The sequence below is a fragment of the Edaphobacter lichenicola genome, assembly GCF_014201315.1.
Classification (GTDB): Bacteria; Acidobacteriota; Terriglobia; order Terriglobales; family Acidobacteriaceae; genus Edaphobacter; species Edaphobacter lichenicola_B.
The window spans coordinates 57,672-171,723 of sequence record NZ_JACHDY010000003.1; the positions used below are offsets into that span (position 1 = coordinate 57,672).

Genomic DNA, 114,052 nt, shown 5'->3' on the forward strand with positions numbered 1-114,052 from the left:
TGATGAGGTAGCTGGAGGATTGGCCGGTGGCGCCGTCGTAGGTGAGGGGGGCGACGGTCTGGGTGAGGATGGTGCCGTGGAGGGTGGCGTCGGCGGAGTCTGAGTCGGAGGTGAGGATGTGGTAGCGGGTGCGGGTGTTGAGCTCGCGGATGGTGGCCTGGGTGAAGGCCATCTCGGTGTGGAAGGCCTGGGCGTTGGTGGCGAAGACGGGGACGGCGAGGGTGCGGACGCTGGCGGGGATGTGGGTCGCGGAGCCGGTCTGGTGGTAGCCGCAGCCGGTGAGCGTGAGGAGGAGGATCGGGGTGAGGAGGCGCATGCGTCTGTCTTCTATTGTCGCATTGGTGCGGTAGCGGGGTTTTTGTGGGGATTTTTTTTGAGGGTGGTGGTGGGGGTGGAGAAAGGGCGTTTTTGCTGGGGGTTTTTGAAAATAGTGGTGTTTGGACGTGGTGTTTTGGTGGTGAGAACGTGGTGGATTGCGTGGTGAATGTGGTGTTTTGGATGGCGAGTTTTGAGGGGCGAAAGATGTGACACGATTTTGAACTTTATTTTTAGGGGATGTGCTGGAGGTGGGTGTCCTTGAAGAAGGTGGGGTATTTGAGGCCGAAGCCGAGGAGGCGGTCGAGGGCGATGTGGGCGATCCAGATGAGGACTATGGCAGGGGCCGCGTGCCAGTGCAGGAGATAACCTGCGAGGAGAAGGGTGATGGGGAGCCAGAGGGTGTGGACAAGGTTGTAAGTCGCTGCGCCTGCGCGGGGGTTGAGGAGGTAGCCGAACATGAAGAGGTCGGGAGCGAGAAAGAGGAGGGCGAAGAGGAGCCAGCTGTAGTGGAGGTGGTGGTAGGCGAAGAGGACGGCGGCGAGGAGGAAGGCTTCTTCGATGCGGATGAGGAGGGATGGGCGGGTGAGCATGTGATGTTTATATCGTGGTCTTTGAGGGAGGGTTCGGGGATTTGACGTCGGGCGGAATGAAAGAAGTAAACGCAGATCCCCTTCGGGGATGACAGCAAGAAAAGCAACGGCTGAAGCATTGGTTGAAAGATCCGCAAGGTTGTTGTTGGCGGGCTTCTTCGGGATCCTTCACTGCGTTCAGGATGACAGCAAGAACAACAGCAACAGCAAGAGCAACGGCAACGGCGTGCTGCGCGCACGGCGCGATCTGCCATCGAGGCTGACGCGCCTTCGGCGCCATTTTTTTTCTGGGGTTGGGGGAAAGGAAATGGCAGCCTTTGCGGCTGCCATTCTTTGCTTCGCTTGTTGTTTCGCTGACTTGCTGACTCGCTGGCTTGCTTGTTTTCCAGCTTGCTATGCGGGGCTTGGTTGGCCTTCGCCGAAGCCGGGTTTGCGTCCGCCCTCGGGCTTGAGGATCTTCTGGGTTTCTCCGCCGGGGCCTGGGTCTACGCCGGAGAGCGCGGACTTGGCGGCGGGGAGTTCCTTGCCTTCGATGATCAGCTTGATCTCGGCGGCGTCCAGGGTCTCGCGCTCCAACAGGGCGGCTGCCATGCGGTGCATGATGTCCTGGTTGGACTCGAGGATGGTGTAGGCAGACTTATAGCCGGCATCCACGAAGAAGCGGACTTCGGCGTCGATCTGCTTGGCGGTGTCGTCGGAGAAGTCGCGGTGCTGGGCGATCTCGCGGCCGAGGAAGATCTGCTCTTCCTTCTTGCCGAAGGTCATGGGACCCATCTTCGACATACCGAACTCGCAGACCATCTTGCGGGCCAGCTCTGTGGCGCGCTCGATGTCGTTGCCTGCACCGGTGGTCATCTGCTTGAGGAAGATCTCTTCGGCGCAGCGTCCGCCCATGAGGGTGGCCATGCGGGTTTCGAGATAGTCCTTGGTGACGGTGTGCTGGTCTTCCTCGGGGAGGTAGACGGTGACGCCGAGCGCCATGCCGCGGGGGATGATGGTGACCTTGTGGAGCGGGTCAGAGTGCTCGCGGAGGGCAGAGACGAGGGTGTGACCGGCCTCGTGATAGGCGGTGACGCGCTTCTCTTCATCGGTGAGGAGCATGGATTTGCGCTCGGCACCCATCATCACCTTGTCCTTGGCTACTTCGAAGTCATACATGTGGACTGACTTTCTGTTGTAGCGGGCGGCGGTGAGGGCGGCCTCGTTGACCATGTTGGCGAGGTCGGCTCCCGAGAAGCCCGGGGTTCCACGAGCGAGGATGTTGAGGTTCACATCTTCGGCCATGGGGACCTTCTTCGAGTGAACCTTGAGGACCTCTTCGCGGCCACGGATGTCGGGACGATCGACGATCACGCGACGATCAAAGCGGCCGGGGCGGAGGAGAGCGGGGTCGAGAACGTCGGGGCGGTTGGTCGCGGCGACGAGGATGACTCCGTCGTTGGACTCGAAGCCGTCCATCTCGACGAGAAGCTGGTTGAGGGTCTGCTCACGCTCATCGTGTCCGCCGCCGAGGCCTGCGCCGCGGTGACGGCCGACTGCGTCGATCTCGTCGATGAAGATGATGCAGGGAGCGTTCTTTTTGCCCTGCTCGAAGAGGTCGCGGACGCGGGATGCGCCGACGCCGACGAACATTTCAACGAAGTCAGAGCCGGAGATGGAGAAGAAGGGAACGTTCGCTTCGCCAGCTACTGCACGGGCGAGGAGGGTTTTGCCGGTGCCCGGAGGTCCGACGAGGAGAACGCCCTTGGGAATGCGGCCACCGAGGCGCTGGAACTTCTGCGCTTCGCGGAGGAACTCGATGATCTCCTTGAGCTCTTCCTTGGCTTCATCGACGCCAGCGACATCCTTGAAGGTGATCTTCTTCTGTTGCATGGAGAGCAGGCGGGCGCGCGACTTGCCGAAGCTCATGGCCTTGTTTCCGCCGGACTGCATCTGGCGGAGGAGGAAGAACCAGAGGCCGAGGAGCAGGGCGAAGGGCGCGATCGAGATCAACAGGCTGAGCCACTGGTTGGGGCTCTGGTCTTTGATGGTGATGTTGACGCCGTGATCGCGGAGCGTCTTGTACATGTCGGGGTAGTTGCCCGGGATGGTGGTGTGGAACTGGTTCTTGTCGTCACGGTAGTGGCCGGTGACTTCAGCGCCGTTGACCACGACGTCCTGGATCTTGCCCTGGTCGGCGTCGTTGAGTAACTGGGTCAGGCTGATGTTCTTCTCCTGGGTGCCGCCAGTTGTTTTGACGACAACCTGCCAGAGGAAGACCAAGCAGGTGATCATGAAGACCCAGATCAGAATTTGTTTGACGGTCGAGTTCAATCGAATTTCCTCATTTTTCTAGTCTGCAGCGGCCTCAAAATCGACTGGCGCTTGTCAGACCCAGTCTTCGCAAGCGAAGACATACTACGGTTAGACGACGACGGTGAGGGAAGGTTCTGTGCTGTTGGGATGACCCTGATTGTCAGCAAAAAGCCCTGCCTCGGTCAAGTAGTTAGATTCTACTCTTGGTCTCGGGGATTCGTGGGTTTAGAGCTGGAAATAATGATGTGACTTTAGGGTGATGGGGGATGGGGTGGTTTGGGGGTGTTCGTGCCTTGGTGAGCCTGCGGGCTGGTGCTCGAGGGTGAGAGTTCGAGAGCTGAGGAGGGTGAGGAAGAGATTCCCTCCGAAACGAAAGGCAGACCTCAGCGGCTAAAGCCGCAGTGCAATCAAAGCACTTGCGGCACGGCTTAAGCCGTGCCCTTAAGCAAAGCAGACTTTTTCAGCAGCCTCTAGACCCTCTGTTTTGCCGTCGCGTTGTGGTTATTGCTGGAGGGTTATTGTTGGCGGTAGAGGCGGAGTTCGCGGGGGGAGCGGTCGGCACGGAGGCCGCTGGGCAGGTGGAGGGAGGAGCCGGTGCGGGCGGCTACGGTGGGGTCGGCGCGAAAGCCGCAGAGGGCGAGGAGGCGTGCGGTCTCGTCGAAGGTGAGGCGGGCTCCCAGTTGGCGGGCGGCGGCGCGGAGGACTCGGCGGCGGAGGGCTGGGTCGAGGGGGCGGAGGCGGTCTAGTTCGATGGAGACTTCGGAATGGGATCGGCCGGGGGTGGTGCTGACGGCGCGGCCTCCTCCGCGAACGGGTTTGCCGGGGAGGAGGAGTTGGGGGAGGAGGCGGTTTAGTTCTGTTTGCCAGCGGGACTCTTCTTCGCGGGCCAGCTCGGCCATGTTGGCCAGGGTCTGGTCGAGGTTTGGGTTGTAGGCGCGGAGTTGGGGGAGGAGCTCGTGGCGGATTTTGTTGCGAGTGTAGGCGGTGTCGGTGTTGGTGGAGTCTTCGCGCCAGGGCTGGTTGATGGATTTCAGGAAGGACTCGATTTCGGCGCGGCGGGTTTGCAGGAAGGGGCGGAGGATCTTTCCTTTTGGCTGGGTGATGGTCGGATGGATGGCGCTTAGGCCTTCGGTCCAGGCTCCGCGGAGGATCTTCAAGAGGACTGTTTCGGATTGGTCGTCGAGGGTGTGGGCGGTGAGGATGGTGTCGGCGTGGCCTGAGGTTAGGAGAGTGGTGAAGATTTCGTAGCGGAGGTTGCGGGCGGCCTCTTCGATGGTCTCGTGTGTTTGAGCGACACGGTTGGGGACGCTGGCTTGGTGGAGATGCAGGGGGATGTCGTGGGCGATGCAGAGGTCTTCGACGAAGCGTTGGTCGGCGTCGGCCTCTTCGCCGCGGAGGCCGTGATGGACGTGGACGGCGGAGAGGCCGATGCCGAGGGACTCGCGTGCGGCGTGGAGGGTCAGGAGGAGGGCTACGGAGTCTGCTCCGCCGGAGAGGGCTGCGCAGAGACGGTCACCGGGTTGGATTTGGGAGCGGTCGAAGGGGAGGGTGGGGGGCATTGTGTCTATGTTAGTTGCCTGGAAGGATCATGTCCTGCCGGATGGGCCCACTACGCGTGGGGCGGCCACTTCGTGGCGTGTATACCTTGTCTTGGTGAAGGATAGATAGCGGTCCTTCCGTTGGTCGGAGGAATGATCTTTTTATACTGGATGCATGTTCGAGACGAGGTTGGCTACGGTTGAGGATGCGGAGTTGATTGCTCGGCAGCGGCGACAGATGTTTGTGGATGCGGGGCAGGCGGAGGACGCAGGGCTGCAGGCGATGATGGAGAACTTTGTGGCCTGGGTTCGGCCTCGGTTGAGGGATGGCAGCTACGTTGGGTGGATGGTGGAGGATGCGGGCCGCGTGGTGGCGGGGGCGGGGATGTGGATGATGGAGTTTCCTCCGCACTGGATGGATGCGCAGCCGATGCGGGCGTATCTGCTGAACTTTTATGTGGAGCCGGAGGCGCGCGGGAAGGGGTTGGCTTATCGGCTGCTGAAGACTTCGGTGGAGGCGGCGCGGGGGCGGGGAGTGAAGGTGGTCTCGCTGCATGCTTCGAAGTTCGGCAGGCCGATCTATGAGCGGAATGGGTTTGAAGAGTCGACTGAGATGATGCTGCGGCTGGAGTAGTGCGCGCATCTTGTATACTTCGCAGGTTATGCGAGTCTTTGTGATTCTTCCAGCAGCAGGTATCGGGACGCGGATGGCCGCGGGGGGTGCGTCGACGCCGGCGCCGAAACAGTTTCTTGCCATTGGCGGAGTGCCGGTGCTGGTGCGGTCGGTGCGGGCATTTCTTGCGGTGCCGCGCGTGGATGCGGTTTGTCTCGCCGTACGGGCGCATGAGCGGGAGCGAGTGGAGGCGCAGATGGTGGAGTACAAGCTGGGGCCGCGCGTGCATATGGTGGAGGGCGGGGATGATCGGCAGCATTCGGTGGGGAATGCGCTGGCTGCGCTGGAGTGCGACGTCGACGATGTGGTGCTGGTGCATGATGCGGTGAGGCCGCTGATCGATCCGGCGACGATTGAGCGGACGATCGATGCGGTGGTGAGGCATGGGGCGGCGATTGTGGGGCTGCCGGCGGTGGATACGATCAAACAGGTGGAGCGGACGGCGGATGGGGCGATTGTGACGGCGACGATTCCGAGAGAGCGGATTGTGCAGGCGCAGACGCCGCAGGGCGCTCGATTTGGGCTGCTGAGGGCGGCGTTTGTGGAGGCTGAGGCCGATGGGTTTTCGGGGACGGACGAGGCTAGTCTGCTGGAGCGGGCCGGGGTGGAGGTGGCTGTGGTGCAGGGATCGGCGAGGAACTTCAAAATTACGCAGCCGGGGGATATTGAACTGGCGGAGTTTTATTTGGGGCAGGGGAAGGCTTGACGGATCTGCGTTGCGTTTGTCGTCACTCCGCGATTTTGGGAAGCATGGGAAGATAGCTTATGGGTATGAGGATTGGTTACGGGTTTGACTCGCATGCGTTCACGGCGGGTGTGCCGCTGGTGATTGGCGGACTTGCGATTGAGCATCCTGAGGGGCTGGCTGGGCACTCGGATGGCGATGTGCTGCTGCATGCGATTACGGATGCGCTGCTGGGCGCGGTGAGCGCGGGGGATATCGGCACGTTCTTTCCGCCGAGCGATCCGCGGTGGAAGGGTGCGGCTTCGAGTGTATTTCTGCAGACCGCGCTCGAAGAGGTGGCGACGGCTGGGTACAAGATCGTGAACATCGATACGGTGCTGGTGATGGCTAAGCCGAAGATTGTGCCGATTGCGGGGGAGTTGCGGGAGAGCGTTGCGGCGCTGCTGGGCGTGAAGCCGGGTGAGGTGGGGATCAAGGCGAAGACGCCGGAGGGTTTGAACCAGGATAACGTTGCGGTGGCGCATGTGACGGTGCTGCTGGAGAGTCTGGGGATTCCGGAGCCGGTGGGGGCTATGGCTGCTTCGGCTGAGAGTGAGATCGATGTGGTGGTGAAGACGCTGGTGGGGGAGTCGCGGGGTGTTTCGGCGCTGGGCCGGAAGGTGACTCCGTTTGATACGGATGATCTGACGTAGCAAACGAGGCGTTGAAGAAAGCTCAGGTGATGCAATGAAGGGTGAGAAGAAAGATCCGAACAGTTCGATGATCGAAGGCCGAGTGGCGAAGGCGAAGGGGGAAACTCGACTGGAGGTACTGGCGTCGATTTGTACTATGGTTGCCGTCTGGATGTTCGGGATTACCTACGGGTTTCAAAACTTCGTGATTCCATCGTCGTCGATGGCGAGTACTTTGCTTGTTGGGGACCATGTTCTGGTCGATCGCATCAATGTGGCACCGTCGTCGAAGTGGGCGCCATTTGTCTCGCACGATTCGGTCCATCGCGGGGACGTGGTTGTGTTCTACAGACCGGCTGCGGCAGCAAATGGCGAACATGAGATTCTGGTGAAGCGGGTGATTGGCGTACCTGGAGACAGGGTCCATCTTCGGCGCGGGATCGTTTTTTTGAACGGAGTTGCGCAGAGTGAGCCGTGGGCGGCAAAACCGACGTTGGAGAACTACGACGGCTATCGGGATGACTTTCCGCTGGTGCCGCCCCCTGAGAATGTGCGTGTGACTGCGGAGTGGTCTGTCGAGCTCCCCGGCCATATCGAAGGCAATGACCTGGTGGTGCCTGAAGGTCGATATTTTGTGATGGGCGACAACAGGACGAACAGCCTGGATGGCCGTTACTGGGGACTTGTGCCGAGAGCCAATATCCTGGGACGGCCGCTATTCGTCTACTGGTCTTTTCCTACGCCGGAGGATCAGATGTATAAGACAAAGATGTCGGAGCAAGCCAGCTTCGCGCTTCGCGAGGCCATTCACTTCTTTGATGAGACGCGATGGAGTCGGACCTTTCACGTTGTGAAGTAACAACTTTCGAATCCTGGATTTTTGAGTCCTGGATGTTATGAGGTGACTATGGCTATGGCGAATCCGTCGTAGCCCTTGCTGCCTACGGTCTGGAGCGCGGTGGCGTCGAGACGGGGATTGTCTCCGAAGCGCTCGAGAAAGGTGCGGGTGCCTGAGACTGCGGGGTCGGTACTCTTTGGATCGAGGATGGCGCCGTCGCGGATTACGTTGTCTCCTATGATGACGGTGCCGGGGCGTGAGAGCTTGACCGCCCACTCCAGGTAGGAGGGGTTGTTGGGTTTGTCCGCGTCGAGGAAGATGAGATCGAAGGGTGCGGCTTTTTGGGAGTGCAGGGTGGCCAGAGATTCGAGCGCATTGCCGACTCTGAGGTCGACTAGTGAGGACAGCCCTGCGCGTTTGATGTTTGCCGCAGCTACGCTGGCGTGGGTGGGATTGAGCTCGAGCGTGATGAGGGTGCCGTCTGGCGGTAGAGCGCGCGCCAGCCAGATAGTGCTGTATCCGCCGAGGGTTCCTACTTCCAGAATGCGGTTGGCTTTATGGATGCGGGCGAGCAGATGAAGAAACTTGCCCTGGTTGGGAGCTACGTCGATGGCGGGAAGCCCGGCGTCTGCGTTTGCGCGCACGGCTTCGTTGAGTGGTTGATCGGGATGAACGAGAGTGTCTGTGAGGAAGTGGTCGACTGAGGTCCAGAGGTCCTGATTCATATGGTGATGAGGATAACGGTGTGTGGCTGGAGAGGCAAATTGGTGCTGAGTTTGGTTGCGTTCGAGGGAGTGTTAGCGTGTTCGTAGAGAGTTGATCGTGCGAGGAGTTTGAGATGCGAGTTGGTTCCAGCGTTGGTCTGGTTTTTGTGGCGGCTTTGGTTTGGGGTGCAGTGGCGCGGGGGCAGACCGTGGCCGATGTAAGTTTGCAGCCGCACGCTGTGGGTAGCGTGCCTTGTGCTCCAAGCGGTGATGCGACTTGGATGACGCCGGCGGAGAAGAGTTGCTATGCAACTACTCCTGACTATGCGGAGACGATGGCTTATTTGAATCGCGTGCAGAGTGCGGCGCCGGGGCAGGTGAAGATTGAGGCGTTTGGGAAGACGGGTGAGGGCAGGGAGTTGGATGTGGTGGTGGTTTCGCGGGATGGGGTATTTGATCCTTCTGAGTTACATAAAGCGAAACGCCCGATTGTGCTGGTGCAGAACTCAATTCATGCCGGGGAGATGGATGGGAAGGATGCTTGCCTTGCGCTGCTGCGGGATATGGTGATCTCGAAGACGAAGGCGAGCCTGCTGGAGCGGGCGGTGTTTGTGTTTATCCCGATCTATAACGCGGATGGGCATGAGCGGAGGAGCGCTTATAACCGAATCAACCAGGCTGGGCCGGCGGAGATGGGCTGGCGGGGCAATGGGACGAACCTGAATTTGAATCGCGATTATCTGAAGTTGGATACGCCGGAGGCTCGAGCGTTCAACTCGATGTTTCATCGCTGGCTGCCGGATTTTTTTGTGGATGACCATGTAACAGATGGTGCGGACTATCAATATGACGTGACGTTCACGATTGATGATGGGCCGAATGTGCCGAGGGGAACGGCGAAGTGGGTGGATGAGGTCGCGACGCCGACGCTTGAGAAGTATGTGGACTCGCATGGGCATCTGGCTTCGCCGACTTATATCAATTTTGTGAATGACAACGATCCGGGGGAGGGGTTGGGTTTCAACGATGATCCGCCGCGGTTCTCGACAGGCTATGTGATTCTTGAGGGCCGGCCGGGGATGCTGGTTGAGCTGCATATGCTGAAGGACTATAAGACGCGCGTGACGGGGAACTACGAGATTCTTGCGGGACTGATGGAGCTGATGAATCGCGATGCGGATAAGGTGATTGCGCTGAATGCGGCGGCGGATAAGGAGGCAGAGGCGCTGGGCGCGCATCCGCTGGGGAATGTGATGTATCCGCTGGCGTTGGGATGGAGCGGGGATACGACGCCGTTTTTGTTTCGCGGATACAAGTACACGCGGGAGTTGAGTGCGGTTTCGGGGGCGATGCGGGTGGAGTATTCGCATGAGCCGTGGAATGTCTCGCTGCCGTTTCAGACTGGGTTCAAGGTGAAGGCGGAGACGAGGGTGCCGGCTGCTTACATTATTCCGGCGCAGTGGGTGAAGGTGATTGATGTGCTGGCGGCGCATCAAGTGGAGATGGAGCGGACGACGGCGGTGTGGACGGGTGATGTGGAGACGTATCAGTGTGCTGGGATGGCGTGGCAGGAGCCTCCGTTTGAAGGACGGCATCCGACGTTCAATGGCGAGGCGATGCATGATCCGGGGAAGTATGGGAGCTGCGTGCTGGTGCGGGAGAAGAGGACGTTTCCGGCGGGGTCGGCGGTGGTGCGGCTGAATCAGCGGCTGTCGAAGGTGGCGTTGGAGTGGCTGGAGCCGGCGGGGCCTGACTCGGCGCTGCAGTGGGGGTTCTTCGATTCGATCTTCGAGCAGAGGGAGTATGGCGAAGCGTATGTGCTGGAGTCGCTGGCGCGGGAGATGATGGCGAAGGATCCGAAGCTGAAGACGGAGTTTGAGAAGAAGGTGGCGAGCGATCCGGTGTTTGCGGGGAACGCGTATGCGCGGCTGGAGTTTTTCTATGAGCGGACGCCGTGGTTTGCGGCGAATCGGGTGGGACAGTATCCGGTGGGGCGTTTGCTGAGCGTTGATGGGGTACCGGTGGCGCGATAGTTGCTGGTCGATGTTCGCAGGTCGATGGGCTATGATGGGGACCTTCCGAAGAGAGGTGAGCTATGCATGATCTTGTCGTCGATCTTGTGGCTGTTGCGGTGTGCGGAGCTGTGGGCGGCTTCGTCAATGTGTTTATTGGGGATTCTGGACTTCACCTCCCGACGATAGAAGAAGGGGTCTTTCGTCCGGGATACATCGGTGTGGTGCTGGTGGGGATCGTTGCGGCGGTTGGGGCGTGGCTTGCAACGCAGGGTTCGGCGCTGACGAGCGGCTTCGTGCCATCGCCTCCGGTTACGTTGAGGCTGTCTGAGTTGAGCACCGCGATTCTGGTAGGTTTTGGCGGGGCGCGATGGTTCAAGTCGGAGGGAGAGACGACGATCTTTCGCAGGACGGCGGCGGTTGCAGCGAGCAAGTCGGCCGATAGTGAGGCCGCGGCCACGATCGCTGCAGGGACGCCGATTCAGGCGCTGACGGCTGCGATCAGGATGCGGTGAGTGCTGGTGCTTCATGGGATTCGGGAGAAGCTGCGTATGTTTGCGGGAATGTGAGATATCGTATGTCAGTGGCCGGTTGCCGCGATAGACTTCCTCTATCCTGTTTCTCCTTCGAGGGTTTTGATGAAAAGAACGATCGCGCTTGTGGTGTGTTTTCTGACAGTGGTTAGTGGCGGAGTGCTGGCGCAGGCTCCGGGGGCGAGCCAGGAAGAGTTCATCAAGTCGCACTATGCGAAGTTTGAATATCGCATTCCGATGCGGGATGGGGTGAAGCTGTTTGTGTCGGTGTATACGCCGCAGGCAGGGGCGTTCAAGGATGCGGGGCCGTATCCGTTTTTGATGACGCGGACGCCTTATAGCTGCGGGCCGTATGGCGAGGACAAGATGCCGACGCGGCTGGGAGTGAGCCAGGAGCTGCTGGAGTCGGGCTACATCTTTGTGTGCGGGGATGCTCGTGGGCGGTATGAGAGCGAGGGTGTGTTTCAGGAGATGAGTCCACATATCGAGGACAAGAAGTCGAATAAAGATGTGGATGAGTCGACGGATATGTACGACACGGTGGAGTTTCTGCTGAAGCATGTGGAGAACAATAACGGCAAGGTGGGGATTACCGGGATTTCTTATCCTGGGTTTTATACGTCGGCGAGCATTATTGATTCGCATCCGGCGATCAAGGCGGCCAGTCCGCAGGCTCCGATGACGAATCTGTTCTTCAACGATGATGGGTACCATGGCGGGGCGTTTATGCTGTCGGCCAACCATGGGTTTTATGTTTTCTTCAAACCGCAGAAGAATCCGACGCTGCCGGATAAGCGGGAGTACTCCGAGCCAGGTACCCCGGATAGTTACAAATTTTATTTGAAGGCCGGGCCAACGGGGAATCTGGATAAGGCGTTCGATGGGTCGAACTTCTTATTCCACGACCAACTGGTTCATACGACCTATGACGATTACTGGAAGAAGCGTGATCTGTCGCTGCATATGAAGAATGTTCATGCGGCGGTGATGACGGTTGGCGGGTGGTTTGATGCGGAGGATCTGTCGGGGCCGTTCAAGACGTTTCATGCGATCGATGAGTTCAATCCCGGTGCGGTGAATACGCTGGTGGTGGGGCCGTGGACGCACGGTGGCTGGTCGAGGTCAGATGGAGACAGGCTGGGGGATGTTAGTTTCGGTTCGAAGACGGGAGTGTTCTTTCTGTCGCAGATTCAGTTTCCATTTTTCGAGCACTATTTGAAGGGACATGATGGCGGAGTGTTGCCAAAGGCCTATGTGTTCGAGACGGGCAGCAATGTTTGGAGGAAGTATGATGCGTGGCCTCCGAAGTCGGCGGCTGCGAAGACGCTTTACTTTCGCGAGGGTGGGAAGTTGAGCTTTGATGCGCCTGCGGAGAAGGCTGGGGTGGATGAGTATGTGAGCGATCCGGCGCATCCTGTGCCGTTTGTGAATTACACGACGGACACGGTGCCGCAACGGTATATGGACGACGATCAGCGGTTTGCTTCGCGGCGGCCGGATGTGCTGACGTATGAGACCGAACCGCTGACCGAGGATGTGACGATTGCGGGGCCGGTGCGGCCGAAGCTGAAGGTGGCGTCGTCGGGGACGGATGCGGACTTTGTGGTGAAGTTGATTGATGTCTATCCGAATGATTTTCCGGATCCTCCGAATGACGCTGTGGGCAAGCGGGTGCTTGGGGCGGCGCCGGTTTTGATGGGTGGATATGAGCAGCTGGTTCGGGGTGAGCCGATGCGGGCGAAGTTTCGGGATAGCTGGGAGAAGCCGACGGCGCTGACGCCAGGAAAGATGGTTGAGGTGAATGCGGAGATGCCGGATGTGAACCACACGTTCCGCGCGGGACATCGGATTATGGTGCAGGTGCAGAGCTCATGGTTCCCGCTGGTGGATCGGAATCCGCAGACGTTTGTAGATATTCCGTTTGCAAAGCCGGAGCAGTTTGTGAAGGCTACGGAGAGTGTGTATCGGAGTGCAGGCGCAGCGAGTGGGGTTGAGGTTCTGGTTGTGCCGCAGAAGTAGGCTGAGTGTCCTGCCGGACGGGCGCCCTGCGCGGGCGGCGGTCACTTCGTGACGCGTGTACCCCTTCGGTTGGCGCTCCCGTTGGTCGCGAGCCATCTTTCTTTCCGACCAGCGGGAGGACCTACGCACCTCACCTACCAAGACCGGTATACACGTCACGAAGTGACCGCGGCGAACCGGGGTCCCCGCAAACAGGTCTTCGTTTGCGGGGTGGCCACGCGCATGGCGCACTTCGCGATCGCCCGGTTTTTTAGCCGCGGAAGGCTGGTCCGCCGAAGGGTGTGCCTACTGCTCCGCCGTCGACGAAGAACTCGACTGCGTTGACGTAGGAGGAGTCGTCGGAGGCGAGGAAGAGGACTGCCTTTGCAAGCTCGTCTGCTTCGCCTAAGCGGCCTAGCGGAATCGTCGAGGCGATGCGCTTTGAGAGTGCATCGTTCTCTTCGCTGGTGCGGGTGTTGCGGGTCCAGATGGGTGTCTTGATTGGTCCGGGAGCGACGACATTGACGCGAATGCCGCGTGGAGCGAGATCGGCGGCCATGGAGCGGGAGAGGCCACGGAGGCCGGCTTTGCTTGCGGCGTATGCGGCGTAGCCTGGTTGACCCAGCGATCCGATGATGGAGCCGTTGAAGATGACGGACGAACCGTCTTTGAGAATGGGAAGAGCCTCCTCGACTGTGAAGAAGGCGCCAGTGAGGTTGATGCGGATGATGTTTTCGAAGATCGCCTCGTCCGTCTTGCCGGTGGTTGTTTGTCCGGCGATGCCGGCGTTGGCGAAGACGATGTCGAGATGGCCGAAGTCTTGTTTGATCTTGGCGAAGAGATCTTTGCGTGCGGCCGAGTCGGCTACATCGGCGCGGTAGGCGGTGGCCTTCGGGCCAAGGAGTTTGGCGGCCTCATCAAGGGTCTTCTGGTCGCGGCCGGTGATGGCCACTTGTGCGCCTTCCTGAATGAAGAGCTGGGCTGTGGCGAGGCCGATGCCGCTGTTGCCGCCGGTGATGAGTGCCTTTTTGCCTTCGAGTTTCATGGTGTTTTCCTCTTGTCCTGTCGCTGTCTTTGATTGCGGACTGCATGGGTTTGGTGCAGTCATAATTTTCAAAAGTCCTAAGCATGATGATTGTCATGCTCTACTGTGTTTTAAGCATGACGTGTATCATGTATAAAGTCAAGCGAGGAGGTTGGGATGAGATATCCGGCAGCAGAGACAGCGGAGAAACATGCGCGGATTCTGGAAGAGGCGTCTCGTTTATTTCGCGAGAGGGGATTTTCCGGTGTGAGCGTCAGCGAGATTATGAAGGCGACTGGATTGACGCATGGCCCTTTTTATAATCACTTCGACTCGAAGGAAGAGTTGATGGCCGAAAGCGTGCTGCATGGTTTCAAGAACACGCTGGATGGATTGAATGCGACGAATGAGACCGCGAAGGGTAGAGCGGAGTATGTGAAGAGGTATCTGAGTGCGGCGCATCGGGATGCTCCCGGTATGGGATGCACGATGGCGAGCCTTTCGGCGGAGACTCGGCATGAGCCGCAGGTAAGGGGTGTGTTCACGGACCGGCTGAAGGCTGTGATTGAGGCCGTGGCGACTCACTTTCCCTGGCCTTCCAGAAGGTCGGCGCGGGGAGATGCGATTCGGATGATGGCTTCGATGGTGGGGGCGATGATTCTGGCGCGGGCGGTGGAGGATGAGAGGTTCTCTGACGAGATTCTGAGTGAGGTGCGGAAGGGTTTGGTGTAGAGCCTTCCCCTCAGGGGCAACTTCAGATTTAGATGAGGCAACTTCAGATTTTTCCGAAGGGGTGTTCGAGCGAGGGGCTTTGCGGGGTGAACATCTTGCCGCCGTCTTCGGTGACGTGCCAGTCGTCTTCGAGACGGACGCCGAACTCGCCGGGGAGGTAGATGCCGGGTTCGTCGGAGAAGCACATGCTTGCGGCGAGTGGCGTGGTGTTGCCGCGGACGAGGTAGGGCCACTCGTGTCCGTCCATGCCGATGCCGTGGCCGAGGCGGTGGGTGAAGTACTTGTAGTCGGGACCGTAGCCGGCGGCGGCGATGAGGTCGCGTGCGGCGGCGTCAATGGTGTGGCAGGGTGCTCCGGGATGAGCGGCGGCGAGGGCTGCGGATTGCGCCTTCAAGACGATGTCGAAGACCTTGCGGGCTTTGTCGAGTTTGGGGATGGTGGGGTCGCCGAGGACGAAGGTGCGGGAGATGTCGGACTGATAGCCTTCGACGGTGCAGCCGTCGTCGATGAGGATGATCTCACCTTCTTGGATTACTTGAGGTTGTAACGATCCGTGGGGGAGCGCGGAGTACTCGCCGACCTGACAGCTGGCGTCGCCGGTGACGCCGCAACGGGTGTAGGCGAGGTCGACCATCTGGCTGAACTGGCGGTTGGTCATGCCGGGTTGTGCGGATTGATAGCAGGCTTTGTAGACAGCGAGGGTGATGTTGTTGGCGAGTTGCATGAGGGCCAGCTCGGCGGGGGATTTGATGCTGCGGCAGCCAGAGGTGACGGGGGTGGCGCTGGTGATGGTGAGGGCGGCGCTGGCGTGAGCGATGCCGTCGGCGAAGACGAACTGGGTGCGCTCCTCGATGCCGATCTTGCAGGTGGCGAGGCCGGATTCGTTGAGCGCTTTGGCGAGGAGTTGGTAGGGATCTTCGTCTTCGTTCCAGGTGTAGACGCGGGTGGTGGAGGCGGAGGGGAGGGTTGCGGGTTTGGACTCCATGCGCTCGCGAACGCGGCCCTCTTCGAAGACGGGGCAGACGATGAAGGGCGCGCCGGTGGCCGGGAGGGTCCAGGCGAAGAAGCGCTCGGACTGGCCCCAGCGGAGGCCGGTGAAGTACGTGAGAGAGGTGCCGGTGGTGATGACGATGGCGTCGATGTTGTTCTGGTGCATGAGGGCTCGGGCGCGTTCGAGGCGCTGCTCGCGTTCGGCGAGGGTGATGGGGACGGCTTCGGCGTGGCGGTTGGTGAGGGCGGCGATGGCGGGTGGGAGTTTTTCGGGTTGTGAGGATTGGGCCGCGAGTGCGAGGGTGGGGGCGGCAGCTGCTGCGGCGGCTGAGGATAGGAGGAAGTTGCGGCGGGTTGGCATGGGTGGGAATAGTGTACGGGGAATCGTTCCTGGTGAGGGTGATCTGGGTCGTGAACTAAGATTGGTGTGAGGAATTCGGACGATGGCGATGATTACGACGGTGCAGCAGCATATTTTGCAGCAGCAGCAGGCTGCCTTGAAGGCTACGGGGCGTGAGCCTACGGGGACGTTCAGCTGGTTGCTGAGTGGGATTACGCTGGCCGCGAAGATGATTGAGGCAAAGATTCGCTCGGCTGGGTTGAGTGATGTGTATGGTTCTTTTGGTGCTGAGAATGTGCAGGGGGAGCAGCAACAGAAGCTCGATGTGTATGCGAATCAAGCGCTGCTGCATTGCCTGGGGCTGCGGGATAGCGTGGCGGCGCTGGTGAGCGAAGAGGATGAGGAGCCGGTGACGTTTAACCGGGATGCGGAGACGGGGAAGTACATTATTGTGTTCGATCCGCTGGATGGGTCGTCGAACATTGATGTGAATGTGAATGTGGGGACGATCTTCAGCGTGCTGCGGAGAATGCCGGCAGAGCTGGGGACGCTGGAGGAGTCGATTCTGCAGCCGGGGTTTCGGCAGGTGGCGGCGGGGTATGTGGTGTATGGGCCGTCGACGGTGCTGGTGTATACGACGGGAAATGGGGTGCATGGGTTTACGCTCGATCCGACGATTGGGGCGTTTGTGCTGAGCAACGAGAGGATGATGATGCCGGAGCAGGGAAGCTACTACTCGGTGAATGAGGCGAATGCGGCGGGGTGGCCGGAGGAGTATCGCGGGTATGTGGAGATGCTGCGGACGGGTGGGTTGAAGAAGGAGTATAGCTCGCGGTATATCGGGAGTCTGGTGGCGGACTTTCATCGGACGCTGCTGAAGGGTGGGGTGTTTTTGTATCCGCCTACGTTGAAGCAGCCGAAGGGGAAGCTGCGGCTGCTGTATGAGGCGAATCCGCTGGCGTTTATTGCGGAGCAGGCGGGTGGGATGGCCACCGGGGGTGCGGGGCGGATTCTGGATATCAAGCCGGAGGGGATTCATCAGCGGACGCCGTTTTGTGTGGGGAGCAAGCGGGAGATGGAGGCGCTGGTGGCGGCGGTGAGTCCGGCGGCTTCGGTGAGTGCGCGATGAGTTCGTTTGCTGCTGAGGTGATTGATATTCGCGAGGAGTCGCGCGTGGCGGGGCGGCAGCGATGGCAGATGGCGCTGGATCGGACGGAGTTTGTTGCGGGCGATGTGGGGGTGCTGGAGGCGGTGGCTCGGAGTGGAGCTCGGCTGGTGGTTCCGGTGCTTGGGGTGGTGATGGATGCTGGGGAGGTGTGGCATGTGGTGGAGAAGCCGCTGGCTGCGGGGACGGCGGTGATGGGGCGGGTGGGTGTGTCGGTGGAGTGATGCGGATTGGAGGCTCGTGGTTGAGCCGGAGTGTGGTTGCTGATACACTCGGAGATGTTGTTTCGGCTGCGTTGGGCCTGCGAAAGCGGTGCGCGATGCGGGTTTGGTGGGGGGCTGTAGCTCAGTTGGGAGAGCGCCTCGTTCGCAACGAGGAGGTCAGCGGTTCGATCCCGCTCAGCTCCACCATAGAAACACTTTCATCATAAAATTGATGAGTTTGCATCGGGTTCTGGCAAGATGGCCAATTCCGCTGGCTCCTCCAAACTGTATGGGAGTAGACTTCGTTTCAATTCCGATGTGTTCGGAGAGTGATGAGTCCAAAGAGAAAAAGAAAACGAATCAGGGCGATGACTCTTGGTCTCATCATCGGAATGACGATTGGAATCGTCGGCGGGTTATGGCAGCGAAATCTCGCCCTTGGCGTGATGATTGGATTAGGCCTTGGCGCGGTACTCGGGAAGGTGATTTCGAAGTATCACCTGAGGTCATCGCTCAGAGCGGCGCTGCAGGGTGGTTCACGTCCGGAGTTCGACGGCCGACGAGAGTAGTGAATCAGGTCGCTTTTGGCTATGACTTGCGGGTCTTTTCTTGTTGCAGCAAGCGGAAGGTTACGAAGACTGCTGGGACGAGGAAGATGAGCGAGCCTAGAACCCACATGATGACGGCTCCTGCGCGCTGGTCGGCGATGGGGTCGATGTGGAAGGGGTTGGGGCGCTCGAGGTAGTAGGTGTAGACGGGACGGTCGCAGAAGGCCAGGAAAGCGGAGAGTGCCGTGTTGACGATGTCCGCTAAGACGAGATAGGGCAGCATGATCCAGCCGGGGTAGCGAGCGGTAGTGGGCCAGGGGCGGATGAGCGGCCACCAGAAGAGGATGGAGGAGGCGAGGAAGCAGATGTGCTCGAACTCGTGCCAGTGCTCGTGCTCGAGGGCGAAGTCGTAGGCGGCGGGGATGTGCCAGAGGAGGAAGGTGAGGTTCATCGCGAGCCACGCTACGACGGGGCGGGTGAGAAAGTGGCCGAGGGTGCGGAGCCACTTCATGCGCAGGAAGGGGGAGAGCAGATGGACAGTTACGCCGTGGGGGAGACCTCGGAGGAGTGGGACTTGCGGGTAGCCGAGGAGGAGGAGTGGGGGGACAAAGGACATGAGGAGGAGGTGTTCGACCATGTGGGCGCTGAGGAGCGCGTCGGCGAAGCCGTCCATGGGGGAGGCGATGGAGAGCCAGATGGTCGCGATGCCGAGGTTGAAGCAGACGAGGCGCCAGGTGGGGAAGAGTGCGGGCCTGGTCTTGCGGATGGCGTACCAGCCGCGTGTGTAGAGGATGACGCTGAGGAGCAGCGCTGTGGTGAGGAAGAGCGGAGGGGACCATTCGTCGAAGATGGCCCTATATTCAGGTGGCATTTGAGTAGGGTATGGAGTTGATTCTTGTTTGGCGAATTGTTGCGGTGCTGAACGGATCTTTGGCTGGGATAGGAAGGCATACCCCAGGGGCTGAAGCCCCCACGTCAATGGCTGATTGAGAGACCCAAGGCGAAAGCCTTGGGGTACCTAGATCCAAGATACTGGCTACCCGGATGCGAAGCCACGGCTTACTGGATCAAAATCCTGGCTTACTCAATGCAAAGCCTCTGTGTGTACCTGGATGCGAAGCCTCGGCGTACCTCGATGCGAGGCCTTGGCTTACTGGATCAAAACCTTGACGTACCAGGATCAAAGCCTCGGCGTAGTGGATGCAAAGCTCTTTTTTCTCGTGCGGTCTATGGGACGCTGGATGGCAGTGTGTGCTCCGTGGTGAGAGCCAGGTGCCGTGAGGCGTCGATGGCGGGTTGGAGATCGTTGCCGCGGAGGGTGGTTAGGAATTTGACGAGTGCGGTGGTCTCGGAGGGGTTGAGGGCGTTGCCGTAGGCTGGCATGTTGCCGCCGCCCTGCAGGACCTGGCGGATAATCTGGTCTTCGGTCATGTGTCCCGCTACGGCGTCGAGCGCGGGGCCGCGGAGACCGCCTTCGCCGCCGATGGAGTGGCAGTTGCGGCATTGCTTGTTCTGGAGGACGAGGGCGCCTTCGCGTTCGAGCGGGGTGCGGTTGCGGAGGTAGGAGACGGGGATGGGATCGCTGGTCCAGGCGTTCATGATGGGGCTCCACGGCGTGTAGGTGCCAAGGTGCGTGAAGACGCCGAGCGAGACGGCGATGACGGTGACGATGAGGACGGCTGCGGGGCGGCGGGAGACATGTTTTTCGCCTTCGCCGGAGAGCAGCGGGAGGAGGATCATCGCGGCGATGCCGAGGACCGGCATGATGAAGAGGACTGGGGTTTCGAGGGCTGGCGGGAGATAGGCGAGGACGGCGTAGAGCCAGAGGAAGAAGTAGTCGGGCTTGGGCGCGGTCTCGATGATGGTGGGGTCGGGCTGGCCGGAGGGGCCGAAGGGGCCGAACCAGAGGGCGCAGGCGATGACGGCGAGCATGATGGCTGCGGCGAAGGCGGCGTCCTTCCAGGCGGCGTCGGGGACGAAGGGGATGCCGGTTTTTTTCTCTAGCTCGTGGTACTCGCGCTGGTAGGTGGATTTTTTGACGAGGCGGCCGGGCATGGGCCAGTCGTTGATGCCGAGACGGAGGACCATCCAGACGTGCATGCCGACTAGGGCGAGCAGGATGCCGGGGATGACGAAGACGTGGAGGGCGAAGAAGCGGGAGAGGGTGTTGCCGGCGATGATGGGGCCGCCGAGCATGAGGCCGACGAGTGGGCCCCCGATGAGCGGGACGCGGCTGAGGATGGAGGCGCCGATGCCGAGCCCCCAGTAGGCGTCCTGGTCGAAGCGCAGGACCTGGCCGGTGAAGGCCATGCCGAGGGTGAGCAGGAGGAGGAAGACGCCGATGATCCAGGTGAGTTCGCGGGGGAACTTGTAGGCTCCGAAGAGAAAGACCTGCACCATGTGGATGAGGACGATGGCGACCATGAAGTCTGAGCCCCAGCCGTGCATGGCCCGGAGGAACCAACCGAGTTTAACGTTGTGGTCGAGGAACTGGAGGCTGTTCCACGCGTTGCTGGCGGTGGGGGCGTAGACGAGCGCGAGCAGGACGCCGGTCATGATCTGCAAGACGAGGATGACGGTGGCAGCGCTGCCGAAGACGTACCACCAGCTGGCAGTGTTGGCGGGGACTTCATGCTCGGCTACTTCGATGAGGGGTGTGCCGAGGCCGAGACGGGATTCGAACCAGTTATAGACCTCGAGGCTGCGTTGTTTTAGGTCTGGCATGAGCTGCACCTCGGCTGGGGTTGGTCGATTGCGTTGAGGCGGGCGGCGGGGCTGCCTTCGATTTGGGTTAAGGGAGTGACGGTCTTTGCTTCGTTGGCGAGAGTTGGCATTCTGCCGGCGCTGATCATGAGGGTGCCGTTGCTGACTTTGTGTTGGTACTCGAAGAGGCCGCGCTCTGGTGGGCCGGAGGCGCGGGAGCCGTCGGCGTAGTAGGCGCCGCCGTGGCAGGGGCAGAGGAAGAGCTTGGACTGGGCGAACCAGCGAACGGGGCAGCCGAGGTGGGCGCAGTTGATGGCGAAGACCTGGAAGGTGTCGCCGGAGACGCGGCGGACCCAGCAGGGAATGTCGCCGGTCTGGCCGTCCCACTCGTTGGTGATGGGGTTGCGGTAGTTGACGAGGCGGGTCTCGCCTTCGGGGAAGTCGGCGAGCGGGCCGAGGTTGATCCAGGAGTTGTCGTCGGAGGTCTTCTTGAGCGTGGGGCCGAGGAGATAGCCGACGATGGGGATGGCGAGAACGACGCCGACTAGTCCGTTGACCGCAAGGGCGAGCTTGAAGAGGAAGACGCGGCGGGAGTGGCCTGCGGCGATGCTCGGGTCTTTGGCCGAGTCGGGGTGCGGCTCGGTTAAGGGTTGATCGGTTGTTGGGAGCTGCTCACTCGGTGTCATTGCTTCCTGCTCCTGGGTTGCACTTCGTTTTTCACTGCGTCTTGTCTTCTGTGGTGAGAGCGCTGTTTAGTGGGAGTGATAGGGCTGGCCGGGTTCGGCGATGCGTTTGGAGGCCAGCCAGGCGATGATGTCGGTGATCTGCTGATCGGTGAGGGGCTGGGCGGAGTCAGAGCGCCAGTCGGGCATGCCCTCGTCGGGACGGCCTGCGATGACTATGCTGCGCAGGTCCTGATTGCTGATGAGTGCGAGATAGGACGGGTTGACGATGGAGCCGAGCTTGCCGGCGCCGGTCTTTGGATCGCCGGGGGTGCCTTCGCCGTCTGCTCCGTGGCATCGTGCGCAGGCTGCGGCGTAGGCTTGCTGGCCGCGGTTGGCATCGCCCTGCGAGGTGGCCGCGTAGGGTGGAGGAGTTACTCCTGCGAGTTGATCGGGGGCGCTCCACTGCTGCAGGATGCCCTGTGACAAGATGGTGACCTGCTTGTCGGTGAGTGATCCGCCGGAGGATCTTGCGAAGGCAGGCATCAGGCCGCCGGGTACGCCTTTGGTGATGGTCTGGTGGATGGTCTGCTCTCCGGCTACTGCGACGTAGACGGGGTTGGCGAGCGCGATGGCTGCGCCGTTTTTGCCGTTAGCTCCATGGCAGGCTGCGCAGTTCTGTTTGTAGAGGGTGGGGAAGTCGAGGACTTCATCGGGTCGTAGGACCTCGGGGCCTGGTCCGGGGCGGCCGTGGATGCTGCTGCATCCGATGGTCGCGAGGCAGGCAGTCAACAGCATGAGGGTGCCAAACACTTTAAGCCTGTGAGGGACTACGCTCATAGTTCGTCGTCTTTCGTAAGAGGTACATCGCTGTGAATACCGGCGCGAACGGCGAAGGGCAGAGATCGAAACTGCGGAGTGCGCACCTTGACCTGGAGGTTGACGATGAAGCCGCAGACAAGACCGAAGGCGATCTGCGAGATGACGAACCATAGCCAGTTGATGCGGGCGTTGAGGACGGGGCTGATGACGCCTAGCGCGGAGTAGAGAAGGCCGGTCCAGAGCAGGGGAGCGACAAAGCCTGCGGTGAGGATCGGTTTCCGGGGGAACATCGGCAGCATGGCTCCGTAGAGAAGGCCGATGAGGACGGAGGTGAAGGCGTGGATGCCGGTGGCGGCTAAGAGGCCCTCGAGGTGAAACTGGCAGAGGAAGGCCGTGCTCTCGCTCGCCCAACGGACGAAGCCACCTGCGGCCAGAAGATTTACGGCATACCAGATGCTGTGAAATTTGATGAGGCCGAAGAGAGCTGCGGGGATGATCATCGCGATGCCGCCTACAATGCCACCCTTGATCCCGGAGGTGACGCTGAAGGTTTCGACCGGCAGCAGCGTGCGATGGCTTGCGCTGACGGGAAGCTGTTCGCGTGTGGTGCGGGTGCTGGCGATCTTCATGACGCCGGTTTGTACAGGGACGGCGACGTGAAGCTCGTGCGGGAAGATGTCGAAGAACCAGCCGAAGATGGCGCGCAGAGTCAGGATGAGTCCCAGGAGGCTGATGACCCAATGGGTGACCATGCCGGTGATCATGAGCGAGAGGCCGAGCGCGAGGACCATGGGCCAGGGCGTCGGCGCGGGAAGGATGACGGTGTCGGACCGGTGCTCGTGCTGATGACCTTGTGCGGATTGCGTGATCTGTTCTTCCTGCATGGTGCTCCTCCTCTCCGGAAGTTATCTGCCTATGACGTAGACGACGAGAAATACGACGACCCAGACTGCGTCGACGAAGTGCCAGTAGAGGGAGAGGACTTCGAGCTTCTCGGAGTGCTCTTCTTTTACGTGGCCGGTTAGCGAGAGCCCGAGGGTGAGAGAGAGCATGATGAGGCCAACGACTACGTGGGTCGCGTGCAGGCCGACCAGAGAGTAGTAGGTGGTGCCGAAGAGGTTGGTCTTGATGGTGAGGCCCTCGTCGTGGATGAGGTGATACCACTCTTGCGCTGTAGTGGCGAGAAAGATAGTGCCGAGAAGGACGGTGGCGGCGAGGTTGAGGGTGCAGCCTCGGAGGTTATCTTTGCGCAGATTGTTGACGGCGAAGTGAACGAAGATGCTGCTGGAGAGCAGACAGATGGTGCCGAAGATGGGAAGCTCGAGCACCTGCGCGGGGGTTGGGCCGCTGAGGCTCTTGCCGATGTAGTAGATGTACGCGACGACGAAGATGATGAAGATCGCGGACTCGGCGATGATGAGGCATGCCATGCCGACGTTGCCGCGATAGGGCAGCTTCCATGGGGTTTCTACCGGGCCGTCGATTGGGATTCTGCTTGCAGTCGTTATGGTTGTCATTATTCGTAGTCCGCGTCTGGATCTTCAGGGTGCTTGATATCCCATAGGGGGCGGCGACTGCTCACAGTGGGCTCAATGGCGAAGTTGTAGGACGGAGGCGGCGACGGGACCGACCACTCGAGGGTCCATGCGTCCCAGGGATCGTGGCCGGCCTCTTTGCCTTTGTAGTAGGAGTGGATCATGTTGTAGACCAGAACCAGCGTGCCTGCGGCCTGGAAGATGGCTCCGACGCCGACGATGAAGTTCAGAGTGTCCCAGCCGCGGCCCGCTTCATAGGTGTAGATACGTCGCGGCATGCCGAGGATGCCGGGGACGTGCATGAAGTCGAAGGTAAGGTGGAAGCCGATGAGGAAGAGCCAGAAGTGCCACTTGCCGAGGGTCTCGCTCATCATCCTGCCGGTGACCTTGGGGTACCAGAAGTAGAAGGCGCTGAAGAGCGAGAAGACAATCGCTCCGACGAGCACGTAGTGGAAGTGAGCGACGACAAAGTAAGAGGCGCTGAGCTGCCAGTTGAATGGCGCGGCGGAGAGCATGATGCCGGTAAGGCCGGCGATGAGGAACTGGAAGAGAAAGGCGATCATGAACATCATGGGGACAGCAAAGATGATCTTGCCGCCCCAGATGGTTGCGAGCCAGTTGAAGATCTTGATGCCGGTCGGCACCGAGATGACCATGGTGGCGAAGACGAAGAAGGTGTTGCCCGCGGGGCCGAGGCCAGCGGTAAACATGTGGTGCGCCCAGACGCTGAGGCTGATGAAGCCGATGGAGACCGAGGCCGCGACCATCGCGGGGTAACCGAACATGGCCTTGCGGGAGAAGACGGGGATGATCTCGTTGGCGAAGGCGAAGGCTGGGAGGACGAGGACGTAGACCTCGGGGTGGCCGAAGATCCAGAAGAAGTGCATCCAGAGGATGGCGGAGCCGCCGGCTTGCGTGTCGAAGAAGTGAGCGCCGAGGTAGCGATCGAGGGTGAGCATGATCTGCGCTGCGGTGAGCGGGCTGACGGCGACGAAGACGAGGCCGGACATGACGAGGTAGAGCCAGGGAAGCAGCGGCATACGGCTCATCTTCATGCCCTTGCAACGCATGCAGAGGATGGTGGTGACGATGTTGAGGGCGGTTCCGATGCTGCCTACGCCGCTGAGGAAGACGGCGAGGGTCCAGTAGTCGGTGCTATGGCCGGGGGAGAAGACCTTGGAGGTGAGTGGTGCGTAGGCGAACCATCCGACGTCGGGCGCAGAGCCTGCGGCGTAGAGGCCGCTGCCGCCGATGTAGCTGAAGTAGAGCAGGAGGCCGGCGAAGGCGGAGATCCAGAAGCTGAAGGCGTTCAGCCGCGGGAAGGCCATGTCGCGCGCGCCGATCATGAGGGGGACCAGATAGTTTCCCATACCGAAGAGGATGGGCATTCCCATGAAGAAGACCATGGTGGTGCCGTGCATGGTGAAGAGCTGGTTGAAGACCTGGGGTGAGACGAAGTGGTTATTGGGAATGGCGAGCTGAATGCGCATCAGGATCGCTTCGAAGCCAGCGATGACCAGAAAGATGAGGGCGTAGACGATGTACATCAGCCCGATCTTTTTATGATCGACGGTGGTCAGCCACTCGTAGATGACGTTGAGCGGCGGGCGACCCTGCGTCTCCAGTGTCTCGTCGATTGCTTCCAATACAGGAGTTGTGGTCATGCTTCGCTTCTTTCCGGTAGAGGGTTAGTGAAGCTGAGAGAGATAAGCGGTGATGACGTCGAGATCGTGATCGTTCAAGTGCATCGCCGGCATCAGCGAGCCGGGCTTCATGGTGTTTGGATCTTCGACCCACTTCCTTAGATTCTCGGGCGTGTTTTGAATCGGGCCGGAAGCTATGGTGTCGCGGCTGGCGAGGTGGGTCAGGTCGGGGCCGAAGCGGCCGGTGGCGACGGTTCCTTTGACGGTGTGGCAGTTGATGCAGGCGTTCTTCATGAAGACGGCCTGGCCTTCGGTGGCGGCGGCGTTGCCGGGAAACTCCTGCTGTGCGGGCTTGTTCTGTTGCTCGATCCATGCGGCGAAGTCCTGCGGGGATTGCGCGTAGACGCGGAGGAGCATCTTTGCGTGCTGGGTTCCACAGTATTGGGCGCACTGACCGAGGTAGAGGCCCGTCGCTTCAGGGTCGATCCACATGGTGTTGACGCGGTTTGGAATCAGGTCCATCTTGCCGGCGAGACGAGGCACCCAGAAGCTGTGGGAGACGTCGGCGGAGGACATGGTGAGATAGGTTGGGGTCGGCGATGCAGGATCGCTGATGGGGACGTGGAGCTCGTTGGCGGTGACGACGCCGGACTTGGGATAGCGATACTCCCACCAGAACTGATGGCCGATGATGGTTACGTCCATAGCGCTTGCGGGCTTGGGGATAGCCTCGGTTCCGAGGATGACGCGCGTGGTGGTGAGGAAGAGGGTGACGACAATCAGAATGGGGATGACGGTCCAGGAGAGCTCGATCTGGTTGCTGCCGTAGATCTGGGCGGGCTCGCGATTGGAGTCTGTGGAGCGGTGGCGGAAGCGGATCAGCGCATAGAGCAAGAGGCCGGCGACGATGAGAAAGATGGCAAGCGTGATGGACAGGACCAGCATCGACAGGCCAAAGGCAGAGCGCGCCGGGGTTCCCGCGGGATCGAAGATGTTGGTGGGGGATTGCGCGAAGGCCGTGCCGGCGATCAAAGACACGCTGCACACCACTCCCCGCAAGATCCATGCAGGCACGCTTCTGATTTGCGGGGCGCCTGTCGGCGAATGTCTGGTGAAAGGAGACAAGGCGGTATGACCTCGATACGCAACAGGTTGAAAGAGCATCACTAAAGCCAAGGATCTGAAAAGATGTTAAACCAATCCAGCACGGTTGATTGAACTTGCGAAACATTTTGTTTCGTTTATGACATTCACCGCGTTAGATGGGGATCATATGCAAATGGCGGCAGCTTTATAAAAAAAAATTGGAGATGCAAGGCTGCTGGTTGCGAGGTGGTTTATAGCGGCTAACTCAAGCCAGGTTGAGAGAACGCTGCTGGACGCAGCCATGCTGCCGGGCTTGAGGTGGATCTAGTCGAACAGAGGCGATTGCAGGCCTTCGGCGTCTCGAAAGTTGCTTAGGCCGACGCCCACCAAACGAAAACGCTGAGTGGATTTGAGATGGATACGCTCTCGGAGGAGTAGAGCGATCGCGAGGAGTTCTTCGCACGATTCGGGAGGGGTGGAAGGGGTGTGGCTGCGGGTGAGGATGTTGAAGTCGCTCGTCTTTAGTTTTAGAACGACGGTGCGAGCCACGCGGCCGTCTTTGCGGGAGGCGGTCCAGACTTTTTCTGCGAGACGACGGATTAGCTCCTCGGTTTCGGAGAGGGGGATGTCGCGTTCGAAGGTGTCTTCGGCGGAGATGGATTTGGTTGGCCTGTCTGGGACGACCTTGCTGTGATCGATCCCTCGGGCTAACTCGTGGAGGCGTGCTCCGTAGCGACCGAACTGTGCTTCGAGCGCGCTTGATTCCAGGGCTAGCAGGTCCGCGATGGTGAGGACGCCGATCTGCTTCAGCCGGTTCTCGGTGACTTTTCCGACGCCGGGGATGCGAGCGACGGGCAGAGGCGGGAGGAAGGTTTGAACATCTTCGGGTTGAATGACGAAGAGACCGTTTGGTTTGCGCCAGTCGGAGGCGATCTTGGCGAGGAACTTATTCTGCGCCACGCCGGCGGATGCGGTCAGATGCAACTCGTCGTGAATCTGCTGCCGGATGGTGATGGCTACTCGCGTTGCGGTGGGCAGGCCGGTCTTGTTTTCGGTGACGTCGAGATATGCCTCGTCGAGGGAGAGGGGCTCGATCAGATCGGCGTGGCGCTGGAAGATCTCGCGCACGGCACGGGAGACGGCGCGGTAGCGAGTGAAGTCGGGCGGAACGAAGATCGCCTCTGGACACAGCCGTTCGGCATGGATTGCAGGCATTGCGGAGTGGACACCGAAGCGTCGTGCCTCGTAGGAGGCCGCACAGACCACGGATCGCTTGCCGCGCCAGGCGACGACGACGGGTCTTCCGCGCAGCGCCGGATCATCACGTTGCTCGACCGAGGCATAGAACGCGTCCATATCAACGTGAACGATCTTGCGAACCATGATTCAGCTCCATGATAGGCCTCGGGGTTGAGATTGAAGAGGAAATGTCGGCGGCGATCTTTTGATGCGGGCGCGATGTGTGCGATTACTGTGGCTTGCGCATTCTGTTTGAGTAAAGCTGCAGTGAAGCGGGGGAGGCGTTCGAGTCTCACCTGAATCTTTGCGTATAATGGACTCGATGCGGGAGTAGTTCAGTGGCAGAACGTCAGCTTCCCAAGCTGAATGTCGCCGGTTCGATCCCGGTCTCCCGCTCCAGAGTTTTGAAGCATGGGAAAAGGCGTTCAAGCTTGTGCTTGAACGCCTTTTCTATCGACGGTGAGTTGAAGTTCAGCGGCTGGCGGTGTTGGTCTTCTGGGCCAGCCTGGAGTGATCTTCGAGGGTCTGGGCTTCGGGCAGGAAGGTGACCGCCTTGGCGATCTGGGGGTCCCACTCGGCGCGGACCTTGAGACCTTCGAGTTGACCGAACTGCGAGGTGAAGAGCTCGCTCTTGATGCTCTCCTTTACCCATTCGCTAACTCCTGCGATGTCGGAGTCGGTGTAGTCGACCTGATTGTCCTTGAGGAAGGCTTTGAACTGCTGAAGGACTGCGTCGTCGACCGCGAAGTCTTTGGTGACGGTGTGGGTGGCGAGGTAGTGCTTGCTGAAGTTGAAGAAGGCGTAGTGGATGAGGAGACTGTCCTGGAAGTGATTGAGCTTCTGGTTGTCGATCTTCTCGTCGGGGGTGATGCCGCCGCCGCCGTAGACGGTGCGTCCCGAGTCGGTGAGTTTGACTTCGAGGTTGCTCTTGTCCTTCGCCTTGTCGGAGTCGTCGCGGACGTAATAGTAGTCGTAGAGGGAGACGTGGTCGTAGTTGCGCTGGATGAGGCGGCCCGACGGCGTGTAGTAGTGATAGGTGGTGAGGGCGAGGCCGGTGTTCTCGGTGATCTGGAAGACGGTCTGGACGAGGCCCTTGCCGAAGGTGGTCTCGCCGACGATGAGGGCGCGGTCGTGATCCTGCAGGGCGCCGGAGACGATCTCGGCGGCTGAGGCGGTGTTGCGGTTAACCAGGACGACGATGGGGAACTTGGGACCCTCTTCGCCGCGGGTAGCGCGGTAGACCTGGTCGGGGAAGGCGCGACCGCGCTGGGAGACTACGATCTGTCCCTTTTGCAGGAACTTGTCGGACATATTGACGGCTTCGTTGAGCAGGCCGCCGGGGTTGCCGCGCAGGTCGAGGACGAGGCCGTGGATGTCGCCGAACTTGTCGAGTGCGTCGCCGACCTCGTGGCTGGTGGTTTCGATGAAGCTGGAGACGTGGATGTAGCCGACGCCGGGGCTGAGCAGGAAGGCCAGGTCAACCGAGGGGCGTGGGATTTCGTCGCGTACGAGATCGAAGACCAGAGGACGGGCAGCGCCTTCGCGAACCATCGTGACGGAGACGTGGGTGCCACGGGCGCCTTTGAGCAAGGTGGCGACTGCGGTGGAGTCCATGCCTTCGGTGGACTTGCCGTCGACGTTGAGGATCTCGTCGCCGGGGCGTATGCCGGCTTTATAGGAGGGAGTTCCTTCGAAGGGATAGAGGACGACGATCTTGGTCTTGCCGCTGGCGGTGGGCTGGGGCTGGATGGTCATGCCGACGCCGTAATACTTGCCGTGCTGGTCTTCGCGCATTTGGGCGAAGGCTTTGGGGTCGTAGAAGTTCGAGTGGGGATCGAGGACGTGGAGCATGCCTGGGATCGCGCCGTCGTAGATGGCCTTGTCGGTCTTGTCGGTGTTGAGGGGTTCGGCGTAGTTCTGCTCGACCAGGGAGTAGACGTTGGTGAAGGAGTGGAGGGAGTCGCGCAGGGTGGACTCATCGCTGGCGGACTGGGCGGCGACCTTCTGGTTGATGAAGGAGCCGATGACGGCGCAGGTTGCCAGAAAGACGGTAGCGGAGAAGAGTGCGCGGCGGGTGCGGGGAGCCATGGGCTTGGGTTACCTCAGAGGTGGAGACGGCGCTTGAAATATGCGCTGGGACAGACGTCCTATCTTGGACGGAGTATAGCATCTTGAGGTGAGCCAGGGCTGCGCGCGAAAGAGGGATTCGCTTGTTCGGGGCGGGGCAGTTAGAATTGGGTACGGATACCGTCCAATCCTTGGTTGAGTCTAAAAATCAGGGCGGACGTGTTGGGCGATAAGGGTTCGGACCCGGGCAGTGGCTGGGATTTTGATGTTGGGATGTTGATAAAGATACGAGTGACGATGACCTTGAGAATTTCGCAGTTTGCGGTGGTGTGTGGGCTGGGTTTGCTGACACTGCCGGGAGTGGTGCAAGCACAAGCGCCGCGGTACCAGAGCCCTTTGAGCGTTCCGAACGCGCCGCAACCTGTGTTGACGCTGCCAGTGACTCAGCCGATTACGCCGAATGGGACCGTGGTGGAGGATGTGGTCGTGCATGTGAACGACCAGATCATCAGCCGGAGCGATGTGGAGCGGGCGGATCAACAGCTTGCCGAAGAGGCCCGGCAGACCGGGGTAAGCGCTGCTGACGTTGCCGACAGGCAGAAGAATCTGTTGCGCGACATGATCGATAAGCAGTTGCTGCTCTCGCGCGGCAAGGAGCTGGGGATCAACGCGGACGCTGATGTGATTCGGCGGCTGGACGAGATTCGCAAGCAGAACCATATGGACACGTTGGAGGACCTTGAGAAGGCGGCGCGGCAGCAGGGCGTCTCTTTTGAGGACTTCAAGGCAGGGATTCGCGATAACGTGATTACCCAGCAGGTGGTGCGGGATGAGGTAGGCCGGCGTCTGCAGATCACGCAGGGTCAGGAACAGGCTTACTACGACGCGCATAAGCAGGAGTTTGTTCAGCCGGAGCAGATCAAGCTGAGCGAGATCTTGATTCCTACGGCTGCCGATGCGGATGATGCCGCAGTCGCCCAGGCGAAGGCGAAAGCGGACGGTATTGAGGCGAAGCTGAAGGATGGAGGGAACTTCGAGGAGTTGGCGAAGGCGAACTCTGGTGGGCCGACTGCTGATAAGGGCGGGGATCTGGGACTTTACAAGCGTGGGGCGCTGGCGAAGGTTCTGGAGGACCAGACGTTCGATCTGAAGGCAGGGGAGTGGACGGCACCGATTCGGACGCGGCAGGGATTTGTGATTTTGAAGGTTACCGACCATGTGGCTTCCGGTGTGCCGCCGCTGAAGGACGTTGAACAGCAGATTCAGGAGGCGATGTATTCCGAGCAGATGCAACCTGCGCTGCGCGCGTACCTGACGAAGCTGCGGGAAGAGGCTTATATCGACATCCGCGCTGGATATGTGGACTCGGGCGCGAGTGCGAAGCAGACCAAGCCGGTGTTTACGGCGTATGCTCCGCCGGTCGTGAAGAAGAAGACGGTTCAGCAGAAGAAGAGATTTGATCGTGGCACGAAGTTCTCTACCGTTGCGAAGGCGACGGCTGCGCCTGTGGCTAAGCCGGTTGCTGCGGTGGCAACTCCGACTCCGACTACGACGAAGAACGGGAAGCCTGCGAAACCGAAGAAGCTGAAGCGGGAGAAGGTTCGATTTGGACAGGCTCCGCGGAACTCCTTGCCGGCAGGGCCTGAGGAGACGGCTTCGGGGAGTGATATAGGCGCTGGTGCGGCTTCGGCTTCGTCTGCTCCCGCTCAGACGGCTGCTCCGGGAACGGCGATTGCACCGCTGGAGACGGCGCAGGAGTCGAGCTCCGATACGGGCCCGAATCCCCTGGCAGCGACGGCGCCTGTGGTTGGAAAGACCCGCTTCAGTGATCGCGCGAAGGTTGATGCTGCGGCGAAGAAGACGGCAAAGGTGAAGAAGGTGAAGGAGAAGGCGGCCGCTGCTCCTGCTCCTGCGAGTGCCGAAGAGAAGGCGACTCAGCAGACTCAGGCTGCACCGCTGGGGCTGAACGGCGATACGGCCAAGAAGAAGAAAAAGAAGAAAGTGAAGGGCGCGAAGAAGGAGCGGTTGCAGAATCAGCCGCCGGCTCCTCCGAAGGCTCCGCTGGAGGAGACGCCGTCGAAGGCTCCTGACCGGGGAACTCCGTTGGAAGGAGTTCATGGAACGGGAACTCCTGCACCGAAGGCTAGCGATAAGACGACGGTCCCTCCGGCGACTGCGCCCCCTGCCAGTAATCCTCCGGCTGCGGGGCAGCCTCCCGCTACACCGGGTTCGCCGATACCGACTCCTCCTCCGCAGTAGGCGTGGGGTTTTCTTTATGGCGCGAGGGCTTCGGCTCTCGCGCTGTTGTTTGTGGTGATGGCAGGTGGTGCGGGGTATTCTGGTTGAGATGAAAGATTTCTTTGTTGAAGATGCGGCGCGATTTGATAACGCGACAGTGACGACTTATTTTGTTTTGACGTCGATGCAGGTGAGAGACAAGAAGCAGGGTGGGCAGTTTCTTGCGTTGACGGTGAGTGATAAGACGGGGTCGCTTGAAGCGCGTATGTGGGATGAAGTGGCGGAGGCGATTGCGACCTGTGACGAAGGTTGCTATGTGAAGGTGCAGGGGGATATCTCCAAGTATCAGGGGAAGTTTCAGATCACGTTGAAGAAGCTGCGGTTGGCGGCGGAGTCGGAGATCGATCCGAAGGACTTTCAGCCTTCGACGAAGTTCGATGTGGAGCAGATGTGGGGGGAGTTGCGCGGATATGTCTCTGCTTTCAGGAACGTAGAGCTGCGGCGGCTGGTGTTTGCGTTTCTTGATGATGAGCAGATTGGGCCTGCGTTCAAGGCGGCTCCTGCGGCGAAGCGGTTGCATCATGCGTGGCTTGGGGGGTTGCTGGAGCATGTGTTGACGCTGGTGCGGGTGTGTTTGGGGACGGCTCCGTTTTATCCGGAGGTGGATGCGGATCTGCTGGTTACGGGGGCGATTTTGCATGATATCGGGAAGATTCGCGAGTTGGAGTGGAGGTCGAGCTTCAGCTATACGCTGGAGGGCCAGATGATTGGCCACATCAGCATTGCGCAGGGGATGTTGCGGGAGAAGGTGCAGCAGCTGGCGCCGTTTCCGGAGAAGCTGCGGGTGCTGGTGGAGCATATGATTCTGAGCCACCACGGGAAGTATGAGTTTGGTTCGCCGAAGCTGCCGATGACGCCGGAGGCTATTCTTTTGAGTGCTTTGGACGATCTGGAGGCGAAGATGCAGGCGATGCGGAATGAGTTTGCGGCTGCGGTGGCGAGTGGGAAGAGCAGCGGCGAGGTGACCGATTGGGTGAGGAGTATGGATCGGCCGCTGCTGAATACCCAGGGGTATTTGAAGGACGAGTAGGTGGTTTTTTTCGATTTGAGTCGGGAAAAAATTGGGAACGTGGTGGAGTGGCGTTTTTGCTGGGGTTTTTGCGAAAAATGGGTGTTTTGATGGTGGTAAATCGTGGTGTGGTTGTGGTGGATTGGTGGTGAGAGCGTGGTGTTTCGCCGTCAATTTTCTGGCTGCTGAAAACGTGCCACGGTTTTGAAGTTTATTTTTGACCCGGCTGGCTGAGGGTGAGCCGGCACCAGCGACCTTGCTTGCCCGGCAAGGTTCGGCGGGGCGACAGGGGCAGTGGGCCTCGGTGCAGATCTGGCTCATGACTCCGGCCTGGTTCCTGCCGATTCTCCGGTTGGGGCCGGCCAAAAGACGAGGGCAGGGCCGGAAGAGAGTTCTGAGTTTTTGGGAGGCTGCTCTTAGGCGATCGGGCGGTCAGCGGTCCTGCAAATAAACAGTTCGGCAGATCAGGGGTCCAGCTATTAAGCGATCCGGCAAATGGGCTAAGTGATGGGGCCATAGACGATCCGCAGACTTTTTTGTTTACACCGGACTTTGACTGCGGTAGCATCACCGGCACTACCTACATCGTCATCTTTTTGGGTCCACGGACCTAAGGAGAACCCCTTTTCCCGACTACGGCTTAATTTGAGCCGGCGTTTGCTTTTCTTTATCCGGAGGAAGATGCATATCAGATATCAGCGCCTCGTCGTTTTTCTAGTCATGATGTTCGCGACCGCAGCGGTCTTTGGTCAGGCGACCAGTACCGGAAACATTATAGGAATTGTTACCGATGCGACTGGAGCCGCTGTGTCTGGCGCTTCGATCACCGCGATCAATAAGGGGACGAACTCTCAACGTACGGTCACCACTAATCGCGCAGGCGAGTATCGGTTCGACCTGTTGGCGGTTGGCACGTACTCGGTGAAGGTTGAGGCACAGGGATTCAGTTCTGGGCTGGCTGCCAATCTTGAGCTGATTGTGGGGACGACGCTGAATGCGAATTTTCCGCTGATTGCCGGCCAGGTGGCGACCTCAATCGAGGTATCGACCGTGAACCAGCTGGTGAATGCGGAGAAGACGGACAGCTCGACGGCTGTGACTCCCCAGGAGATCAACAATCTGCCTTTGAACGGGCGCGACTTTGCGAACCTTGCGATTCTGGCGCCGGGGGTGAAGCAGGTCGACAGCTACGATCCGACGAAGAATCGGTATGCGGTGTATGCCGTGAACGGGTCGAGCGGCCGGAATACGAATACGACGGTCAACGGGGTGGATAACAAGGACAACACGGTGGGCGGAGCGGTGATGCAGCTTCCGCTCGAGGCGGTCGAGGAGTTCAACATCAGCACGAGCCGGTTTTCCGCCGAGAATGGACGGAGCGAAGGTGCTGCGGTGAACGTTGTGACCAAGTCGGGGACCAACCAGTTTCACGGTGCGCTCTACGGCTTCTTCCGCAGCCAGGCGATTCAAACCAACAACGCGATCAGCGAACAGGCTGGGCAGCCGAAGCCGGACTACAGCCGTCAGCAGTATGGCGGGGCGATCGACGGTCCGATTCGCAAGGACAAGGACTTCGGTTTTTTTGCGTACGAGGGATTGCGGGAGCGTTCGAGCCTTGCGGTGACCGACCTTTCGTACAGCGAGCTGGTGCTTGCGGAGCCGCTGGGTGCAAAGCCGACGCATACGATTGCGACTCCCTTCGATGAGAAGAGGTATAACGGCCGGCTGGACCACTACTTCAGCGACCGGGAGAAGTTTTACGTCAGCTACACGGCGCAGGACAACAAGAGCAATAACGATCAGTCGACGGGACAGGTGGACACTACCGAAGGCAACTTCACGATCAACGATCTGATTATCGCCAATGCGACGCTGACCTCGATTCTGTCTTCGAGGTCGATCAATAACTTTACGCTGGGGTTCCAGTACTGGAATAACCTGATCGATTCGACGACCCGGACGCCGTACTTTCTGTTTCCCGACGGGACGAGCTTTGGGACGAATATCAACGTGCCGCAGAAGTCGAGCCAGCACAAGTTTCAGTTCCGCGATGATTTTTCGCAGACGGTTGGCAAACACACTTTGAAGATGGGCTTCGACTTTCTGTATGAGCCGCAGGTTGGCGGATTCTTTGAGAACAATCCGACTCCGGAGTTCGATTTCTTCGACTCGGCGGCGAATCTTCTGGACCCGAGCAAGTATCCGAACGGGTTCTCCTCTCCGGGGGCGATTCAGGCTTCGACCGGCACCTCGGGCGATCCGAGCTTCAATCTCTCTCCGAAGATGCTTGGCCTCTACTTCGAGGATGATTGGCGAGCGACGCCGCGGCTGTTTCTGAATCTTGGGATTCGGTACGATCGCGACATCGATACGTATGGACTGGACAAGCAGGCGAACAGCCGCACGCACCAGGAGCTGGTGGCTGCGGCTGCGACGCCGGTGCCAACGCTTCCGACGACTCCTCCTGTAACCCAGGCAGGCGTTGGCTATACGCCGAGCCTGGATTTCCTTGGAGGGATCTACACGGGCCTGCCAAAGAACGACAATCTGGATATTAGTCCTCGCATTGGGTTTTCCTACGATGTCTGGGGCAATGGGCGGTTTGTGCTTCGCGGGGGTTACGGCTTGTACTTTGGTCAGACCTTCGAGAATATTCCTCTGTTCATGATTCAGCAGGCGAACAGCACGGTGTTTGCGAATACGTACAGCATCAGCTGCGCGGGCCCAACGGATACGACCTGCGGGTCGGCCAACAATGTTCCGGGGACGAACATACCGCTGAGCCAGTACCGTTATGGTGTCGATCCGGCGCCGGTGATTCCACCTGCGAGCTTCAATCTTGCGGCGGGATCGACGGGACGCCTGATGGATCCTGGCTACCGCAATCCTTACACGCAGCAGATCAACCTGGGGATTCAGTATGCGTTGACGACGCACTCGGTGTTTGAGGTGGAGTACAACCAGTCGCGCGGCATTCACGAAGACAAGACGGTGAATATCAATCCGACGGAGTACTTCAACGGCGGGATTCGTCCGTTCTCTGCAGCGTTCAAGGCAGCCGGGGTACCGGTGCTTGGCCGGTTCGGCGCGGAGAAGTCGCTGGGGCGTTCGTACTACGATGGGCTGAATCTGAGCTATCGTCAGTCGTTGAATCGTCACTTCAGCGCGATTGTGAACTACACATACGCGAAGGCGCTGGCGTTCGAGGGCAATCCTGCGGCGTTCCGCAACACTGCGACGAATCCGTTTCTCGGGCAGTTCCGGAAGCCGGACTATGGGACGGCGCCAAACGACGAGCGGCATCACATCACGGCGGCTGGAACGATTTCGTTGCCGTGGCGGATTGATATCTCGCCGATTCTGTCGGTGGGCTCTGCGCGGCCGCTGGATGTTGTCGAGTCGAGCAGCGATCTATGGGGGGTAGGCAGCGGCCGCAGCAACCCTCATGCGCTGATCTTAAGCGGAGCGAAGGAGAGTCCGCAGGCTTATGCTGACTATCTGAATGCAGCGAAGGCGGCGGTGGCGGCAGATTCCTCAGGGAAGACGACGCGGGCGAGCTTCTACAAGAACTGCCTGGTGTCGGGTCAGTGCCGCGAGGTCTCGTATGACTCGTATCACGGTCAGACGTTTGCACAGCTGGATGCGCGGTTCAGCAAGACGATCTCGATCAAGGATCGTTACAACGTGGCGCTGTTCTTCCAGGGGTTCAACCTGACGAATCGTGCCAACTACGGCAACAACTACGATGGCATCGTATCGGACGGGTCGAGTTTCCTGACGCCGAAGGGTTTCATCAATCCGAGCAGCACGGTGATCCCGCGATCGTTTACTGGGGAGTTCGGCGGGAGGTTTTCCTTCTAACGTCGATAGAGGCCATGATCACGGTAGTTTGAGGAGTGGACGTCTTGCGTCGCTCCTCAGACCGTGAGTGGTAATCTTTGGGATTGCAAAAAAAAGAGACATCTCGCCTGATGCGGGAGATGTCTCTTTTCTTTTGCTGGGAGGGCTGATTCGATTTTAGTGGTGACCGCCGCCGTGATCTCCGCCGCCGTGATCTCCGCCGCCGTGGTTGCCTCCGCCGCCGCCGGGATGGCCGCCGCCCTGGTAGCCGGCGCTGTGTTCGTTGGTTGGCTCGTGGCCGGCGTTGCCTACGTGGCCTTGTGGGTCGCGGGCTTCGTTACCGTGGAAGTGGTTGAAGGCCTGCTCGTTTCGCTCTGGCATTGGTCCGGCGTAGCCGTGACGCGGGTCGTAGCGGTTGTCAACGTGGCCGTAGAAGTTACCTCGGCCGTGGTACCAGGGGCCGGCGCCGATGAAGATTCCACCGGTGAACCAGTCTGGTCCGTAGTAGCCATAGGGAGCGCAGGGGTACGGGGCGTAGTCAAAGTATCCGTAGGGGCAGTAGGGAGCCGCTCCAATGCTGACGGAGACCTGAGCGGGGGCCGGGGATACGGTGCTAACCAGCGCGACGGCGAGAGCAGAGAGGGCGAACGACTTGCTGAGGGACATAACTTCTCCTGAATCACTTCGGTTTGATTCTTCAGGAGCGAGGCAGGTTGTTTTGCGGTATGGATTTCGTAATGAATGAGAGATCTTTCGTGTGGGATGTGAGATTGTGCCGTGATGGGTTACTCATAGAGCGGATAGTCGGTGTAGCCGAGGGCGTCGAAGGTGTAGAAGGTGTCGCGCTGGTAGGGGTTGAGGGGGAGGGACTGCTGGATGCGCTTTGGCAGGTCGGGGTTGGCGATGAAGTGACGCCCGAAGGCTACGAGGTCGGCGTCGCCGGATTCGACGATCTGTTCGGCGGAGTCGGGTTCGAAGCCACCTGCGGCGATGATTTTGTTGTTGAAGATCTTTCTGATTTGCGCGGCTGCGATGGGTTTTTGACCTTCGTTGATGACGATGTTTCCTTTGACCCTGGGCTCGAGAACGTGGAGGTAGGCGAGGTCGAAGCGGTTGAGCTGCTGGGCGACGTAGGTGAAGAGGGCTTCGGTGTCGGAGTTGGACATGCCGTTGAAGGAGCCGCCGGGGCCGATGCGGACGCCGGTGCGGTCGCCTCCCCAGACCGAGGTGATGGCTTCGACGACTTCGAGGAGGAAGCGGGAGCGATTTTCGATGGAGCCGCCGTATTGGTCGGTGCGGTGGTTGCTGCCGTCCTGGAGGAACTGGTCGACGAGGTAACCGTTGGCGGCGTGGAGCTCGACGCCATCGAAGCCTGCGGCTTTGGCTCGTTGGGCGGCGTGGCGGTAGTCTTCGACGATGAGGGGGATCTCGTCGAGGTTGAGGGCGCGGGGAGGTGTGGTGGGGAGCCAGCCGGTGGGGGTGGAGGCGACGCCCTCGAAGGGAATGGCGGAGGGTGCGACGGGAGCGCCGCCGCCGTTGACGCTGGAGTGCGAAGCGCGGCCGGTGTGCCAGAGCTGGAGGAAGAGGAGGCCGCCTTTGGCGTGGACGGCGTCGACGATCTTCTTCCAGCCTTCGACCTGCTGGTCGGTGAAGATGCCGGGAGCGCCGTACCAGCCGCGGGCGTTGAGGGAGATGCTGGTGGCTTCGGTGATGATGAGGCCGCCGTCGGAGGCGCGCTGGGAGTAGTACTCGGCCATGAGGTCGTTGGGGATTTGGCCGGGCTCGGTGGAGCGGGAGCGGGTGAGGGGGGCCATGACGATGCGGTGTTTGAGAGAGAAGGGGCCTAGTTGCAGGGGGGAGAAGAGAGCTTGGGTGGTTGCGGTGGTCATGTGTCTCCTGTGTCGGGTGGGCGTGTGGATCCCGAGGGTGCTGCCGATGTGTGAACTGCGGAGCGCTTGAGAATTAGAGTGGGCGAAGTGCCTCGGGGATTCATTGTAGGGCGATAAGGCGATAAATCGGTGGGAGTGCGGGATGGGGCGGCGGGTTTGCGTGGAGAGGGTGCGGCTCGCGCGCGCGGAGAAGGGTCGGGCTCGGTTGTTACAATTTAGGTTTGCGGCGTTGTTTTCGAAGGGATTGATACGGGATGTTGCGATTTTCTACGGCGGGAGAGAGCCACGGGGAGAGCCTGGTAGCGATGGTGAGTGGGATGCCTGCGGGTGTGGCTGTGGATCAGGAGTTTGTTGATCGTGAGCTGTGGCGGCGGCAGAAGGGATATGGACGCGGTGGGAGGATGCGGATTGAAAAAGATACCGCGCATATTCTGAGCGGGGTGCGGCATGGGAAGACGATCGGGTCGCCGATTGCGATGGTGCTGGCGAATAACGATTGGAAGAACTGGACTGAGATTCTGCCTGTGGAGGCGGGAGATGCTACGAAGCATAAGGCTGTTGCTTCGCCGCGGCCTGGGCATGCGGATCTGGCGGGGAGTTTGAAGTATGACTTTCCGGATGCGCGGTATGTGCTGGAGCGGGCGAGTGCGCGGGAGAGTGCGGCTAGGGTGGCGGCGGGTGCGATTGCGAAGTTGTTGCTGAGGGCTTTGGGGGTTGAGGTTGCGAGCCATGTGATTCGCGTGGGGAAGGCGGAGCTTGGGCGGGCGGCGACTTGGGAGGAGATTGCGGCGCTGCAGTTGAAGGAGGAGGTTTTGTTGAACTGCGTGGATGCTGAAGCTGAAGCTGCGATGAAGGCTGAGGTGGATGCGGTGTTGCGGACGGGAGATACGGTGGGTGGGGTTTTTGAGGTGGTGGTGCATGGGCTGCCGCCGGGGGTGGGGACGCATGCGAACTGGGATGAGCGGATGGATGGGCTGCTGGCGCAGGCGGTGATGAGTCTGCAGGCGGTGAAGGCGGTGGAGCTGGGGCGGGGAGTGACGGCGGCGGAGTCGGTGGGGTCGGCGGTGCATGATGCGATTGGGTATGAGAAGGAGCAGGGTGTAGGGGGTAGGGAGCAGGGTGTAGGAAAGGCGGTGCGGTTTACTGGGTTTACTCGGGAGCAGAATAATGCTGGGGGGATTGAAGGCGGGATCTCGAATGGCGAGGATGTGGTGGTGCGGGGGTATTTGAAGCCGATTTCGACGTTGAGGCGGCCGCTGGGGTCGGTGAGTTTTGAGACGCGGGAGCCGGTGAAGGCTGCGTATGAGCGGAGCGATGTTTGTGTGGTTCCGGCGGCTGGTGTTGCGGCGGAGGCGATGGTTGCGCTGACGGTGGCGCGGCTGGTGGTGGAGAAGTTTGGTGGGGACTCGCTGCGTGAGATGCAGCGAAATTTCAATGGCTATTGTGAGCAGATTCGAGCGTATTGAGTGACGACAAAGGCGAGCGAGAAGAAGACGAAGATTCATGAGGTGGTGAAGTGGCCGGATCCGGTGTTGGCGAAGCCGGGTGAGACGGTGACGGTGTTTGACGCGAAGCTGAAGAAGCTGACTGAGGAGATGTTCGAGAGCATGTATGCGGCGCAGGGGATTGGGCTGGCGGCGCCGCAGATTGCGATCTCGCAGCGGATTACGGTGATCGATGTGAGCTTCAAGAAGAATCCGGAGGAGAAGATTGTGCTGATTAATCCGGAGATTATTGAGCGTGAGGGCAAGCAGGTGGAGGAGGAGGGGTGCCTGAGTCTGCCGGAGATTCGGGAGAAGGTTTCGCGGGCGGAGTGGGTGAAGGTGAAGGCGCAGGATGTGACGGGGAAGTGGTTTGAGATTGAGGGGACGGAGTTGCTGGCACGTGCGATGCAGCATGAGATTGATCATCTGGATGGTGTGCTGTTTATTGATCGGCTGAGTCGGCTGAAGCGGGATCTGGTGATTCGGAAGATTAAGAAGCTGATTAAAAACGGTGAGTGGTAATGGTGTCCTGCCGGACGGTCCCGCTGCGCGCGGGGCGCCCACTTCGTGGGGCGTATACCTTGTCTGGGTGGGATGAGCTGCTTGGGTCCTCGCGATGCTCGGGCCGACCAGCGGGAGGACTTACGCGGATCACGGTGCCTTGACCGGTATACGCGTCACGAAGTGACCGCCCTCCGCGCAGGAGGCTCGTCCGGCAGGACAGAGGGTTATCAAAATGAGATTAGTTTTTTGTGGCACGCCGGAGTTCGCAGTACCTACGCTCGAGGCCGTGATTGCGGCTGGGCATGAGATTGCGCTGGTGGTGACGCAGCCGGACCGTGCGGCGGGGCGCGGGCTGGAGGTGCATGTGCCTCCCGTAAAGCAGGCGGCGTTGCAGCATGGCTTATCGGTGGTGCAGCCGGAGAAGATCAAGAACAACCTTGAGTTGCGCGGGCGGCTGGAAGAGATTAAGCCTGATGCGATTCTTGTTGTCGCGTATGGAAGGATCATTCCGCAGTGGATGCTGGAGCTGCCGCGGTTTGGGAATATCAATCTGCACGGATCGTTACTTCCTAAATACCGAGGTGCTGCTCCCATTCAGTGGGCAGTGGCTTGCGGCGAGTTGGTGACGGGCGTTACGACGATGCGGTTGGATGCGGGGCTCGATACGGGCGATATGCTGCTGGCGGCGGTGTGCCCGGTGGGGTTGGAGGAGACGGCGGTGGATGTGTACGGGTGTCTCGCCCCGTTGGGCGCGGAGTTGATGGTGGAGACGCTGAAGAGGCTGGAGGCAGGAACGATCTGTCCCGAGGTGCAGAACCACTCGCTGGCTACGCTGGCTCCGATTTTGAAGCGTGAGGATGGGCTGGTGGATTTTTCTCGCTCGGCGAAGCAGATTTACGACCGTTGGCGAGGGTTTCAACCTTGGCCGGGGGCGCACACGACGCTGCGGGGGAAGAAGCTGATTGTGTCGAAGATGAGGATTGGCGGAGCGCGTTCGGTTGCTGTGGGGGAGTTGCTGGTGGATGGGGAACAGATGTTAGTTGGGTGCGCGGGTGGGACGGTGGCGGAGTTGCTGGAGGTGCAGATGGAAGGGAAGAAGCGGATGAGTGCGGCGGAGTTTTTGCGGGGGTATCAGGTGAAGAGTGGCGAACGGTTGGGGATATGAAGAAGCAGGGTGTAGGGCCCAGGGGGCAGGGAGTAGAAGGGGCGGCGAAGGCGGTGGTTGCGCGGAAGAGGCCGGTGTCGGCTGGGCCTACGGCCTCGGTGGAGGCTGCGGTTGCGAAGATAACGCCCGCTCGGCTGGCTGCGTTTGAGATCTTGAAGCTGGTGGGGGAGAACAAGGGGCATAGCGATGAGTTGTTGCATTCGGCGCGGGTGGATGGGTTGTCGCCTGAGGATCGGAATCTGACGACGGCTCTGGTGATGGGTGTGCTGCGATGGCAGATTGCTCTGGATGCGCGGGTACGCGGGTTGTTGCAGAGGCCGGAGCAGAGGCTGGCGGAGCCGGTGGCGATTGCGCTGCGGATGGGGGCGTTTCAGTTGTTGCATCTGGAGCGGATTCCGGCGCATGCGGCGCTGAGTGAGAGTGTGGAGCTGTGCAGGGCGGCGGGGGAGCCACATGCGACGGGGATGGTGAATGCCGTGCTGCGGAAGTTGGCGGCGGCGCAAAAGCCGGGAGTGAGAATACATGAGTCGGTTGCGGCGTTTGCGGAGAGGCTGGGGCATCCGCGATGGCTGGTGGAGCGATGGGTGGCGGCGTATGGGCGGGATGCGGCGTTGAAGATCTGTGAGGCGGATCAGCAGGAGCCGGTTGAGGGTGGGATGTTCGTGGAGCGGGGTGGGGATTGGCCGGTGATGGATGATGGGTCGCGGCTGGTGGGGGAGATTGCTGCGGCGGCTGTGCCGGGGGCGAAGAGAGTTTGGGATTGTTGTGCTGCTCCGGGTGGGAAGACGCTGGTTCTGGCGAAGCGGTTGGGCGGGGCGGAGGGCGGACCTGAGATCCTGGCGAGCGATGTGAGTGCGAAGCGGCTGGCACAGACGGAGGCGAGGCTGCGGCGGTATGCGTATGCGGAGCGGGTTGGGTTTGCGGTTGCCGATGCAGCGGAGGCTAAGGGTGTTGCGGGGGAGTTTGATTTGATTTTGTGCGATGTGCCTTGCTCGGGGACCGGGACGATGGCGGGGAATCCGGAGATTCGGCATCGGTTGAAGGTGGAGGAGTTTGCTCGGCAGGCGGAGAGGCAGAGAGCGATTTTGAAGGGGGCGCTGAAGCGGTTGGGGCCGGGTGGGAGGTTGGTTTATTCGACTTGCTCGCTGGAGGCGGAGGAGTGTGAGGTGGTGGTGGATGCGGTTGTTGGTGCGGGTGGAGTGGTGCGGGTGCCGGTGGATGGGGTGATGGCGGAGCTTGCTGAGCGTGGGGTTTTGAGTGGGGAGATGGGTTCGGCTGTGCGGGATGGGGCGCTGCGGACGCTGCCTGGAGTGCATGGGGGCGATGGGTTTTATGCGGTGATTCTGGAGCGGGCTTAGGACAACAGCAACGACATCAGCAACCGCAACGACAACCGCAACGACAAAGGCTTGCTGGGGAGAGGAGTACGTTCCCACCCATCGCGATGAGGCTGCGATGGATGGGGCACCCGATGGCTTTGGGCTGGTTGGGATTTCAAGAACAGGCAACAGGAGGATTAGTCGGTGAGGGTGATGTGGACTGGGTCGCCTTTGACTACGCGGTGGCCGGCGGGTGGGGTTTGCGCGATGACGGTGCCGATGGAGGAGACGGTGTGGGCGATGGGCTCGGTGAAGGCTGGGGTGGTGGCGCTGGGTGGGGATTGCGGCGTGAGTGGGGCGGCTTCTGTTGAGGCTGAGTTGAGGTTTAGGTCTTCGGCGCTGGCGATGTGGAGGCCGGCGGATGCTGCTCTTGCTGCGGCGGCGGCGAGGGTGAGGCCGGCGAGGGAGGGCATGACGAAGGCTTCGGCGGAGTTTGCGCTCACGGGGTCGCTGAGGAGGAGGCTGACGCGAGGGCGATCGACGCCGATGGCGTTGGGGGTGGGGGTTTGGGCGATGACGACGCCGGGTTCGCCGGGGGCGGCGATGTGGGAGACGGCGCCGAGTTCGAGGCCGAGGCGGCGGATGTTGATGGTTGCGGTGCGCTCGGTTTGGCCGAGGAGGTCGGGGATGGCGACTTGCTGGGCGCCGAGGCTTTCGGTGACGCGGACGGGCCACTCGCGACGGACGGTGAGGCCGGGGGCGGGGGATTGGGCGAGGACGCGGCCGGGTGGGGTGTTGGGGGAGTAAAAGCGGTTTTCGAGGCTGAGGACGAGGCCGAGGGAGCTGGTTTTTTTGCTGGCTTCGGAGAGGGTGAGACTGGTGAGGTCGGGGACTTTGACCTCGTGGCCGTGGATGGCGAGGCGCATGGTGATGAAGGCGGAGACGAGCGCGACGGTGAGCATCGCAAGGGCGCCCAGAACGATGTTGAAGAAGCGGTTGATGCTTCGGGTGACTTTTCTGGGGATGCGGGGCTTCATGCGTTTTCTGAGTATATCTGTCCTGCCGGACGGGCCTCCTGCGCGGAGGGCGCCCACTTCGTGGGGCGTATACCTTTTTTTGGTGGGATGAGCGGCTGGGGTCCTCGCGATGCTCGGGCCGACCAGCGGGAGGACCTTGGCTGATGACGGTGCCTCGACCGGTACACGCGTCACGAAGTGACCGCCTCCCGCGCAGGGAGCCCGTCCGGCAGGACATATCTTCTCTTCTCAGTATTTGAAGCGGTAGCGTAGTTCGGCGAAGATCTCGCGGGGGTCGTTGTAGTGGAAGCCGCCGAAGGTGAGGCTGTTGTCGAGCAGGACGCGGCGATTGGCTACGTTGGTTGCGGTGACGGAGGCGGATAGTTTTTCGTTGAAGGTTTTGCCGATGGAGAGGTCGAAGGTGGTGTGCTCGGGGAGGTAGGGATTGGGGTAGCGTGGGTCGGCAGGTGGGCCGTCGGGATTGAAGCCGCCGTTGACGAAGCCGGAGCCGTAGTAGAGGTTGGTGGACGCGGTGGTTCGCCAGGGGAGGGTGGCGTTGAAGCCCACGTTGAGGGTGTCGCGCTGGTCGTGGTCGACGGGGGTGTAGTTGGGGTCGACGTCGCACTCGGCTGAGGTGGGAGGAGAGCAGATGAGGCCGCCGGTGATGGCTCCGCGCTGCTCGGCGATCTGGTTGGAGTAGGCGAGGTGGGCCTGGCCGAAGTTCCAGAGGCGCGGGCTGCGGAGGCTTAGCTCCCAGGCGCGGACGAGGGCGCCGTCGACGGTGACGGGGAAGTAGATGCTGGAGTCGCCGATGTTGGAGTGATCGAGGAAGTTGTTGATGCGGGTCTTGAAGGTGTCGGCGTCGAGGAGCCAGCCGCGGAGGGGGATTTGGACGCCGAACTGATGCTCTTCGTCGCGCTCGCCGTGGAGTGGGGCGAAGCTGGTTCCTGTGCTGAGGGCGAAGTTTTGCAGGCTGCAGGTTCCGGCGGCGATGGCTGCGGTGGTGCAGCCGAAGGTGAGTAAAGGTGGCGGTTGGTAGAAGCGGCCGTAGAAGCCGCGGAAGACCCAGTTGAGTTTGGGGATGCGGAGGGCCACGCCGAAGCGTGGGGCGATTACGTTCTCGGTGAACTCGGCTTGAAAGTGAGTTTGGCGGAGGCCGGCGATGAGGGTGAGCCAGGAGGTGGGTTTGTAGTTGTCGGAGAGGTAGGCTTCGATGACTCCGCCTGAGGCTGAGTCTGGCGTGCGGAAGGCGGGTGTGTTGGTGCCGTCGTTGAAGATGGCGCCAAAGAGGTAGTTGTCGTGCTGGCCGAAGGAGTAGAAGCCGGCCTGAATGGTGTTGCGGGCTACTTCAGTGGTGATGTTGGCTTGTGCTCCGGCGTAGGTGGAGCTGCGGTCGGAGGTGGTGGCTACGGGGATGTCGCTGGGGTTGGATTCGTAGTCGGCGCGGTTGTAGTGGAAGAAGGGTGAGACTTGCAGGACCGTCGCGGGGTTGAAGGTGTGAAGCCAGGAGAAGGCGACGGTGCCGTCGAGCTCGTGCTGGCCGTCGCGGAGGCCGCTCGATTGGAACTGCTGGTTGCCGGGGCTGTTGGGGTCGGGGTCGTAGGGGATCTGGAAGTAGTCGGCGCGGAGCTGGGTGATGAGGCGGAGCTGGTCTTTGGGCGTGCGGTTGTAGAGGAGGGATGCGAAGCCGCCGTAGCCGTTGGCGGCGTCGTGAATGACGACTCCGGTGGGTGGGGAGAGGCCGTAGTCGCTGCGGTTGCCGGTGAGGCTGGCGTAGTAGGCGAACTTTTCGGTGTGGTTGCCGAAGTTGAGCTGGTCGTTGGTTTGGAGGAAGCTGCCTGCGCTGAGGATGAGCTCGGCCTGGCGGTTGCGCTCGAAGCCGGTGCGGGGGACGACGTTGAAGACGCCGTAGGTGCGGTCGCCTACGTCGGAGGTGTAGCTGCCGCGCTGGACTTCGATGTAGTCGATGTCTTTGGGGTCGATCTGCGCGCCGAGGTTGGAGGCGATGTTGGTGTTGGGGATCTGGACGCCGTCGAGGAGCCAGGAGACTTGATGGCCGCCGCGCATATGGAGCATGTCGTGGGTGATGTAGGCGCCGGGGACGTAGTCGGTGATCATGGCCATGCTGTTGGTGCGGTCGGCCCCCGGGGTTTGGGCGATGTCGTCGCGGCTGATGAGGGTGGTGGGGGTTACGGTGTTGACGTTGGCGGTGTTGAGGTCGGTGGTGACGTTGGTGGTTTGTTCGATGGTGCCGATTTGGAGCTCGATGTGGAGGACGGGTGCGGTGTCGGAGGCTAGCGTGATGGATTGCTTTGCGGTGTCGAAGCCGGGTTGCGAGATGGTGATGGTGTAGTCGCCGAGGGGGAGAGAGGGGATGGTGAAAGAGCCGTCCTGCGCGGTGGTGGAGGATCGGGTGAAGGCGGAGTTGGCGGCGTGGAGCTCGATGCGGGCGTTGGCGATGGGGCGGTGCTGCGGGTCGTGGACGACTCCGTGGAGCTGGCTGAAGATGGTGGCTCGGGCGGTGATGGCGCTGACGAGCGACAGGAGACAGAGTAGTGCAAGCTTGCGCATGGGGCTTCGGACTTCCCTCGTCAGAGACGCTGACGGAGTTGGAGCTGCGGAATGGACGGCAGTGCTCCCGTTTTGTTGCGGGAGGTGGGTTGGCTGCTGGTCGGGTCGCTTAGAGGGAGAAGGAGGGAGGGCCGCGTTTTTGGCGGGAGCGATCGAGAGCCACGCGGGCGCGGGCTTCGGTCTGGGTCTTTAGGGAGGGGTGGCTGACGATCCCGGCGAAGAGGAGGGATGCAGCGTTGCAGGAGAGATCTCCGTGCTGGATCTGAGTGACGGCCGCTGGGTAGGAGGGGCACTTCTGCGGGATCGTCGAGACGTTGATGCCGGAGGAGTCCGGCTGCTGCATGTTCTCCATGCAGTGATGCGCGCCGTTCCGTCTGCAGCAGGCCGGGAGATTCGCCTGGCTGCTGGCGGTAAGGGCCAGTAGGGGCGAGATCAGCGGCGAACTGAAGAGGAGAAGTAACGTGATGCTGATGAGGCGTCGCACGGTTTTCATTGTAGCGGAGGTTTGTTGGCGGGATGTCACTGAGTGTTGGGTGCGATGGCAAAGTGCGACGACTAAGACAAAGGCGAAATACGGGGATCCTTCGCTGCGCTCAGGATGACGACTTCCACACCTTGATGACGACTGCCGTACCGCCTTATGGATCGCGCTGTCAGCGGCGGTTGTCGGTGGCGGGCTCGGGGTGGATGAGGAGGCGGGAGACCTCGGGGCAGTCTAGTTTGAAGGCGTTCTCGAGGGCGGTGATGATCTCGTGGACCTTCGACATGGGGAGATCGTCGGGGAGGGTGCAGTGGCAGTTGACCTGGATGCGGTCGGCTCCGTTGTTGTGGGCGCGGGTGACGAAGACCTCGTGGATGTCGAGGATCTCGGGGAAGGCCTGGGCGGCACGGCGGAGACGGACTTCGAGCTGGCGGTCGCGCTCGAGGGAGGCGGGACGCTCGATGGTGGCGGGTTCGCTTTCGATGTGGGTGAGGATGGTGGAGATCTCGGGGATCTCGCGGCGGATGTCGGACTCGAGTTGGGTGACGAGGGCGTGGGCGGCGCTGAGAGACATCTTCTCGTCGACTTCGAGGTGCTGTTCGACATGGAGTTCCTGGTTGTACTCCTGCACGGCGACGTCGTGGATGGCGAGGTTGGAGCGGGCGGCTACGGCGCGGATGCGGTCGTGGAGGCTTTCGGCGGTGGAGGCGGTGGGGATGGAGTGGACGACGACGTCGGCGCCGGGGAGGTGACGGCGGACGGCGGCGGTGGCGGCCATGGTGATCTGCTCGGAGCGTTGGAAGGTGAGGTTGCGGGGTAGGCCGAGGGTGAGGTCGGCGAAGTAGTTGGGGCCGGCGCGGCGGGTGCGGATGCGGTCGACGGAGAGGACGCCGTCGATGGCGGCGATGTCGCGGGTCATGTCGCGGGCCTGGGAGCGTGTTTCGATGGGGGTGGCGTCGGTGAGGGCGTCGATGGTGCGGCGGGCGAGATTCCAGGTGACGTGGAGGATGATGCCGGAGACGATGATGGCGGCGATGGGGTCGGCTAGTTCGAGTTGAGGGATCTGGAAGCGCTGGCCGATGTAGCTGGCGGCGAGGCCGAGGAGGACGGCGATGGAGGACCAGATGTCGGTGCGGAAGTGGATGGCGTCGGCTTCGAGGGCTTCACTTTTTGTTTCGTCTGCGATTTTTTGGAGCTTGCCGGAGCGGGTGTAGTCGACGGTGATGGAGAGCAGGAGGACGAGAAAGGGCCAGATGGAGAAGTTGAGGGCGAGGTGCTGGCGGTGGGCGATGCGGCGGACGGCTTCGGTGAGGATCCAGACGCAGGAGCCGAGCATGAGGACGGACTCGATGGCGGCGGAGAGGCTTTCGATCTTGCCATGGCCGTAGGTGTGGTCGGCGTCGGCGGGGCGGTCGGAGACCTGGACGGAGAAGAGGGTGATGGCGGCGGCGATGAGATCGATGCCGGAGTGGGCGGCCTCGGAGAGCATGCCGAGGGAGCCGGTGAGGAGGCCGGTGAGGAGCTTGAGGAGGGTGACGGCGAAGGCGGCGAGGACGGAGAAGAGCGCGGCGGAGCGCTTGGCGCTGTGTGGGGTGGCGGCTTGTTCGGGCTGGGCCGTGGTGCTCATTGAGAAGATGGTACAGGGTTTTCGGGGCTGAGGGTTGGGCTTCGGAGGCGCGTTTCGGCGCGGAGATAGAACATGATGAGGGCGCCGAGGAGCATGGGGATGCTCATAAGGAGGAGGCCGCGTTGATAGTCGCCGGTGAGATCTTTTGCGAAGCCTACGAAGTAAGGGCCGAGAAAGCCGCCGATCATTCCGATCATATTGAGGGTGGCTATACCGGCGGCTGCGGATCGCCCCTGAAAGAAGCTGCCGGGGAGAGACCAGAGAGGGCCCTGCATCGCGTTGTAGGCGATGATAACTGTGCCTATGGAGATGATTACGTTGATTGGATTTGTTGAGAGACCGCAGGCGAAGAAGCCGACGGAGATGAGGAAGGCCCACGGGATGATGTGCATGTAGCGAGGATAGTTGCTGTGTGGCGTTCGACGCTGGACGCGGTCAGAGTAGATGCCGTTGAGGAGCATGGCGGCTGCTCCGAGAAGACTGAGCGCAGCGACGAGGTAGCCGACCTTTGACGTGCTGAGGTGGGTTGCTCGCTGGATGACGTCGGGAGCGACAAAGGTGTAGGCGTAAGAGGAGCCGAGCATCAACATCATAAAGAGGCCGAGCTGCCAGACGCGTGGATCGAGGAGGGCTGCGCTGAGATTGTGGCTGCGCTGGCCGCTTAGAGAGGGGTCGTTGTGGACGTGGTGGATGATCCACGCGCGCTCGTCTTCGGTGAGCCACTTGGCCTGCTGGGGACCGTCGGGGAGCAGGTAGAGGAAGGCGATGCCTAGCAGGATGGGAGGGATGCCTTCGACGAGGAAGAGCCATTGCCAGCCGCGGAGGCCGAGGTTCCCGTCGAGATTGAGGAGTGCGCCGGCGATGAGGCCCATGAAGACGAAGCTGAGCGGCAGGGAGATGTAGAAGCGGCTGATGGCGCGGGCGCGGAGTTCCTGCGGGAACCACTGCGTGAGATAGAAGATGACTCCGGGAAAGAATCCGGCTTCGGCGACACCGAGGAAGAAGCGCGCGGTGTAGAACTGCCAGGGGGTGCGGACGAAGAGCATGGCCATGGCGAGGATTCCCCAGGTGACCATGATGCGGGCGAGCCAGCGACGTGCTCCGAAGCGGTAGAGGAGGAGGTTTGAGGGGATCTCGCAGGCGGCGTAGCTGAGAAAGAAGAGGCCGGCGCCGAAGCCATAGACTGTGGAGCTGAAGTGGAGGTCGCGGTTCATCTGGAGGGAGGCGAAGCTGATGTTGACGCGGTCCATGTAGGCTGCGCCGTAGCCGAGGGCGATGAGGGGGATGAGGCGCTGGGTGGCTTTGCGCATGGCGGATGCGCCGATGGCTGCGCTGGCTGCGGTCGAGTCATTGAGGACCGGGGTGGAGGGCGCGGCCATCTGGATGCCACCTCTGGGAGCAAGGAGTTGCAGTGGATCGTTGAAGCTGAGGGAACGATATCACTGCCGGGGCGGAGAGGCGTGGGGTGCGCGGCGGTGTTCAGGGTTTGGTGGCGTGGTAGAGGCCGACGACGCCGAAGGTGTAGCTGGTCCAGGTGGCGTCGGTGAAGCCTGCGGCTTTGAGGAGTTGGAGCATGCGGGGGGGGCGGGGGAAGCGCTCGACTGAGGCGTTGAGGTAGCTGTAGGCGCGTTCGTTGCCGGTGATGAGGCCGCCAAGACGGGGCAGGATGGACTTGAAGTAGATGTTGTAGAGGGCGCCGGTGAGGCCTTCGGGCTGGTTGCACTCGAGGATGCCGAGCTGGCCGCCGGGGCGCAGGACGCGGAGGATCTCGGTGAGGCCTTCGTGGTAGTTGGCGAGGTTGCGGAAGCCGAAGGCGGAGGTGACGAGGTCGACGGAGGCGTCGGCTATGGGGAGATGGAGGGCGTCGGCTTCGATGGGGACGACGTTGTGGGAGCCGAACTTTTTTATGCCTAGTGAGAGCATCTGGTGGGAGAAGTCTACGGCGAGGATGGGCGCGGCTCCGGGGGTGGTGGGGCGGTGTTTGAGGAGGGCCATGGTCATGTCGCCGGTGCCGCAGCAGAGGTCGAGGGTGACGGCTTCGGGATGCTGGAGGATGGGGCGGAAGAGGCGGGCGGTGCGGGTCCACCAGGAGTGGTCGATGCCGGCGGAGAGGAGGTGGTTGGCGCGGTCGTAGGCGGGGGCGATGGTGTCGAACATCTGCTGGACGTTCGCTGCTGCGGCTTGCTCGGTGGTGATGCCGGCGGGGCGGGCTCCGGTGGAGCGTTCGTGTTCGGGTTTGGTTTCAGAAGTCATTATTGTTGAAATCTTTGTTCGAGCCAGGGCTCTTTGTTTGAAAGGCGGTGGAATGGCCGGGGAAAAGCATGTTCCTGGATAGGAAAAAGACGCACAGTTCCAACCAAATTCCCACAAAAAAAAGAACTGGTTTCACCTTTTCGACATGCTCGCAAACGATGGTCAGAGCGAAGCCGTGAAGCATAAGTAGTGTGAATGTAAAAATCCAGAAAGATCTACTTTTCCAAAGCGTGCGGCTGTCTGTGACGAAGTACCAGAAGACGAAGAGAATCGAAACTACGGTGTAGAGCCATTGGAATAATGTGTTCCGGCTCACGCCGGCTACGGAAATGGCAACCACTACGCCTATGAGGGCCGCGCTAATTCCGAAATACCACATCAGATCTTTAGGGCGTTTGTAGAGAGGTGTTCGCATAATGGCATCCGTCGAAATTGTTTACTGCTGCGGCAACTTGATCTTGTTATGAAGGTCTTCAATGGTATTCGGTTATGTAGGTGGTTTTAGGACGCTCAGGTTCCAGTACGCATGAGAGTGAGCATGGATTGCGTCGCGGCTAGGAGTTCGGGTTCGGTTACGTCGTGGACTATCTCTACTTTGCCGATGGCGGTGGGGAGGACGAAGGAGCGGATGCCGCTGCGGTTTTTCTTGTCGCGTGCGGTGAGGGCTACTAGTTCTTCGGCGGTGGCTTTGAAGGTGGGGAGTGGGCCGTAGCGGAGGATCAGGTTTACGATGCGGTTGGCATCTTTTTCGACGATGGTGTTGCGAGCTACAGCGAGGCTGAGGGCGGCGATGGAGCCCCAGGCCACGGCTTCGCCGTGGAGGAGCTGCTTGTAGCTGGTGGCGGCTTCGATGGCGTGGCCGATGGTGTGGCCGAAGTTGAGGATCATGCGGAGGCCGGACTCTTTTTCGTCCTGGCTGACTACTTCGGCTTTGACTCGGACGGAGGCGGCTACTACTTTGGCCAGGGCTGCGGTGTCGGCGTTTCGTTTTGCGGGGGCGCTTGCGCTCAGGATGGCTTCGGCGTTTTGTTCCATGTAGCGGAAGAGCCTGGCGTCGTAGATGACGCCGGCTTTGATGGACTCCTGGAGGCCGGCGCGGAGTTCGGCGGGGGGGAGGGTGCGGAGGAGGTCGGTGTCGGCGAAGACGGCTTGCGGATGGTGGAAGCTGCCGATGAGGTTTTTGCCTGCAGCAAGGTTGACGCCGGTCTTGCCGCCGATGGAGGAGTCAACTTGCGCTAGGAGGGTGGTGGGGATTTGGACGTAGCGAATGCCGCGCATGTAGATGGCGGCGAGGAAGCCGGTGATGTCGCCGATGACGCCGCCACCGAAGGCGAGGAGGAGAGCGTCGCGGTCGGCTCCTGCGGTGGAGAGTTGCTGGGCGAGGGATTCGACGCTGGCCATGCGCTTGTGGCGCTCGCCTGCGGGGTGGAAGAGGACGGTGGGGGGTTCTTTGAAGCTGGCGAGGAAGGGCTTGGACCAGAGGGCCCAGATGTTGGGCGAGGTGATGATGAAGGGGCGGAAGGGGCGGCCGGGGTTTAGTTTGCGGAGGCGGGGGTGGAGGGTGGGGAGGAGGTTTGGGGCTATGGTGACGTTGTAGGTTGCGGAGGGCGTGTTGATGGGGATTACGGGCACGGTTTCTTCATCGTATCGTACCTGTTCTTTTTGAAAGACAGGCGTCCTGCCGGACGGGCCCACTTCGCGTGGGGCGGTCACTTCGTGACTTGTATACCCCTTCGGTTGGCGCTCCCGTTGGTCGCGGGTTTGGATCTCGTGCCGACCAACGGGAGGACCACGCGAAGCTTTAAAAAGGCGTGCGAACGCCCGCCCTCCGCGCAGGAGGCCCGTCCGGCAGGACCTATCCTTTCAACTCCGGTAGCATTGAAGGATGGAACGGTTCGACTTTTTGGTGATTGGGGCAGGGATTGCAGGGCTGAGTGCGGCGATTCGGTTGGCGGAGACGAGCACGGTACTGGTGGTGACCAAGGAAGAGCTGGCGGAGTCGAATACAGCTTATGCGCAGGGTGGAATCGCGGTGGCGATGGGGGGCGAGGAGGATGTCGCACTGCATCTGGAGGACACGATGGCGGCTGGGGATGGGCTGGTGAATCGTGAGGCTGCGGCAGTGTTGGTGACCGAGGGGCCGAAGCGGGTGGAGGAGCTGCTGGAGTGGGGGACGGCGTTCGATCGCTATCCGAAGGGCAAGGAGGGGGTAGAGGGCGAGTTGATGCGGACGCGCGAGGGGGCGCATAGCCTGTCGCGGATATTGCATGCGAATGGAGATGCGACGGGGAAGGAGATTGCGGTGTCGCTGCTGCGGCATGTGCGGGAGGCTGGGGACCGTGGGGGGAGGATCGAGTTGATGGAGTGGGCTACGAGTGTGGATCTGCTGGTGGAGGGTGGGCGCGTGGTGGGGGCTACGCTGCTGGATGGTGAGGGTGGGCTGAGGGTGGTTCGGGCTGGGGCTGTGCTGCTGGCCAGTGGTGGGGCGGGGCAGGTTTATAGCGACACGACGAATCCTGCGGTGGCTACCGGGGATGGGATTGCGATGGCTTACCGGGCGGGTGCGGCGGTGAGCGATATGGAGTTTTATCAGTTTCATCCGACGGCGTTCAGTGAGGCGGGGGCCCCGCGGTTTTTGCTGAGTGAGGCGCTGCGGGGCGAGGGCGCTACCCTGGTGAATGCGAAGGGGGAGCGGTTTATGGAGCGGTATCATCCGCTGCTGGAGCTTGCTCCGCGGGATGTGGTGGCGCGGGCGATTACGCGGGAGGGGATGGATGGGGCGGTTTATCTGGATATGCGGCATGTGAAGGTCGACTTGCATGCGCGATTTCCGGGGATCTCGAAGTTTCTGGCGAAGTATCGGCTGGAGTTGGGGAGGGATCTGATTCCGGTGCGGCCGGCGGCGCACTATCTGATGGGTGGGGTGAAGACGGATGTGCAGGGAAGGACGACGCTGCCAAGGTTGTATGCGGCGGGCGAGGCGGCGTGCACGGGGGTGCATGGAGCGAATCGGCTGGCGAGCAACTCGCTGCTGGAGGGGCTGGTGTTTGGGGCGCTGGCTGCGGAGACGATGGTTGCGGAGAGGTCGTTGACGGAGCTTGATGCGTGTGCTTCGGTGGTGGCTTCTAGTGGGGGTGTGACGCCGGAGGCTGCGACGGAGAGATGGATCAAGGAGCTGCGCGATCTGATGTGGAAGTACGCTGGCCTGCTGCGGGATAAGGATGGTTTGGAGCAGGCTAAGCGCGGGTTGGATGCGCTGGGCGCGGCTATGCCGAAGGGGCTGACTCGGCGGGCGGTGGAGGCGAGGAATCTGCACGTGGTGGCGGAGCTGATTGTGGCGTCGGCTCTGGGGCGCGAGGAGAGCCGGGGAGCACATTTTCGGAACGATTTTCCGCTGCGGGATGAGGTTGCGAAGCACTCGGTGATGCAGGAGGGGAGGCTTGAGTTTGTTGCTTGAGATGGGGCTGGTTTGGGGACGCATTCGGAGTGGGCGGAGGTTCCGGCTTGAGTCGTGATCGGGGTCTTCAGGGATTGGTTACATCGATTGTGGGGGCGATGTTGTGCTTTTGCGTGGCGGCGATGGCGATCTACTGCAAGGTTGCGGATGTCAGGGCGAATGGATTCTTCCATAGTGGCCCGGCCGCTCTGGCAGCGGCTATGGCTGGGCTGTTTGGGGGCGGGATCGTCGCGGTGATGGTGTTGGTGTTTCTGCTGCGGTGGGGGAGTGACCGCGAACGACAGGAGTTGGAGCCGTGAGGGGGCAGCGACTTTGGAGCTCTTCGGTAGAAGCGGGATCGTGATTAAAGGATTAATTAAAGGATGGTCAGGAGAATGGGAAGGATGACGCCGGCGATCAGGATGGTCGTGATGAGAGCTCTGTTGCGGATGTACTTGTAGGACATGTAGATGCCTGAGATGGTCGAAACAAACAGACCGATGGAGACCAGGAGAAAGAAGATCTTCAGGGGTAGTGCGTTGTGTGGCTTAGGGGCGGGCGTGTCCGATGATTGGGGCGATGGGCTTTGTGCCGGCTGTGGGGTGGTTGTGGCGGCGGATTGAGATTTGTCCGGCTGCTTATCGGAGCTCTTATTTGAGGGCTTGTCTGTTGATCTGTCTGGGGACCTGTCGGGCGGCGGGAGTTTTCTTACGGGGACGGCGGTGGTTTGCTTCTTATGAATCTGTCCGAGGATGACGGCCCAGCCGGGTGGTTTGTAGCTGCTGCCGCGCGTGGTTTCGTGGAGGCTGAAGGTCTGGAGCGCTCCGGTAAAGGCGAAGAAGAGCAGGGCAGGTGCGATGAAGACACCAAGATAGAGGTGGACGAGCCGGGTGTACTTCAGGAGGGTGTGCGAAGAGGACATTAAGTCTTTTTTACACAATGAATTGATATACGACAAGTTCGGTCTTATTTGGAGGGCGGCTTTTGGGCGAGTCTGTGTTTTGTTCGGTCGATTTGCCAGGGCGGAGGAGATCTGATCGCGTGGTGAGGGGATTGTTGGTGAAAAAAAGCGGGCCGCCAGACTTCGACGGCCCGTAGTGTGCCTTGAGCGAACGTTTGTTTTGTCGTCAGAAAATCCAGGTTGCCGTCGCAAGTTTGCGGCGGAGGACCTTGACGGCTCCAAGTAGTGCAAGTGGCACGCCAAAGGGTGTCGTTCGCTGAAGATTTTGTGAAAGCGGACTTTTGCGGAATTTTGGGAGGGAGTTTTCTGAACTCTGCAGAACGAAGCTGGATTGAAGACGGATTTAAACTTTATGAATTAATAAGAGGCTTCGACCTTCTGCTCCAGGAGGAAGAAACTCTTTTCCACGAGAGATAGGTAATGTTGTTTCTTGAATTTTGTCTCTTGGCTGTTGGCTTCTTCTGCTGGCTCGCTGGCGCGGAGTCCCTCCGATGGGGGTCGGAGGCGATTGGTGAGATTGGAACTTACCGGTTCAGGACCGCTGGCTGGTTTCTTTTTGAGAGAAGCGAGAGGGCGATGGTGATTCCCAGGATGGCTACGATCACCGCGAGCGAGAGCAGAGGGCCGATCTCGATCCAGTGGGCGGCGAGCATCTTGAAGGCTGCGAAGGCGAGGACCGCGGCGAGGCCGTAGTGGAGAAAACGCAGCTTGGCGAGCAGGTGGGCGAGGAGGAAGTAGAGCGAACGGAGGCCCATGACGGCCATGATGTTCGAGGTGTAGGCGAGGAAGGGTTGGCGGGTGATGGAGAGGACGGCGGGGATGGAGTCGAGGGCGAAGACGACGTCGGTGAGCTCGATGGCGATGAGGGCGAGGAAGAGGACGGTGATCATGCGCTGGCCGCTCTCGAAGACGAAGAACTTGTCCTGACGGAGGCTGACGGGGTGGAGGCGGGAGAGCCAGGCGATCCAGCGGGGCGTTTCGATTTGTGGTTTTTCGGCGCCTGGGAGGACGAGGCGGATGGCGGCGATGAGCAGGATCGCGGCAAAGAGGTAGCTGATCCACTCGAAGCGGGCCAGGAGGCCGAGACCGGCGGCGATGAAGGCTCCGCGCATGAGGATGGCGCCGAGGACGCCCCAGAAGAGGGCCTTGGGCTGGTGGGCGGGTTCGATCTTGAAGACGCGGAAGAGGAGGAGGAAGAGGAAGAGGTTGTCGATGGAGAGCGACTCTTCGATGGCGTAGCCGGCAAGGTACTGGGTTGCGGCCAGGCCGCCCATGGAGCGAAGGAGGAAGAGGGCGAAGGCGAGGGCGGCGGCGACCCACAGGATGGTGGCGGCGACCGAGGTGGATTGAGTTTTGGAGGGGCCCTGGTGGCGGACGTAGAGGAGTTCAGCCCCGAGGAGGATGAGGATGAAGAGGTGAAAACCTATCCAGTGGGTGATGGGGGTCGCGGCGAGCATCTCACTTGGATCCTACAGGGCGCGGGTTGGAGCTTGCCTGGAGGGGAGCTGATCGGCGGGAGGTTGGATTCGTCTGGCTCGACTGGCTGGGCTCGTCTGGGGAGGATTTGACGGAGCTGTTGCTTGTTGCAACTTGCGGCACTATTGATCGGAGTGCTGGTTAGCGTGCGCCGGCGACCATGGAGTAGACCGTGTAAACGATGATTGCGAGCGCCATCCACAGGAGGGAGGACAGGAAGAGGCTGCGCGCGATATCGAGTACATGATGGGTCTCGAGGAAGCCGTCTGCATTGTTTTGACGAGCGGTTCGGGTGGTGAGTTCTGTGTAGCGGTTGTGTATGTCTGCGTACGTTGGTGTCTGCATGGTCCCTCCTATCGGCTAAGACTAGGGGGAGCATTAGCCAGGTGCTATCCCTCGAATGCAGTAGTTTGTAACTCGTTTGGGTGACAATTGGTTTGTTTTTTGAGGCAATGGAACGGGTTTTCGCGGTTTTTGGTGACAGGTCAGGCCGGATGGGATAGGATTTGGCGGTATTCGGACACCCTAAATTGAACCTACAGGAGATTTTATGAAGATTTCGATGTGTTTAATGGCGGTTGCAGTGGGGCTCGTCGGCGCACAGATGGCTGTGGCCCAGGCAGCGGCACCAGCGGGATCTACAGGAATGTGCAAGGACGGAACCTACTCGACGGCTGCGAGTAAAGCGGGGGCTTGCCGGGGACACCAGGGGGTGAAGGAGTGGTATGCCGCTTCGACGGCGAAGGCGCCTGCTGCTGCTACTGCACCTGCTGCCGCACCGGCTGCGGCTGCTAAGACAGCTCCAGTTGCTGCGCCTGCGGCTGCTGCGGCTACTGCACCAGCGGCGGCGGCGGGGGGTGGGACGTCGGGAAAGCTGTCTCCCTCACAGAAGGCTGCTGCTCGTCCGCAGGCTGCTGGTGGCGGTCCTGGACTGGTGTGGGTGAATACTTCGAGCAACGTCTACCACTGCTATGGGTCGGACTTTTACGGGAAGACGAAGGAAGGCTCTTATATGTCTGAGGCTGATGCCAAAGCCAAGGGCGCTCACGGGGACCACGGAAAGAGCTGCACCAAGTAAATAAAGTCCTGCCGGACGGGGCCCGCTACGCGCGGCGCGGTCACTTCGTGACTTGTATACCTTTCCAGGCAGGATGATCTGCATAGGGCCTCCCGTTGGTCGGCGCGGAATCCGGCTTGCGACCAACGGGAGCACCACGCGAAGCAATTACAAGTCACGAAGTGACCGCTCTCCGCGCAGGAGGCTCGTCCGGCAGGGCATCATCTTTATGGGCGCTGGTTGATTAAGCGGATCATCTCGAGGAAGATGTCGCCGGAGATCTGCAGGGAGTGGGCGCTGATCTTGTCGAGGGTGTCCTTGTCGGTGTGGTGATAGCCGTCGGGCATGGCGTCTGTGGTGGGGCCATAGTGGGCGTCGATCACGTCTAGAACCGGTACGCCGCGCTGCGCGAAGGGGAGATGGTCGTCTTCCTCGGCCTCGCGGTACTTGAAGATGTTGGCGGAGTGGCCGGTGTTCTTTGCGGCGACTTTTAGCAGGTCGAGCAGCCACGGGGTGGAGTTTTCTACATAGTCGATGTTGAGGTCTTTGTCGGCGATCATGTCGGCGACGAGGAGGGCTTTGATTTTCGCGAGGGTGCCATCCTGAGACCATTTCGCGGCGAGATGGCGGCTGCCGTAGAGAGAGTCAGCGCCGGACCATTTGCCGCTGACGGACTCTTCGCCGTCGTCGAAGACCAGCCAGACAGAGTAGCCTTCGGGTGGGTGGGCGCGGAGGATGTTGCCTATTTCGATGAGGAGCGCGGAGGTGGCGGCACCGTCGTTCGCGCCGTAGAAGTTGATGTCGCGGAGGTAGTAGTTGGTCTCGTAGTGAGAGGCGAGGACGATGATGCCGTCTTTTTTGCCGGGATATTTGACGAGGTAGTTGGTCATCGTCTGGAGGCCGGCGGGGGTGGTGGCGGTGAAGGTGTCGGCGATGAAGTTTCCTTTCGCGGCTTCGGGAGCGAAGTGCTGCTTGAAAAACTCTTCGGCTTTGGCGTGGCCGGGAGAGCCGTTGAAGCGCTTGGGGGCTACGTCGAGGAGCTGTTTGGTGAGGTTGTAGGCAGCTTGTCCGCTGAACTGAGTGGATGTGGCTCTTTGGGCGTTGATCGCAGGTGCAAGGAGGGCGAGAAGCAGCGCGAGGAGGAGGGGTTGGCGTCGGGTCATGCGGCTTTACTGGCCTCTTTGGGTTTGCGACGGGATGGATGGACGAAGTACGCGACGCCTACGCCGAGGAGATAGAGAACGAGCATGGGGCTGGCGAAGAGGATCATGCTGAAGGGGTCGGGCAAAGGACAGATGATGGCCGAGATGAGGAAGATAACGAGGATGGCGTAGCGGATGTGCTTGATGAGGAATTTGGCGTCGACTATGCCGAAGAGCGAGAGGAAAAAGATGAGGATGGGCAGTTCGAAGCAGATGCCGAGGCCGAGGATTACGGCTAGGAAGAACTGGGTGTAGTCCTCGATGGTGAGGATGGGGTGGAATCTTTTGCCGAAGTCCAGGACGAGGACTTTGATGGCGCCGGGGAGTACCCAGTGGTAGCCGAACCAGGCTCCTGCCATGAAGAGTCCGATGGTTGCGGCCATGAAAGGGACGACGTAGCGCTTCTCGTTGGCGTACATGCCGGGCGAGATGAAGAGCCAGAGCTGGTAGAGGATGAAGGGAGAGGCGAGGATCGCACCACCGAGGAGGGCGGTTTTGAGGTAGAGGTTGAGGCCGTCGGTGGGGTGGGTGAAGTTGAGTGCGATGTGGAGATCGTCGAGCGGTTTTTGGACGAGGCCGTAGAGTCGCTCGTGAAACGCGTAGGCAACGGCGAATCCGATGAGCAGATAGACGGTGGCGTGGATGAGGCGTTTGCGGAGCTCGGTGAGATGCTCCATCAGGCTCATGCCTGGGAGTTCGGCGCGGTCGGTGACGGCGGCACGAACGCTGTCGACCAGATCAGCCATGGTGGGTGGCCTCGCTGGTGACTACTTCGGATGGTGATTCGGGCTCGGTTGCGTGGGGGATGGCGTCGAGGACCGGGGAGAGGGCCGAGTTACTGACGGGGAGGCCGGTGGAGGGTGGCATGAGGTTGAGGTCACCGGAGGTTGCGATGGGTAGAGGCGTGGAGGGCGGAGGCGGCATGTGTGGATGGTCTTCCACCAGCTCCTGGGTGAGTTGGGCGATGCGTTCGGGGGTTACGTCTGAGGCGGAGGCTTCGGTAAGTGCGGGCGGTGCGATGGAGTTTTCACCAGCGTCTATGGCTGGCGTTGCTATTGCTGGTGTGACGGGCGCAGCGGCCTCCATGGCGGCGATCTTTTTGCGCTGCTCTTCCTGGTCGGCGACGCGGAGTTCGTCTTCCATCTGCATGCGGAACTCGTTGGAGGCGCGGCGGAACTCGGCCATGAGCTTGCCGAGTTGACGGGCGAGCTCGGGCAGCTTCTTCGGGCCGAAGAGAAGCAGGGCGAGGAAGAAGATGACGGCGCTGTCCTGAAAGCTAGGCATAAGTCAGTCCCATGATACGGCTTACGAGTTGACGGAACAAATGGATGGAGGGCGTTGATGCTGTTGTAAGATTTCTAGTGTAGGCAGCAGGATCGTTCGAAGAAAAGCGCACCTTTTGATTACAGCGTGTGTCTAATTGTACGAACGAGTGATCTGACGGATCACAAGTGATGAAGTGGTAGGAGTTGCAACATCCCCGTGGGTTGGGTGGCGGTTGAGGCCGGCACAGTGAATCCACTGCAACTCAAGCAGTGCATGCTTTCAACATCCCCGTCTCAGAGGCGAAAAGACGGTATCGGCTTAGCCGCTGCCATATGACCTTTTGAGACTGAAGGCGGAGTACCTTGAACGGACTATTGGAGATCGCACCGGCTGCGGCCGTGGCGGAGAACGTTGCAGATTCGTGTTCCTTAGACAACTACCTTGCGCAGCCGGACCATACTATGGATGCCCGGATTGCCGCTGCACGCGAGAAGCTCGGCACCGATGTGGTTCTGCTGGGACATCATTATCAGCGGGACGAGGTGATTCGGTTTGCCGACTTTACCGGGGACAGCTACAAGCTTTCGAAGGTGGCGGCCGAGACGGATGCGAAGTACATGCTGTTTTGCGGCGTGCACTTTATGGCGGAGACGGCAGATGTGCTGGGGCGGCCGTGGCAGCAGGTGATTCTGCCGGATCTGAATGCTGGCTGTTCGATGGCGGATATGGCGGAGATTGGGCAGGTGGAAGACTGCTGGGATTCGCTGGAGCGCGCGGGGGTTACCGATGAAGCGTCGGGTGGGATGATTCCGCTGACCTATATGAACTCGGCTGCTGCGATCAAGGCTTTCTGCGGCGAGCGGGGTGGATTGGTGTGTACGTCTTCGAACGCTCGTGGGGCGTTTGAGTGGGCGTTTGCGCGTGCGGGGAAGATCTTGTTTTTGCCGGATCAGCACCTGGGGCGGAATACTGCGTTTGCGATGGGGATTCCGCTGACCGAGATGGTGGTCTGGGATCCTTATCAGATTAATGGTGGGGTTAGTCCTGACCGGTTGAAGGCGGCTAAGGTGATCTTGTGGAAGGGACACTGCTCGGTGCATCAGCGGTTTCTGCCGGAGCATGTTGATCGGGTGCGCCGGGAGGAGCCGGGGATGCAGGTGATCGTGCACCCGGAGTGCCGTTGGGAGGTTTGCCAGAAGGCGGATGATGTGGGTTCGACCGAACACATTATTCAGGCGATTGAGCGCGCACTGGAGGGTTCGAGCTTTGCGGTTGGGACGGAGATTCACCTGGTGAACCGGCTGGCGAAGCGGTTTGCGCCGCTGGGCAAGCGGGTGATTACGCTCGATGACTCGGGGTGCCTGTGCACGACGATGTACCGGATCTCTCCGCAGCATCTGGCGTGGGCTCTGGAGAATCTGGTTGAGGGACGGGTTGTGAATCGCATCAAGGTGGACGATGATGTGAAGCAGTGGGCGCGCGTTGCGCTCAACAGGATGCTGGAGATCAGGATTTGAGTAAGACGTTTACGTTGGGCGAGGCACAGACGCTGTTGCCAGTAGTAGAAGCTCTGCTGAGAAAGGCTCGGGAGGGACAGGCCCGGGCCGCGGAGTTTGAGTACGAGATGCAACAGTTGAGTCACAGGATCTTTCTGTCTGGTGGGATGCATGTGGATGTGAGCGTTGCGGCTCGACGCCGGGCGGAGCGGGATAAAGCAGTGCAGTTGGCGAAGGATACGGTGGCTGAGATCGACTCGATCGGGGTTCAGGTGAAGGATCTCGAGGAGGGACTGCTGGACTTTCCTTATCTAATGGATGGGAGAACGGTGCTGCTTTGCTGGAAGCTGGGCGAGCCGGCGATTACGCACTGGCATACCGAGGAAGAGGGTTTTGAGGGGAGAAAGCCTCTGGATTCGAGGTTTGGCAAGACGGAGCGGCTGAACTAGATTTGGGTGGAAGCCTGATCTTCTGTGGATAACTAAACTTATCGGACGATAATCTTTATCGTTTATACTTCTCTCATGTTGGTGAACGAGGCCAGAACGTTTCGCAAACTCTGCCAGGAGAATGGCATTGCTGTGACTCACCAACGGCAGGTCTTGTACGAAGTTATGAAGACGATGCATGGCCATCCGAGTCCGGAAGAGGTCTATGCGCAGGTAAAGAAGAAGGTGCCAGCAATCTCGCTGGCTACCGTTTACAAAAACATACATCTGTTTGTGGAGAGCGGCGTCTTTCGCGAGGTGAGCATGCACCATGGCTCGCTGCGCGTAGAGATGAATGATGAATCGCATCACCATATGGTGTGCTCGAAGTGTAAGGCGATTACCGACATTGGAGAAAAAGAGCTTGGGCTGGTGTCGAAGCAGGACAAACTGCCCGGCGGCTTTCTGGTGGAGCGGTATGCAGTGGATGTGATTGGCATTTGTGCGAAGTGCCATCAGGCTTAGGGCGATTTTCCTAACGAGTGTAAGAGGTGAACTATGGCAGAAGACTTGAAGAGCAAGCAAATGACTACCGATGCCGGACGACCGGTTGGCGATAACCAGAACTCGATCACGGTGGGTAATCGTGGACCGATCGTGTTTGAGGATTATTTGCTGTTTGAGAAGATGGCGCACTTCAACCGTGAGCGTGTTCCTGAGCGTGTGGTTCATGCGAAGGGTTCGGCGGCGCATGGCACCTTTACCTGTACTAATCCGGATATGGCGAAGTACACGACCGCCAAAGTATTTGAGAAGGGCAAGAAGACGCCGACGTTTCTGCGGTTTTCGACCGTTGGCGGCGAGAAGGGTTCGGCTGATTCTGAGCGCGATCCGCGTGGGTTTGCGCTGAAGTTCTATACGGAAGAGGGGAACTGGGACCTGGTGGGCAACAATACGCCGGTGTTCTTTATCCGCGACCCTTTGAAGTTTTCGGACTTCATTCATACGCAGAAGCGTGATCCGGAGACGAACCTGAAGTCGCCGAAGATGATGTGGGATTTCTGGTCGCTTTCGCCGGAGAGCCTGCACCAGGTGACGATTCTGTTCTCGGATCGCGGCACTCCCGATGGATATCGCCACATGAATGGGTATGGCAGCCACACGTTCTCGCTGATCAATGCGAAGAACGAGCTGTTCTATGTGAAGTACCACTTCAAGACGAAGCAGGGGATTAAGAACTTCACTCGCGAAGAGGCCGACCACATGAAGTCTGTGGACATGGATCACTCGCAGAGCGATCTCTTCAGCGCGATTGAGAAGGGCGACTTTCCAAAGTGGACGGTGCAGATCCAGATCATGCCGGAGGCTGAGGCGGAGACGTACCACATCAATCCGTTTGACCTGACGAAGATCTGGCCTCATGCGGATTATCCGATGATCGAGATCGGCGAGCTGGAGTTGAATCGCAACCCGAAGAATTACTTTGCTGAGGTTGAGCAGGCGGCGTTCGATCCGAAGAACGTTGCTCCGGGCATGGGTTTTTCGCCGGACAAGATGCTTCAGGGCCGATTGATCAGCTATCCGGATGCACACCGGTATCGCATCGGGGTGAACTATAACCTGCTTCCGATCAATGAGGCGAAGTGCCCCTACAGCACGTACAACCGTGATGGCAGCATGCGTTACGGAGAGAACGGTGGCAGTGGTCCGAACTACGAGCCGAACAGCTTTGGCGGACCGACGCAGGATAAGAAGTACCTTGAGCGTCCTGTGACGTACAACACGGCGACCGTGGGACGGTATGACCATCGCGAGCATGATGGCGACTACTACACGCAGCCGGGAAACTTGTTCCGTCTGATGACACCGGATGCGCAGGAGCGGCTGTGCGGGAATATCGCGGCCGGCCTGGGGCAGGTGGAGACGCGGATTCAGGACCTGCAGATCAATCACTTCTACAAGTGCGATCCGAAGTATGGCGAAGGCGTTGCCAAGGCTATCGGACGCAAGATTGAAGAGATTGTGAAGAAGGAAGAGCTGGTTGGTGCGTAAGTAACTATTTTAGTTACATAAAGGGCGGCCCTTTGCGGGCCGCTCTTTTCTTTTTGGAGGATATGTCCTGCCGGACGGGCTCGCTGCGCGCGAGGCGGTCACTTCGTGACTTGTATACCTTGTCTTGCTGGGTCCAATTGCATGGGTCCTCGCGATGCTCGGAGGAAAGATCGTGCCGACCAACGGGAGGAGCAATGCTCATGACCCTGCCTTGACCGGTATACGCGTCACGAAGTGACCGCCCTCCGCGCAGGAGGCCCGTCCAGCAGGACGTCTTAAGGCGTTGGGCCGGTGGGATTGGCTTCGGGCCTTCGGCCCCGGTTCCATTCGGGCTTCCACGAGGTGTCGGCCAGCCAGCGGATGGGATTAATCATGGCGGCGATGGCGTTGGTCATGTGGGTGAAGTCGATGGTGCGGATCTCGTCGCTGGGCTGGTGGTAGTCCTTGTGCAGGCCGTAGCTGGAGACGGTTTGAGCGACGATGCCTTGCTGAGCCAGCGCGTAGTTGTCGGAACGGCGGAAGAAGTTTTCTTTGGGGTGAGGATCGTTGACCAGGTGGGCACCGTGTTTTGCCAGCTCGGGGCCGAGATTGGAGCGGTCGAAGCCGGTGAGCCAGAGGGTTCCGGCGGGGACGGCCGGGTCGGGGCGGCCGATCATCTCGAACTCGAGGTTGGCGACCATGCTGGCCAGTGGCACAGGTGGGCGGGCGAGGAAGGCACGGTTGCCGAAGCCGCCGAGCTCTTCGGAGCCGAAGAGCGCGAAGACGATGGTGCGTTTGGGGCGTGGGCCGTTGGCGAGGATGTGGGCCAGGGTCAACACGGCGGTGGTGCCGGATGCGTCGTCGTCGGCTCCGTTGTAGTTGGTGTCGCCGGCTGCGTTGGCGGGACCGATGCCGAGGTGATCGAGGTGTGCGGTGAGGAGGATGACCTCGTTAGGTGAGGTGGTTCCGCGCAGGATGGCGATGGCGTTCCAGGTCTCTTTGCGGGGGATGTCCTGAAACTTTGCGATGCGCTGCTGGGTTCTTGCTGGTAGAGGATCGGGGAGGGGGGACTTCTGGAGGAAGGTGCCGTTGTCTCCGCCGGGGTCGAGGCCGAGGGATTGGAGTTGGGAGGCTACGAAGAGGGCGGCGATGTGCTCGTCGCGGGTGGCTGAGCCGCGGCCGTGAAGTTCATCGTCGGCGAGGAAGTTCATATCTGCGTGAACTTCCTGTTGCAGTGCGACGGAGAGCGATGCTGTTTGCCGGGCTGCTGCGTCGAAGGAGTGAGCCGGTTGTGCTTGTGACTGAGAGGGAAGAGTTTGTATGAGCAGGAGTGCGGCCAGAGGCAGAGGATGTAAAAGCTTCGAGGGGTGCATTGCGAAAATTATAGAGGAACGTTTATTGAATTAATTCTGCGTTGGCTGCGGCTGCTGCGAAGATAGAGATGAGGCTTTGTGACGATGGAACGACGGGGAAGTTTCGTGCGTTGGGCAGTGGTGGGCGCTGCGTTGATGTTGCCGGTCTTTACGGGATGTACGGGATTCTTTCCTCCGGTCAATAACTCTGGTGGCGGGACCGGAGCGACTGGGAATCAGGTGTATGTGGTGAATCAGACGACGAAGTCTGTGAGTGGATTTGTGGTGGGGACGGCGACCTTGACGGCGGTGAGTAACTCGCCGATCGCGCTTGGGTCGCAGCCTTTTGCTGAGGTTGTGACTCCGAATGATGCGTTTCTTTATATCGCGGGGCAAGCGTCGATCAGCTTGTATCTGATCAACTCGAATGGATCATTGAGCGCACCGAGCGGCGGCGCGGTGCAGAATCTGGTGACGGCGGCTTCGCTGGCAGTTTCGCCGGATGGGCAGTGGCTGATTGCGCTGGATAGTTTTACCCAGCAACTTGATATCTACCAGATCAACTCCACGACGGGAGCGTTGAGTGACGTGGGGTCGCCTACGTATTCACTTCATGCTGGGGCGGGGCCCTGGCAACCTTCGATGGTGAAGGTGTCGCCGGATGGGACGCTGATCTTTGCGGCGCTTGGAACCGGTGGCGATGTTGTGTTCTCGTTCAACACAACAACAGGTCTTGCAACGCAGGTGCAGAGCCTGGTCAATGTGAATGCGAGCACGGGCGATTTTGGGCTGGCGGTCGATCCCAAGACTGCTTATCTCTACATTGCGCGAAGTGGGACCAGTGGGGGAATTGGTGTCTACGCGATTGGATCGGGGGGAGTGTTGAATTCGGTTACGGGGTCGCCGTTTGCGGCGGGGAGCGGAACTGTGTCTATAGTGCTGGATGGTACGGGCACCTATGTCTACGCGGCGAATCGTACCGATGGCACGATCTCTGGTTACACGATTGCCGCGGGGGCTACTCCTGCGGCTTTGTCGTTGACGCCCCTGAGCGGGTCGGCCTATCAGAGTGGGACGTCGGTGCAGTCGCTGGGGATCGATCGAACCGGCAAGTATCTGCTGGCGGCATCGGTGGGGGGTAGTCCGGATCTGACGATGTACAGCTTCGATATTACGACGCCGGGCAAGCTCGATCGGGCGACCAGTATCGCCACCGATGCCGATCCTGCTGGGGCTGTCGCGGTTGCGCTGACACACTAGTTGTTCCCGATATGGACAGAGGTGTTGGAGTTGATGCCGCGATGCTATGGATTTAGCGAGGCCGCCGTTAGTATGGAGGAAGTGGTGCGTTGTGACGCGGAGTTTCAAGGCTATCGTTTCTTCATCTGGACAATTCGGTTTCGTGCGGTGCTTTTCGCGGATTTGCGGCTTTGTGGCGGTCTCGGTTCTTTTGGTGGGCGGGAGCGGGTGCTCGCGGCTGCGGCCTAAGCCGGCGGCTCAGTATGTGTACGTGACGGCGAAGCAGACGTTTCTGCGCGACCGGGTGGCGGCGGTCTCCAATCGGACGGCTACGGTGGAGAACGGCGACCGGCTTGAGGTGCTCGATCATGGACGGCGGTTTGTGAAGGTCCAGACGGCCAAGGGGGAGCAGGGCTGGATCGACGAGAAGGTGGTTGCGACCCAGGATGTCTTCGATCAGTTTGAGAAGTTGAAGCAGGATCATAAGGCTGATCCGGTGGTTGCCTCGGCGGTGGTGCGGGATGAGGTTTATATGCACGCCAAGCCGGGCCGCGACACGGAGAGGTTTTTCCGGCTGGCGGAGGGTGAGAAGCTGAAGCTGCTGGCTCGCGCTACGCTGGCCAAGCCTCTGCCGCCGGGAACTCGGGTGGCGAAGGCTGCACCTGTTCCAGTTCCAGCGACTGCGACCACAACTGGTTCGGCGGGGAAGGGTGTGAAGGCTGTTGCTCCGGCAGTGCCGGACGAACCTGCGGCGCCGGTGATGGAGGACTGGTGGCTGGTGCGCGACTCCAAGGGCGATACGGGGTGGCTTTTTAGCAGGATGATGGATGTTGACGCTCCCGATGCGATTACGCGGTACTCCGAAGGGCAAAGGATTGTGGGTTCGTATGTTCTTACTACGGTGAACGATCCGGAGGCGGAGCAGGATGACAAGAATATTCCGATCTACGTGACGGTGTTGAGTCCGTATAAGGCAGGGCTGACCTATGACTTCGATCAGGTGCGCGTCTTTACGTGGAATGTAAAGAAGCATCGCTATGAGACGGGGTATCGCGACAGGAATATTGAGGGATATCTGCCGGTTACGGTGACGACGGCTACTGATCCTTATGGCAAGTTGCCAGCGGCTACTACTCCGGCGCCGACGTTCTCGTATCGTGTGCTGTCGGATGATGCCGGGCCGGTGGTTCCTGATCCTGTGACGGGTGCGATTGTGCCGGGCAAGACGGTGGTGAAGACGTATCGGCTGGAGAGCAATCTGGTGCGGCGAGTGATACAGCCGGGAACGACAGCGCCTGGGGAGGCTCATCCGGAGCCGGTGTCGGAGAAGAAGAAGGGCGCGGCGGGCAAGGGCGGTAAAGGGAAGAAGAAGCGGTAGGGGCTTCTGAATTGGTCTCGCGAGGTGAGTAATGCCGTGGCTTACGTTTAGTGGCAACTGGTGTGGACTTTCGCGGATGATTGCTGCGGGCTGTTACTGATAGAAGCTGGCTATTGTGTCGACTACGGTTTGCTGCTCGTCTTCGCGTAGCTCGGGATACATGGGGAGGGCGAGGACCTCTTGGGCAGCGGCTTCGCTGATTGGGAAGTCGCACTGCTTGTAGCCGAGATGAGAGAGGCTGGTCTGCAGGTGCAGCGGGACTGGGTAGTAGATCTCGCTGCCGATCTTGCACTCGGTGAGGTATTGGCGGAGTTCGTCGCGGCGGGGTGCGCGGATGACGTACTGGTGGAAGACGTGGCCGGCGCGCGGGTCGGTGATGGGTAGGACGATGTCTTTGTCTATGTTGTCTGCGGCGAGGTTCGCTTCGTGGAAGAGCTGGTCGTAGCGGCGAGCGTGGTCGCGGCGCTGCTGGTTCCATTTAGGCAGGTAACGGAGTTTGACCTCGAGGACGGCGGCCTGGATGGAGTCGAGGCGGGAGTTCCAGCCGATCTCCTCGTGATAGTAGCGGCGGCGCATGCCGTGGGAGCGGAGGATGCGCGCGTGGTCGTCGATTGCGGCTGAGGTGGTGGTGACGAGGCCGGCGTCTCCCATGGCGCTTAGATTTTTTGTGGGGTAGAAGCTGAAGGCGGCTGCGTCACCTAATGCTCCGGCCGGTACGCCGTTCCACGTGGCTCCGAAGGCCTGGGCGGCGTCTTCAATGAGCAGGAGGTTGTGCTTTTGTTTCAGCGCTGTGAATTCGTCCCAGTCTGCACATTGGCCGTAGAGGTGAACGGGAAGGACGGCTTTGACGTTGCGGCCTGCGGGGGAGTCTAGGAGTTTCTCGACGGCCGGGGCTGAGAGGTTGAAGGTGGTGGGGTCGATGTCGGCTAGCAGAGGCGTGGCACCGCAGCGGAGGATGGCACTGACGGTGGCGAAGAAGCTGAATGGGGTGGTGATGACGGCGTCGCCGGGGCCGACGTTTCCGGCTGCGAGAGCAAGCCAGATGGCGTCGGTGCCGCTGGCGCAGCCGATGGCGTGAGGGGCCGCGCAGGCAGTGGCGGCGGCGTGCTCGAAGCTGGTGACCTGGGGGCCGAGGATGAAGCGCTGCGAGGTGCAGACGGCTTCGATGGAGTCGAGGATCTCCTGCCGAAGGGTGGCGAACTGGCGGGAGAAGTCAAGCATTGGAACGGGTTGCGGCTTGCGGATGATCACATCTGCCATGGTATATCGGTCGTATGTCGCTGTGGAGACTGCGAAAGACTCTCGTTCCGTCTTGCAATGCGTCTAACGAAGTATTGCGCTCGTCTCTACTATGTGACGGGGCAGGTTGATTATTGCCGTCGATGCTCGTATTGTTGACAGTCTTGGCTTCAGACTTGGCATTTGTGCTGAGTTTTGTTCTGAAGCCGATGGGTCACGGCAGAACCTCATCGCAGTATGAACACTTGAACAAAGGAGATCGGCCCCATGGAATCAAAGCCGGCACAGAACATTCAGGACACTTTTCTCAACACAGTGCGAAAAGATAAGAGTCCGATCACGATTTACCTGGTAAGCGGCGTGAAGCTGACAGGGAAGATTCGGTCGTTCGATAAGTACTCGGTATTGCTGGAGAACAACAGCCAGGAACAGCTGATCTTCAAACATGCGATCTCGACCGTGGTGAGTGGGCGAGCAGGGACGCATGGTGATATACGGAGCGATGCGAAGCCAGAGGTGCGGGCGACGGTAGGTTCAGCCCCTGCCGGTGGGCCAGTACAAGAGGCGACAGGGACACAAGGCCGCTAGCCGTTGACAACTGAAGATGTGAAGAGGGATGGAAGGAAGCCTGCGAGGCGCAGTCTGGTGGAGGCGCAAGAGGCGGCGATGCGCCATGGGCGTGGTGGTCTGCCCCAGGCGGAGCGCGCGGTGCTGGTTGCCGTGGAGTTTACCGGAGAGCGGCGCAAGCTGACTGCTGCGGCGAGACTGGCAAAGACTGCAGCTGCTGTTTCGGCTGGTACTGCGCTGGAGGACGTCGATCTTTCCGCAGCGCCTAAGGCGGTGGCTGACCTTGATTTCGATGCTTCGCTGGCGGAGTTTGAAGAGCTGGCGAGAAGCGCGGGGGCTGAGGTGGCTGCGACGCTGATTCAACGGCGGCCGAGGCCGGATCCGGCGACGCTGGTGGGGCAGGGCAAGCTGGAGGAGATCGAGGGCGTGATTGCCTCGACCGGGGCCGACCTGGTGCTGTTCGATCATGATCTATCGCCGTCGCAGTTGAGAAATCTGGAGGCGAAGCTGCCTTGCCGGATTATCGACCGAACTCAGTTGATTCTGGATATCTTCGCAAGGCATGCGCGGACGCGGGAGGGTCAGCTGCAGGTGGAGCTGGCCCAACTGGAGTATCAGCTGCCCCGGCTGGCTGGACGCGGGAAGTCGATGTCGCAGCTGGGCGGCGGTATCGGGACGCGTGGACCGGGTGAGACGCAGCTGGAGACGGATCGACGGAAGATCAATCTGCGCATTGACCATGTGAAGGAACAGTTGGAGTCGGTGCGGCGGATTCGCCGGCAGCAGAGGCAGCGGAGAGAGGCGGTGCCGGTGCCGGTGGTTGCGCTGGTGGGCTATACGAATGCAGGAAAGAGCACGTTGTTCAATGCGCTGACCGAGGCGGGAGTGCTGGAGTCCTCGCGGATGTTTGCTACGCTCGATCCCAAGCTGCGGCAGTTGACGTTGCCTTCGCGGAGGAAAATTCTGCTGTCGGATACGGTGGGATTTATTCGCAATCTGCCCCATACGCTGGTTACCAGCTTTCGGGCGACGCTGGAGGAGGTAGAGCGCGCGGAGTTGCTGCTTCATGTACGCGACGCTTCGAGCCCCATGGTGGACGAGCAGAAGACTCAGGTGGAGAAGGTATTGGCTGAGCTGGACGTCTCGAAGAAGCCTGTGATTGAGGTGCTGAACAAGATCGATCTGGTTGGGAATGACGAAGGGATGCCCATGGGAGCGCCGGGAAGTATCGCTGTCTCCGGCCTGAAAAAGCTGGGGCTGGATCACTTACTGGCCGCGATCGATGGTGCATTGGTGGTTGATCCGCTGATTGAGATGCAGTTTCGTCTGCCGCAGTCAGAGGGGGCAGTACTGGCCGCACTGGAGGCCGGGGCGGTTGTGGCGGGAAAGCGCTTCGAGGGGAATCTTGCGTACGTTACGGCGCGAGGGCCTGCCTCTCTGCTGAACAGGTTCAGGAGATTTCGGGAGCGGGTGGTTGAATAAAAGCGCTGTTAACTAGCATAGGCCGCCTGACGGGGAGCGGAGGTGGTGTCCCCAATCACGCGACCTATGTGACCCAGAGCTTAGGGTCCAGGTGGTATCTCCAAGTCTAGTCCTTTGCCGGAGGAAGTCAAAGGAAACGTTCAAATAATAGACTCAGCGGATTGGCGGTGAGGCGTGTGCGGATATCGCCCGTAATGGCCGATATTCATTAGAAGCTCGGTTGACACCCTTGTAATCGCTTTGCTAAAACTAGGTGTACCTCGAACTATCATGCAGCGTCTGCGCCAGTGTTTTCTGGAACAGAGTAGCGGTGTGAGACCGCTCACGACAGGACTTTCAAGCGGCCCCGGCCGACCCCATTCATGGATCAGATACTGAATCAACTCGGTGGACTTGTGCTCGGCTCTGTGCCGACGATGGTCTTGTTTATCTTGCTGGTGGCGGCTTATGGACTGCTTGTTCGACGTCCGCTGGATCGCGTGCTGGCTGAGCGGCGCGCCCGTACCTCAGGTGCTATCGAGCAGGCTCGGAGGGCGATTGCCGCAGCTGAAGCGGAGACCGCAGCCTACGAAGAGAAGCTGCGCCACGCCAGGGTTGAGATCTTTCAGATGCGCGATAAGAAGCTGAAGCAGTGGAATGCGGAGCGGGAGGCGGCGCTTGCGCAGGTTCGTCAGCAGACCCACGACCGAGTTCATGGAGCCAAGCAAGAGATTGAGCAGAGCGCTCATGAGGCGCGGCTTCAGATTGCAGGAATGAGCGAAGAGTTGAGCTCGCGGATTCTCAATGCGGTGCTTCCGGCTGGGGTTCATGCGGCGGAGGTTGCGCAGTGAAGACTTCTTTTGTGAAGAGACTTTTGCCTGTTGCTGTTTTGATTGGCCTTCTATTTGTTCCGTTACGTCATGGAAAGGCGCAGGATGCGAGTGTTCCCAGCGCGGGCACTGAACGACAGAGCGCCTCCGAGACGCAGTCGTCCGAGAAGAATCAGCAGGAAGAAGATGAGAACGACAAGTATCTTCATTCGGCCACGGTGCGTGCTCTCGGGGCGAAGGTTGGGTTGAACGCTGAACAGGCGGCTACGGCGTTTACGGTTGCCAACTTTGTGGTTCTGGCAGCGCTCGTGGGATGGTTTCTGGCGAAGACGTTGCCGAAGACCTTTCGTAATCGGAACACATCGATTCAGAAGCAGCTGGTGGATGCGCGTACTGCGACCGAAGATGCCAATGCCAGGTTGAGCAGTGTAGAGGATCGCCTGTGCAAGCTGGACGGTCAGATCGCTGCCATGCGCTCTCAGGCAGAGAAAGACTCCGCGCTGGATGAGCGGCGCATTGCGGCTAGCGTGGAAGAAGAAAAGCAAAAGATTTTGGCGGCGGCGGAGCAGGAAATTACTGCCGCGACTGCTCTTGCGCAGCGACAGATACAGCAGTACGCGGCAGAGCTTGCTATCGAACAGGCAGCACGCAAGCTGGTGGTGACGGCGGAGACGGATCGTCTGTTGGTGCAGAGTTTTGCGCAGCGGTTGACAGGCGACGATTCGAAGAAAGGACAAAACTGATGTCTGTCCTTTCGTTGCGGTATGCACATGCATTTGCCGCAGTGGCTGCATCGGCGCATCTTGATGCCGTTGCGGCACAACAACAGCTCGGTGATTTCAGCGGAACGTTCGCGGGTAGTCATGACCTGCGGGAAGTTTTGATGAATCCGTCGATTGCGAACGAACAGAAGCTGAAGGTGCTCGATGCGATTGCGGGACGCATCGGGATGTTCCCGCAGGTTCGAAATTTTATTGCAGTGATTATGGATCATCAGCGTCTCGATGAATTGAACGAGATTCTCGAGGAGTACCACGTCCTTGCCGATGAGCAATCGAACATGGCTGAGGCGGAGATTACGAGCGCCCGGCCGTTGAACGATCAGGATCGTGCCGAGCTCGAGGCTCAAGTTGCGAAGCTTGCGGGGGGCCGCGTTCGAGCCACCTATCTCCAGGATGCAACCTTGTTGGGTGGAGCTGTGGTGCGGCTTGGTTCCACGGTGTATGACGGGTCGATCCGGGGACAGTTGCAGCAGTTGAAGCAGAAGCTTGTGAACGCGTAGAGCCTTGCCGGTGACGGCGCTAAGTTTTTGAAGATTTGACACGAATCGAGTAGAAGGAAGACATGGCACAGATCAAGGCGGATGAGATAACAGAACTGCTTCGCCAGCAGATTGAGAACTTTGAGCAGCGCATCCAGGTGGATGAGGTTGGAACGGTCATCTCGCTGGGCGACGGTATTGCGCGTGTCCACGGGCTGGATAAAGTGATGGCCGGTGAGTTGATCGAGTTTCCTCACGGCGTTGCGGGTCTTGCCATGAACCTGGATGAAGATCAGGTCGGTGCGGTGCTGCTGGGCGACTACACGGAGATCAGCGAAGGCGATCAGGTAAAGCGTACTGGCAAGATCATGTCCGTGCCGGTCGGTGAGGCTCTGATTGGCCGCGTTGTGAATGCGCTGGGGCAGCCTATCGACGATAAGGGACCGATTAATACCGACAAGTATCTGCCAGTGGAACGGCTTGCTCCTGGCGTTATCGATCGTCAGTCGGTGCGTGAGCCGATGGCGACTGGTATCAAGGCGATCGACACGATGATTCCAATTGGTCGCGGCCAGCGCGAACTTTTGATCGGCGACCGCCAGACCGGAAAGACTGCGATCGCCCTCGACACGATCATCAATTCGGCCAAGAATAACCTGATCTGCATCTATTGCGCGGTCGGGCAGAAGCGTTCATCGGTGGCGCAGGTAGTGCAGACGCTGGAAGAGCACGGCGCGATGGCCTACACGATTGTCGTCGCCGCGACTGCGTCTGAGCCGGCGCCGATGCAGTACCTTGCTCCCTTCGCAGCGACCGCCATGGGCGAGTACTTCCGCGATTCCGGCAAGCATGCGCTGATAATCTACGACGATCTTTCCAAGCACGCCGCCAGCTACCGCGAGATCTCGTTGCTGCTCCGCCGTCCCCCTGGCCGCGAAGCCTACCCCGGCGACGTCTTCTATCTCCACTCGCGTCTGCTCGAGCGCAGTTCCAAGCTCTCCGACAAGCTCGGCGGCGGCTCGCTCACCGCCCTTCCGATCATCGAGACGCAGGCCGGCGACGTCTCCGCCTACATTCCGACGAACGTGATCTCGATCACCGATGGGCAGATCTTCCTTGAGACCGACCTCTTCAACTCCGGCGTTCGTCCTGCCGTCAACGTTGGACTGTCTGTGTCGCGCGTGGGTTTCTCGGCGGCGATCAAGGCGACCAAGCAGGTGGGTGCGACGCTGAAGCTTGATCTGGCGCAGTATCGCGAGCTGGCTGCGTTCTCGCAGTTTGGTTCGGACCTTGATAAGGTGACCCAGCAACAACTCAACCGCGGACAGCGCCTGACAGAGCTGCTGAAGCAGCCGCAGTTCCAGCCGCTCAGCGCGGAGAAGCAAGTTGCGATCCTCTTCGCTGGTGTAAACGGCCTTCTGGATGACGTAGAGGTTAGCGATCTGCGGGCGTTTGAGGACGGCTTCTATCCTTATCTTGAGTCGGCACAGCCCGCGATTCTGACAGACATCGCCACCAAGAAGGCTCTGGACGATGATCTGAAGGCTCGTTTGACGGCGGCGATCAAAGAGTACAAGGGGAACTTTTTGGCGGATCGCAAGGACAAGAAAGAGACGGCTGCGGCTAAGTAAACCATGGCAAACGTACTCGATTTACGGCGTCGCATCCGCAGTGTGAAGAACACGCGGCAGATCACGAAGGCCATGAAGATGGTCTCGGCGGCTAAGCTGCGCCGGGCGCAGGAGCGTGCCATGCAGGCACGACCCTATGCGCAGATGCTTATCAATGTGCTGGAGTCCCTGGTGCGTCGCACCGATATCTATAACGAGCAGACTGGCGAGATTCTTCATCCATTGCTGATCGAGCGCGAAGAGAAGAACGTGCTCGTCGTTGTGATCGCCGGCGACAAGGGTTTTGCGGGCGGCTTCAACTCCAATGTTGGGAAAGCAGCGCAGAAGTTCATCGATACTCGCGTCGCGAGAGGACAGAACATCGATCTTGAGCCCATTGGCAAGAAGGCGATTGGCTTCTATAAGAGGAAGTTTCCCGCTGCGGACTACGAGAAGACCGAAGAGCACTACGATAACGATCTCGCGATACACTACGACACGATCCGTCACCGCGCAGCACAGATCGAAGTTGCGGCCGAGCATCCGGACCTTCTGGTTAAAACCGAGTTTGAGGCTGTCTCCAAGCTGGCGCACTCCATCATCGAACGTTACGAACGGTCAGAGATCGACTCGGTTTATCTCGTCTATAACGAGTTCAAGTCGGTGCTGCAGCAGAGAATTGTCGTAGAAAAGCTGCTGCCGATTGTCGAGCTTGGAGCTCACAACGTTGAGTCTTCTCAGGAACCGACCCAGGAAGAGCGCGATGCGGCTGTTCGGGCAGCGCAGTCGGAAGGCATCAGCGTTCATGTTCCGGAAGCCAGCGAGATGGAAGAGGAGGCCAAGAAGTTTGGCACCGCTGATGTCGACTACATCTTCGATCAGTCACCGGAGAGACTCTTTCGGCACCTGATGCCGCGGTATGTGACGACGGTGATCTTTCATGCTTTGCTGGAGTCCACTGCTGCAGAACACGCAGCGCGCATGACGGCTACCGATGCTGCGACCAAGAACGCAGGCGACCTGATCGACAGCCTGAGCCTCACCATGAACCGCGTACGTCAGGCGGCAATTACGAAGGAAATTATTGAGATTGTGAGTGGCGCGGCTGCTCTATAAGTACAGCGGCTGCGACAACGAAAGAGACCTATGGCAGAGAATATTGGCAAAGTAATTTCGATCAGCGGACCGGCCGTTGACATTCAATTCGAAGAGTCGCACATGCCGCCTATCTTTCAGGCGATCCGCATCGTCAGCGAAGGCTTCGTTGTACCCACCCCGCTGGATGTCGTCGTTGAGGTTCAGCAGCATCTTGGCGAAGGCCGCGTGCGCTGCATCGCGATGGTCGCTACTGAAGGTATGGTTCGCGGGATGAAGGCGATCGATACCGGTTCGGGCATCATGGTGCCGGTGGGCCGCGAGACTCTCGGCCGCGTGCTGAATGTGCTCGGTGAGCCTGTGGATGAACTGGGGCCTGTCAACGCTAAGGTCCACCTGCCGATTCACCGGCAGGCACCTGCGTTTGACGAGCAGTCAACCAGCGAAGAGATGTTCGAGACCGGGATCAAGGTCATCGACCTGATTCAGCCGTTCTTGAAGGGCGGCAAGATCGGTCTGTTCGGTGGCGCCGGCGTCGGCAAGACGGTCATCATTCAGGAGCTGATCAACAACGTCGCAAGCCAGCACGGAGGCTTCTCGGTGTTTGCGGGCGTGGGTGAGCGTACTCGTGAAGGCAACGATCTCTGGGTGGAGTTTCAGGAGTCTGGCGTTATCGACTTGAAGGATCTGCCGAAGAGCAAAGCGACGCTGGTTTATGGACAGATGACTGAGCCGCCGGGGGCGCGCCTTCGCGTGGCGCTGACTGGGCTCACGGTTGCCGAGCACTTCCGCGATGAAGAGGGCGCGGATACGCTGCTGTTCATCGATAATATCTTCCGGTTTACCCAGGCGGGTTCTGAGGTTTCGACGCTGCTTGGCCGTATGCCTTCGGCCGTAGGCTATCAGCCCAACCTTGCGACTGAGATGGGTGAGTTGCAGGAGCGGATCACCTCGACGAAGAAGGGTTCGATCACGTCGGTGCAGGCTGTTTACGTACCCGCTGATGACTTGACCGACCCGGCACCGGCGACAACCTTTGCTCACCTGGATGCGACCACGGTGCTTTCGCGTCCACTGTCTGAGCTTGGTATCTACCCGGCCGTCGATCCTTTGGCTTCGACCTCGCGCATCTTGTCTCCGCGCGTTGTTGGCCAGGAGCATTACGATGTGGCGCAGGGTGTAAAGAAGATTCTGCAGCGTTACAAAGATCTGCAGGACATCATCGCGATTCTCGGTATCGACGAGCTCTCGGAAGAGGACAAGATCACCGTGGCGCGTGCGCGTAAGGTGCAGCGGTTCCTGTCGCAGCCGTTCCATGTGGCTGAGATCTTCACGGGTATTCCGGGAGCTTACGTCAAGGTTGCGGATACGGTTCGGAGCTTCAAGGAGATTATTGAAGGCAAGCACGACGATATCCCGGAGCAGGCCTTCTATCTGAAGGGCGGAATCGAAGACGTGATTGCAGCCGCAGAGAAGATGAAGCAGACGGCATAACCAATGGCAGAGACGACGAGCAATTCGGGGTTGTTAGCGGTTCGGCTGGTTACGCCGGACCGTGTTCTGCTGGATGCGACGGCGGAGGCGGTGGAACTGCCGTCGATGTCCGGTTATCTGGAAGCGCTGTATGGTGCGGCGCCCCTGCTTGCAGAGCTTGGTGCGGGCGAGGTGCGGTTACATGGTGGTAGCTCAGGCGATCAGAAGTTTTTCGTGGCGTGGGGCTTTGTGGAGGTGCTGCCGGAGCGAGTGACAATCCTGGCAGAGACCGCGCTGCATCCCAATGAGATTGACACCGCAGAGGCCCAGAAGGAGCTTCAAGAGGGGCAGAAGCTCTGGAGTGAGGCAGGCGACGATGGCGAAAAGTATGACGAAGCCAACGCGATTACGCGGAAGGCGGAGGAGAAGATTGCTTCGGCACAGGGTAAGAGCAGCTAGCTAATTTCTAAACGATAGATTGAGAAGCCGCCTGAATGGGCGGTTTTTTTTGCGCCAAATGGGGTGCTGTTTTCACGGCTTGGATGGCTTTTGCCTGTGATAACTCAGCTTGCGTCGGCAACGATTGATCCAACTTGTCGAAAATCGCTACTTTTTCATAGAAAAACAAAAGGAAAGAGAAGCGAAATCCCGGCGTCGCGTATCAAACCTGCAATGGAAGTTTGAAGAGTAACGCCGAGGGAAGCAACGCCTCTCATTCAAGAGCAATGGGCGATCGCGAGAACGGTGCAAATCATTAGAGGGAGTTGCCTATGCGTTCTGAACTGATCTTCGAAGCGTTGGCTCGTGAGCCGAACCGCTATCTATTGTGCAGGCTCGTTGCGAAAGGAACTCGAAGCCTGCACCGACCGAATACTCGTGTGCAGGACACTACCAATGAGATGCTGGAGCTCTTCAGCGTGCGAGTCGCGAGAGCTAAGACTCTGCACATCGGCAAAACCTTGGAACTGAATCAGCGAGCCGCTTGAGGAGATGCAGTGCGTTGTCAGGTGCACTAACGGTTAGGTAGCGGGAGAGCAACTATGTCGACTTCATTCATTACGCCGCATGCGGTTCTACGAGAATCCCAATTGTCCAGCAGGGTTGGGAGGAACGCTGCCTGGTACTTACTGTTCCTCGAACATCTGGACGAGTTCGCTACGCTTGCCTGGTATCTGGTGGCAGACCACCGGTTAGTTGAAGAGGCGATTCTACGCACTATGGCAGAGCTAGACGCGATTCCTTTTGATGCAATGACGCCTATGCTGGCCTACAGCCAAGCGCGAGAGACCCTGATTACGCAGGCGATTGCCGGGCTAAGACTGGGATGCAAGGAAGACGACGAGAATGCTACTTATCTACCGAGCACTCTTGGCGAGTTGCCTGACCTACCGCGGCTGGCATTTATGCTGAAGCTCGTTCTGCGATCCTCGGAGAACGAGGTGGCCCGATTTCTTGATGTCACGCCCTTGAAGGTGCGAGAACTGGTTCAGGCTGCGATCGATCGTTTGAGTCTGAGGGTACCTTTTTCTGTGCTGACCGGATGCCATGACGCGTGAGATTTGAAGGCAAAAAACTAACCCGGATTGCTCCGGGTTAGTTTGGGTCTACTGACGGGCTCCGATTTATTCGGAGGAGACTGATCAGGATGCCTTTTTTGTTTTTGCTGGGGGTGCCGGGGTTTCGGTGGCAGACTCGGCCTGCTGGCGTAGAGAGTGGATGACGACGCGCAGCATCTCCTCTTCTGGAGCAGGCTTGCCGGTGAAGATCTCGAACTGGCGCGCTCCCTGTTGGACGAACATCTCAATGCCGGTGATGATGGGGATACTCTGCTGGCGCGCGAGGCGGAGGAGCGGGGTTTCGAGTGGGTTGTAGACTAGATCGAAGACCAGCTTGGTGTTGAGGTCTGCAGCTTCGAGGATCGGTGCGCCCTTGATGCCGGTCATGCCGATGGGAGTCGCATTTACGATTACGTCAAAGGTGGTCTTGGCGAGGGCGTCCTTCTTGATGGTCTTCGAACCGGATTGCTTGGCCAGCTTCTGCGCTGTTTCGGCGGTGCGATTGAGGATGAAGACGTCGGCCCCCTTGTCGCGCATTCCAAAGACTGCAGCGCGAGCCGCTCCGCCGGCTCCGAGGACGAGCGCCTTTGCTCCGCGAAGGGACATACGCTTCTCGATAGGCCCGGTGATGCCGGCGACGTCGGTGTTGAAGCCGTAGAGCTTGCCGTCCTGGCGGAGGACCGTGTTGCAGGCACCGATCTTGGCCGAGAGGGGATCGGTCTTCTCGAGGTGCGCCATAATCTCCTGCTTGAGCGGCATGGTGACGCTGAGGCCCTGGATGGGGATCTCGTGAACGAGCTTAAGCAGGTCGGAGAGTTTGTTGGCCTGAAGCGCGAGATAGACGGCGTTGACGGTCTCGCGGCGGAAGGCCGTATTCATCATGATGGGAGAGAGTGAGCTGCGGATGGGATTGCCGGCTACGCCATAGACCTTGGTGGCTGCATCGACCTGATCGATGCGATAGGTTTCGATCAGTGTACGGGCTGCGATTTGACCAGGGGCGGTCTCTTCCCCAGCGGTGGCTGCGGCGAAGGTGAAGGCAGAGCCGGCGCGGAGTCCGAGGACGCGCGAGATGATGCCGGCATCGCCCATACAGACGCCGACGATGTTGGAGTGATCGTCCATACGCTCGATGAAGCGCATGAGGGTGACGTTGTCGGTGAGAGTTTTGGCCGTGGGGACGATCTTGATGAAGTCGGGCTGGAAGGGCTCGATGCGTTTGAAGATGCCGTCGAGATCTTTGGTCGCGGTGAAGTCGTGGTGGCTGACGATAAGCGCGACGCCTGTTTCGCGAAGCTTCTGAAGCTCGCCTTTTTTCAGACTTTCGGCGGATTCGAGTTCAAGGTCGACGATGTGAAAGCCGGAGGTTCCTGCCTTGGAGAGAATCTCCATCTCTGCGGCGAGATTGCCGGAGAATTTGCCACCGTTGGCGGCGCGGCGGCAGGTCGCGATAGCAGTGACTGCTGTGTTTTCGCTGAGGAAGTGCTTCAGTTTAGGCAGGGCGAGGAGAGGCTTCTCCAGGTAGTCGAGGCGAAACTCGAGGAAAGGAGTCTCCTTGACGACGGCGCTGGCTTTTTCAAGCATCTCGGCAGGCGTGGCACCAATGATGGGCACGCAGACTTTACCGATACGGGAACGAAGAAACTGGGGGGCTACGGTGGGCACATTCACTCTCATGTCTACAATCGCGGTATATTACAGACCCGCGTGGAAGGATGCAAATTTTTGTTGAAATATAAGGGGTTAGTTCGCGCCCCTGCATCATCAATTGTTTCCGTCTTTTTGATGCGACAAGCCTGATTGCGGTACTAAAAATAGACTCTATGTATTGAGGAATGTTACAGGGGAGCGTTTATTGAAGGGCTGGCGATAACATAAGGGAACAGGGACGCATCTCGACAGACGTGGCGGTGGTTGGGGAGGAGTTAGGCGTTCAAAGTAAAGGGGTTAGTGTGAGTGAGCGAATTGAGATGGTGCGGGTTGAGGCGTGGAACGGGCTTGGGTGGCTGCGGCATGGGTTCAGTACGCGCGGTGGGGGCGTTTCTTCGATTTATGGAGGAAAAACGCTGAATCTGGGGTGGACAAAGGAGGATGAGGCGGCTTCGGTGGTGGAAAATCGGGTGCGTTTTGTGCGGTGTGTTGATGGTGATTTGTGGGACAAACGTGGTTCTTTGCTGGTGGGATTGAGGCAGATTCACTCGGATGTGGTGCGGGTTGTTCGGGAGGGGGATGGGGTGCTCGAGGGGAAGCTGCAGACGGCGGAGGGGCGGGCGGTGCTGGAGGGGGACGGGTTGACTACGAACGTGCCGGGAGTGTTGGTGGGGGTGGGGACTGCGGATTGCGTTCCGGTGCTGGTGGTGGATCGGGAGAAGAGGGCGGTTGGAGCGTTTCATGCGGGATGGCGGGGGACTGTGGCGCAGATTGTGGAGCGCGGGGTGGCGATGATGGTGGCTGAGTACGGGTCGCGGGTGGAGGACCTGGAGGCGGCGGTGGGGCCGAGCATCGGGGCTTGCTGCTACTCGGTGGGTGGGGAGGTGCATCGGGAGTTTGGGGAGCGATTTGCGTATGGAGAGGAGCTCTTCCGGGTTGGCGGGGCTGAGATGTATCTGGATCTTTGGGAGGCGAATCGCAGGCAGTTGCTCGAGGCTGGAGTGGGGGAGGAGCGGATCACCGTGGTGGGGGAGTGTACGGCTTGTTCGGTCGATGCTGCGGGGGAGCTGAAGTACTTTTCGCATCGTGGGGAGAAGGGTGTTGCGGGGAGGATGTTGAGCGTTGTGGGTGTGGCTGGGTCGTTCTAAGAGGCGCTCTGTCCTGCCGGACGGGCGCCCTGCGCGGGCGGCGGTCACTTCGTGACTTGTGTACCGGTCCTGGTGGAACGAACGCCGTGGGACCTCCCGTTGGTCGGAAAGGAAGATGGCTCGCGACCAGCGGGAGCGCCCACCGAAGGGGTACACGCGTCACGAAGTGACCGCTGCCCGCGCAGGGCGCACTCCCGCATGGGCTATTCAGGTCTGATCTATAGATACACCCTAGTCCATGAGCTTTCGGGTTAGGTAGGTGTACTGTTCGGCGCGGGTGTTGGCTTGTTCTTTGAGGTTGGCTCCGGCGGCGTGACCGCCTTCGACGATCTCGTCGTAGAAGAAGGGCTTGTGAAACTCTTCGAGGCGTGCGGCGAATTTGCGGGCGTGGACGGGGCCGACGCGGTCATCTTTGGTGGTGGTGAAGATGAGCGGCTCGGGGTATGTGGTGTTGGGGTTGAGCTGGTTGTAGGGGGAGATGTGGGCGAGGAACTTTCGCTCCTCTGGGATGGTGACGGTGCCGTATTCGCCGACCCAGGAGGCTCCGGCGGCGATGTGTTCGAAGCGGATCATATCGAGCAGGGGAACCTGGATGACGACGGCGTTCCACATCTCGGGGTGCTGGGTGAACTCGACGCCCATGAGGAGGCCGCCGTTGGAGCCGCCTACGATGCCGAGGCGGTGGGGCGAGGTGATCTTGCGGGTGAAGAGGTCCTTGCCTACGGAGGCGAAGTCGTCGTAGATGCGCTGGCGGTGGGTCTTGAGGCCGGCGTCGTGCCAGGCGGGACCGAACTCGCCGCCGCCGCGGATGTTGGCGAGGACGAAGGAGCCGCCTCGCTCAAGCCAGAGCTTGCCGAGGATGGGATTGTAGAGGGGCGTCATGGAGACTTGAAAGCCACCGTAGGCGTTCATGAGAGTGGGGTTCGAGCTGTCGTACTTTATGTCCTTGTGGCGGACGAGGAAGTACGGGACTTTGGTTCCGTCTTTGGAGGTGGCCTGGAGCTGTTCGACGACAAGATTGGAGGCGTCGAACTGGGCTGGGAGAGTTTTGGCGGATTTTAAATTTGTCGATGCAGCGTCGCCCAGCAGTAGGGAGGAGGGCGTCAGGAAGCCGGTGGTCTCGAGGAAGAACTTGTTGTCGGAGGTGTTGGTGGTGGCGATACTGACGCTGAGATTGTCAGGGATGTCGAGCTTTTTGCGCGTCCACGTGTTGTTGGCTTCGTGGGTGTAGATGTAGGCGCGGCCTTGAACGTGGTCGAGCGTGGTGAGGAGGAGGTGGTCTTTGGTGGTTTCCGACTCTTGGAAGAACTCTTCGGAGGTGGGAGTGAAGATGACGGTGGGCTTGAGGTGGACGGGGTCCGTCTTTACGGCTTCGAGGTTGAGTGCAACGACTGAACCTTGAGGGAAGGTTTTAGATTGGCCTTCGGGCTTCCAGTCCTGGTTGAGTTCGACGATGAGCTGGCCGTCGAGCATGCCGTGAGTCCGCGACTTGCCGGGCACGAAGATTTTCTTTGGGCCGCTGTCGGTGTAGAGGAAGGTCTCGCGCTCGAAGAAGTTGACTCCGCGGTTGAGGACTACGGCGACGTGACCCTGGCTGTCGTGAATTGCCGCTGCACTCACTCCTACGTCGGCTGGTGTGCCACGATACACCTCTTTGGCCTGGTCGTGGGTCTGGCCGCGCTTCCACAGCTTGACGACGAAGGGGTAGCCGGATTGGGTCATGGTGCCCTCACCCCAGTCGCGGGCTACGAGGAGGGTGTCTTTGTCGACCCAGGTTACGTCCTGCTTGGACTTGGGCAGGACGAAGCCGCCTTCTACGAACTTGCCGGTCTTGAGATCGAACTCTCGGAGGGTGTCTGCGTCTTCGCCGCCGGCGGAGAGAGAGACCATGCAGAGGCCGTCTCCGGGGTAGAGGCAGTTGAGGCCCTTCTCTACCCATTTTTCGTTGTCCTTTGCGGCCAGGGCGTCGTAGTCGATGACGGTCTGCCACTCGGGCTGGTCGGTGAGGTAACTGTCGAGGGAGGTCTTACGAAGAATGCCGCGGACGTGCTGGGCGTCCTGCCAGGTGTTGTAGATCTCGCCGACGCGGAAGTCCGGGGAGGGGAGTCGGGTGGGCGATTCGAGCACTTTCAGCGCTGCTTCGGCGAGCACGGGGTATCGTGGGTCGGCCTGCAGGACTTTGGCGGAACGAGCATTTTCCTCGTTGACCCAGGCCATGGCTTTGCCGCCGGAGACGTCTTCGAGCCATTGATATTTGTCTGGCTGCTCAGCGGTGGTTTGGGCGGTGGCGTGAATAGAGCCGAAGGTGGTTGCTGTTGCGAATGCGATAAGGACTGCGGTCTTGCGGCTCCTAAGCTGCATCTCGTCTTTTTCCCTTCCGGATACTTCGTGGCGCTTTGCCTTGCGGCGGCTGGTGAACTGGTGTGCGAAGAGAGCCAGTGTAGCGCAGGTATTGCCGTGATTTGTCACGAACTAGTCACGTGGATTGATCGGAGACGAAGCGCTCAATGAAGAAACGTCAGCTAGGTCTTGCAGAGTTCTTCGGCGATTGCTTCTCGATGGTTCAGCGCGATTGTATCGAGACGATTCAGGACCCGGATGTAAAAGATGAAGGCTGCCAGGGCAAGGCCGAGGAGAATCGGGATCGTGAGCCAGGGTTGGCCCAGGTGCCGGCAGAGGAGGACAATGGCAAAGCCGATGCCAAAACAGGCCAGGACAACGCCCAATGCGATCAGAGCGCTGAGTTGAGAGGTTTGCTTGCGGCTGATCTTCGACAGGTCGATTTTTTTTGGTGCGCTGAGGGAGCGGAGATTGCCGATGGCTCCGTTGGTGAAGGTGGCGAAGAGGAGCCAGCAGAGGGTCGCGAGGGCGATGAGAGGAGACGGAGTACGGGCGCTGAAGACGAGAACTCCGAAGATGAGGACGAACTCGACAAGGCTGAGAAGAAAGCCGATGAGGTTCTTTGCGAGGAAGACGTCGCGGAGGCGGGTGGGGCTGATGAAGTAGAACTGGACGCCGGGACCGTCCATGCCGAGACCGTTGTAGGAGAGGATGGAGACGCCGAGGAGGGAGTAGGCGACGGCGGCAGGGAAGACGAGACTGCCGCCGGTACCGCTGGCTCCCATGCGGGTGGCGAAGAGGAAGACCATGAAGACGGGTGCGATGAAGCCGTAGAGCTGGTTGGTGTTGCGGCGGAGGTAGAGGAGTTCTTTGCGGAGACAGGCGGAGAGGGTGGGGCTCAGGCTGAGGGGGCTGCGGGTGAGCTGAGCTGTTGCAGACTGCAAGCCGGTGATGCGCTGCGACGGTGGGACGCGGGTTGAGGCGGGTTGGTGGGAGACCTGGCTTAGATTTTCGCCGCGGAACTCGCGATGCATACGCCAGGCGTAGACGGCCAGGAAGAGACACCCGAAGGCGACGAGGCCGAGGAGAGATGCGATGGCTGTGAGGTGGCGTCCTTGCGCAGAGCTGACGATGGAAGTGGCGGCTAGACCGGGGGGCAGGAGATCGGCGACGGGGCGAACGCGATTGAAGATTTTGAGGAGGAGGGGAAGCTTGCTGGCCTGGTGACCGTGGTGGAAGGCTGGGTTGAAGGTTAGGTTGAGGTACTGAAAACCGAGGGAGCCGAAGATGATGAGGGCGGTGAAGATCTCGCTGGCGCGGCGGGTGGAGAGCCAGCGTTCGACCCAGGTGATGGCCATGCGGGTGAAGAAGATGTTTGCCAGCGCGAAGACGATGAGGACAAGAGTGGCCCATGGGACGAGCGAGGGCCTGGCTACGCCGATGCCGATGTCGGCGGCGATGATGGCCAGAGTGCCGATGACGTTGGCCGCGGAGAGGAGACCGAAGAAGAGGCGGGCGGTGAGGTAGCGGGGGAAGCTGAGGGGGAAGCGGATGATGGTGTTGATGTCGAAGCTAAGGCCGGGCGGGGAGATGTTGAGGACGACGAGCTGCCAGAGCAGGAAGACTCCCCAGGTGATGGCGTAGAGCATGGCGAGGCGGTCGGTGGAGACGAGAACGTAGGCTCCGAAGCCTGCGCCGAGGATGGGGAAGATGGCGATGATGGCGAGGAAGGGGAAGATCAGGATGCGGGCGATGAGTTCGCCGGTTCCCCCTTTGCGGCGGAAGGCGTTGCGAAAGATGCTCAAGCGAAGTTGGGCGAGTGCGGCGAATTGGGCTCGGCTCTGAGCGGAGGTCCAGGGGGGATTCGGAGGTTGGCTTGGAGCTTCGGTTAGCCCAGCCATGAGAGCTCCTGCTCGGGAGGTGCGGTGGCGGGGTCGCCGCCTACGATGCTGAGGAATATCTGCTCGAGGGTGAGGATTTGGTTGTTGCCATTGCCTTCGGGGTTGCGGGCCTGGACGCCGGCTCGGAGCTCTTCGAGGGAGCCGTTGGCGATGAGGTGGCCGCGGTCGATGATGGCGATGTGGGTGCAGAGGCGCTCGACGATCTCGAGGACGTGGGAGGTGAGGAAGATGGTCGCGCCGCGGGCGATCATACCCTGAAGCATGGCTTTTAGGGTGCCCGAGGCGATGGCGTCGACGCCTTCGAAGGGCTCGTCGAGGAAGAGGATGCGGGGGCCGTGGATGACCGCGGCGGCGAGAGCGAGCTTTTTCTGCATGCCGTGGGAGAAGTCGGTGATGAGTTTTTTGGTCTCGCCGGCGAGGCTCATGAAGTCGAGGAGTTCGGTGGTGCGGGCGGCGGTGGTGGCGGCGTCGAGTCCGTACATGCGGCCTACGAAGCGGAGGTATTCTGCGGCGGTGAGGCGGCCGAAGAGGGCGAGGCCTTCGGGGACCACGCCGATCTGGCGCTTGACTTCAATGGGGTTGGTGGCGGTGTCGAGGCCGAGGATCTGGATGGAGCCAGAGGTCGGTGCGAGGAGGCCGGTGAGCATCTTGATGGTGGTGGATTTGCCTGCGCCGTTGGGGCCGAGGAAACCGAAGAACTGGCCGGGGGCGACCGTGAGGTTGACGTCTTGAACTGCGGTGAATTCGCCGAAGCGGCGGGTGAGGCCTGTGGTGGTGACGGCGGGGACCATGTGTGGGAAGCATATCGCAGTGGATGTGCCGCCGGGAGCAAATTCAGGGTGCGTGGGGTTGTCTGTGGGCAGCAGTTTGCCGATTTGAGGGTGCGGGAGAGAGAGCGAACGAAGGAGGGGGCAACGTCTAAGCATCGAGGTTGAAAGATGCAACACGTGAAGTTGTGGGTTGGTATACTTAAGAGTCAGCTCATTTAGCCGGGTTGGGGATGTAGCTGGTTTTTGGGCAGGACGCGACGCTCGGTTAGCGAGACTGCAGACAGGTTTTTAATGAGTAAGATTCTCGAGACAATTAACTCTCCCGCTGATGTGAAGAAGCTTTCGATTGCGGAGCTGACGCAGTTGGCAGAGGAGATTCGGGCGCGACTGATTGTGGGGGTTGCAAAGACGGGCGGACATATCGGTCCGAATCTTGGTGTCGTCGAACTGACGCTGGCGATGCACTATGTGTTCGACACTCCGACGGATAGCTTTGTCTTCGATGTGAGTCATCAGGCTTATGTGCACAAGCTGCTGACGGGGCGGGAGAAGCTGTTTCATACGATTCGGCAGCCTGGTGGTTTGAATGGATTTATGCTGCGCACCGAGAGCGAGCATGACAGCTATGGAGCAGGGCATGCCGGTACGGCGCTTAGTGCGGCACTGGGGATGGCTGTTGGCCGCGACATGGCAGGTGGGAAAGAACACATCGTCGCGCTGGCGGGGGATGCGGCGTTTACGAATGGAATCTCGTTTGAAGCGTTGAATAATATTGCGGCTCAGACCAAGAGATTGATCGTGGTGTTGAACGATAACGCGTGGTCGATCGATAAGAACGTTGGGGCGATTGCGGAGTACTTCCACAAGATCGTGACGAATCCTACGATCTCGAGCCTGCACGATAGAGCGGCCGATCTGTTGGAGCGTTTTGGCGGTAAGACGGTGCGGCATGTTGCTCGCAAGGCGGAAGAGGCGGCGAAGGGTTTGATTGGGCCGGGCACGCTCTTCGAAGAGTTTGGGCTGAGCTACTTTGGGCCGCTCGATGGACATAATCTGCCGCTACTGATTGAGACATTCAACTTTTTGAAGCAGCAGAATAAGCCGGTGGTGCTGCATGCGATCACTCAAAAAGGAAAGGGTTTTCAGCCTGCGATTGAGAAGCAGAAGAAGTTTCATGGGCTGGGGCCTTACGACGCGCAGACCGGTGAGACCAAGCCTGCGGGACAGAAGACATACTCTGAGATATTTGCGGAGTCTCTGACGAAGCTGGCTACGGCGAACGATAAGGTTGTGGCGATTACCGCTGCGATGCCGAACGGCACGGCGCTCGACCTTTTTCGGCCGCATCATCCGAAGCGGTACTTCGACGTGGGGATCGCTGAGGAGCACGCGGTAATCTTTGCGGCCGGCATGGCGACGAAGGGGTATAAGCCTTTTTGCGCGATCTACTCGACGTTTTTGCAGCGGGCGTTCGACCAGGTAGTGCATGATGTCTGTCTGCAGAACCTGCCCGTGGTGTTCTGCATGGACCGCGGCGGGTTGAGCGGGGATGATGGGCCGACGCATCATGGGCTGTTCGATATCAGCTATCTGCGCAGTGTGCCGAACCTGGTACATATGGTGCCGAAGGATGAAGACGAGTTGGCCGACATGATGTATACGGCGATGCTGCATGAAGGGCCAAGCGCGATTCGATATCCGCGTGGGACTGGGCCGGGCGTTCAAGTGAAAGAGCAGCCGGTGGCGCTTGAGATCGGCAAGGCTGAGGTGATCCGCGATGGAGTGGATGTTGCTATCTTTGGCCTGGGTGCGATGTTGCCGGAGGCGGTCCGACTGGCGGAGATGTTGAAGCTGGAAGGGTTTTCTGCAGCGGTGATTAATCCGCGTTTTGCGAAGCCGGTGGATCGTGATTGTGTCGGGGAGTTCGGTGGCCGCTGCGGGTTGGTGATTACGTTAGAGGATCATGTGCTTGCGGGTGGGTTTGGCTCGGCCGTGATGGAGACGCTGAACGAACTTGAGTTGCAGGTTCCGGTGGTGAGGGTGGGCTGGCCGGATGCGTTTATCGAGCATGGCAAGGTGGAGTCGTTGCGGGAGAAGTATGGCCTTACGGCTGAGGCGGCGCTTGAGAGATCGAGACCTTATCTCAGCAAGATGATGGAGCAGGTTCTCGCAAAGCACTAGGTGGAAGGATTTTCGAATACGGGTCGCAATTCGCGGCCCGTATTTCCTTAACAACGTCGACGGTCATCCCATAGAGGCGGCTTTCAAAGATGATGGGTCAGGAGCGCAAGCAGTTCGCTTGTGCGGGCGTGGCGATAGGCAAAGGTGCTGCGAAGCTGAGAGATGACGAAGAGGCTGTTGGCGATATTCCCAAATTTCCCCAGCGGTAGTTCGTAGTCGACTTTGTCTTCGAGCAGAGTGCCGGGCGTGGGGCTCCCGGAAACTTCTGTTCGCGTCTCCGACTTTACCTGGTGGCAGTGATGCCAGTAGGCGAAGGGGCCGTGGAGTTGTTGGTCGCAGAAGTGGTCGCTCCAGACGAACTCGGAGATCTCTGCATCCCATGAAACTCGAATGGGGGAGTATGGGAAGGGGCGAAAGCTGATGGTGAGCTTCGTTCCAGCACCCGCAGCGATGTTGTTGATGCTGGAGGAAGTGACGGGTTGCGGGGGTGGGGATGCGATGGATATCTTTTCTATACGGGCCTGCTGCCAAGGGGGCATGAGGCGTGGGAGATTTTCGGGATTTGAGAAGAAGGCGAAGACTAGTTCGACAGGGTAGGGAAGCCACTGTTTGGAGTGGAAGGTGTGGCGCATCGCTGAGTTGGTTATAGCGTGTTGCAGGGGAGAGCGCGAGTGATGCGGGCTGCAAATCGGAGTGGGTTTCGTGTGATGAGAAAAAAGGCGCCTCGTTGTGAGGCGCCTCAAGGGATTGCCGGAGGAAGACGCTTAGGTGGGCATGAGGACGGTGTCGATGACATGAATGACACCGTTCGACTGGAAGACATCGGCGGTGGTGATGGTGGCCATGCCGCCTTTGGTATCAATCAACATGATGTTGCCGCCGGACATGGTGGCCGTGAGATCTTCACCCTGAACCGTCTTGAGGGTGGCCTTGCCGCCGCCCTTGCTGATCATCTTGACGAGGTCCTTCGAGGAGATTTTGCCGGCTACGACGTGGTAGGTGAGGATCTTGTCCAGCGTGTCTTTGTTCTCGGGCTTGACGAGTGTATCGACGGTCCCGGCGGGAAGCTTGGCGAACGCATCATCGGTTGGCGCGAAGACGGTGAAGGGGCCGGGGCTGTTGAGGGTGTCGACCAGACCGCCTGCTTTGACCGCAGCTACGAGGGTCTTGTGGATGGGCGAGTTGACGGCGTTCTCGACGATGGTCTTGGTGGGGTACATGGCAGCGCCGCCGACTTCAGGGTCCCTCTGCGCGTTTGCGGTGAGTGAAGTGATTGCCAGAGCGGCGACTGCCAGGGTGGTTAGGAATGTCTTCTTCATGATCGTTATCCTTTTGGTGTTGATTGGTTTCCCAGAAGCTCGTTCCCTGCAGGGGCACTCATAAGCATCTACGTGCGCTTGCTGGGGCTGGATTGGTCTAATTTCCATCATGCTCGTGATATGCCGTTGCAAGAGGCAGCGTTGCGAGGTCTGTTGGGTGTGCGTAACAGTTAGCGAGAAGATGTTGATGGGGTAAAGATGTGCGTGACACGAAGGGGGCGTTGACAATTCCATCGAGTCCTCGTCAACTGAAGGTCGGATGATGGTGAAAGAGCCAATTAGTAGTCGCGGGTTGGTACAGACACGTGAGCAGGGGGACCACCCGGCCGGTGTGCACGATCGCGGCTTGATGCTGATCGGGCTGTTCAAGCTGGCGAAGGCGATCTTCTTCTTCTGTATCGGTGCGGGTGCGATTCACCTGCTGCATAAAGATATTGGCGATGAGGTAACGCGGCTGGCGCTGAAGTTGAGGTTTGACCCTGAGAGCCGGCTGGTTGCTTTGTTGCTCCATAAGGCAGACCTGATCGATGCTCATCGGTTGAGGCAGATCAGTGTAGGGACGTTCGGTTACTCTGCGTTGGCTCTGACCGAGGGGGTCGGACTGCTGCTGGAGAAGGTGTGGGCGGAGTATCTGACGCTGATTCTGACGGTCTCTTTTCTGCCGTGGGAGTTGTATGAGCTGGTCCGAAAGCCGGATGGGTTTCGCTTGAGCCTGCTGGTTATCAATCTGGCAGTGCTTGCGTACCTGGTTTGGCTGCTTCGCCGGAAGAAGTTGTTGGGTGGGAGTTAGCGTCTTCGCTTTTATTTCGCTTACCAGATGGATTCACGCTCTGCAAGTAACGGAGTTGGTATGAATCAACGGTGCCAACACTACAGCTAGCGGTTACCTCTTTCGTACACACAAGTAGCTGAGTTTTCCACATCCCGATATGGGAAATACACAGAAGTTGCACAAATTAGTTCTTTACAGGGCCGGATACCTCGGCGATGCTGGTGGAGCGAAGTAGAAGATTTTGGAGTTTGGTGGACCAAAGTTGGTTCCTTGACAACAAATTCTACAACGCGGAGTTGGTTTTGAACCAAAGATGAGGCGGGAGAGGTATCGAGGTCGTTATGTTTCGGGGAAATCACCCAACACGCGTGGACGAAAAGGGCAGATTGAAGCTGCCTGCCGAGTTCAAGCGCCGTGTGGATGAGCTGTACGGCCCCCAGTTCTACATAACGAGCATGGATGGGAAGCGGGCGCAGGTTTATCCGCTGAAGGAGTGGGAGCAGATCGAGGCGTCGCTTTCGACGATGTCCCCGATGGATCCGGTTCGGAAGAAGTTTCAGGATGTAACGAACTTCTACGGACAGATGGCAGAGATGGATGCGCAGGGCCGGGTGCTGATTCCGCAGAAGCTGCGGGAGCTGGCCAAGGTGACGGGCGAGGTAAATGTCCTGGGGTCGCAGACACTGCTGGAGGTTGTGAATGCAGAGCTGTTCGACGCCGAGATGAAGAAGGCAAGTGGAGCGGTTGAGCTGACGGACGCGGATCTGATGGCGTTCGCAGATAAGACCAAGGCAGTTGCTTAGCAGGTGCAAGGTGGCCCCCAGGGGCAGCACAGAGGGCGGGTGAAGATGAAGAGTCCGCAACATGTGCCGGTTCTTTTAGAGGAAGTTCTGGAGTATTTGAATGTGCGGCCGGGCGGCGTGATCGTTGATGCGACGTTGGGTCTGGCGGGGCACTCTTTGGAGATTGCGAAGAGGCTGGGCGGCAAGGGCAAGCTGATTGGCTTTGACCGTGACCCGGAGGCGATGGAGAAGGCTAAAGCAAGGCTTGAGGTTTTACGGGCTGAGCTTGGCGATGCAATGCCGGAGGTGGCGTTTGAGCCGAGGGCGTTTTCGGAGGCCTCGGGGGTGATTGCACCGGGGAGCCTGGATGGATTGCTTGCTGACTTTGGCGTAAGCAGCCTGCAGCTGGACGAGGCGCACAGAGGATTTAGTTTTCGGACCGATGGACCGCTTGATATGCGGATGGATACGCGCAGCGGGGAGACGGCCGAGCAAGTGGTAAATCAGGAAGACGAAAACGAACTCGCCGACCTGATTTACGAATTCGGAGAGGAAAGGAGGTCGCGGAGAATCGCCAGAGCCATTGTTAGGGCCCGGCCGATTACGACTACAGCAGAGTTGGCTCGAATCGTATCGGCCGAGGCCCCACCAATGAAAGGCGAGAAGATACATCCGGCGACACGCACCTTTCAGGCACTTCGGATTCGAGTGAATAACGAGTTGGGAGAGATTCAATCGCTGCTGAAGAGCGCGGGGTCTCTGTTGAAGCCGGGCGGGAGGTTGGTGTTGATCAGCTTCCACTCGTTGGAGGACAGGCTGGTGAAAGACGCGTTCAAGGCGGCGAAGGACGCGAAGATATTTGAGATTTTGACGAAGAAGCCGGTTGTGGCGGCTGAGCAGGAACAGATGAGAAATCCGCGGTCGCGCAGTGCCAAGATGAGGGCGGCCGAAAAAGTTTAGGTACAAGATTCTCTATTGCACTGAAAATGGTGCAGTCTATAGAGAGAACAAGTGATCGGGCCGGGGTTGTCCCACCTTCTTTCAGGCGAAAGACAACTCTGCAACAAAAAGTCCCTTCCTCCATAGCGATCCCGGCCCGGTTCGTACGTTGAGGAGAGTGGTACAGATTTCGGGTTCAGGTTTCAGAGGCAGATTTAGAGAGGTGCACGATGGCAGCTTCGGCGATGGCAGGACAACAGTTAGAGATGCTAGGTTCGCGGGCGCACAGCCGTGCGGAGTCGCTGACGGCGCGGAATCGTGAGTTGTATGAGACGCAACGGCGTGCGCGGCGTGGGCCTACGCCTGAGGTCTTCTTTACGAAGCACATCGACAACAGCCGCATTGTGAAGGCGGACGATCCGGAGCGGCGGCGCGAGATGCGCACGTTTACCGCGGTGATGAGTGTGTTGTTTGTGCTGGTGATGGTTTATGTCTGGCAGCACTTTTCGGCGATTGAGATTGGTTATCACGTCGAGGCGCAGAAGGCGCAGGTGGAGCAGTTGCGGGAGGAGAATCGGCAACTGCGGTTGAATGAGGCGCAGTTGACGGATCCGGGTCGGATTGACCGGATTGCCAAGCAGCTTGGTCTGGGGGAGCCTCAGCCTGGGCAGGTGGTGCGGCCGGAGGGCGGCGGAGATCCGAATGCTCCGGCGTTGGCGCAGGCGAGTGCTCCGGCGATGCAGATTGCTCAGTAGTCGGTTGTCGGCAGAGGGTGTTCGACTTTGTTGAGAACGTGAGACGAAGAGGACCAGGAAGTACACTAACGATAAAGCAGGGATGAGATGAACAAGGCGCCACGGCAGACGTTGACCGCTCCGATACGGAGGATCCGTTTCGCCTATGTGGCGCTGTTTTTTTGCGCCTGGACGACGTTGATCGCGGTGCGGCTGGGTTGGCTGCAGGTGGTGCGGCACTCGGACTTTGTGCATCGGGCGGCGTTGCAGCAGCAGAGGACGTTCGAGGTGGCTCCGCGGCGGGGGATGCTGTATGACCGCAATCTGCGGGAGCTTGCGGTGACGGTGCAGGTGGATAGTGTGTATGCGGTGCCGTCGGAGCTTGGGGACAATCGTGCGAGCGCGGCGGAGATATTGGCAGAGATTGTGCACGCGGATCCGAGAGACAACTTTACGTCGCAGCAGCAGATGCTGGCGCGGTTCAACGCTTCGAAGAACTTTGCGTGGGTGGCGCGGAAGGTCGATCCAGGTATTGCCGATCGTCTGCGTGAGTTGAATTTGAAGGGCGTTTATTTTCAGAAGGAGTTCAAGCGGTTTTATCCGAACAACGATCTGGCCGCGCAGGTGCTGGGGTATGTGGGGACGGATGATATCGGGCTGGGCGGGTTGGAGCGGCAGTTCGACGATGACATGCATGGTGAGCCTGGGCATATGTTGACGGCGCTCGATGCGAGACGGCATGTGCTGGGCAGTGAGGAGAACCAGCCGATGCCGGGTGAGAATCTCGTGTTGTCGATCGACGCGAATATTCAGTACATGGCGGAGCGAGCGCTGGATGCTCAAGTGGAGAAGGTAAAGGCTCTGCATGGGACGGTGGTGGTGCAGGACCCACACACGGGGCAGGTTCTGGCGCTGGCTGTGTCTCCGCGTTTCAATCCCAACGACCAAAAGCACATGGATGCGAATGTGCTGACGAACCTGGCGGTGAGTGATGTGTATGAGCCGGGATCGACGTTCAAGTTGGTGACTTACTCGGCTGCGATCGATGCGGCGGGGGTGCAGCCTACGGACATCGTCGACTGCCAGGGTGGCGCGATGACGATGTACGGCCGCACGTTGCATGATGACAGGAGCGATCACTTTGGTCGGGTGACGGTGCAGTATGCGCTGGAGCACTCGAGCGACGTTGGTGCGGCAAAGATGGCGTTGAAGTTGGGGAATCAAAAGTTCTATGACTATATGAAGGCGTTTGGCTTCGGCGATCGCTCGGGGATTGAGCTGCCGAGTGAGACGCGTGGACTGCTACGGAATCCGAGGAAGTGGGGCGCGACGAGCATTTTGTCCATGGCAATTGGGCAGGAGGTTGGCGTTACGCCGGTGCAGCTTGTAACGATGGTGAGCACAATTGCAAATGGTGGGGTGTATATGCCTCCGCATGTGCTGCTGCAGTCGACCGATGAGATGAAGGGCGATCCGCGGCTGAAGCCTGCGGCGTTCCGGCCTGCGAATGGGCTGCCTGCGACTCTGCCGGATGGTGCGCATCGAGTGATCACAGAGATGACTTCCGCGAAGATGCGGATGATGATGCAGGGCATTGTTACGGAGGGTACGGGGCGACAGGCTGCGCTGAACGGTTATAGCTCGGGCGGTAAGACGGGCACGGCGCAGAAGGTTGATCCGGCGACGCACACTTACTCTCACACGAAGCTGGTGGCAAGCTTTGCTGGTTTTGCGCCGGTAAGCAATCCTGCTATCTCGGTTGCCGTGGTGATCGATACTCCGACGGCGGGTAGCGAGGTGCAGCACTATGGCGGTGCGGCGAGCGCGCCGGTGTTTGCGGAGGTGGCGCAACAGGTGCTGGAGTACCTGGGCGTGCCGCATGATCAGCCGCTGAAGACACAGAAAGAGTTGATTGTGGCGGCGAAGACGGAGGCGGACGGGGATGCGCCGAGCGAAAACACCGCGGATTTGAATGCGATGTTTGATGATGTGAATAGCTTGCCGGCGGATGATCCGCTGCGCGCTCCGGCGAACGCTGCGGCTGCCGAAGTTGCGGCGAACCAGACGCAGGTTGCTGCGACGCAGAAGGTTCAGGGAAAGACGGCTGAGATTTTGAATATGCTGCCGGCGAAGGTTCTGGCGGCGTTCCATTCAGAGGATGGGAGCGGTTCTGTGTCTCATGAGTCTGCGCCACTGGCGGAGCTGAAGGCTCGTCCTACCGTTGAGGAAAAGGAGCAGGGGGCGGTTGTCGTGGACGCTGGGCTGCGTGTGCCTGTGCCCTCGTTTGAGGGTTCGGGGTTGCGGGGGGTGGTGGAACGGGCGGATTCAATGGGTTTGCGGGTGCAGGCCGTGGGGAGTGGTTTGGCCAGAGAGCAGGCGCCTGCGGCGGGGACGATGGTACCGGCGGGAACTGAGATCGTGGTGCGGTTCAGTCGATGATGGTTTTGTGCTGTGACATATTCGTGTTCTCGACTAGCATCCCTTTATGAATTGGGAGAGTGTCTGTAACGGGCTCAGTTCCGTGGATCGTTTTTGCGCGCCGGTAGAGGTTTCGGGGGTTGAATATGACTCTCGGCGGGTGAGACGCGGGGATGTGTTTGTTGCGATGCGCGGTGAGGCGACGGATGGAAATCGCTATTTAGAGGCGGCGATCGCGAAGGGGGCGGCTGCGGTGGTGACGGACTCTCGCGAGGCTTATGAGAGGCTGCGCCGCGAGCATGTGAGCGTTGGCGCGGCGTTGGTGGAGCGGGGACGTCGGGGTCTGGCGGAGTTTAGCGCGACGGTGATGGGGCATCCGGAGCGTGGTCTTGCCTTGAGCGCAGTGACCGGCACGAATGGAAAGACGACTACGGCATTTTTGTTGGAGGCGATGCTGCGGAGTGTGGGGCGAATGTGCGTGTTGATCGGGACGATTGAAACTCACGTGGGAGATGAAGTGAGGGTGTCGCCGCATACGACGCCGGAGGCCTCCGATACACTTCGAATTTTTGCCGACGGCGTGAAGGTAGGCGCGACGGAGGCGGTGATGGAGATGTCGTCGCATGCGCTGGAGCAGGAGCGGGTTTGGGGGCTGCCGGTGGATGTGGCGATGTTTACGAATCTGACGCAGGACCATCTGGATTTTCATGGGACGATGGAGAGATATTTTGCTGCGAAGGTGAGGCTGTTTGAGGGTGTGGGGGCGGCTCCTCCCCGGGTTGCCGTGATCAATGAGGATGACTGGTGGGGTGGCGAACGCCTGGCGCACAGTTCATTGCGGTCGGAAGTCATGCTGTATGGAATAGAGGGTGGGGAGTATCGAGCGGAGAATGTGGTGCTGCGGGCTGGCGAGACGCGTTTTTTGATCAAGACGCCATACGGGGATGCTGCTCTAAGATCGTCTCTGACTGGGCGGGTGAATGTGTACAACCTGCTTGCGGCTTCCTGCGCTGCGCTGGCGCGCGGGTTGACACTGGAGCAGGTTGTTGCGGGCGCCGCTGCAGGGGCGCAGGTGCCGGGGCGGTTTGAAGTGGTGCCTTCGTCGAACGCTGTGACCGTTGTGGTGGACTACGCACACACGGATGATGCTCTGAGGAACCTGATTTCACTGGCGCGAGAGTTGGTGAAGGAACGCAGCGGGAGGGTGATTACTTTGTTTGGTTGTGGCGGCGATCGGGATAAGACGAAACGTCCGCGTATGGGCAGGGCGGCGGGAGAGGGAAGCGACCTTGTTGTGCTTACGAGTGATAACCCTCGAAGTGAGGATCCTATGATGATTATGGAAGAGGCTCTGGTGGGGGTCCGGGAGACGGCGGCGAGGTGCATAGTAGAGCAGGATCGAGCTGCGGCGATTGAGATTGCGATTCACGCGGCGAAGGTTGGAGACATTGTTCTGATCGCGGGGAAGGGCCATGAAAAGGTGCAGATCCTGCGAGACGGAACAGTGCCGTTCGATGATGTGGCAGTAGCGGCTGGAGTTTTGAGGGGGATCGCGTGAAGCTGACCTTGGGAGAGATTGCTGACTGGATCCATGCGGATGGCGAGTTCGACACTTCGGCGGAGGCAGTAGGGTATGGGATTGATTCGCGAACCATCGGCGCAGGGGAGCTCTTTTTTGCCGTTCGCGGCGAGAGACTGGATGGACATGACTATGTAGAGGCCGCGCTCGCAAACGGGGCTGTTGCTGCGGTCGTGAGTAATCGGTGGGTTGTGCCGGCCGAGGTGGATGAAAAGCGATTGCTGCAGGTGGCAGAGTGCGATGACTGTGTGGTGATGGCGCTGCAGCAACTGGCTCATGCGGTGCGGCGAGAGTGGGGCGGCAAAGTGATCGGCGTGACGGGGTCGGCGGGAAAGACGACTACCAAGGAGGCCGTGGCGCAGGTTCTAGCTGCCAAGTTCAGAGTATTGAAGTCGGCTGGCAACCTGAATAATGCGTTTGGCCTTCCGTTGCAGCTTCTGAAGCTGGAGCGGGAGCATGAGGTTGCGGTGATCGAGATGGGAATGAATCATGCCGGAGAGATCGCTGCGCTGGCGAGGATTGCGGAGCCCGATTGGGCGGTGGTGTCGAACGTGGGGCCGGTGCATCTGGAGTTCTTTCCGGAGGGACTGATTGGAATCGCACGGGCAAAGTATGAGTTGATTGAGGCACTGCCTGCGGACGGCATCGCAGTTTTGAACTTCGATGACGCTTTTGTGGCGGCGTTTGGCCGTGGCCTGGGGGAACGCGCGATGTTTTACGGGTTAGGCGAGGGTGCGGGTGTGAGAGCTGTCAACGTGGCGGAGGTGGGTACTGAGGGCGTGGTGTTTACGGTGGAGGCCAGGGGGCAGCGTGCGAGTGTGCAGTTGAAGATGTTGGGGCGGCACAATGTCGCGAATGCGCTGGCTGCGATTGCGGTGGGATTGCAGAGCGGGATGGCGTTGGGGGATTGCGCTGCGGCTGTCGGTGAACTGCAGGCAGGGGACAAGCGTGGCGAGGTTCTGGAGTGGCGGGGGGCGACGCTGATCAATGATTGCTATAACTCGAATCCGACGGCGTTGAATGCGATGATCGATGCGTTGATGGCGATTCCGGCGGAGCGGCATATCGTGGTTGCGGGGGAGATGCTGGAGCTTGGCTCGGATTCGGCTGCGCTGCATGCTGCGTGCGGTACGAGGATGAAGGAGCGTGGGGTAGATTTTGTGCTTGGAGTGCGGGGCGCGGCTGAGGCTACAGTCGAGGCGGCAAGAGCTGCGGGTACGGAGGCGCTTTTTGTCACGAGCCCGGAAGAGGCGGGGGAGTGGCTGGTTGCGAATGTGCGTCTGAGCGACGTAGTGTTGTTGAAGGCTTCGCGGGGCGTGCGTCTGGAGAAGGCTCTGACTGTCCTTGCGGGAAGGCTTTAGGGCGCATCAGGTTTTCCAATGCATCTGAGTGATTTGCTGATTTGCGAGATGAAGCAAACGGAGTGGAGAGATATGTCGAGCAACGGGAGTTCCCTGGTAAAGAAAGACTCTGGTTCGGTGGTGAGGAAGCATCCGAAGAAAGCGACGAAAAAGGCTGCAAAAAAGCACGCAGCGAAGCACGCCAAGAAGGCCGTCAAAAAAACTGCGAAGAAAGCTGGAGGGAAGGTTGCTGGTTCGCCGCTGGTTTATGCCACGGATTACGGGCTTATGACTGCGTTCCACCATATGCAGCGAGCTTCTGTGGTGATTTCGCTGATGGAAAAGGGGACAGGCGAAGATCTGAGGGATCTGCTGGAGCGCGGGGTAAAGCTCTATCGCAAGGCGACCGAAGGTGAAGAGGGAAACAAGTTTGTGTTGCGGGCGATCGGAGTTTTGCGTGCGGCGGAACATCTGTCCCTGGCTGGGCTCTATGCCGCAAGGGATAAGCATCGGCAGAAGGTCGCATCACCTACGCCGGAGTGGCTGCAAAAGTTTATTGCAGAGGCGGATCATCGGTTGGAGAAGATCGAGCATGCAGAGCGCGGCAAGGGGACGGATCTTTTTCCAGTGACTGTGGAGCTGTTGCGGCAGGCGGAGGACTCGGACCACGATGCTCACCTGGCGTTCGAGCTTGCGATGGCGGCGGATGCGCTCTGCTTTGCGCTGGAGAACGGGCTCTGAGCGAATTTCGGATTCGGCGGGCATTCGGATTGGTTCAGGGACGAGATAAACCCAGGATGCGGGGGATGGTGCTGTTAAGATAGCCGTGACTCGCAACAAAAACGGGCATAAGCTGCGGGTAAAGGCGGAGGCGTTTTGCTCTATTGGTTGCTGTACCAGAAGCTGTTCCCTTACTTTCGGCTGTTTCGCATATTCCGATATCTGACGTTTCGCACCGTGTTTGCGAGCCTTACGGCGCTGCTGATCGGGTTGCTGATCGGCCCGTATGTGATCGAGAAGCTGCGCGAATTTCAGATCGGGCAATATATCCGGGAAGAGGGACCGCAGTCGCACCAGAAGAAGAGTGGGACGCCGACGATGGGCGGGGTGCTGATCTGTATCTCGATCCTGGTGCCTACGCTGATGTGGTCTGATCTTTCGAATCCTTATGTGTGGCTGGTGATGCTGTCTACGCTTGCGTTTGGGGCAATTGGATTTGCGGATGACTACATTAAGGTTGTCCATAGGCAAAACCAGGGGCTGACTGCTCGTGCGAAGTTGGGTTTGCAGTTCATTGCGAGTGGGCTGGTTGCGGCCGCGCTGGTGGTGATGGAGATTCGCGGCGGCTACTCGACACGGCTGATGGTGCCGTTTGCCAAGCGATTCAGGCCGGACCTGGTGTGGGAGTGGATGGGGCATATTCCGCATATGCACTGGCTGGTGTTTGTGCCGTTTGTGGTTTTTGTGATGATAGTGATTGCGGGCGCGAGCAATGCGGTGAATCTGACCGATGGACTGGATGGGTTGGCGATCGGATGTACGATCATTGCGGCTGGGGCTTTGACGGTGCTGACGTATGTCAGTGGGCACGTTGTGTTCTCGGACTATCTGGAACTGCAGCGGATGCCGATGGTGAGCGAACTCACAGTGTTTTGCGGGTCGATGGTGGGGGCGAGTATCGGGTTTCTTTGGTATAACGCTCATCCGGCAGAGATCTTTATGGGGGACGTTGGGAGCCTTGCGTTGGGTGGGGCGATTGGGACTGTGGCTGTTGTGATTAAGCAGGAGTTGTTGCTGCCGTTTATTGGCGGGGTCTTCATTCTTGAGGCGTTGAGCGTGATGCTGCAGGTGGGGAGCTATAAACTTAGGAACGGGAAGCGCATCTTCAAGATGGCTCCGCTGCACCATCACTTTGAGTTGATGGGATGGTCGGAGTCGAAGGTGATCGCGCGGTTTTGGATTCTGGCGCTGGTATTTGCTTTGTTTGCGTTGACTACTTTGAAGCTGCGATGAGAGTGTGGGCATGATGGATTTGAAGAGCAAGCGGGTGTTGGTTGTTGGGTTGGGGAAGTCCGGCCTGTCGGCGGCGATGTTTCTGCGCTCGCAAGGGGCACGGGTGACGGTGAGCGATACGCGCAGTGCGGTGGCGCTGGCGAAGGAGATTCCTGCGTTGCTGGAGGCGGGAATCATGGTGGAGTCTGGTGGACATGGGCTTCTGACGTTTCGGCGGCAGGACCTGATCGTGGTCTCGCCAGGTGTGCCGATGGATACGCCGGAGGTGAAGCAGGTCGTGGCGTTTGGTCTCACTGTGATTGGAGAGTTGGAGCTGGCGAGTCGTTATCTGCAGGGGCAGGTCGTGGCGATCACTGGATCGAATGGGAAGACGACGACGACGACGCTGGTGGGGAAGATATTGAGCGATGCGGGAGTGCCGACGCAGGTGGGGGGGAACATTGGTCTGCCGGTGATTGACCTGGTGGCGAAGAGCACGCCTGAGACGGTGAATGTGCTGGAGGTGTCGAGCTTCCAGCTGGAGACGGTGGAGGAGTTTCATCCTCGGATCGCGGCGATCCTCAACATTACGCCGGACCATCTGGATCGGCATGGCAGCTTCGAGAAGTACGTGGCGGCGAAGGAGCGGATCTTCGAGCGGCAAGGAGCTGAGGATGCGCTGGTGCTGAATGGGGATGACCGCGTGACGCAGATGTGTGCGACGCGGGCCAAGAGCGAGGTGTTCTGGTTCAGTGGGACCAAGGCTGTGCGGAAGGGTGCGTTTGTGCGGGATGGCGTGATTGTCTGGGTGGAGAAGGAAGGCGGCGTTACCGAGCCGATTATGCCGGTTTCTGAGGTGCATCTGAAGGGCGCGCACAACATCGAGAATGTGTTGGCTGCGGTCTGTGCGGCGCGGCTGGCGAAGGTTTCGGCGGAGGGTATTCGGGCTTCGGTGGCGAGCTTTACGGCTGTGGAGCATCGGCTGGAGCTGGTGCGGAAGCTGAATGGGGTTGAGTTCTACAACGATTCGAAGGCAACGAATGTTGATGCGACGATGAAGGCTGTGGCTTCGTTCAGCAAGGGCGTTCACCTGATTCTTGGTGGGAAGGACAAGGACTCGGACTATGGGTTGATGACCGAGCTGCTGAAGGAGCGGGTGAAGGCTGTTTATACGATTGGTTCGGCTGCAGAAAAGATTGAGCGTCAGCTGCACGGAGTCGTGAAGATGGTGGCAGCGGGAACGATGCAGATTGCGGTGGCAGAGGCGGCGAAGGCTGCTGTGACTGGCGATGTGGTGCTGTTGTCGCCTGCGTGTTCGAGCTTCGACCAGTTTGAGAACTATGAGCATCGCGGCCGCGTGTTCCGGCAGTTGGTGAACGAACTAATTTAGGGAAGAAGTGGAAGTGATGCATGGCGAAGAGAGTTGGGGTGGACAAGTGGCTCTTCGGAGTGGTGCTGCTGCTGGTGCTGTTTGGGCTGGTGATGGTGTTTTCGGCGTCGGCGGTGATGGCGCAGTCGAGTCTTGGGTCTCCCTATCCTTATGTGATGAAGCAGGCGATCTGGGCTGTGCTGGGGCTGATCGCGCTGGTTGCGTTGATGCAAGTAGACTACCGGACTTATAACAATCCGAAGGTTGTGTTTCCTGCGGTTGCGGTGACGATGCTGATGTTGATCGGCGTGTTTGCGATGAAGGACTCGCATGCGACGCATCGGTGGGTTCGGTTTGGGAACCTGTTTACGTTTCAGCCTTCGGAGTTGGCGAAGCCTGTCCTGGTGCTGTTTCTTGCTTACTTTCTACAGACTCGAATCCACCAGATGGACGACTGGAGGGGGACGATTCTGCGGGCGGTTGCTGTGCCGCTGGCGTTTACGGCTTTGATCTTGAAGGAGCCTGATCTGGGGACCGGCATGGTTTGCATGGCGGTTACGGCGTTGATGCTGTACCTGGCCGGGGCTAAGACGAAGTACTTTGCGGTGGGTGCGGCGTTTGCGGCTCCTGTTCTTTACTTCATGTTGTTTCATGTTGCGTTTCGACGGGCGCGGATGCTGGCGTTTGTGAATCCTGAGGCCGATCCTCGCGGGACTGGGTTTCACATTCTTCAGTCGCTGATTGCGGTTGGGACGGGTGGGATCCGTGGGCTGGGGTTGATGGAAGGACGGCAGAAGCTGTTCTATCTGCCTGAGGTTCAGACGGACTTTATCTTCGCGAACATCTGTGAAGAGCTGGGGTTGATTGGTGCGCTGCTGGTGGTTGGTTTGTTTGTTGCGCTGGGGTATCGTGGGTTACGGGCAGCGTTTCTTTCTACTGACCCGTTTGCTCGGTTTCTTGCGTTTGGGCTGACGACTGCGATTCTGATCCAGGCCTTCTTCAATATGAGCGTGGTGCTGGCGCTGCTGCCGACGAAGGGAATTCCGCTTCCGTTCATCTCTTCGGGGGGGACTTCGATCTTTATTACGTTGGCCAGCATGGGTGTGCTGCTGAATATTACGCGCGAGATCGATTGAAAGTGAGTGATAGAACAAGGCTCTGTCCTGCCGGACGGGCCCACCGCGCGTGGGGCGGTCACTTCGTGACGGGTATACCTTTTCTGGGTGGGGTGAGCGGCGTCGGTCCTTGCTTTGGTCGGAATGGGAGAGTGACTGTGCATCGAGGGGAGCGGCTCTGGTGAGACAGCATCTGCGGGTTTTGATTGCTGGCGGGGGCACGGGGGGGCATGTGATTCCGGCGCTGGCGATTGCGCGGGAGCTGCGCGATGCGTATGAGGTTGAGGTGCGGTTTGTGGGGACGGCGCGAGGGCTTGAGACTCGCCTGGTGCCGGAGGCTGGGTTTCCTCTGGAGCTGATTCGAGTGGGGCAGTTGAAGAATGTGAGCGTGGCGACGAAGCTGCGGACGGTGGCCGATCTGCCGCTGGGCGTGGTGCGATGCGTGGAGCTGATGCGGAGTTTCCGGCCGGATGTGGTGGTGGGGGTGGGTGGGTATGCTTCGGGGCCGGCGATGATGGCGGCGGTTCTGTTGCGGGTTCCTACGCTGGCGTTTGAGCCTAATGCGGTGCCGGGGCTGGCGAATAAGCTGGTGGGGCGGTTTGTGTCGGCTGCCGCGGTGAACTTCGAGGAGACCCGGAGGTACTTTCGTGGGGCGCGGGTGACTGGGATTCCGGTGCGGCAGGAGTTCTTTGAGATTGCAGATGTTGTTGCGAAGGATGGACCCGGTTCGGCTCGCCGGCTGCTTGTGTTTGGCGGCAGCCAGGGTGCGCGGGTCTTCAATGCGGTGATGCCGCAGATCGCAAAGCGGCTGCTGGAGGATGTGCCGGAGCTGCGGATTCTGCACCAGACGGGGAAGGGGCAGGCGGAGTCGACCGAGGAGGCGTATGGGGCGAGCGGTGCGGACCCCACTCGCTGGAAGGTGGCGGCGTATCTCGACGATATGCCGAGGAGGTTTGCGGATGCGGATCTGATTCTTTGCCGCAGCGGCGCGAGTACGGTTGCGGAGCTGGCGGCGGCGGGGAGGCCGGCGGTGCTGGTGCCTTTTCCGGGAGCGGCGGACGACCACCAGATGAAGAACGCGGAGGCCTTTGCACGGGTTGGGGCGGCGGAGCTGAGGGTGCAGGGGGCGGACGACGTGATGGGGTCGTTTTTATTCAGCGATCTGACGGGGCTTTTGCTGGATGCCGGGAGACTGGTGGAGATGGGCCGGAGAGTTCGGAGGCTGGCCCACCCGGATGCGGTACGGGTGATTGGGCAGATGGTGGCAGAGCTGACAGGGCGTTGATAATCTGTCTTGAGCCAACGAGGCTCATCCCACCCAGAAAAGGTATACCTGTCACGAAGTGACCGCCCCACGCGCAGTGGGCCCGTCCGGCAGGACACAAGCGCGTCGTCCACCGGCTTCTCCTTTCGTGGGTACCCCCCCCTCCTATTATTGGCGCGTAACCCTTTTTGAATGATTGATTTACATGGGGTGTACTGTCGTAAAAAATTCATTCTAAAAGGTTTCCTTGCAGAATCCTCTTTCCAAAAGAGTTACGGGTTTTAATGGCGAAAGAGGGTGATAAAAAATACCCTCCGAAACGAAATGAGGACCTCGGCGGCTAAAGCCGCAATGCAACCAAATCTCTTGCGGCACGGCTGAGCCGTGCCCTTGAGCAAACAAACTTTCCGCATCCTCTTAATTGAAACAGACTTTGTAGCAGTCTCTTCTTTTCAGCATCCTCAAAAGCCCCGGTTTTTGGCCGGGGCTTCTTTATCTTTGTATCCAGTATAGCGGTTGGAGCATAACTCATGCGCCACGCGAATCTGCTGGATTGGCGCGGGTTTTGGTGATTTGGGGGCTTGACACGGTTTTTTGGGGGTTGGGCGGGAGATACGGCTTGGAGTGGGTGGGTTGAAAGGGTTGGTCGGTGTGGGTTGAGTAGAGTTCGTCGGGATCCTTCGCTGCGCTCAGGATGACGACAAAAAACAACGGCAACGGCAAACGCAAATGCAACGGCAAATGCGAATGCGGGGGGTTTCTCCACTACGCGGACCACGATGAGGCTGTGGTCCACTACGCGGACCACGATGAGGCTGTGGTCCACTACGCGGACCACGATGAGGCTGTGGTCCACTACGCGGACCACGATGAGGCTGTGGTCCGCTTCGGTCGAAATGACGGTTTTATTGAGTGGGTGATGAAAGCAAAAGAAGAGGGCTGAGAGTTGATCCTCAGCCCTTTGAATTCTCAGTCCTTTGATTTGGTGGCCTGGTTTTTAGCGATGACCGCCGCCACCACCGCCGCCGTGTGATCCGCCGCCGCCGCCACCGCCACCGCCGCTGTAGCCGCCGCCGTGCGAACCGCCGCCGCTGTAGCTGCCTCCGCCGTGCGAACCGCCGCCACCACCGCCGCCGCTGTAGCTGCCTCCGCCGGAGTATGAGGCGTGGGGGGCGCTGGCGTAGTTGGCATGGCTTTGGCTCTGGGCGGCTGGTTGCGAGTAACTGCGAGAGGCTCCGCTGTAGGCGCTGTTTCCAGCATAGGAGCGGCCCGCGTTGTAGTTCGGGTTGCCCCCGCTATAGGCGCGTCCTGTGTTGTAGTTCGCACCCGCACCGCTGTAGGCGCGGCTTGCGTTGGCGTTGGAGTTGCCGCCGTTGTAGGCGCGGGCGGTTCCGTTGTAGGCGGTTGCTCCACCGTAGCCGGTGTGGATGTTGTGGTCGCCGAAGCCTGCCGGGTTGCCGCGGCCGACGTTGGACTGAGCAAAGCTGCGGCCGTTGATGTTGGAGCCGCGAGCGCCGGAGAAGTTGTTGCCGTGATAAGCGATGGAGTTCACGTGAGTGAAGCTTGCTCCGCCGGGGCGGCCGGAGTAGCCGTTATAGGAGCGGTTGTAGAAGTTGCCGCCGTGCCATCCACGCCCGATGTTGCAGTAGGCGCGGTTGTAGTAGAAGCGGCCGCCGCCCCAGTATCCGCCGTAGAAGCCTATGCCGAAGTAGCCGAAGCCGTAGTTGATGCCGCCGTAGTAGCCGACGTAGGGACCCCAGTATCCTGCGTTCCAGAAGTAGCCGTCGTTGAAGCCCCAGTATCCGGGGGTCCAGAGGGCTCCGGAGTAGGGGGCGAGCACCCATGCGCCCTGAACCCACTGGTAGCCGTCAGCGGTCCAGGCCCAGTAGCCTGGGGTCCATATATAGCCGTCGCCGGGGGCGGGTGGCTGTTCGTAGTCGGGGATCGCTGGGGGGGCCTGCTCGATGCCCTGGGGTTGGCCGGGCTGAGGTGCTCCATACTGCTGGGGCGCGCCCTGGTTGGGGTCGCCGTACTGCTGCGGGGCTCCGTACTGCTGGTCGTATTGCTGAGGAGCGTCGTACTGCTGCGGAGCGGTGTTGTCCTGCTGGGCTGCGTATTGGGGATCCTGCTGAGCCTGCTGGGCGGCGGGAGAGCCGTAGGGGTCGTTGGGGTTGTAGGGCTGGATCTGGGCTTGGGCCACAAGAGGAATGGCCAGCGTGAAGCCGGCGAGGGTTGCGACACCGATGGAGTTTCTGAAGAGGCGGGTGAACGTCATAGCGCTACCTTCCTGCTCAGCCTTCGTTTATCCGGTGTTGCGGTCGTGCGGCGGACTTCGCGGAGAGCAAGGATGAGTTCCAGCCCGGCGGAAGGCCCGGGTCAAGTGCTCAGTTGATTAGACACGAATATATCTCGTTTGTTGCGAAATATTGACAGAGAGGGGGTGTTGAGAGTGGTTGAAAAGGTTGCAGGGATTTGATCGGTTTCTTGGGTGATTTGTGATTGTTTGAGCTTTGGAGAGGCTGTCCTGCCGGACGGGTCCGCTGCGCTCTGTCACCCCACAAACGAAGACCTGTTTGTAGGGACCCCGATTCGCGCGGTCACTTCGTGACTTGTGTACCTTTTCTGGGTAGAAGGATCGATTGGGCCCTCCCATTGGTCGGGATGAGAGATTCCTTTGCGCTGATAGAGTGAAGGATTAGCTTGTTGTGCGCGATTTTTTGAAAGTAGAGATTGGTCAGCATGTTTGTGCCTGGGCATTTTTTGTTTGCGCCGTCGCAGCGGATTCACTTTATCGGGATCGGCGGGATTGGGATGAGCGGGATCGCGGAGATTCTGCTGACGATGGGTTACTCGGTCTCGGGGAGCGATCTGAAGCGGAGTGCGGTAACGGATCGACTGCTGGGAATGGGGGCGCGGATCTTCGAGGGGCACTTGGCTAGCAATGCTGCCGCTAGCGATGTGGTGGTGACCAGCTCGGCTGTGGCTAAGGATAATCCTGAGGTGGTGGAGGCGCGGGAGCGGAAGATTCCGGTGATTCAGCGGGCGGAGATGCTGGCGGAGTTGATGCGGCTGAAGTATGGGATTGCTGTGGCCGGGATGCATGGGAAGACGACGACGACCTCGATGGTGGCGGCGGTGTTGGCTGGGGGTGGGTTGGATCCTACGGTGGTGGTGGGGGGACGGGTGAATGCGCTGGGGTCGAATGCGCGGCTGGGGAGCTCGCAGTATCTGGTGGCGGAGGCGGATGAGAGTGACCGGAGTTTCTTGAAGCTGTCGCCGGTGCTGGCGGTGGTGACGAATCTGGATCGCGAGCATATGGATTGCTATCGCGATATGGAGGATGTGGAGGGCGCGTTTCTCGAGTTTATGGATCGGCTGCCGTTCTATGGGGCGACTACGGCTTGTGTCGATAATGCGCTGCTGCGGACGGTGCTGCTGCGGGTGAGGCGAAAGGTTTATACGTATGGCGAGAGTGTGGATGCGGACTTTCGCGTGGAGATGCTGCCGAAGGATGCGGAGTGCCACTCGGCGTTTGCGGTGAACTATAAGGGGCTGGTGCTGGGGAAGTTTCGGCTGCATGTTCCGGGGCGGCACAATGTGTTGAATGCTACGGCTGCGGTGGCGGTGGGAGTGCAGCTGGGAGTGGCTCCTGACCAGATTGCGGCGGGGCTGGAGACCTTTCGCGGAGTAGATCGGCGGTTTCAGATCAAGGGTGAGGTGCGGGGGGTGACGGTGGTGGATGACTATGGACACCATCCGACGGAGATTCTGGCTACGCTGCGGGCGGCTCGGGACTGTGGGTACTCCCGGGTGCATGTTTTGTTTCAGCCGCATCGGTTTACGCGGACGAGGGATCTGATGGCGGAGTTTGCAGGGGCATTCAAAGATGCCGACACGGTTCAGGTGTTGGATATCTATGCGGCGAGTGAGGCTCCGATTCCTGGAGTGACTGCAGAGGCACTAGTCGATGCGATCGATGCAGCCGGGCCTCAGATCGTGGACTATGCGAGATCGGTGCCTGAGGCTGTCGATGTGTTGGTGCATGAAGCAAGGGCGGGGGATGTGATTCTGACGCTGGGGGCGGGAAGTGTATCGCAGGCGGGAGCCGCGTTGCTGGAAGCTTTGGCGACAAATGGGTGAGTTCCTGAAAGGGTACGTGGCGAAGATCACAGGGAAGCGAGGGGGGTATGCGAGTTATGCTCAGGATGGCGATTCTCGCGGCCTTGCTCAGGCGTGCGACAAAGCGATGGGTTTTCGAGGGGTGGAACAACGGTGCTAGAGGCGCCTGGAAAGAACTACGTCTCGGAGTCTCGAGGTTCGCGGGGGCCGCGGCGAGTGTCGGCTTCGCCGGAGCGGCGGCTGCGTCGCGATCTGAGCGAGGACTTCGCGGATGATCCGCACTGGGAGGACGACGCTCCGGTGGGAAGACGCAAGGCGGGACTGCGGGTGCGGTTTCGCGGGGTGCCTTCGACCAGGTGGGGAAGGATCGCTGCGGGATGTGGGGTGGTGGTTCTGCTTGGGATTTGCGCCGGGTTGTTTGCGATGGCGAGAAGTTTTTTGTTGCACGATGAACGGTTTGTGATTCCTTCGTCTTCGTCGATTGAGTTTCAGGGGAATGCGCATGTGACGCGGGCGCAGCTGCTGAGCATCTTTGGCGAGGATGTGGAGCGGAATATCTTTACGGTGTCGCTGGCGCAGAGACGCGCGGAACTGGAGAGGCTGCCGTGGGTGGCGCATGCGACGGTGATGCGGCTGCTGCCGAATCGGATGAGGGTGTCGATTGTGGAGAGGACGCCGGTGGCGTTTGTGCGGCAGGGAAGCCATATTGGATTGGTGGATGGGAATGGGGTGCTGCTGGATATGCCGGTGGAGGCGAGGCCGGATGGGAAGTACTCGTTTCCGGTGGTGACGGGGATCTCGGCGGAGGATCCGCTGTCGACTCGCGCGGCGCGGATGAAGATCTATGAGCGGTTCACGTCGGAGCTGGATGGTTCGGGGCAGAAGATCTCGGAGGGGCTGAGCGAGGTGGATCTGTCGAATCCTGAGGATGTGAAGGCGTCGATTCCGGATAAGTCGAGTGAGGTGCTGGTTCACTTTGGCGATACGGATTTTCTGGATCGCTACAGGAGATTTGAAGAGCATCTGCCGGAGTGGCGGACGGTTTATCCGAAGCTCTCGTCGGTGGATATGCGGTATGAGCGGCAGGTGGTGCTGGAGATGCAGCCGGGCGCTGGTGTGCCGGTGGCTTCATCGCAGAACGGCGCGGCGGTGATGGCGGCTGATGCGAAGAAGCCTGCAGCGACGGCTCCTGCGGCGATGGTTCCGGATACGGGCGTGAAGGCGATCGAGCCGGCGGCGAAGCCTGTTGTGAAGGCCCCTGCGAAGCCTTTGCCAGTGGCGCACGTTGCGGGAGTGAAGCATGCGGCTGTGAAGGGAAAGCCTTCTGCGAGGGCGACGGCGAATGGTGCGGCGAAGAGTCATTCGCCGGTGAAGGCGAAGAAGGTTGATCCGAAGGCGAAGAAACATGTTGTCGTTGCGAAGCCCCATCCGGTGGTTGCGAAGCCGTCGGCTGGTTCGACGCAGTATCATCCTTCCCAGGCGGTTCAACCATGAATCAGAAGCAGGACAATCTGATCACCGTGCTCGATGCGGGAAGCACGAAGAGCTGCGTGCTGGTGGCCGAGCTGCAGGACGGCGTGCTGCGGTATCGCGGACACGGCGTGGAGCCGTCGCGGGGGATGCGCAAGGGTTTGATCGCGGAGCTGGGGCCGGCGGCGGAGGCGATCAATCGTGCGGCACTGACGGCGGAGCGCGTGGCGAAGGCTGGAATTGAGACGGCGATTGTAGGCATTGGCGGGACGCATGTGCGCGGGGTGAACTCGCGCGGCGGCATCAGCATGGGCAGCAGGATGCGGGAGATTACGCGGGAGGAGGTGCGTGCTGCTGTGGATCGTGCGCGGTCGGTTGCGCTGCCCCCGGATCGCGAGGTGCTGCATCTGTTGCCGCAGGAGTTCATTCTGGATGACCAGCCGGGGATTCACGATCCGGTGGGGATGGTGGGGAACAGGCTTGAGGTCAATCTGCATCTGTCGACTTGCTCGGGTGGTGTGGCGCAGAGTGTGATTACGTGCGCAAACCGTGCTGGGCTCGAGGTGATGGATACGGTGTATGAGGGGATTGCCGCTGCTGAGGCGGTGCTGAGCGCCGATGAGCGGGAACTGGGCGTCTGCATGGCCGATATCGGGTCGAGCACAACGGAGCTGGCGGTGTTCTTTGAGGGCTCGATTGCGCATACGGCGGTGCTGCCGATTGGCGGAGATCATTTTACGAATGACCTGGCGGTTGGGCTGCATGTGACGGTTGAGGAAGCAGAGTATCTGAAGAAGATGTATGGGCACTGCGTGGTGACGGCGGTGCCGCAGTTGAATGAGATTGAAGTCGGCGGGAATCTTGCGTTTTCCGGAGGGCAGCCGGCGCGGATGGTGCGGCAGAGATTTCTGGCGGAGATTCTGGAGCCACGTGCGCGTGAGTTGTTTACGATGCTGCGGGATAATCTGCGGCAGGGTGGAGTGCTGGAGGCGCTGGGCGCGGGCTGCGTGGTGACTGGCGGCGGCGCGAATATGGCGGGGCTGCTGGACAATGCGGAGAGCCTGTTGCGGGTGCCGGCGCGGATCGGATACCCGGTGCCGCTGTCGCGGATGCCGGCGGAGCTGGCGGTGCCGGAGTTTGCAGCGGCGATTGGGATGCTGTTGTATACGCACAGGACACAGGTTCGGCGGGCGAGCGAAGAGCAGGGGCTGAAGGCGAAGTTGAAGGCGATCTTTGCGGGAAGTTTCTAGATCTGCTTTTTTCTGTAGAAAGCACTAAGACTTTTTGCATGTCGCGAATTCAACCTGATTGAATTCCAAGTCGCGCCTGCAAATAAGTGCACCTCCTTATCGAAAACACTTCCTAATATTTTGCTCTGATGTGAAGCAGGTTGATCGCTAAGATATAGTTCGACAGCGTTCGATCGCGGGTTCTTGGGCCTGTTTTCACAAGCGACATCAGGTGGCGGCGAACATGGCGCTCGATACGGTTCAGGTTGGCAGTGACGGGCTGGAGGTGAAAGCGAGTAACGCCATCCTGAAGTGGCGGTATCTATCGCTTCACCTTATTGTGGGCGCTGCTGTGATGTTGGCCGGGGCGGTGGAAGGTAGATATGGGAGGTTGGAGTTGTCGGGGGACGATATCTCCTACCTCGATGTCGCCAATATGATTCGAGCGGGCGATTGGAGGGCTGCGCTCAATCCGCTGTGGAGCATCGGATATCCTTTGCTGCTGTCGGGTGTGAGGCGATTGTTTTCTTCCACTCCGCATGGGGAGATGGCGGCGGTCTTCTGGCTGAACCTGGCGATTTATTTCGTCGCGTGGATTGGGTTTCTTTGGCTTCTCGGTTTGATGTCGCGTGCTGTGCAGGGAGATCTTTCGAGCGGCGGGGCTGCTCGTCTGTCGCTTTTTCTGCTGATCGGTGCGGCTTGCCTGTTTGTTACGGTGCAGACGGGAGTGGGGCGGGTGTCTACGATCGGCCCGGATCTGCTGGTGGCGTGCCTCTTTTTTTTCGCGTCAGGATTGGCGTTGAAGGTGTATTCGCGTCCAACGGTGGGCAACACAGCGTTGTGGGGAGTCGTGCTGGGTTTGGGGTTCTTGAGTAAGGCGATCTTCCTGACTGTCTCGGGAATATTCTTTCTGGTCGCGATTGGTTTTATGGGCTGGCGCCGTAGCGTTGCTCCGCTTCTTCGCACGGTGGGAGTGTTTTTGCTCTTTGTCGTTCCTTATGGGGTGGGCCTATCGTGGGCGCTTGGACGGCCGACGCTGGGTGAGGCGGGAACGTTGAACTACGCATTTCATGTGAATCATTTGAAGCATTGGATGGGTTGGCAGGGAGGTCCGAAGGAGTTTGGATCGCCGATTCATCCGGTCGAGATGCTGAGTGCTCATCCTCCGGTGTTTGCCTTTGGAGAGCCGTTTCACGTGACGTATCCGCCACAGTTCAACATCGTTTATTGGTATGAAGGGTATCGTCAGTTTTTTGATTTCAAAAACTCCGCTCGAGCGTTGGTTGAAAACTCGCTCGCCTTGAAGTACGTGTTTCAAGAGATTATTCCGGTCGCACTTGTCGTTGCTCTCTGCTTTTGTGTTGCCTTCTGGCCTCGGGCCCGCGAGCGCGTTGGAGCAGGCCGGTCTTTGAATCCGTGGCTCTTGTATCTCCCGTCGCTGCTGGGGATTTTTGTTCTCCTGTTGGTTCATGTCGAAGGGCGCTACGTGGCAGGGTTTCTCTGTGTGCTGGGGATGGCGCCGTTTCTTCGGTTAGATGGCTGGCGCGGGGGGCTTCGGTCTGGAGTGCGCGCGGCTGCGCTCCTCCTGTTGTTGGTGGCGACCGTGTTCAATTCAGCGGAGCGGCTGCGAGGCGCTGTTCGATTGGCTGTTGCCGGGACTGATATGCAGAGCGGCGGCCAGTGGGCTGTCGCTGAGTACCTGCGGGGACTGGGTTTGAAGGCGGGAGATAAAGTTGCCTCGGTGTCACCGGGAAACGATATACGTTGCACGTGGGCTTATGCTGCCGGGCTGCATGTGGTGGCGGCTGTTGGGAACGATGCGTATGGTCGGAAGAATCAGGTGCAGGATCTGCATCTGTTTTTCGATAGTCCCTCGGTTCAGGCAGAGGTGCTGGAGCTGTTTCGGGGGCAGGGTGCTGTTGCTGTGGTTGCGACAGAGATTCCGTTTGATGTTTCGTCGCCGGGGTGGCGGCGGGCGCCTGGAAGCAAGGCTTGGGTGTTTCTGTTGGGACCTTCGAGTTCAGCCGGTAATTAGGTCCGGAAGTCGATCACGGACGATCTCGTAATTCGGGTGCTTAAGAGATTTAACTTTTTTTCTGTTTTCACTCTTTACAGATTTTGTATTTAACGATATGGT

Annotated in this window: 98 protein-coding genes and 2 tRNA genes (1 of these 100 running past the window's edge); 58 read left to right on the forward strand and 42 right to left on the reverse strand. The window is 59.8% G+C overall.

Features of this window, described 5'->3' with window-relative positions; all coding sequences use genetic code 11:
- The 4 genes from lptE to tilS form a co-directional block, all read right to left on the reverse strand.
- Nucleotides 1-316, reverse strand: partial view of an LPS assembly lipoprotein LptE gene (gene lptE, locus HDF09_RS11495; protein WP_183766345.1) — the 5' portion only. The gene continues 194 nt to the left of window position 1, outside the view; only the first 316 of its 510 coding nucleotides appear in the window; the start codon lies at nt 314-316; its stop codon lies beyond the left edge, outside the window.
- Nucleotides 317-548: 232 nt separating this feature from the next.
- Nucleotides 549-908: a DUF4260 domain-containing protein gene (locus HDF09_RS11500; RefSeq protein ID WP_183766347.1), complete on the reverse strand. Its 360-nt coding sequence runs from the start codon at nt 906-908 to the stop codon at nt 549-551.
- A 393-nt stretch (nt 909-1,301) separates the two neighbouring features.
- A complete protein-coding gene (gene ftsH / locus HDF09_RS11505; RefSeq protein WP_183766349.1) occupies nt 1,302-3,221 on the reverse strand; it encodes an ATP-dependent zinc metalloprotease FtsH in 1,920 nt (639 codons plus the stop codon).
- Between the two features lie 497 nt (nt 3,222-3,718).
- A complete protein-coding gene (tilS, locus tag HDF09_RS11510) occupies nt 3,719-4,762 on the reverse strand; it encodes a tRNA lysidine(34) synthetase TilS (protein ID WP_183766351.1) in 1,044 nt (347 codons plus the stop codon).
- 154 nt (nt 4,763-4,916) lie between these two features.
- Between tilS and HDF09_RS11515 the strand changes: the two genes are divergently transcribed.
- The 4 genes from HDF09_RS11515 to lepB are packed head-to-tail and all read left to right on the forward strand — an operon-like array spanning nt 4,917 to nt 7,629.
- Nucleotides 4,917-5,375: a GNAT family N-acetyltransferase gene (locus HDF09_RS11515; RefSeq protein WP_183766353.1), complete on the forward strand. Its 459-nt coding sequence runs from the start codon at nt 4,917-4,919 to the stop codon at nt 5,373-5,375.
- Between the two features lie 28 nt (nt 5,376-5,403).
- On the forward strand, nt 5,404-6,120 hold the full coding sequence (gene ispD / locus HDF09_RS11520; protein WP_183767131.1) for a 2-C-methyl-D-erythritol 4-phosphate cytidylyltransferase: 717 nt from the start codon (nt 5,404-5,406) through the stop codon (nt 6,118-6,120).
- Between the two features lie 59 nt (nt 6,121-6,179).
- Entirely contained in the window at nt 6,180-6,791 is a 612-nt protein-coding gene (gene ispF, locus HDF09_RS11525) for a 2-C-methyl-D-erythritol 2,4-cyclodiphosphate synthase (protein WP_183766355.1), read from the forward strand.
- 34 nt (nt 6,792-6,825) lie between these two features.
- Entirely contained in the window at nt 6,826-7,629 is an 804-nt protein-coding gene (lepB, locus tag HDF09_RS11530) for a signal peptidase I (RefSeq protein ID WP_260181232.1), read from the forward strand.
- A gap of 35 nt (nt 7,630-7,664) precedes the next feature.
- Here lepB and HDF09_RS11535 read toward each other — a convergent pair whose 3' ends face one another.
- A complete protein-coding gene (locus tag HDF09_RS11535) occupies nt 7,665-8,333 on the reverse strand; it encodes an O-methyltransferase (RefSeq protein WP_183766358.1) in 669 nt (222 codons plus the stop codon).
- Nucleotides 8,334-8,446: 113 nt separating this feature from the next.
- On the opposite strand from HDF09_RS11535, the gene HDF09_RS11540 reads away from it, so the two are divergent.
- The 3 genes from HDF09_RS11540 (at nt 8,447) to HDF09_RS11550 (ending at nt 12,876) form a co-directional block, all read left to right on the forward strand.
- Entirely contained in the window at nt 8,447-10,345 is a 1,899-nt protein-coding gene (locus HDF09_RS11540; protein ID WP_183766360.1) for a M14 family metallopeptidase, read from the forward strand.
- A 62-nt stretch (nt 10,346-10,407) separates the two neighbouring features.
- Nucleotides 10,408-10,839, forward strand: coding sequence for a hypothetical protein (locus HDF09_RS11545; RefSeq protein ID WP_183766362.1), 432 nt, complete (start codon nt 10,408-10,410; stop codon nt 10,837-10,839).
- 123 nt (nt 10,840-10,962) lie between these two features.
- The gene (locus tag HDF09_RS11550; protein ID WP_183766364.1) at nt 10,963-12,876 is read left to right on the forward strand and encodes a CocE/NonD family hydrolase; all 1,914 of its coding nucleotides are present in this window, start codon (nt 10,963-10,965) and stop codon (nt 12,874-12,876) included.
- Between the two features lie 250 nt (nt 12,877-13,126).
- On the opposite strand, the gene HDF09_RS11555 is transcribed toward HDF09_RS11550, so the two are convergent.
- Complete coding sequence (locus tag HDF09_RS11555; RefSeq protein ID WP_183766366.1) at nt 13,127-13,900, reverse strand: SDR family oxidoreductase; 774 nt, start codon at nt 13,898-13,900, stop codon at nt 13,127-13,129.
- Nucleotides 13,901-14,056: 156 nt separating this feature from the next.
- Here HDF09_RS11555 and HDF09_RS11560 point away from each other — a divergent pair, with 156 nt between their 5' ends.
- Nucleotides 14,057-14,611 (forward strand): TetR/AcrR family transcriptional regulator, encoded by a 555-nt coding sequence (locus HDF09_RS11560; protein WP_183766368.1) that lies wholly within the window; start codon nt 14,057-14,059, stop codon nt 14,609-14,611.
- Between the two features lie 43 nt (nt 14,612-14,654).
- Here HDF09_RS11560 and HDF09_RS11565 read toward each other — a convergent pair whose 3' ends face one another.
- Complete coding sequence (locus HDF09_RS11565) at nt 14,655-15,962, reverse strand: M24 family metallopeptidase (RefSeq protein WP_183766370.1); 1,308 nt, start codon at nt 15,960-15,962, stop codon at nt 14,655-14,657.
- Nucleotides 15,963-16,044: 82 nt separating this feature from the next.
- Here HDF09_RS11565 and fbp point away from each other — a divergent pair, with 82 nt between their 5' ends.
- The 4 genes from fbp (at nt 16,045) to HDF09_RS11585 (ending at nt 17,878) form a co-directional block, all read left to right on the forward strand.
- Nucleotides 16,045-17,070, forward strand: coding sequence for a class 1 fructose-bisphosphatase (gene fbp / locus HDF09_RS11570; RefSeq protein ID WP_183766372.1), 1,026 nt, complete (start codon nt 16,045-16,047; stop codon nt 17,068-17,070).
- On the forward strand, nt 17,067-17,330 hold the full coding sequence (locus HDF09_RS11575; protein WP_183766374.1) for an alanyl-tRNA editing protein: 264 nt from the start codon (nt 17,067-17,069) through the stop codon (nt 17,328-17,330). The genes fbp and HDF09_RS11575 overlap by 4 nt, the downstream gene beginning before the upstream one ends.
- Before the next feature lie 110 nt (nt 17,331-17,440).
- Nucleotides 17,441-17,516, forward strand: a tRNA-Ala gene (locus tag HDF09_RS11580).
- 161 nt (nt 17,517-17,677) lie between these two features.
- Entirely contained in the window at nt 17,678-17,878 is a 201-nt protein-coding gene (locus tag HDF09_RS11585; RefSeq protein ID WP_183766376.1) for a hypothetical protein, read from the forward strand.
- 19 nt (nt 17,879-17,897) lie between these two features.
- Here HDF09_RS11585 and HDF09_RS11590 read toward each other — a convergent pair whose 3' ends face one another.
- The 9 genes from HDF09_RS11590 to dinB form a co-directional block, all read right to left on the reverse strand.
- Nucleotides 17,898-18,728, reverse strand: coding sequence for a cytochrome c oxidase assembly protein (locus HDF09_RS11590; protein WP_183766378.1), 831 nt, complete (start codon nt 18,726-18,728; stop codon nt 17,898-17,900).
- Between the two features lie 356 nt (nt 18,729-19,084).
- On the reverse strand, nt 19,085-20,581 hold the full coding sequence (locus HDF09_RS11595) for a cytochrome b N-terminal domain-containing protein (protein ID WP_183766380.1): 1,497 nt from the start codon (nt 20,579-20,581) through the stop codon (nt 19,085-19,087).
- The gene (locus tag HDF09_RS11600) at nt 20,569-21,246 is read right to left on the reverse strand and encodes a QcrA and Rieske domain-containing protein (protein ID WP_183766383.1); all 678 of its coding nucleotides are present in this window, start codon (nt 21,244-21,246) and stop codon (nt 20,569-20,571) included. Before HDF09_RS11600 ends, HDF09_RS11595 begins: the two co-directional genes overlap by 13 nt.
- Before the next feature lie 66 nt (nt 21,247-21,312).
- On the reverse strand, nt 21,313-22,062 hold the full coding sequence (locus HDF09_RS11605) for a c-type cytochrome (protein ID WP_183766385.1): 750 nt from the start codon (nt 22,060-22,062) through the stop codon (nt 21,313-21,315).
- Nucleotides 22,059-22,928: a hypothetical protein gene (locus HDF09_RS11610; RefSeq protein ID WP_183766387.1), complete on the reverse strand. Its 870-nt coding sequence runs from the start codon at nt 22,926-22,928 to the stop codon at nt 22,059-22,061. The genes HDF09_RS11605 and HDF09_RS11610 overlap by 4 nt, the downstream gene beginning before the upstream one ends.
- A gap of 21 nt (nt 22,929-22,949) precedes the next feature.
- A complete protein-coding gene (locus HDF09_RS11615; RefSeq protein ID WP_183766389.1) occupies nt 22,950-23,561 on the reverse strand; it encodes a cytochrome c oxidase subunit 3 in 612 nt (203 codons plus the stop codon).
- A complete protein-coding gene (ctaD, locus tag HDF09_RS11620; protein ID WP_183766391.1) occupies nt 23,561-25,243 on the reverse strand; it encodes a cytochrome c oxidase subunit I in 1,683 nt (560 codons plus the stop codon). The genes HDF09_RS11615 and ctaD overlap by 1 nt, the downstream gene beginning before the upstream one ends.
- Nucleotides 25,244-25,267: 24 nt before the next feature.
- On the reverse strand, nt 25,268-26,260 hold the full coding sequence (gene coxB, locus HDF09_RS11625; RefSeq protein WP_311719332.1) for a cytochrome c oxidase subunit II: 993 nt from the start codon (nt 26,258-26,260) through the stop codon (nt 25,268-25,270).
- Between the two features lie 372 nt (nt 26,261-26,632).
- Complete coding sequence (dinB, locus tag HDF09_RS11630) at nt 26,633-27,691, reverse strand: DNA polymerase IV (RefSeq protein WP_183766395.1); 1,059 nt, start codon at nt 27,689-27,691, stop codon at nt 26,633-26,635.
- Between the two features lie 180 nt (nt 27,692-27,871).
- On the opposite strand from dinB, the gene HDF09_RS11635 reads away from it, so the two are divergent.
- Nucleotides 27,872-27,946 (forward strand) — tRNA-Gly (locus tag HDF09_RS11635).
- 72 nt (nt 27,947-28,018) lie between these two features.
- Here the strand turns inward: HDF09_RS11635 and HDF09_RS11640 are convergent.
- Entirely contained in the window at nt 28,019-29,635 is a 1,617-nt protein-coding gene (locus HDF09_RS11640) for a S41 family peptidase (protein ID WP_183766397.1), read from the reverse strand.
- Between the two features lie 276 nt (nt 29,636-29,911).
- On the opposite strand from HDF09_RS11640, the gene HDF09_RS11645 reads away from it, so the two are divergent.
- From HDF09_RS11645 to HDF09_RS11655, 3 genes are all read left to right on the forward strand, one after another.
- Complete coding sequence (locus HDF09_RS11645; RefSeq protein ID WP_183766399.1) at nt 29,912-31,873, forward strand: peptidylprolyl isomerase; 1,962 nt, start codon at nt 29,912-29,914, stop codon at nt 31,871-31,873.
- A gap of 88 nt (nt 31,874-31,961) precedes the next feature.
- The gene (locus HDF09_RS11650; RefSeq protein ID WP_183766401.1) at nt 31,962-32,942 is read left to right on the forward strand and encodes a 3'-5' exoribonuclease YhaM family protein; all 981 of its coding nucleotides are present in this window, start codon (nt 31,962-31,964) and stop codon (nt 32,940-32,942) included.
- A gap of 660 nt (nt 32,943-33,602) precedes the next feature.
- Nucleotides 33,603-36,782, forward strand: coding sequence for a TonB-dependent receptor (locus tag HDF09_RS11655; protein WP_183766404.1), 3,180 nt, complete (start codon nt 33,603-33,605; stop codon nt 36,780-36,782).
- Between the two features lie 156 nt (nt 36,783-36,938).
- Here HDF09_RS11655 and HDF09_RS11660 read toward each other — a convergent pair whose 3' ends face one another.
- Nucleotides 36,939-37,427, reverse strand: a complete 489-nt coding sequence (locus HDF09_RS11660) for a hypothetical protein (protein ID WP_183766407.1) — start codon at nt 37,425-37,427, stop codon at nt 36,939-36,941.
- Between the two features lie 119 nt (nt 37,428-37,546).
- On the reverse strand, nt 37,547-38,650 hold the full coding sequence (locus HDF09_RS11665) for an alkene reductase (protein WP_183766409.1): 1,104 nt from the start codon (nt 38,648-38,650) through the stop codon (nt 37,547-37,549).
- Nucleotides 38,651-38,904: 254 nt separating this feature from the next.
- Here HDF09_RS11665 and aroC point away from each other — a divergent pair, with 254 nt between their 5' ends.
- The 4 genes from aroC to HDF09_RS11685 all read left to right on the forward strand — a co-directional run bounded on the left by aroC (nt 38,905) and on the right by HDF09_RS11685 (nt 43,161).
- Nucleotides 38,905-40,116, forward strand: coding sequence for a chorismate synthase (gene aroC, locus HDF09_RS11670; RefSeq protein WP_183766411.1), 1,212 nt, complete (start codon nt 38,905-38,907; stop codon nt 40,114-40,116).
- The gene (def, locus tag HDF09_RS11675; protein WP_183766413.1) at nt 40,117-40,656 is read left to right on the forward strand and encodes a peptide deformylase; all 540 of its coding nucleotides are present in this window, start codon (nt 40,117-40,119) and stop codon (nt 40,654-40,656) included.
- A gap of 214 nt (nt 40,657-40,870) precedes the next feature.
- A complete protein-coding gene (fmt, locus tag HDF09_RS11680; RefSeq protein ID WP_183766415.1) occupies nt 40,871-41,803 on the forward strand; it encodes a methionyl-tRNA formyltransferase in 933 nt (310 codons plus the stop codon).
- Nucleotides 41,800-43,161 carry a transcription antitermination factor NusB gene (locus tag HDF09_RS11685; protein ID WP_183766417.1) on the forward strand — a complete coding sequence of 454 codons (1,362 nt, stop codon included), beginning with the start codon at nt 41,800-41,802 and terminating at the stop codon, nt 43,159-43,161. The genes fmt and HDF09_RS11685 overlap by 4 nt, the downstream gene beginning before the upstream one ends.
- A 158-nt stretch (nt 43,162-43,319) precedes the next feature.
- On the opposite strand, the gene HDF09_RS11690 is transcribed toward HDF09_RS11685, so the two are convergent.
- The 8 genes from HDF09_RS11690 to aroB form a co-directional block, all read right to left on the reverse strand.
- Nucleotides 43,320-44,159: a PASTA domain-containing protein gene (locus HDF09_RS11690; RefSeq protein WP_183766419.1), complete on the reverse strand. Its 840-nt coding sequence runs from the start codon at nt 44,157-44,159 to the stop codon at nt 43,320-43,322.
- Nucleotides 44,160-44,387: 228 nt separating this feature from the next.
- A complete protein-coding gene (locus tag HDF09_RS11695; RefSeq protein WP_183766421.1) occupies nt 44,388-46,709 on the reverse strand; it encodes a TonB-dependent receptor in 2,322 nt (773 codons plus the stop codon).
- A gap of 109 nt (nt 46,710-46,818) precedes the next feature.
- On the reverse strand, nt 46,819-47,202 hold the full coding sequence (locus HDF09_RS11700; RefSeq protein ID WP_183766423.1) for a hypothetical protein: 384 nt from the start codon (nt 47,200-47,202) through the stop codon (nt 46,819-46,821).
- Between the two features lie 160 nt (nt 47,203-47,362).
- Complete coding sequence (locus tag HDF09_RS11705) at nt 47,363-48,817, reverse strand: cation diffusion facilitator family transporter (protein ID WP_183766426.1); 1,455 nt, start codon at nt 48,815-48,817, stop codon at nt 47,363-47,365.
- Complete coding sequence (locus HDF09_RS11710) at nt 48,814-50,196, reverse strand: MFS transporter (protein WP_183766428.1); 1,383 nt, start codon at nt 50,194-50,196, stop codon at nt 48,814-48,816. Before HDF09_RS11710 ends, HDF09_RS11705 begins: the two co-directional genes overlap by 4 nt.
- Before the next feature lie 100 nt (nt 50,197-50,296).
- Nucleotides 50,297-51,070, reverse strand: a complete 774-nt coding sequence (ubiE, locus tag HDF09_RS11715; protein ID WP_183766430.1) for a bifunctional demethylmenaquinone methyltransferase/2-methoxy-6-polyprenyl-1,4-benzoquinol methylase UbiE — start codon at nt 51,068-51,070, stop codon at nt 50,297-50,299.
- On the reverse strand, nt 51,060-51,485 hold the full coding sequence (locus HDF09_RS11720; protein WP_183766432.1) for a hypothetical protein: 426 nt from the start codon (nt 51,483-51,485) through the stop codon (nt 51,060-51,062). The genes ubiE and HDF09_RS11720 overlap by 11 nt, the downstream gene beginning before the upstream one ends.
- Before the next feature lie 95 nt (nt 51,486-51,580).
- Nucleotides 51,581-52,702, reverse strand: coding sequence for a 3-dehydroquinate synthase (gene aroB, locus HDF09_RS11725; RefSeq protein WP_183766434.1), 1,122 nt, complete (start codon nt 52,700-52,702; stop codon nt 51,581-51,583).
- Nucleotides 52,703-52,955: 253 nt separating this feature from the next.
- Between aroB and nadB the strand changes: the two genes are divergently transcribed.
- Nucleotides 52,956-54,527, forward strand: a complete 1,572-nt coding sequence (gene nadB, locus HDF09_RS11730; protein WP_183766436.1) for an L-aspartate oxidase — start codon at nt 52,956-52,958, stop codon at nt 54,525-54,527.
- A gap of 47 nt (nt 54,528-54,574) precedes the next feature.
- Nucleotides 54,575-54,826, forward strand: a complete 252-nt coding sequence (locus HDF09_RS11735) for a hypothetical protein (protein WP_183766438.1) — start codon at nt 54,575-54,577, stop codon at nt 54,824-54,826.
- 56 nt (nt 54,827-54,882) lie between these two features.
- Here the strand turns inward: HDF09_RS11735 and HDF09_RS11740 are convergent, their stop codons facing one another.
- From HDF09_RS11740 to HDF09_RS11750, 3 genes are all read right to left on the reverse strand, one after another.
- A complete protein-coding gene (locus tag HDF09_RS11740) occupies nt 54,883-55,428 on the reverse strand; it encodes a PepSY domain-containing protein (RefSeq protein WP_183766440.1) in 546 nt (181 codons plus the stop codon).
- Between the two features lie 563 nt (nt 55,429-55,991).
- Nucleotides 55,992-56,924, reverse strand: a complete 933-nt coding sequence (locus HDF09_RS11745; protein ID WP_183766449.1) for a TerC/Alx family metal homeostasis membrane protein — start codon at nt 56,922-56,924, stop codon at nt 55,992-55,994.
- 160 nt (nt 56,925-57,084) lie between these two features.
- Nucleotides 57,085-57,288, reverse strand: a complete 204-nt coding sequence (locus HDF09_RS11750; protein WP_183766451.1) for a hypothetical protein — start codon at nt 57,286-57,288, stop codon at nt 57,085-57,087.
- 205 nt (nt 57,289-57,493) lie between these two features.
- Here HDF09_RS11750 and HDF09_RS11755 point away from each other — a divergent pair, with 205 nt between their 5' ends.
- Nucleotides 57,494-58,021 carry a DUF3761 domain-containing protein gene (locus HDF09_RS11755; protein ID WP_183766453.1) on the forward strand — a complete coding sequence of 176 codons (528 nt, stop codon included), beginning with the start codon at nt 57,494-57,496 and terminating at the stop codon, nt 58,019-58,021.
- Nucleotides 58,022-58,227: 206 nt separating this feature from the next.
- Here the strand turns inward: HDF09_RS11755 and HDF09_RS11760 are convergent, their stop codons facing one another.
- From HDF09_RS11760 to HDF09_RS11770, 3 genes are read right to left on the reverse strand one after another with little or no spacing between them, the layout of a single operon-like run.
- Nucleotides 58,228-59,163 (reverse strand): M28 family peptidase, encoded by a 936-nt coding sequence (locus tag HDF09_RS11760; RefSeq protein ID WP_183766455.1) that lies wholly within the window; start codon nt 59,161-59,163, stop codon nt 58,228-58,230.
- Nucleotides 59,160-59,948, reverse strand: a complete 789-nt coding sequence (gene tatC, locus HDF09_RS11765) for a twin-arginine translocase subunit TatC (protein ID WP_183766457.1) — start codon at nt 59,946-59,948, stop codon at nt 59,160-59,162. Before tatC ends, HDF09_RS11760 begins: the two co-directional genes overlap by 4 nt.
- Nucleotides 59,941-60,486 carry a twin-arginine translocase TatA/TatE family subunit gene (locus HDF09_RS11770; RefSeq protein ID WP_183766459.1) on the reverse strand — a complete coding sequence of 182 codons (546 nt, stop codon included), beginning with the start codon at nt 60,484-60,486 and terminating at the stop codon, nt 59,941-59,943. Before HDF09_RS11770 ends, tatC begins: the two co-directional genes overlap by 8 nt.
- A gap of 443 nt (nt 60,487-60,929) precedes the next feature.
- Between HDF09_RS11770 and nadA the strand changes: the two genes are divergently transcribed.
- The 4 genes from nadA to HDF09_RS11790 all read left to right on the forward strand — a co-directional run bounded on the left by nadA (nt 60,930) and on the right by HDF09_RS11790 (nt 64,444).
- A complete protein-coding gene (gene nadA / locus HDF09_RS11775; protein WP_433977740.1) occupies nt 60,930-61,985 on the forward strand; it encodes a quinolinate synthase NadA in 1,056 nt (351 codons plus the stop codon).
- On the forward strand, nt 61,982-62,413 hold the full coding sequence (locus tag HDF09_RS11780) for a DUF2203 domain-containing protein (protein ID WP_183766461.1): 432 nt from the start codon (nt 61,982-61,984) through the stop codon (nt 62,411-62,413). Before nadA ends, HDF09_RS11780 begins: the two co-directional genes overlap by 4 nt.
- Before the next feature lie 75 nt (nt 62,414-62,488).
- Nucleotides 62,489-62,917 (forward strand): Fur family transcriptional regulator, encoded by a 429-nt coding sequence (locus tag HDF09_RS11785; RefSeq protein WP_183766463.1) that lies wholly within the window; start codon nt 62,489-62,491, stop codon nt 62,915-62,917.
- A gap of 60 nt (nt 62,918-62,977) precedes the next feature.
- A complete protein-coding gene (locus HDF09_RS11790; protein WP_311719341.1) occupies nt 62,978-64,444 on the forward strand; it encodes a catalase in 1,467 nt (488 codons plus the stop codon).
- Nucleotides 64,445-64,719: 275 nt separating this feature from the next.
- Here the strand turns inward: HDF09_RS11790 and HDF09_RS11795 are convergent, their stop codons facing one another.
- On the reverse strand, nt 64,720-65,634 hold the full coding sequence (locus HDF09_RS11795; protein ID WP_183766467.1) for a M28 family peptidase: 915 nt from the start codon (nt 65,632-65,634) through the stop codon (nt 64,720-64,722).
- A gap of 246 nt (nt 65,635-65,880) precedes the next feature.
- Between HDF09_RS11795 and HDF09_RS11800 the strand changes: the two genes are divergently transcribed.
- Nucleotides 65,881-67,035, forward strand: a complete 1,155-nt coding sequence (locus HDF09_RS11800) for a lactonase family protein (protein ID WP_183766469.1) — start codon at nt 65,881-65,883, stop codon at nt 67,033-67,035.
- A 172-nt stretch (nt 67,036-67,207) separates the two neighbouring features.
- Nucleotides 67,208-68,392: an SH3 domain-containing protein gene (locus tag HDF09_RS11805; RefSeq protein WP_183766471.1), complete on the forward strand. Its 1,185-nt coding sequence runs from the start codon at nt 67,208-67,210 to the stop codon at nt 68,390-68,392.
- A 93-nt stretch (nt 68,393-68,485) separates the two neighbouring features.
- Here HDF09_RS11805 and HDF09_RS11810 read toward each other — a convergent pair whose 3' ends face one another.
- Entirely contained in the window at nt 68,486-69,652 is a 1,167-nt protein-coding gene (locus tag HDF09_RS11810) for a DegT/DnrJ/EryC1/StrS family aminotransferase (protein ID WP_260181236.1), read from the reverse strand.
- A 246-nt stretch (nt 69,653-69,898) separates the two neighbouring features.
- Between HDF09_RS11810 and hfq the strand changes: the two genes are divergently transcribed.
- From hfq to HDF09_RS11860, 10 genes are all read left to right on the forward strand, one after another.
- Complete coding sequence (gene hfq, locus HDF09_RS11815) at nt 69,899-70,219, forward strand: RNA chaperone Hfq (protein ID WP_183766481.1); 321 nt, start codon at nt 69,899-69,901, stop codon at nt 70,217-70,219.
- Nucleotides 70,220-70,297: 78 nt separating this feature from the next.
- Nucleotides 70,298-71,680 carry a GTPase HflX gene (hflX, locus tag HDF09_RS11820; RefSeq protein WP_260181301.1) on the forward strand — a complete coding sequence of 461 codons (1,383 nt, stop codon included), beginning with the start codon at nt 70,298-70,300 and terminating at the stop codon, nt 71,678-71,680.
- Nucleotides 71,681-72,042: 362 nt separating this feature from the next.
- Nucleotides 72,043-72,510 (forward strand): F0F1 ATP synthase subunit B family protein, encoded by a 468-nt coding sequence (locus tag HDF09_RS11825; RefSeq protein WP_183766483.1) that lies wholly within the window; start codon nt 72,043-72,045, stop codon nt 72,508-72,510.
- Nucleotides 72,511-72,521: 11 nt separating this feature from the next.
- On the forward strand, nt 72,522-73,232 hold the full coding sequence (locus HDF09_RS11830; RefSeq protein WP_311719346.1) for a F0F1 ATP synthase subunit B: 711 nt from the start codon (nt 72,522-72,524) through the stop codon (nt 73,230-73,232).
- Nucleotides 73,232-73,771: an ATP synthase F1 subunit delta gene (gene atpH, locus HDF09_RS11835; RefSeq protein ID WP_183766487.1), complete on the forward strand. Its 540-nt coding sequence runs from the start codon at nt 73,232-73,234 to the stop codon at nt 73,769-73,771. The genes HDF09_RS11830 and atpH overlap by 1 nt, the downstream gene beginning before the upstream one ends.
- 62 nt (nt 73,772-73,833) lie before the next feature.
- Nucleotides 73,834-75,381 carry a F0F1 ATP synthase subunit alpha gene (gene atpA / locus HDF09_RS11840; RefSeq protein WP_183766489.1) on the forward strand — a complete coding sequence of 516 codons (1,548 nt, stop codon included), beginning with the start codon at nt 73,834-73,836 and terminating at the stop codon, nt 75,379-75,381.
- 3 nt (nt 75,382-75,384) lie between these two features.
- Nucleotides 75,385-76,476, forward strand: coding sequence for a F0F1 ATP synthase subunit gamma (locus HDF09_RS11845; RefSeq protein ID WP_183766491.1), 1,092 nt, complete (start codon nt 75,385-75,387; stop codon nt 76,474-76,476).
- 30 nt (nt 76,477-76,506) lie between these two features.
- Complete coding sequence (gene atpD / locus HDF09_RS11850) at nt 76,507-77,949, forward strand: F0F1 ATP synthase subunit beta (protein ID WP_183766493.1); 1,443 nt, start codon at nt 76,507-76,509, stop codon at nt 77,947-77,949.
- 3 nt (nt 77,950-77,952) lie between these two features.
- On the forward strand, nt 77,953-78,387 hold the full coding sequence (atpC, locus tag HDF09_RS11855; RefSeq protein WP_183766495.1) for an ATP synthase F1 subunit epsilon: 435 nt from the start codon (nt 77,953-77,955) through the stop codon (nt 78,385-78,387).
- Between the two features lie 581 nt (nt 78,388-78,968).
- The gene (locus tag HDF09_RS11860) at nt 78,969-79,484 is read left to right on the forward strand and encodes a hypothetical protein (protein WP_183766497.1); all 516 of its coding nucleotides are present in this window, start codon (nt 78,969-78,971) and stop codon (nt 79,482-79,484) included.
- Between the two features lie 84 nt (nt 79,485-79,568).
- Here HDF09_RS11860 and aroE read toward each other — a convergent pair whose 3' ends face one another.
- A complete protein-coding gene (gene aroE, locus HDF09_RS11865; RefSeq protein WP_183766499.1) occupies nt 79,569-81,161 on the reverse strand; it encodes a shikimate dehydrogenase in 1,593 nt (530 codons plus the stop codon).
- 275 nt (nt 81,162-81,436) lie between these two features.
- Between aroE and pgeF the strand changes: the two genes are divergently transcribed.
- On the forward strand, nt 81,437-82,282 hold the full coding sequence (gene pgeF / locus HDF09_RS11870) for a peptidoglycan editing factor PgeF (RefSeq protein ID WP_311719351.1): 846 nt from the start codon (nt 81,437-81,439) through the stop codon (nt 82,280-82,282).
- A 231-nt stretch (nt 82,283-82,513) separates the two neighbouring features.
- Here pgeF and HDF09_RS11875 read toward each other — a convergent pair whose 3' ends face one another.
- The 3 genes from HDF09_RS11875 to HDF09_RS11885 are packed head-to-tail and all read right to left on the reverse strand — an operon-like array spanning nt 82,514 to nt 87,314.
- Nucleotides 82,514-84,751, reverse strand: a complete 2,238-nt coding sequence (locus tag HDF09_RS11875) for a prolyl oligopeptidase family serine peptidase (protein WP_311719352.1) — start codon at nt 84,749-84,751, stop codon at nt 82,514-82,516.
- 53 nt (nt 84,752-84,804) lie between these two features.
- Complete coding sequence (locus tag HDF09_RS11880; RefSeq protein ID WP_183766503.1) at nt 84,805-86,523, reverse strand: hypothetical protein; 1,719 nt, start codon at nt 86,521-86,523, stop codon at nt 84,805-84,807.
- A complete protein-coding gene (locus tag HDF09_RS11885) occupies nt 86,511-87,314 on the reverse strand; it encodes an ABC transporter ATP-binding protein (RefSeq protein WP_183767144.1) in 804 nt (267 codons plus the stop codon). The genes HDF09_RS11880 and HDF09_RS11885 overlap by 13 nt, the downstream gene beginning before the upstream one ends.
- A 270-nt stretch (nt 87,315-87,584) precedes the next feature.
- Here HDF09_RS11885 and dxs point away from each other — a divergent pair, with 270 nt between their 5' ends.
- Nucleotides 87,585-89,474 (forward strand): 1-deoxy-D-xylulose-5-phosphate synthase, encoded by a 1,890-nt coding sequence (dxs, locus tag HDF09_RS11890; RefSeq protein ID WP_183766506.1) that lies wholly within the window; start codon nt 87,585-87,587, stop codon nt 89,472-89,474.
- 83 nt (nt 89,475-89,557) lie between these two features.
- Here dxs and HDF09_RS11895 read toward each other — a convergent pair whose 3' ends face one another.
- Together HDF09_RS11895 and HDF09_RS11900 are read right to left on the reverse strand one after the other, a co-directional pair.
- Nucleotides 89,558-90,106 carry an SRPBCC family protein gene (locus tag HDF09_RS11895; RefSeq protein WP_183766508.1) on the reverse strand — a complete coding sequence of 183 codons (549 nt, stop codon included), beginning with the start codon at nt 90,104-90,106 and terminating at the stop codon, nt 89,558-89,560.
- Nucleotides 90,107-90,238: 132 nt separating this feature from the next.
- On the reverse strand, nt 90,239-90,793 hold the full coding sequence (locus HDF09_RS11900) for a fasciclin domain-containing protein (RefSeq protein WP_183766510.1): 555 nt from the start codon (nt 90,791-90,793) through the stop codon (nt 90,239-90,241).
- Between the two features lie 259 nt (nt 90,794-91,052).
- Here HDF09_RS11900 and HDF09_RS11905 point away from each other — a divergent pair, with 259 nt between their 5' ends.
- The 13 genes from HDF09_RS11905 to HDF09_RS11965 all read left to right on the forward strand — a co-directional run bounded on the left by HDF09_RS11905 (nt 91,053) and on the right by HDF09_RS11965 (nt 106,040).
- Entirely contained in the window at nt 91,053-91,583 is a 531-nt protein-coding gene (locus HDF09_RS11905; protein ID WP_260181237.1) for a DUF2127 domain-containing protein, read from the forward strand.
- Nucleotides 91,584-91,906: 323 nt separating this feature from the next.
- A complete protein-coding gene (locus HDF09_RS11910) occupies nt 91,907-92,368 on the forward strand; it encodes a division/cell wall cluster transcriptional repressor MraZ (protein WP_183766512.1) in 462 nt (153 codons plus the stop codon).
- A 45-nt stretch (nt 92,369-92,413) separates the two neighbouring features.
- Complete coding sequence (gene rsmH, locus HDF09_RS11915; RefSeq protein WP_183766514.1) at nt 92,414-93,307, forward strand: 16S rRNA (cytosine(1402)-N(4))-methyltransferase RsmH; 894 nt, start codon at nt 92,414-92,416, stop codon at nt 93,305-93,307.
- Between the two features lie 209 nt (nt 93,308-93,516).
- A complete protein-coding gene (gene ftsL, locus HDF09_RS11920) occupies nt 93,517-94,041 on the forward strand; it encodes a cell division protein FtsL (RefSeq protein ID WP_183766516.1) in 525 nt (174 codons plus the stop codon).
- 87 nt (nt 94,042-94,128) lie between these two features.
- Nucleotides 94,129-96,459, forward strand: a complete 2,331-nt coding sequence (locus HDF09_RS11925; protein WP_183766518.1) for a penicillin-binding protein — start codon at nt 94,129-94,131, stop codon at nt 96,457-96,459.
- An 82-nt stretch (nt 96,460-96,541) separates the two neighbouring features.
- On the forward strand, nt 96,542-97,996 hold the full coding sequence (locus tag HDF09_RS11930) for a UDP-N-acetylmuramoyl-L-alanyl-D-glutamate--2,6-diaminopimelate ligase (RefSeq protein WP_311719356.1): 1,455 nt from the start codon (nt 96,542-96,544) through the stop codon (nt 97,994-97,996).
- On the forward strand, nt 97,993-99,378 hold the full coding sequence (locus tag HDF09_RS11935; protein ID WP_183766521.1) for a UDP-N-acetylmuramoyl-tripeptide--D-alanyl-D-alanine ligase: 1,386 nt from the start codon (nt 97,993-97,995) through the stop codon (nt 99,376-99,378). Before HDF09_RS11930 ends, HDF09_RS11935 begins: the two co-directional genes overlap by 4 nt.
- 72 nt (nt 99,379-99,450) lie before the next feature.
- Complete coding sequence (locus tag HDF09_RS11940) at nt 99,451-100,098, forward strand: hypothetical protein (protein WP_183766523.1); 648 nt, start codon at nt 99,451-99,453, stop codon at nt 100,096-100,098.
- A 135-nt stretch (nt 100,099-100,233) separates the two neighbouring features.
- Nucleotides 100,234-101,370 carry a phospho-N-acetylmuramoyl-pentapeptide-transferase gene (mraY, locus tag HDF09_RS11945; RefSeq protein WP_179639126.1) on the forward strand — a complete coding sequence of 379 codons (1,137 nt, stop codon included), beginning with the start codon at nt 100,234-100,236 and terminating at the stop codon, nt 101,368-101,370.
- A gap of 13 nt (nt 101,371-101,383) precedes the next feature.
- Nucleotides 101,384-102,739 (forward strand): UDP-N-acetylmuramoyl-L-alanine--D-glutamate ligase, encoded by a 1,356-nt coding sequence (gene murD, locus HDF09_RS11950; protein ID WP_183767148.1) that lies wholly within the window; start codon nt 101,384-101,386, stop codon nt 102,737-102,739.
- Between the two features lie 20 nt (nt 102,740-102,759).
- A complete protein-coding gene (ftsW, locus tag HDF09_RS11955; protein WP_179581995.1) occupies nt 102,760-103,854 on the forward strand; it encodes a putative lipid II flippase FtsW in 1,095 nt (364 codons plus the stop codon).
- A 160-nt stretch (nt 103,855-104,014) separates the two neighbouring features.
- Nucleotides 104,015-105,118, forward strand: a complete 1,104-nt coding sequence (murG, locus tag HDF09_RS11960; RefSeq protein WP_311719361.1) for an undecaprenyldiphospho-muramoylpentapeptide beta-N-acetylglucosaminyltransferase — start codon at nt 104,015-104,017, stop codon at nt 105,116-105,118.
- A 673-nt stretch (nt 105,119-105,791) separates the two neighbouring features.
- Nucleotides 105,792-106,040: a hypothetical protein gene (locus HDF09_RS11965; RefSeq protein ID WP_183766525.1), complete on the forward strand. Its 249-nt coding sequence runs from the start codon at nt 105,792-105,794 to the stop codon at nt 106,038-106,040.
- 54 nt (nt 106,041-106,094) lie between these two features.
- Here the strand turns inward: HDF09_RS11965 and HDF09_RS21145 are convergent, their stop codons facing one another.
- Nucleotides 106,095-107,372, reverse strand: a complete 1,278-nt coding sequence (locus HDF09_RS21145) for a YXWGXW repeat-containing protein (protein ID WP_311719363.1) — start codon at nt 107,370-107,372, stop codon at nt 106,095-106,097.
- Between the two features lie 464 nt (nt 107,373-107,836).
- Here HDF09_RS21145 and murC point away from each other — a divergent pair, with 464 nt between their 5' ends.
- The 4 genes from murC (at nt 107,837) to HDF09_RS11990 (ending at nt 113,950) form a co-directional block, all read left to right on the forward strand.
- Nucleotides 107,837-109,237 carry a UDP-N-acetylmuramate--L-alanine ligase gene (gene murC, locus HDF09_RS11975; RefSeq protein WP_183766527.1) on the forward strand — a complete coding sequence of 467 codons (1,401 nt, stop codon included), beginning with the start codon at nt 107,837-107,839 and terminating at the stop codon, nt 109,235-109,237.
- 132 nt (nt 109,238-109,369) lie between these two features.
- A complete protein-coding gene (locus tag HDF09_RS11980; RefSeq protein ID WP_311719366.1) occupies nt 109,370-110,710 on the forward strand; it encodes a cell division protein FtsQ/DivIB in 1,341 nt (446 codons plus the stop codon).
- Complete coding sequence (ftsA, locus tag HDF09_RS11985) at nt 110,707-111,936, forward strand: cell division protein FtsA (protein WP_183766529.1); 1,230 nt, start codon at nt 110,707-110,709, stop codon at nt 111,934-111,936. The genes HDF09_RS11980 and ftsA overlap by 4 nt, the downstream gene beginning before the upstream one ends.
- A 223-nt stretch (nt 111,937-112,159) precedes the next feature.
- A complete protein-coding gene (locus HDF09_RS11990; RefSeq protein WP_183766531.1) occupies nt 112,160-113,950 on the forward strand; it encodes a hypothetical protein in 1,791 nt (596 codons plus the stop codon).
- The last annotated feature ends 102 nt before the right edge of the window (nt 113,951-114,052 follow it).

What these genes read in the sequence shown, in the direction of transcription:
- HDF09_RS11895 (WP_183766508.1), bottom strand. Translation starts at nt 90,106, where the DNA reads ATGCGCCACACCTTCCACTCCAAACAGTGGCTTCCCTACCCTGTCGAA.
- HDF09_RS11910 (WP_183766512.1), top strand. Translation starts at nt 91,907, where the DNA reads ATGTTTCGGGGAAATCACCCAACACGCGTGGACGAAAAGGGCAGATTG.
- HDF09_RS11660 (WP_183766407.1), bottom strand. Translation starts at nt 37,427, where the DNA reads ATGTCCCTCAGCAAGTCGTTCGCCCTCTCTGCTCTCGCCGTCGCGCTG.
- HDF09_RS11610 (WP_183766387.1), bottom strand. Translation starts at nt 22,928, where the DNA reads ATGCAGGAAGAACAGATCACGCAATCCGCACAAGGTCATCAGCACGAG.
- atpA (WP_183766489.1), top strand. Translation starts at nt 73,834, where the DNA reads ATGGCACAGATCAAGGCGGATGAGATAACAGAACTGCTTCGCCAGCAG.
- HDF09_RS11600 (WP_183766383.1), bottom strand. Translation starts at nt 21,246, where the DNA reads ATGACACCGAGTGAGCAGCTCCCAACAACCGATCAACCCTTAACCGAG.
- HDF09_RS11795 (WP_183766467.1), bottom strand. Translation starts at nt 65,634, where the DNA reads ATGAACTTCCTCGCCGACGATGAACTTCACGGCCGCGGCTCAGCCACC.
- nadA (WP_433977740.1), top strand. Translation starts at nt 60,930, where the DNA reads ATGGATGCCCGGATTGCCGCTGCACGCGAGAAGCTCGGCACCGATGTG.
- fmt (WP_183766415.1), top strand. Translation starts at nt 40,871, where the DNA reads ATGAGATTAGTTTTTTGTGGCACGCCGGAGTTCGCAGTACCTACGCTC.
- ctaD (WP_183766391.1), bottom strand. Translation starts at nt 25,243, where the DNA reads ATGACCACAACTCCTGTATTGGAAGCAATCGACGAGACACTGGAGACG.
- HDF09_RS11690 (WP_183766419.1), bottom strand. Translation starts at nt 44,159, where the DNA reads ATGAAGCCCCGCATCCCCAGAAAAGTCACCCGAAGCATCAACCGCTTC.
- tilS (WP_183766351.1), bottom strand. Translation starts at nt 4,762, where the DNA reads ATGCCCCCCACCCTCCCCTTCGACCGCTCCCAAATCCAACCCGGTGAC.
- hfq (WP_183766481.1), top strand. Translation starts at nt 69,899, where the DNA reads ATGGAATCAAAGCCGGCACAGAACATTCAGGACACTTTTCTCAACACA.
- HDF09_RS11770 (WP_183766459.1), bottom strand. Translation starts at nt 60,486, where the DNA reads ATGCCTAGCTTTCAGGACAGCGCCGTCATCTTCTTCCTCGCCCTGCTT.
- HDF09_RS11845 (WP_183766491.1), top strand. Translation starts at nt 75,385, where the DNA reads ATGGCAAACGTACTCGATTTACGGCGTCGCATCCGCAGTGTGAAGAAC.
- murC (WP_183766527.1), top strand. Translation starts at nt 107,837, where the DNA reads ATGTTTGTGCCTGGGCATTTTTTGTTTGCGCCGTCGCAGCGGATTCAC.
- HDF09_RS11740 (WP_183766440.1), bottom strand. Translation starts at nt 55,428, where the DNA reads ATGTCCTCTTCGCACACCCTCCTGAAGTACACCCGGCTCGTCCACCTC.
- HDF09_RS11940 (WP_183766523.1), top strand. Translation starts at nt 99,451, where the DNA reads ATGTCGAGCAACGGGAGTTCCCTGGTAAAGAAAGACTCTGGTTCGGTG.
- HDF09_RS11880 (WP_183766503.1), bottom strand. Translation starts at nt 86,523, where the DNA reads ATGGCTGGGCTAACCGAAGCTCCAAGCCAACCTCCGAATCCCCCCTGG.
- HDF09_RS11710 (WP_183766428.1), bottom strand. Translation starts at nt 50,196, where the DNA reads ATGGCCGCGCCCTCCACCCCGGTCCTCAATGACTCGACCGCAGCCAGC.
- murD (WP_183767148.1), top strand. Translation starts at nt 101,384, where the DNA reads ATGGATTTGAAGAGCAAGCGGGTGTTGGTTGTTGGGTTGGGGAAGTCC.
- HDF09_RS11965 (WP_183766525.1), top strand. Translation starts at nt 105,792, where the DNA reads ATGACGACAAAAAACAACGGCAACGGCAAACGCAAATGCAACGGCAAA.
- HDF09_RS11800 (WP_183766469.1), top strand. Translation starts at nt 65,881, where the DNA reads ATGGAACGACGGGGAAGTTTCGTGCGTTGGGCAGTGGTGGGCGCTGCG.
- HDF09_RS11665 (WP_183766409.1), bottom strand. Translation starts at nt 38,650, where the DNA reads ATGACCACCGCAACCACCCAAGCTCTCTTCTCCCCCCTGCAACTAGGC.
- HDF09_RS11705 (WP_183766426.1), bottom strand. Translation starts at nt 48,817, where the DNA reads ATGAGCACCACGGCCCAGCCCGAACAAGCCGCCACCCCACACAGCGCC.
- HDF09_RS11540 (WP_183766360.1), top strand. Translation starts at nt 8,447, where the DNA reads ATGCGAGTTGGTTCCAGCGTTGGTCTGGTTTTTGTGGCGGCTTTGGTT.
- HDF09_RS11535 (WP_183766358.1), bottom strand. Translation starts at nt 8,333, where the DNA reads ATGAATCAGGACCTCTGGACCTCAGTCGACCACTTCCTCACAGACACT.
- HDF09_RS11810 (WP_260181236.1), bottom strand. Translation starts at nt 69,652, where the DNA reads ATGGCAGATGTGATCATCCGCAAGCCGCAACCCGTTCCAATGCTTGAC.
- atpD (WP_183766493.1), top strand. Translation starts at nt 76,507, where the DNA reads ATGGCAGAGAATATTGGCAAAGTAATTTCGATCAGCGGACCGGCCGTT.
- ftsW (WP_179581995.1), top strand. Translation starts at nt 102,760, where the DNA reads ATGGCGAAGAGAGTTGGGGTGGACAAGTGGCTCTTCGGAGTGGTGCTG.
- HDF09_RS11990 (WP_183766531.1), top strand. Translation starts at nt 112,160, where the DNA reads ATGGCGCTCGATACGGTTCAGGTTGGCAGTGACGGGCTGGAGGTGAAA.
- tatC (WP_183766457.1), bottom strand. Translation starts at nt 59,948, where the DNA reads ATGGCTGATCTGGTCGACAGCGTTCGTGCCGCCGTCACCGACCGCGCC.
- dinB (WP_183766395.1), bottom strand. Translation starts at nt 27,691, where the DNA reads ATGGTTCGCAAGATCGTTCACGTTGATATGGACGCGTTCTATGCCTCG.
- HDF09_RS11900 (WP_183766510.1), bottom strand. Translation starts at nt 90,793, where the DNA reads ATGAAGAAGACATTCCTAACCACCCTGGCAGTCGCCGCTCTGGCAATC.
- HDF09_RS11905 (WP_260181237.1), top strand. Translation starts at nt 91,053, where the DNA reads ATGATGGTGAAAGAGCCAATTAGTAGTCGCGGGTTGGTACAGACACGT.
- HDF09_RS11575 (WP_183766374.1), top strand. Translation starts at nt 17,067, where the DNA reads ATGAGTTCGTTTGCTGCTGAGGTGATTGATATTCGCGAGGAGTCGCGC.
- HDF09_RS11745 (WP_183766449.1), bottom strand. Translation starts at nt 56,924, where the DNA reads ATGCTCGCCGCGACCCCCATCACCCACTGGATAGGTTTTCACCTCTTC.
- ftsA (WP_183766529.1), top strand. Translation starts at nt 110,707, where the DNA reads ATGAATCAGAAGCAGGACAATCTGATCACCGTGCTCGATGCGGGAAGC.
- HDF09_RS11925 (WP_183766518.1), top strand. Translation starts at nt 94,129, where the DNA reads ATGAACAAGGCGCCACGGCAGACGTTGACCGCTCCGATACGGAGGATC.
- HDF09_RS11560 (WP_183766368.1), top strand. Translation starts at nt 14,057, where the DNA reads ATGAGATATCCGGCAGCAGAGACAGCGGAGAAACATGCGCGGATTCTG.
- HDF09_RS11595 (WP_183766380.1), bottom strand. Translation starts at nt 20,581, where the DNA reads ATGCCAGACCTAAAACAACGCAGCCTCGAGGTCTATAACTGGTTCGAA.
- HDF09_RS11650 (WP_183766401.1), top strand. Translation starts at nt 31,962, where the DNA reads ATGAAAGATTTCTTTGTTGAAGATGCGGCGCGATTTGATAACGCGACA.
- HDF09_RS11640 (WP_183766397.1), bottom strand. Translation starts at nt 29,635, where the DNA reads ATGGCTCCCCGCACCCGCCGCGCACTCTTCTCCGCTACCGTCTTTCTG.
- HDF09_RS11790 (WP_311719341.1), top strand. Translation starts at nt 62,978, where the DNA reads ATGACTACCGATGCCGGACGACCGGTTGGCGATAACCAGAACTCGATC.
- HDF09_RS11700 (WP_183766423.1), bottom strand. Translation starts at nt 47,202, where the DNA reads ATGAAAACCGTGCGACGCCTCATCAGCATCACGTTACTTCTCCTCTTC.
- HDF09_RS11550 (WP_183766364.1), top strand. Translation starts at nt 10,963, where the DNA reads ATGAAAAGAACGATCGCGCTTGTGGTGTGTTTTCTGACAGTGGTTAGT.
- ispF (WP_183766355.1), top strand. Translation starts at nt 6,180, where the DNA reads ATGGGTATGAGGATTGGTTACGGGTTTGACTCGCATGCGTTCACGGCG.
- lepB (WP_260181232.1), top strand. Translation starts at nt 6,826, where the DNA reads ATGAAGGGTGAGAAGAAAGATCCGAACAGTTCGATGATCGAAGGCCGA.
- HDF09_RS11515 (WP_183766353.1), top strand. Translation starts at nt 4,917, where the DNA reads ATGTTCGAGACGAGGTTGGCTACGGTTGAGGATGCGGAGTTGATTGCT.
- HDF09_RS11555 (WP_183766366.1), bottom strand. Translation starts at nt 13,900, where the DNA reads ATGAAACTCGAAGGCAAAAAGGCACTCATCACCGGCGGCAACAGCGGC.
- HDF09_RS11615 (WP_183766389.1), bottom strand. Translation starts at nt 23,561, where the DNA reads ATGACAACCATAACGACTGCAAGCAGAATCCCAATCGACGGCCCGGTA.
- nadB (WP_183766436.1), top strand. Translation starts at nt 52,956, where the DNA reads ATGGAACGGTTCGACTTTTTGGTGATTGGGGCAGGGATTGCAGGGCTG.
- HDF09_RS11655 (WP_183766404.1), top strand. Translation starts at nt 33,603, where the DNA reads ATGCATATCAGATATCAGCGCCTCGTCGTTTTTCTAGTCATGATGTTC.
- aroC (WP_183766411.1), top strand. Translation starts at nt 38,905, where the DNA reads ATGTTGCGATTTTCTACGGCGGGAGAGAGCCACGGGGAGAGCCTGGTA.
- fbp (WP_183766372.1), top strand. Translation starts at nt 16,045, where the DNA reads ATGGCGATGATTACGACGGTGCAGCAGCATATTTTGCAGCAGCAGCAG.
- HDF09_RS11825 (WP_183766483.1), top strand. Translation starts at nt 72,043, where the DNA reads ATGGATCAGATACTGAATCAACTCGGTGGACTTGTGCTCGGCTCTGTG.
- HDF09_RS11590 (WP_183766378.1), bottom strand. Translation starts at nt 18,728, where the DNA reads ATGCCACCTGAATATAGGGCCATCTTCGACGAATGGTCCCCTCCGCTC.
- ispD (WP_183767131.1), top strand. Translation starts at nt 5,404, where the DNA reads ATGCGAGTCTTTGTGATTCTTCCAGCAGCAGGTATCGGGACGCGGATG.
- aroE (WP_183766499.1), bottom strand. Translation starts at nt 81,161, where the DNA reads ATGAGAGTGAATGTGCCCACCGTAGCCCCCCAGTTTCTTCGTTCCCGT.
- ubiE (WP_183766430.1), bottom strand. Translation starts at nt 51,070, where the DNA reads ATGACTTCTGAAACCAAACCCGAACACGAACGCTCCACCGGAGCCCGC.
- HDF09_RS11860 (WP_183766497.1), top strand. Translation starts at nt 78,969, where the DNA reads ATGTCGACTTCATTCATTACGCCGCATGCGGTTCTACGAGAATCCCAA.
- HDF09_RS11645 (WP_183766399.1), top strand. Translation starts at nt 29,912, where the DNA reads ATGACCTTGAGAATTTCGCAGTTTGCGGTGGTGTGTGGGCTGGGTTTG.
- HDF09_RS11500 (WP_183766347.1), bottom strand. Translation starts at nt 908, where the DNA reads ATGCTCACCCGCCCATCCCTCCTCATCCGCATCGAAGAAGCCTTCCTC.
- HDF09_RS11565 (WP_183766370.1), bottom strand. Translation starts at nt 15,962, where the DNA reads ATGCCAACCCGCCGCAACTTCCTCCTATCCTCAGCCGCCGCAGCAGCT.
- atpC (WP_183766495.1), top strand. Translation starts at nt 77,953, where the DNA reads ATGGCAGAGACGACGAGCAATTCGGGGTTGTTAGCGGTTCGGCTGGTT.
- HDF09_RS11760 (WP_183766455.1), bottom strand. Translation starts at nt 59,163, where the DNA reads ATGACCCGACGCCAACCCCTCCTCCTCGCGCTGCTTCTCGCCCTCCTT.
- HDF09_RS11685 (WP_183766417.1), top strand. Translation starts at nt 41,800, where the DNA reads ATGAAGAAGCAGGGTGTAGGGCCCAGGGGGCAGGGAGTAGAAGGGGCG.
- HDF09_RS11750 (WP_183766451.1), bottom strand. Translation starts at nt 57,288, where the DNA reads ATGCAGACACCAACGTACGCAGACATACACAACCGCTACACAGAACTC.
- HDF09_RS11585 (WP_183766376.1), top strand. Translation starts at nt 17,678, where the DNA reads ATGACTCTTGGTCTCATCATCGGAATGACGATTGGAATCGTCGGCGGG.
- HDF09_RS11720 (WP_183766432.1), bottom strand. Translation starts at nt 51,485, where the DNA reads ATGCGAACACCTCTCTACAAACGCCCTAAAGATCTGATGTGGTATTTC.
- HDF09_RS11785 (WP_183766463.1), top strand. Translation starts at nt 62,489, where the DNA reads ATGTTGGTGAACGAGGCCAGAACGTTTCGCAAACTCTGCCAGGAGAAT.
- HDF09_RS11545 (WP_183766362.1), top strand. Translation starts at nt 10,408, where the DNA reads ATGCATGATCTTGTCGTCGATCTTGTGGCTGTTGCGGTGTGCGGAGCT.
- HDF09_RS11885 (WP_183767144.1), bottom strand. Translation starts at nt 87,314, where the DNA reads ATGGTCCCCGCCGTCACCACCACAGGCCTCACCCGCCGCTTCGGCGAA.
- HDF09_RS11605 (WP_183766385.1), bottom strand. Translation starts at nt 22,062, where the DNA reads ATGAGCGTAGTCCCTCACAGGCTTAAAGTGTTTGGCACCCTCATGCTG.
- rsmH (WP_183766514.1), top strand. Translation starts at nt 92,414, where the DNA reads ATGAAGAGTCCGCAACATGTGCCGGTTCTTTTAGAGGAAGTTCTGGAG.
- ftsL (WP_183766516.1), top strand. Translation starts at nt 93,517, where the DNA reads ATGGCAGCTTCGGCGATGGCAGGACAACAGTTAGAGATGCTAGGTTCG.
- HDF09_RS11695 (WP_183766421.1), bottom strand. Translation starts at nt 46,709, where the DNA reads ATGCGCAAGCTTGCACTACTCTGTCTCCTGTCGCTCGTCAGCGCCATC.
- HDF09_RS11755 (WP_183766453.1), top strand. Translation starts at nt 57,494, where the DNA reads ATGAAGATTTCGATGTGTTTAATGGCGGTTGCAGTGGGGCTCGTCGGC.
- dxs (WP_183766506.1), top strand. Translation starts at nt 87,585, where the DNA reads ATGAGTAAGATTCTCGAGACAATTAACTCTCCCGCTGATGTGAAGAAG.
- hflX (WP_260181301.1), top strand. Translation starts at nt 70,298, where the DNA reads ATGCGCCATGGGCGTGGTGGTCTGCCCCAGGCGGAGCGCGCGGTGCTG.
- HDF09_RS21145 (WP_311719363.1), bottom strand. Translation starts at nt 107,372, where the DNA reads ATGACGTTCACCCGCCTCTTCAGAAACTCCATCGGTGTCGCAACCCTC.
- atpH (WP_183766487.1), top strand. Translation starts at nt 73,232, where the DNA reads ATGTCTGTCCTTTCGTTGCGGTATGCACATGCATTTGCCGCAGTGGCT.